The sequence below is a fragment of the Sphingobium sp. TomTYG75 genome (genome assembly GCF_054771635.1).
Genome location: NZ_BSRE01000001.1, coordinates 790990 through 905918 on the forward strand (window position 1 = coordinate 790990; position 114929 = coordinate 905918).

Sequence of the window (114929 nt, forward strand, 5' to 3'; positions counted from 1 at the left end):
GGTCTGTTCGCGGGATGAACGAAAAGGTGACTAGCGAAACTGGAACTGCCGACGGGACTGTATGCTTCTCAGTATCTGTATGAGACCTGTGCGCGGGTGGGCGTAGACAGGCGCGGAAAGAGCTGATTCTATGGGCTTTCCGAGAAGGAGAGCGACTGGTGGCGCAGCGTTCAATTGGTCAGGAGCAGTTTAGCTTTGCGCGACGGGAGCGGCCAACTTCGTCGCTCGACGCACTTGTATCGCTGATAGATTGGAGTCAGGTCGCGGTGCTGCTCGATCCGCTTTATTCGGCTGCCAAGGGCGAGCCAGCCTGGCCGTCGCTGGCGATGTTCAAAGCGCTGCTTCTGTCGATCTGGTACGACGTGTCCGATGTGAAGCTGGCTGAGGCGCTCGACGATCGATCCTCCTTTCGCCGCTTCTGCGGATTTTCCGCGAATGAAGCGACGCCCGAGCGTACCGCCTTCGTCAGATTTCGCAGGCTGCTCTTTGCGCACATGCTGGACCGGGCACTGTTTGAAACCGTGACCATGCAACTCAAATCCAAGGCGGTGACAGTCAAGACCGGGACCTTGGTTGATGCCACCATCATTGCCTCGGCCAGTGAGGACGATGACGATGCGCGCTGGGTGAAACACAAGGGAAAGCGGGCTGTTCATTGCTTCAAGGCCCATGTCGGTGCCGATGCCGATACAGCGTTGGTCGAGGAAGTGTCGTAAGCGTGGTCTGACGGCCGCCTTGCACGCTGGGCATCCGCCGGGATGATTGCCGCTCTTTGAGCGGGGTGGCCGATGTCGGACGAGATTGAGGATTCAGCGAGCGGTGCAGCAAGCGCTCATACGAGTGGTCGTATGAGTAGTCGGATTGAGGTCGTCAGCCGCGTGTCGGGCCGACGGCGCTGGACGGTGGAGCAGAAGCTGGCGGTGTTGAGGGATGCGTTCGGCCCGGATGGCTGCGTGCGCACGGCCTGCGAACGTCATGATGTTGGCAGCGGATCGATCTACACTTGGCGGCGGCAGGCGATGTCGGGCGAACTGACCGGGGTGCGCAAGTTCGCCGATCCGGCATTTGCGGAGGTGCAAATCAGCGAGCCGCCAGCGTTGCCCGCTCCATCGGTTGCCCCGCCCAGGAGCAGTTCGATCGGCATCGATCTGCCATCGGGCATCCGGGTGACTGTAGATGCCACTGTCGACGCCGATGCCTTGTCCCGGGTGATCGGTATCCTGACGCGATGATCCCGTTGCCGCCTTCAACGCGGATATTCCTGGCCTGCGGGGCGACGGACATGCGCAAGGGTTTTGACGGCCTTGCTGTGATGACGCAGCAAGTTCTGGAGCAAAGCCCGCATTCCGGCGCGCTGTTCGCCTTTCGAGGGAAGCGCGGCGATCTGGTGAAGCTGCTCTGGTATGACGGTCAGGGCATGTGCCTTTTCTCCAAGCGGATGGACCGGGGCCGGTTCGTGTGGCCATCGACCAGGACCGGGTCGGTGGTGATGACGGCGGCCCAGCTTTCCATGCTTTTGGAAGGTATCGACTGGCGGCGGCCGGAACGCACTTTTACCCCATCACTCGCGGGCTAAAACGCCCATTTTCTGGCACTTTTACTGGCATCGGGGAGGCTGTTGCGCTATAGGATCGCGGTGTCGGACGCAGGCCTTTCCACCGCTGATAAAGACGCTCGGATCGCCGAGCTCGAAGCTGCTTTGGCGGCCGCCCACGCCGATATTTCTGCCCGCGATATCCTGATCGACACACTGCGCGTGCAGATTGCGCGCCTAAAGCGGATGCAGTTCGGCAAGTCGTCCGAGAAGCTCGATACCCAGATCGCACAGCTTGAATTGGCGCTTGAGGAACTGGAAGGTGAGGCCATTGTCGCCGCCGCGCGTCGAGGCGATCCAGCAGCCGTTGATCGGTCAGCGCCTGTTCGCGCGCTGCCTGCCCATCTACCGCGGGAGGAACGGCGGATCGAGCCCGAGCAAGGTACCTGCGCCTGCCCCGACTGCGGCGGCGCGCTTCGCCCGCTGGGGCAGGATAGCGATGAGATGCTCGATGCCGTGCCGGTGCAATGGCGTGTCGTTCGGACCATCCGGCCCAAGTATAGCTGCCGGTCCTGCGAGAAGATCGTTCAGGCGCCCGCGCCGGTAAAAGCCATTGCCCGGGGCAAGGCGACCTTTGGCACGCTGGCCCATGTCGTCGTCTCCAAGTTCGACCATCACCTGCCGCTTTACCGCCAGGCCGAGATAATGGCTGCGCAGGGGATCGAGATCGACCGCTCGACGCTGGCAGGCTGGGTGGGACAGGCATCCGTGCTGCTCGATCCGATCATCAGTCGTATCCGCGAGGTCGGCCTGACCGCCGCGAAGATCCATACCGACGATACGCCGGTTCCCATGCTCGATCCGGGCCGGGGCAAGACCGCGACCGGCAGGCTCTGGGCCTACGCCGTCGATGATCGCAGTTCCGGCGCCACGACCCAACGTCGCTCGTCTGGTATGAGTTCACCACCGACCGCACCGGCGCGCATCCCCAGCGGCAGCTGGCCAGCTTCAGCGGCTATCTGCAGGCCGATGGTTATGCCGGCTATGACAAGCTCTACGACACGAACCGCGTCACCGAGGTTGCTTGCTGGGCGCATTTCCGGCGCAAGATATTCGACATCCACGCCACCAAGCCGACGTCGCTCACCACTGATTTGCTGGAACGCATCGGCCAGCTTTACGAGATCGAGGCAGAAGTTCGGGCCAGCAACCCGAGATCCGACGACGAAGCCGGCAGGACCGCACCCAGCCATTGATCGATGATCTGCGGCAGGCACTTGATGATGCCCTGCGCCGCCTCTCGCCCAAGTCCGAGATGGCCAAGGCGATCGCCTATGGCCGCAAACGCTGGGTCGCGCTGACGCGCTTCCTCGACGATGGGCGCCTGGAGATTGACAACAACATTGCGGAGCGCGCCATGCGCTGTGTGGCCTTGGGCCGTAAAAACTGGCTGTTCGCCGGTTCAAAGGCGGGCGGCGATCGCGCCGCCGCCATCTATTCCGTCATCGAGACCGCAAAGCTCAATGGCCTCGAGCCACAGGCCTATATCGCCGATGTCATCGCCAAGATCGCGGGCGACTGGCCTGCTGCTCGCTGGGATGAACTCATGCCGGGGAACTGGCGGCCAGATCAGCAACCGATCGCACAAGCCGCCTGATCTGCGACCTCCAGCCCACGCTTACCTATGGAGCATGCTGCCTCGAATTTGGCAGGAGTAGAAACTGACGCTTGAATGAACTATTCTGGTAGCGGAGATTGTCTCAAATTGAGGTGCAATTTTGGAGAAAATTTGTCTTATGGCGGCATTGGACAAATTTTGGGCAAGCGCTCCTTCAGACCGTAGCAACGCATTGATTTACGATGCAAAAGTTGTCCACGTCCGCCGCCTTGACATCGCAGGTGTTGCCAAATCGGTCTGGCACGCCCAACACTGACGTTCGATTCAGCGATGACTGGTGGGCTTCGCATGTCTCTGCCATCTTTTTGCGAAATTAGCTGCTCACCTGGTTCAACGTATCGGCCAGTAAATCAACTGTTAGCGCCAGCCGCTCGTCTAGCAATGCGAGGAGTTGTGTCCAACCGAGCATATCGTTCAGTTCTCCTGGGCCGTCGGATATGCCGCGCAGTCCCATCAGGGGAACAGTGAAGCGCTGGCAGGCTCGGGTGATGGCGAAGGTTTCCATATCGACCATATCGGCGTCTATCAGTGCATATTCCTCGCCGCCTACGATGTTTGCGCCGGTTGAAAGGCGCGCCGCGGGAATGTCGAGAGGTGCGTGCAGCGGTAGATCGACGGGGTGATCTATGAACGGAGTCACTCCCTTTGCGAAACCAAGGCGGGAGGCGTCCATGTCGCGCCAAGATACGCTCGCGACCTGATAGACCTCCCCCAACTGACAGGCGCGGGAGCCAGCTGAGCCCAGTGACACAACAAGGTCAGGCAGAGCATCATGCTGGTGAAGGTGCTGAAGCGCCAAGGTGGTTGTGATCGCGGCTTCGACGGGACCGACGCCCGTCATCAGCGGCGTGAAGCGGGAACGCAGATGTGGGCCATATTCATCCTCTATCGCCATTAGGAAGAGGATGCGCTTTCCGGCGATTAGCTCGCAATTTGGTTGGCGGGGGAAATTCATGAAGGAAACCGTTAATTGCCGGGGAATTTGAGGAGGGCGGCGGTGGCGATGCCGTCGGCTTCGAGGGCGGAGCGGCCGCCGAGGTCCGGAAGGTCGATGGCGAAGAGGGCCAGGAGCAGAGTGGCGCCTTGTTCGCGGAGGAGCTCTGCGGCGGCGAGAGCGGTGCCGCCCGTGGCGATGAGGTCGTCGACCAGTAGGACGCGGGCGCCCTGCCCTATCTGTCCTTCATGCAATTCGAGGCGGTCGGTGCCATATTCGAGCACATAGTCGATGCCGACGGTCTTGCCGGGTAGCTTGCCCGACTTGCGGATCGGAACGAAGCCGAGACCGAGCGCGTGAGCGAGTGCCGATCCAAGCACGAAACCGCGCGCCTCGATCCCAACGATGATGTCCGCGTCGAGCGGCCGGGCGATCGCGGCAAGCCCGCTGACGAGCGCTGAGAAGCCGTTAGCATCGGCCAGCAGCGTCGTGATGTCGCGGAACAGGATGCCGGGCTTGGGGAAGTCGGGAATGGTCCGGACCAGCGCGGCGAGTTCATCTAGATCCATGCAAACTCCCAATGAAAAAGGGGCGCGGTGTCATCATGACGCCGCGCCCCTTCCCTATTCATTCCCTTGGCCGAAAGGCGGTCAGGCGGCCTTTTTCTTGTCGGCCCAGATATTCTGGTAGGACATGTAGGCCAGCGCCGTTGCGATCAGCAGGAAGACGATGGTCGCCAGACCCGCGCGGCGGCGGTTCTCAAGCTTGGGTTCGGCGGTCCAGGTCAGGAAGGCCGAAACGTCCTTCGCCATCTGGTCAACCGTCGCCTTGGTGCCGTCGCCATAGGTCACCTGACCGTCAGCCGTCAGCGGCGGGGCCATGGCGAGGTTCAGGTTGGCGAAATAGGGGTTGTAGTGCAGCCCCTGCGGCGTCTTGGCATCCGGGAAGTGCTTCAGCAGCTCGGCAGGCTGGTTCTGGAAACCAGTCAGCAGCGAGTAGACATAGGCCGATCCCTCATGGCGCGCCTTGGTCATCAGCGACAGATCTGGCGGGATCGCATTGTTGTTCGCCGCCATCGCCGCGACATTGTTGGCGAAAGGCTTGGGGAAGTAATCCGCCGGGACCGGAGCACGCGTCGACATTTCACCCGTCTTGGGATCGACGTCAGGCGTCTTGATCGCCCACTGCTTGGCGATCGCCTTGATCTCCGCCTCGTTGTAGCCAATGCCCTTGAGGTCGCGGAAAGCGACGAACTTCAGGCTGTGGCAGGCCGAGCAAACTTCCTTGAACACCTGGAAGCCGCGCTGCAGCTGGGGCTGATCGAACTTGCCGAACGGGCCGTTGAAGGAGAAGTCCACTTCCTTGGGATGCTTGTGGAATTCATGCTCCACCGTCGCAGCGGGCGGTTCGGAGACATAGGCCACAGCGCCCACAAGGAAGGAGATCAGCAGCCAGCCAGCAAAGAAGAGGCCGACGAGAAATGCGCCGATGCGAACCATGTTGATCTTGTCCCCTATTAGCCGGCGTTCGACGGCTGCGGATCCGCGCCCATTCCGGGAAGCGCATCCTGTTCGCCCTTGATGTTATAGCGGTTAAGCACCGATTCCGTGATCGAGCCCGGCAGCGGCAGCGGCCGTTCAAAGCGCGAGATCAGCGGGAGGATGATCAGGAAGTGGGCGAAATAATAGGCGCCCGCAATCTGGGAGATCATCACATAGGGTTCGGCAGCAGGCGCGCCGCCGCAATAGCCCAGGATCAGCACGTCAACGATCAGGATCCAGAAGAACTTCTTGAAGGTCGGACGATAATTGCCCGAACGCACCGGCGAGGTATCCAGCCAGGGCAGGAAGAAGAGCATCAGGATCGAGCTGAACATCGCCAGCACGCCCAGCAGCTTCGCGGGGACAAAGAAAAAGTCCACGGTGAAGGCGCGCAAGATCGCGTAGAAGGGCCAGAAATACCATTCCGGGACGATGTGCGCAGGCGTCGAAAGCGGGTTCGCTTCGATATAGTTGTCCGGATGGCCGAGATAGTTCGGCGCGAAGAACAACAGGATCGCGAAGAGGATCAGGAACACGCCCGCTCCGAAGCCATCCTTCGCCGTATAGTAGGGATGGAAAGGCACGGTGTCCTGCGGACCCTTCACTTCCACGCCGGTCGGGTTCGACGAACCCGGAATGTGCAGCGCCCAGATGTGCAGGATGATGACCGCAGCGATCACGAAGGGCAGCAGGAAGTGCAGCGAGAAGAAGCGGTTGAGCGACGCATTGCCAGGAGCAAAGCCGCCGAGCAGCCAGGTCTGGATCGGCTCACCCACGACCGGGATCGCGCCGAACAGGCCGGTGATCACCTTCGCGCCCCAATAGGACATCTGCCCCCAGGGAAGCACATAGCCCATGAAGGCGGTCGCCATCATCAGAAGGAAGATGACGATACCGAGCAGCCAGACCATTTCGCGCGGCGCCTTGTAGGAACCGTAGAAAAGGCCGCGGAAGATGTGGAGATAGACGACGATGAAGAAGAAGCTGGCGCCGTTGGCATGCGCATAGCGCATCAGCCAGCCCGCGTTCACGTCACGCATCGTCTGTTCAACGGTGCTGAACGCGACCAGCGTGTTGGCGCCATAATGCATCGCCATGATCACGCCGGTGACGATCTGGATCACCAGCGCGAGGCCAGCGAGAACACCGAAGTTCCAGAAATAGTTGAGGTTGCGCGGGACCGGGTAACCGGCGCCGATCGCGTTGTAGACGAGGCGCGGAAGCGGCAGCTTCTCGTCGATCCACTGCATCGCGGGATGCTTGGGAGTATAATGCTCAGCCCAGGGAAAGCTCATGGTTTCTTACCTCAGCCTACGAGAATGGCGGTGTCGGAAGTGAAGCTGAACTTCGGCACTTCCAGGTTCTTGGGCGCGGGGCCTTTGCGGATGCGGGCCGCCGTGTCGTAGGACGAACCGTGGCAGGGGCAGAAATAGCCGCCAAATTCACCGCGATTCTCGCCCTCGCCCGCACCCAGCGGCACGCAGCCCAAATGGGTGCAAACACCCATGGTGATCAGCCACTGCTTCTTGCCAGCGACGGTGCGCTGTTCCAGCGTCTGCGGATCGCGCAGCGAGGAAACGTCAACCTTGTCGGCTTCGGCGATTTCCTTGTCCGTCAGATGACGCACGAAAAGCGGCTGCGAGCGGAAGGTCGTCTTGATCGCCTGACCCGGCTGGATCGAAGAGATATCAACCTCGGTCGATGCCAGCGCCAGCACGTCCGCGCTGGGGTTCATCTGATCCACGAGCGGAATGACGACGGCGACAGCCCCGACCCCCGCGAAGCTTACTGCGGCGATATTGATGAAGTCGCGACGACGCACTCCACCTTCGCCGGATAGACCTTGGCTGTCCGTATGTTCAACGCTCGCCATGCACCTCAACCCTTGCAAAGACGTCCCTGTTACCCGCCGCATTGCCGTCACCGGCCCTGATTATCGAGAGAGTAGCGCCGCCCACGGAATATGGGCCTCGCCTTTCCCCCTGGCGTGGTTCGGGGGCCTGATAGACCCACTGTAGCTTCTTTGCCAACAGCAATTTGGCCATGGCTATGACAATTTGCCCCGCTGCTTTATGCGCGGGGCATGCGTATTGCTCTTTATCAACCCGAGATTGCCGGGAATGTCGGCGCCATATTGCGGCTGGCCGCCTGTTTTTCCGTGCCCGTGGACATCATCATGCCGATGGGATTCGCCTTTTCCGACGCCAAGTTGAAACGCGCCGCGATGGATTATGGCGCGGCGGCGGAGGTGACTCGCCACGCCAATTTCGAGGCATTTGACGAGGCCCGGCGTGCGGAGGGCCGTCGTTTGGTGCTGATGAGCAGCCATGCTTCACAGCCCCTGCCGGAGGTGCGTTTTGACAGGAATGACGTGCTGCTGATGGGATCGGAAGGTGCGGGCGTGCCCGACGCGGTGCGCGACATGGCCGACCTGCGCGTCCGAATCCCCATGGCTGCGGGCTTCCGGTCCTTGAACATTGCCGTTTCCACGGGCATCGCGGTTGCCGAAGCCCTTCGCCAGACTGGACAATTTCCAACATGATCGAGATTTCCCAATGACCTTGGTCCTCAATCCCCAACAGCAGGCCGCCCGCAACTGGTTCGAATCGCTGCGCGACCGCATCTGCGCGGAATTCGAGGCGATCGAGCGCGAGGCGGGCAGCGATGCCTCCTTCGTCTACACGCCGTGGGACCGCGAAGCGCCGGGATTGACGCCGGGCGAAGGCGGCGGCGGCGTGCGCGGGGTCATGAAGGGCAAGATATTCGAGAAGGTCGGGGTCAATGTATCCACCGTCTCAGGCGAGTTTGCGCCGGATTTTGCCAAGACCATCCATGGCGCGGGGGAGAATCCGGCCTTTTTCGCGACCGGGATCAGCCTGGTCGCGCATATGGCCAATCCGCATGTGCCCGCCGTGCATATGAACACGCGCTATCTGATTACGTCCAAAAGCTGGTTTGGCGGGGGCGCGGACCTTAACCCTCCCCTGCCCCGGGATGAGGACACGACGAGCTTCCACGGCGAGTTCAAGGCGGCATGCGATGCGCATGATGCAGACTATTATCCCCGCTTCAAGGCGTGGGCCGACGAGTATTTCTTCATTCCGCACCGGGGCGTCCATCGCGGCGTCGGCGGCATCTTCTACGACCATCTGGAGTGCGAGGATGATGCGGGATTTGATGCGAATTTCGCGTTTACCCGGTCGGTGGGCGAGGCGTTTCTGGCGGCCTTTCCCCCGATTGTCCGGCGGCGAATGGGCGAAAGCTGGAGCGAAGAAGATTACGCCAGGATGCTGGAGTGGCGCGGCCGTTATGCCGAATTCAACCTGGTGCATGACCGGGGCACGCTGTTCGGGTTGAAGACCGGCGGCAATGTCGATGCGATTTTGATGAGCCTGCCGCCGATGGCGAGCTGGAGCTGAATCCATGCCGCTGACGCCGGTCGCCAATGATCAGATTGCGACGATCGTGACTTATCTGGAGATGGTGGAGCGTCCTCGGCCCGCGCCGATTCCGCCTGCTCCGTTGCGGCTGGTGCCGTGGAAGGCACCTGCGCCCGATGCCTATCGCGCGCTGTTCCGGCGGGTGGGGGAGCCGTGGCTCTGGTTCTCACGCCTTGTCTTGAGTGATGCGGAATTGATCGCGATTATCCATGATCCGACGGTGCAGATTTTTGCGATCACCGATCCTCGGGGCGTGGAAGTGGGATTGCTGGAGCTGGATTTCCGGGCGTTGCCGGACTGCGAGTTGAGCTTCCTTGGCCTTATACCCGAGCTGACCGGCAAGGGGTTTGGCGCATGGCTGATGGCGCAGGCGAAGTCGCTGGCATGGCGCAAGGAGGTACGCCGGTTCTGGGTGCATAGCTGCACATTGGACAGTCCGGGGGCGCTCAACTTCTATCAGCGGGCGGGATTTGTGCCCTATAAGCGGGAGGTTGAGGTTTTCGCTGATCCTCGGCTGGCAGGTTTATTGAGCGCCGATGCGGCGCCGCATGTGCCAATGCTGGGTCAGCCCGCCTCCGCCTGACGATAGAGCCGGGCGAGCATGACGAGCATATAGACCTGCACCCCGGTCGAGACGACGGCTGCTGCGACGCCGCCGACGAGCCGCGCGCCTTCCGCTCCGGCGATCAGGCGACCGAACAGGCCGAAGATGACTTGCGCGGCTGAGCCGACGATGGCGGAGAGCAGCGTCAGTACCAGGATGAAGCCGAGCAGCCGCCAGAAATGGCCGCGTGTCAGCGCCCAGCTATGCCGGAGCGAGGCCATCACGCCTTCATGGCCGTCGATCACGACGGGATTGAGCAGCAGAAGCCGCACGCTGGCGAAGAGCATGACGGCGCCGCCAGCGGTCACCAGCAACGCGGCGAGGGCTGCGGCAACAGGCTTTGCCACCATGGAGAAGGCGACGACCACGATCATGCCGACGATGGCTATGCCAAGCAGGGTGCCGATCACGACAAGCGCCGTGCCGAGCAGCACGGGCAGGCGGGAGAGGCTGAGCCGCAATGCTTCGCCGACGCTGATGCCGGGCCTTAACGCCAGTGCGAACAGGGCGAGTGACCCGAACCAGATGATGATGACGCCGATCAGCGTGGACAGGATGAAACTGGGCGGGATGTCGGGCATGGCGCCCTTGTCCATCGTCCAGGTGGCGAGTTCGGGCGGCGTCATCTCCTGAAGGATGAGGCCGGGCAGCGCGACAAAGAGCAAGGCGACGGGGAACAGCAGGCTGCGTTCGCGCGCGACGAAGGCGACCGCTTCTTCCCATGCCTTGCCGATCGACATCGCCGCCATATCTTCGCCTTTTCCCGTACTTAAAATCGGGGAGGAGACTTGATCGCTCCCCTCGCCCAAGTCAAGGAAGTGCCATGTCATCCTCTTCCCCTTCGCCTGCTGTCGCCGACCAGATCGAATGGCGGGTCGATTCGGCGCTTGTGGATTACCCGCACGCGCTCGCCGACATGGAGGCGCGGGCGGCGGCGATCTTTGACGGTGAGGCGGGCGAGCGGGTGTGGCTGCTCGAACATCCGCCGCTGTATACGGCGGGGACGAGCGCCGATCCGGCCGAGTTGATCGACCCGCGCTTTCCGGTGCATGATGCGGGGCGCGGCGGGCGCTATACCTATCATGGGCCGGGGCAGCGGATCGGCTATCTCAACATCGATCTGCGCGAGCGGGGGAAGGATGTGCGCAACTTCGTCCATCATCTGGAAGGGTGGATGATCGACGCCCTGGGCGACCTTGGCATCGCGGCGCGGCGGGCGGAGGGACGGATCGGCATCTGGACCGATGACCTCAACGGGCGCGAGGCGAAGATCGGCGCGCTTGGCATCCGGGTGCGGCGGTGGGTGACGCTGCATGGCTTTTCGATCAATGTGGACCCCGACCTGTCCCATTTTGGCGGCATCGTGCCGTGCGGGCTTGCGGAATATCCCGTCACCAGCATCGCGGCGCTGGGCAAGAATGCCTCAATGGCCGATCTCGACGCGGCTTTGAAGGCGCATTTCCCTGCCTTTCTGGGCCGGTTGCGGCGCTGTGGCGCGGGGGTTGAGCAATGCGGATCGGGCGGCTAGGGTCTGCGCCTTCGCCGGGTGGGGGCCGCCGGGCATCACATGTTTGGGAGACCCGGATGCGCTGCAAAGCGAGGATGATCTTTACCGCCTTGCTGCTGACCGGCTGCACCGCGCTGGCGGCGTGCGGCAAGGACGACAAGGGGAGCAACACGGTCCAGATGAAGGATCTGGAGGCCGTCGACGGCACGACGACCGACGCCATGACGGACCTGGACGGGGTGCAGAGCGAAGCGCCGTCGGCCGCCCTGCCCTCGGCTGGAGGGAATAACAGCGCCGCTACCGCGCCTCAGCCGGAACCTGCCGCAGCCAATGCGACGCAAGGCGAGGCAGAGATACTGTCGGATCAATAGACGGAGAGAGGCGTTCAGGCGCAATACAGGCGCCGGACGCAAGGCATAGCATAAGAGAAGCCTGCCCAATCGTCGTTCACAAAGGCCGCCATTCTTAAAGGGGAAGTCATGACATCCTGTTCCACGCTGCGCCGGGTCTGTGCCGGATTGATGATTGCCGCCGCGCCGCTGTTGGCTCAGCCGGCCGCCGCCCAGTTTTTCTGGTCGCCGCCCGACTTTTCCAGCCCGCCGCTGACGGACGCGGACGCTGCGACCGCGCTTGGCCTGCCCGGCGCCACGGCGGAAGAAATTCGCGCGGGCCTGGTATGGAACCTGCGCGCGGCGCTCAACGTCGCGGCGCTTCAGTGCCAGTTCGAACCGACGCTGCTGTCGATCAGCAACTATAATGCGATGATCGCGCATCATGACGCGGAACTGGATGCGGCGCAGTCGGTCCTGCTCGGCTATTTCCAGCGCACCGTGGGCAAGGGCAAACCCGGCCAGGCCGCAGCCGACAAATATGGCACGCGCATCTATTCGGGCTATTCGACCGTCCAGGCGCAGCGCGGCTTCTGCCAGGCGGCGGGTCAGGTCGGGCGGCAGGCAATCTTCGCCAATCGCGGTTCGCTGCATGAGGTGGCGCGCACGGGGCTGGGGTCGATCAAGAAGTCGCTGGTGCTGGCGGGTGAGCAATTTTACGGCGACCCAGGGCGGAGCTATGCGCTGACCCTGCCTTCTTTCGATAAGAAATGCTGGAAGAAGGACAAGCTGCGGCCGGAATGCCAAGTGGCTTATGAGCAGAAGGTGGCGGCTAAGTGATGGTGTGATGGACGGGGCCGTAGGGCTTCGCTCTTTTGTTCTATCTAGTGAGCATTGCACTTTAACCCGTTCGGGCTGAGCCTGTCGAAGCCCTTCTCTTCTTTTTAAGAAGTAGAGCCCTTCGACAAGCTCAGGGCGAACGGGGAGATGTTTAGCTTCAGCGCGATCCTTACCTAAGCCCCAGATATTTATGCGATTGAAGGCTTAGCCGCCATTTCGGCCGCGCCATGACCAGATCGATCGCCGCCCGCATGTTCGCCGCCGCCTCCGCGCTGTCGAGGGGTTGGATCAGCAGGTTGTCGAAAGCCCAGCTCTCCATCGCCTCCACATCGGCGAGGCTGTGACCCCTGCCCGGCTGCGGCCAGACCAGCTTCAGTTCATTGCCGCTGCGTTGCACGACGTCGCTGCCTGCCTTGGGGCTGATGCAGACCCAATCTATGCCGGGATGCGCCGCGAGCGTGCCGTTGCTTTCGATGGCGATGGTGAAGCCACGGGCGTGGAGCGCGTCGATCAGCGCATCATCGACCTGCAACATGGGCTCCCCGCCCGTTATCACGATGTAGCGGCCCTCTTCACCTGTCCCCCAAAAGGCGAGCGCCGCGTCAGCGAGCGCCTGTGCATCGGCGAATTTGCCGCCGCCGTCGCCGTCCGTGCCGACGAAATCGGTGTCGCAAAACTGGCAAACGGCCTTGCGCCGATCCTCCTCGCGCCCGGTCCAGAGGTTGCACCCGGCAAAGCGCAGGAAGACGGCGCGGCGGCCGCTATGGACGCCTTCGCCCTGAAGCGTCAGGAACATCTCCTTGACGGCATAGCTCATCCGCTTGTCCTTTACGGCTTGGCTGCGTAGCGGGTTGGATCGGGCAGGCCCGCTTCCTCAAAACCCCTGGAGCGAAGGCGGCAGCTGTCGCAAAGCCCGCAATGCTGGTCGCCCGGCGCGGGATCGTAACAGGACCAACTCATCCCGGCATCCAGCCCCAGTCGGTTCGCCTCTCGCGCGATGTCAGCTTTGCTCATATGCTGGAGCGGGGCGTTAATCCGCACGGGATGCCCTTCGACCCCCGCCTTGGTCGCGAGTGCCGCCATATTCTGGAAGGCGTCGATGAACTCGGGACGGCAGTCGGGATAGCCGGAATAATCAAGCGCATTGACGCCGATGAAGATGTCATTCGCGCCCGACACTTCGGCAAGGCCAAGCGTAAGCGACAGGAAAATGGTGTTGCGCGCGGGCACATAGGTGTTGGGAATGCCCGGCCCCACCCCGTCCTTCGGCACCGCGATGTCCGCCGTCAGCGCCGATCCGCCAAAGGCAGTGAGATCGAGCGGAAGGACGATATGCCGCCGGACCCCGAGAACAGCGGCGATGCGCGCGGCCGCGTTCAATTCGACGCGATGCCGCTGATTATAATCAATCGTCAGCGCGACCAGTTCATAGCCCGCCTCGCGCGCGAGGCCGCCTACGACCATCGAATCCAACCCGCCCGACAGCAGGACGACAGCGATTTTCCCATCATTGGCAGTCATGGGCGCTCCGCTACCGCCACAGGCGCGCTGGCGCAAGCGGTGCGGTCAATGGCAGGCGCCGATGCGCCGTCCTTCCATGCTGAAGGAAAAGGGCGCGCCGCCCTCAATCCCCTGCGAGTGGATCTGCACCAGCCGGGACGTTTCGATGCGCAGGTCGGTGCGCCCGCCCCCTGCCCCGGCGCAATCGTAGCTGACCGTCAGCCGTTTGGCGCTTTCGTCGATCGTCAGCCTTTTGCAGTTGTTGCGGCCATGGCGAAGCTGGATCAACTGACGAATATCGGCAAGGCAGATGCGGCGTATATCGACCTTCCCGCCTTCCTCCGGCCGTTCGCGCAATTCCCATTCGCCCGGTTCCAGACCCCTGAGCGGCGGTTCGGAAAGCGCCTGCGACCCGACTGGCGATACAGCGATCAGCACCGCAATGGCCGCGCTCAAGACGTGCAGACCTGACGTCATTCGATAGCCCCCGTATTTCATCCCGAACTCCGGAGCGGCTCGCCGCGTGCATGGCGGCACGGCCTTCATGCACCCAAATCCGGCGGGTTGATAGCGCCAGCCCCCGCTAACGCCCCAACCTGTTCCGAAGTCGCAATAAATTCGTGTCAGCCTTGCGCGAAACTGTCCAGCGAAACTGGAAACAGACGCGAACAAAAGGCGCAATCTACCCCAATGACCCCCTGTTCATCAGCCATTTGGGCGCGTTCTTCAGCGGGGAAACGGCCGATCACGCTACGGATATGGGCCAGATCGCAGCGGCAACCCTTGGTCAGGTTGACCGGATCGGTGACGCGCACCACCTCTTCCTCATGGAACAGACGCCAGACGATATCGGTCAGCGGCAGCGCTTCGTCGGTTAGTTCATTATCACTGAGCGTGACGGCCAGCGCCTGGACATGTTCCCATTCGGGATGGTCATGCCGCGTGTGGAGACGTTCGCGGCCCACTTCACCTTCGGGCAGATGCTGGAGCAGCATGCCTGCGGCAAAGCAGCCCTGCCCCGCTTCGTGCCGGACGGCGATCTGGACGACGCTGGGGATTTGTTCGGACTGGAAGAAATAATGTTCGGCAGCCTGCGCGAGAGAGTCGCCATCGAGCGGGACGATGCCCTGATAGCGTTCGCCGGTCACCGCCTGGTCAAAGGTGATGGCGAGAAAGCCCTTGCCGAACAGGCCGAACAGCGTCGGGTCAGGCCCCAGCTCCGCCAGCCGATCGGCGTCGAACTTGGCGTAACCGCGCACTTCGCCGCCCTTGTAATCGGCGACGAGCAGGCTGACGACGCCATGTTCGTTATGCGCCTGAAGCGTCAGCTGTCCCCCCGCATCCTTGAGCGTCGAACCGAGCAGCGCCGCGAGGACCAGCGCGGAGGCGAGCAGCCTTTCAACTGGCGGCGGATAGGCGTGGGCGGCAAGCACCTGATCCAGCACCGGCCCAAGGCGAAGGATGCGCCCGCGCGCATGACGCGACGGAATGGTGAAGCCCAGGGCCTGATCGATATCGGATGCGTTCAAGACAAGCTCCGTTAGTCCCGGTGCAGGGCGGGAATATAGCGGCGGCCGGGCGTTATCGCCCGGCCGGTTCGCTGCTAGATAGGAATATGTCCGGCAAACTCAACCAAGGCGACCCGCCGCCCAGAGCAGCACGGACTTTTGTGCATGGATGCGGTTTTCCGCTTCGTCCCAGATCAGCGATTGTGGGCCGTCGATCACTTCGGGGACGACTTCCTCGCCGCGATGGGCGGGCAGGCAGTGCAGGAATTTCGCGCTGGGCTTTGCCTTTGCCATCAGGTCTTGCGTGACCTGATAGGGCATCATGGCCTTCAGCTTTTCGTCCGCATGCGCCTGACCCATGGAAATCCAGGTGTCGGTGACGACCGCGTCAGCCCCCGCAACCGCCTCGACGGGATCACGGGTGAGCGTGATGCCAGCGCCCAGAGCCTGCGCCTCCTTGATGAAGGCGTGATCGGGCTCATAGCCTTCGGGCACGGCGATGCGCAGGTCGAACTTGAAGAGGCCCGCCGCTTCGATGATCGAGTGGAGGACATTATTGCCATCGCCCAGCCATGCCCACTGGCTGCCCGGCAAGGCGACGCCATGTTCGACCAGGGTCAGCAGGTCGGCGGTGATCTGGCAGGGGTGCGACAGGTCGGTGAGGCCGTTGATCACCGGAACGGTGGCATAGCGGGCCATTTCCTCGATCTTTGCATGATCGTCGGTGCGGATCATGATCATGTCGCACATGCGGCTGAGCACGCGCGCCGTGTCCGCCACGGTTTCGCCCCGGCCAAGCTGGCTGGTCGCGCCGTCGAGGATCAGCGAGGTGCCGCCGAGCTGGCGGATCGCCATGTCGAAGCTGACGCGGGTGCGAGTGCTGTTCTTTTCGAAGATCATCGCTAGCGTGTGCCCGGCGAGCGGGGCGTCGGCGTCGGCCTGCCCTTTTGGCAGGGCCTTGCGGGCGGTTTTCCGGTCGATGGCGTCGGAAAGCATGGCGGCGAGCGCGTCGGCGCCAGCGTCGGAGAGATTCAGGAAATGTCTGGTCATAGGGAGCAAACCTCCAACCCGTTCGGGCTGAGCCTGTCGAAGCCTTCTCTTTTTAAGAAAGGAAAGCCCTTCGACAGGCTCAGGGCGAACGGTGGTTAGTGTCTAAGCCGCTGAAGCCTCCGCGAAGCTGCGGGCACCAGCGGACAGCTTTTCGATGCATTCGGCGACATGCTTCTCGTCAATGATGAGCGGCGGCAGAATGCGGACGACATTTTGCCCCGCCGACACCACCAGCAGCCCGTGATTGTCGCGCAGATGCGCCACGAAATCGCGCGCGTCGCTGCTGTCCTTGAGTTTGACGCCGAGCATCAGGCCCATGCCGCGCACATCCTCGAACATGTCGTGGTTGGGGATGAGCTGCTCCAGCGCGGAACGCAGGCGCGCGCCGATGCTGTTCACATGGTCGAGGAAGCCTTCGCCCAGCACTTCGTCCAGGACAGTCAGGCCGACCGCCATGGCGAGCGGATTGCCGCCATAGGTGGAGCCATGGGTACCGAACACCATGCCCTTGGCCGCTTCCTCCGTCGCGAGGCAGGCGCCGAGCGGGAAGCCCGCGCCGATCCCCTTGGCGACGGCCATGATGTCGGGGTTCACGCCATATTGCTCATGCGCGAAGAAGGTGCCGGTGCGGGCATAGCCGCACTGCACTTCGTCGAGGATGAGGAGCATGCCCTTTTCGTCGCACAGCTTGCGCAGGCCGGTGAGGAACTCTTGGGTCGCGGGCGTGACGCCGCCTTCGCCCTGCACGGTTTCGACGAGGAAACCGGCCGTGTTGTCATCGACCGTAGCGGCGGCAGCTTCCAGATCGTTGAATGGCACGACGGTGAAGCCGGGCAGCAGCGGTTCGAAGCCGTCGCGCATCTTGGGCTGGCTGGTGGCCGAGATGGTCCCCAAAGTCCGGCCGTGGAAGGCGTTGTCGAAGCTGATGATATTGTGACGGTGCGCCTCGCCATTGGCATAATGGTAGCGGCGCGCGGTCTTGATCGCGCATTCGACCGCCTCCGCGCCCGAATTGGTGAAAAAGACCGTGTCGGCGAAGGTCGAATCGACCAGCCGCTGCGCGAACTTTTCCCCCAGCGGCATGCCGTAGAGGTTCGACGTGTGCATCAGCGTCGCGGCCTGATCCGCGATCGCCTTCACCAGTTTCGGGTGGCCATGGCCGAGCAAATTGACCGCGATGCCGCTGGCGAAGTCGAGATAACGCTCGCCACGCTCGCCGATCAGATAGCAGCCCTCGCCTCGCACCGGGCGGACGTCGCACCGGGGGTAAACGGGCATGAGCGGCGTAATCGACATGGTGGCCCTCCCTTCGCTGGGGCTGATGCAAAAAGTCTCAAAACGCAAAAAGGCGGCCCCCGCCGGGCCGCCCTTTGCGAGCGCTGCCTATACTAGGGCCGTCTGGGTGGCGCAAGCCATGTTACATGCTCGTCATCCCAGCGAAGGCTGGGATCTCGTGAGGCCGGGTTGTGCCCTCTCGCCGGAGATCCCAGCTTTCGCTGGGATGACGGCTGTTGGAGGATCGTCAGGCGATCTGGTTCCAGGCGTCGGCGATTTCGGCGATGATGTCGCGGGCCTGCTCGGCATGTTCGGGCGAGCGTTCCTTGGCGCTGAGCAGCAGCAAGCGGCGCGCTTCGCGGTAGATTTGGGCGAGACCCATGGCGATGTCGCCGCCCTTGTCGAAGTCGAGGCTGGATTCGAGCGCGATCAGGATCGACATGGCGCGGGCCTGCTTGTCGGAAACTTTCAACCGGTCGTTGTTGCGTTCGGCCAGCGCGGTGGCTTCGAGAGCGATCAACAGTTCGTCGAACAGCACCTTTACCAGCGCATGGGGCGTGGCGCCTTCGATCCGGCTGCCCGAATGCACCGCCGCATAACGGCGCGCCGCGTTGGCGCCTGCATAGCCCTGTTGAGAATAGAACATCTTACCTGACCCCTGTTATCAATTATCGCTCTTGGTCCACATGGCGACCTGCTGTTCCAGATAGTTCTGCGTCGCCTTGAAGGCTGCCAGACGCTTGTCCATCGCCGAATAGACCTTCGAAAGCTGCGCCTGATAGTCGGTCATCTGGTCGTTCAGCTTTTCCAGCTGCTCGGTCAGCGCCTCACCCAGCTTTTCATATTTGCTTTTTGCCGCAGCCAGCGGACCATCCGTCTGCTGAATCTTGTCGCGCACGCTGTCCATCAGACCGGCGAGGCCGGGCTTCGTGTCCGACTTGACCGCCGGGTTCAGCATCTGGGTGATCCCGGCGGGGTCGGCGAGAAGCGCCTTGTCGAGCGCGGCGGTGTCCAGCTTCAGCGTGCCGTCGCGATTGGTGCTGACACCGATGGACGACAGCGTGGTGTAGTTCCCCGTCGGCGCAAGCACGGCCGACGTCATCTGCGATAGCTGCCGCTTCATGTCGCGGATCGATGCCTCACCGTTCAACGCGCCCGCGCTGGACGAATTGCCCCCGGCCGCGGTGGCGGTGTTCAGCGCCTTCATCAGCGTATTATAGGCATCGACGAACTCAACCATCAGGTCGCGCATCGACGTGGTCGGCTCGGTCGATGCCAGCGTCACATTGGTGCCCGGCGCGGCCTTGTTCAGGTCGATGCGCAGGTTGGCGATGGCGGTGTCGATCGTGTTGCTGCTGTAATGCTGCTCGACGCCGTCCAGAAGGATGATGGAATCCTTGGCCTGCACCTGACGCGTCATCCCGCCGGTCGCGCCGTCCCACGTGAAGGCATCGAGGGCCGCGTTTGCAGGCGAAGATGTGTTGGTGAAGGTAAAGCTGTTCGCATCGCCCGTCGCGCCCTTCATCACCAGGCGCGTGCCCTGATTGTCGGTGATGACACTGGCGCTGACGCTTGTCCCGGCTGCGTTGATCGCCGCTGCAAGGTCGGCATAGGTGGCACCGGCACCAAGCGTGATGGGGACGGCGGCGCCGCTACCCACTGTCAGCGAGAAGCTGCCCGCGCCAAGCACGGTGGCGGCGGTTGCGCCTGAAACGGGTGCAGAGGCAATGGTCTGCGCAGAGGCAAGCTGCTGCACCTGAAGCTGCGCTGGCAGCTTTGGCACACCGCCCGGCAGCAGGCTGACAGCCGCAATGCTGGGATCATTGGAGGCGGGCGAACCCGCGAAACCCGTTCCGGCGAGCAGGCTGTTCAGGGCGTTGGCAAAAGTATCGAGCGAGCTGGAGGCCGATGCGAGCGCCGAAATCCGTGCATTATTGGTGCTCTGACGATCGGTAATCTGCTTCTGCTTCGGGTCGCGGGCAGCGCTCACCAGGCTGGTGACCAGCGCTCCGGTGTCGATGCCGGACCCAATGCCGAGCGCTGTTGAAATGCTGCTGCTTACCGAGGTCATCGTCCGTCCTTTCGAGGATGAGAACGGCTCTAGGATGAAGACCTTTAGGAATGATTTTCATGGGGTAGAGGAAGATCGCGTGCGGCGATCTTTCCTCAACCGTCGATTGAAAGCAGCTGATCCACCGTGCCACGGCGCAGATGCGCCTGCGCGGCATGGGCATAGCTTGCCTGCTCCGCGATGCGTTTGCCCAAGGTGACGGCGCTTTCGACCACTTCCTTCGATGCAGGCGGCAACGGCACCAGGATCATCGGCGCGGGCAGCAGCGACTGAATTTCGGCCTCCGCCCCTTCAACCGTGGGTCCGGCCGAGGCCGATCGCAGTTGTGCCAGTATGTCAGCCACGCGAGCATGCACCTTGGCATATTCCGCCGCGCTGGCGAGATCATCTTCGGACAGAGTGGAGTTCGTGTCGCCGTTCTGGGGCTTGTCCGCATGCGGATCGACGCCCTGCTGGGCTGCAATCGGTTGGACTGCGGGCACGGCCGAAGGCGTTCGAGATGATACCCGATCAACCTGCGTTACATCGCTCCGCGAAACATATTCGTTCATGACGCACCATCCTAATGCGTCCCCATGAATATATTACGGCCAGCAATGCCTAAGATTTAGTTCACCGTGTCGATTTTTCTAAAGCTTCTGGCCATCGGCGTCGAAGCGCAGATCGTCGGGCACGCTGATGAAGGGCCGATCGATCTCGCTCGCCATCCGGTTTTCCACGCGGAACACGAAGGCAAGGACGGTCGCGACCGCCATGTAGAGGCCTTCATTGACGATCTGCCCAGCGCGCGAGGTGAAGTAGATGGCGCGGGCAAGGTCGGGATATTGCAGCACCGTGACGCCATTCTGATCGGCAAGCTCACGAATGGCGGCGGCGATCGCGTCGCAACCCTTGGCCACGACGATGGGCGCGGCGTCCTGTCCAGGCTTGTAGCGCAGGGCGACCGCGAAATGCGTGGGGTTGGTGATGATCACGCTGGCCTCAGCCACGGCCTTGCGCGTCGATCCGCTCAACACTTCGAACTGGCGGCGGCGGATATGGCCCTTGAGTTCGGGCGACCCTTCGCTTTCCTTATGCTCGTCCTTGATGTCCTGCTTGCTCATGCCAAGCCGCTTGGACCGCTGCATGATCTGCGCGGGGACGTCGATGCCGGCGATCAGGAACAGGCCACCCGCCATGACGAGGCAGGTCATAATGAACATGTTGCCAAGGTCCGACATAGCGGGCGCGAGGCCTGACGAGCCGAGGCCGATAATCGCGGTCAGACGATCCCAGATCAGCCAGACGCCGATCGCTCCGAGCAGCGTTACCTTAGCGATCGACTTCATCAGTTCGATGAGGCCCTGCATGCCGAACATGCGCTTGAGGCCCGCCGCCGGATTGAGCTTCGACGCCTTGGGCGCGAAGGCGCCGGGGCGGAAGCCGAGGGAGCCGAGGATGGCTGGTCCCGCAATGGCGGCAAGCGTCGTCGCCAGCAATATGCCGCCGACCGGCAAGGCGATGCCGGTGAGCAGGCTCATGCCGCGGGCGGCGGGCGCGAAGTCGGTGATGTCCTCGCGGCGGAAACGCAGCGCTTCGATCAGCATCTGGGAGAGGGATTCAACGACGGACGGCCCCGTTACCGCGATCCAGCCGATCCCGGCCATCACCACCAGCGCGGTCGCCAGTTCCTTGGACTGGAGGATGTCGCCCTTCTTGGCGGCGTCCTGTAATTTCTTTTGTGTTGGCTTTTCGGTCTTTTCGCCGCCGCCATTGCCGCCTGACATATCAGCGGCCCTCCGATATCGACTGGGCCTGATCCAGCCCGGCCTTCAGCGCGGCGGTCAGCCCCTCACCCATCACCGGCGCGGCGATCGCGAGCAGGATGAGGCCCGCCATGACGGCGACCGGCATGCCCACCGCGAAAAGGTTGAGCGACGGCGCGCTGCGGGCGAGCATGCCCATGATGATCTGCACCAATATCAGCGCGAAGCCGACCGGCAGCGCGACAGTCACGCCCGCGCCGAGCAGGGAGCCGCCGAACTGGACCAGATGCCAGACCGCGTCATTGCTGAGCATCGCGTCGCCCGGCGGCAGCGCCTTGTAACTTTGCACCACGAAGCTGGCGAGCATCAGATGACCGTCCATGCCGAGTAGCAGGAAGGTGGCGAGGATCGAGAGGAACGTACCGATCGCCTGCGTATGCTGGCCCGAGGAGGGATCGACCATGGCCGCGAAGTTGAGGCCCATGGCATTGCCGATCGTCTCCCCCGCGACGAAGGCTGCGGCATAGCCGATCTGCACCGCAAAACCCATGGCGAGCCCGGCCAGCACTTCCCCCATGACCAGCATCACGCCTGCGAAACTGGCGACGCCGTCCTGCGGCAGCTGAATCGTGACGCTGTTGAGCGCGGCCATGCCAAGCGCCAGCGAGAGGATGAAGCGCAGCGGCAGCGGCACGGCAGGCGCGCCGAACACGGGCGCCGCGATGAAGGCCGCGCCCGGACGGATCATGGCGATAAGCCAGATCCACAGCTGCGTCTCCACATTCGCGAAGCCCGGTGCGATCATTGCAGCAGGTCCGGGATGCGTTCGAATATCTCGCGGGTGAAATCGGCGATCAGGACGAGGATCGACCCGCCGAACAAGACGAGCATCCCGCCGACGACGATGATCTTGGGGATGAAGCTGAGCGTCTGTTCGTTGATGGAGGTGGCGGCCTGTACCATGCCGATGAGGACGCCTGCGATCAGCGCGGGGATCAGGATGGGTGCGGCGGCGAGCGCCGTGATCCAGAGCGCCTGTTGGGCAAGGCCCATGAAGAAGTCGGCATTGTCCATGCCTACCCCCTGCTCCGTAAGTGCAAAAGCCGCCTCACGTCGCGAAAGACCCCGCCAGCGACCCCATGGTCAGCGCCCATCCATCCACCAGCACGAACAGCAGCAGCTTGAACGGCATGGAGATGATGGTCGGAGACAACATCATCATGCCCAGCGCCATCAGCGTGGAGGCGACCACAAGGTCGATGATAAGAAACGGCAGGAAGATCATGAAGCCGATCTGAAACGCGGTCTTGAGTTCGCTCGTCACGAAGGCAGGCAGCAGGATCGAGAAGGGAATATCGGCGGGCGAACGGAAAGCGGGTGCTTCGGCGAGGTTGGCGAAGAGCTTGAGGTCGGTCTCGCGCGTCTGCTTGGTCATGAAGCCGTGCAGCACCTTGCCCGAGCGACCTACGGCTTCCTCGATGCTGATCTGACCCTTGCCATAGGGGGCGAAGGCCTGCGCGTTGATCTGATCGATCGCCGGGCGCATCACGAACAGCGATAGGAACAGCGACAGCCCCACCAGCACCTGATTGGGCGGTGTCTGCTGAAGGCCGAGCGCCTGGCGCAGCAGCGACAGGACGATGATGATACGGGTGAAGCTGGTCATCATGAGCACAAGTGACGGCAGCACCGACAGCAGGCTCATCAGGACGAGGATTTGCAGCGACAGGGACAGCGAGCGGCCGTCGCCCGAAATCGCGCCCATCGCCTTGGTCAGCGCGCCGCCATTATCGACGGGCGCGGCCGGAGCGGCGGCTTGGGCCAGCGCGGGGGTCGTTAAGAACAACCAAGACAGCAGCCCTGCGACCAGAAGGGCGATCACCAGACGCCCTGACACCCGTTCGGGCTGAGCTTGTCGAAGCCCTTTACTTCTTGAAGAGAAGGGATGCCCTTCGACAGGCTCAGGGCGAACGGAGGGGAGAAGCTCAGTGCCCCACACGATATGGGTCGCCTTCCGCGATCTTTTCGATCCGGCCGCGTGTGACGGACAGCAGGATCTTCTTGCCCTCGAACTCGACTACGGCAAGCTTGCCGAAGGTGCCGAGCGGCAACGCCTCCAGCATCTTGAGCGACCGGCCATCCTGCCCCACCATCAGGCCAGGCTGATATTTGCGCCAGAGCCACAGCGCGCCAAAGGCCATGCCGCCGACCAGCGGCAGGAGTATCAGCAGTTTGACGAAGTACCAGAACATGGGGCGCGATCCGCTTTCATGGTTAATCGCCTTTCCGAATCAGAAAGATCGGCGCGCAGCAAGAGAAAAAGGCATTGAGCGCGATCAGCCGCGCCGTTCGACCCCGGCAAGGCGGCTTTCGGCGGCGGCGATATCGACGATGCGGATGCCATAGCGGCCATTCACCGTGACGACCTCGCCCTTCGCGATCAGAGCGCCGTTCACCATGATGTCGAGCAGATCATCGGCCTGACGGTCGAGTTCCACGATGCTGCCTTCGGCCAGGTCCATGACCTCCGCCAGACGCAGCGAAGTGGAGCCGACCTCCACCGACATGCGGACCGGAATGTCGGCCAGCAGGCGGAACTGGCGGTTGCTCGCCATCCGGCTCAGCCCTTCTTCGGCAAAGCCGTCAATCCGCGGCGCTTCGCTCATGTCACTCATTGTTCTGGTCCCTGTGCTATCTTTTCGATCTGGAATGCGGCGCGGCCGTCCTGCTCGCCGATCGATCCATGAGCGACGATGCGGTCGCCCACGATCAGTGGCAGGCTGCGGCTGATGTTTACTGGAATGATGTCGCCGGTCTTCAACTGCATGAGGTCGGCGAGCGAGAGATTAGGGCGTGCCAGCACGGTACGCGCGGGCAGGCGGATGTCGCGCATGCGGTTGGCGATGCGCGCCTGCCATACGGGATCGATCCGTTCTTCATCGACCGTGGCCTTGGCGCCCATGAGCGGCTCCACCGCGCGCAGCGACGACAGCGGGAACAGCAGGTCGATCGGCCATTCCTGATCCCGCGCGATGCTGAGCATGAAGCGTTGCAGCACCATCTGTTCGCCCGGCTGCGCGGCCGACGCGAAGCCAATGCCCGCTTCACGGACGATGAGGCCAATTTCCAACGGCAGAATATCGGTCCAGCTTTCGACGAGGCGTCCAATCACACCTTCGGAAATACGGCTGATCAGGCGGTCTTCGGTCGGTGTGAACTCGCCGCGTGCGGGCAGCGGGCGATTGCCGGGGCCGCCATAGAAGCAATCCACCAAGGTAGAGATCATGGCCGCGTCCATGCGCAGCAGCATCTGTCCTTTGAGCGGCGTGATGCGATAAACGCCGATGCTGGAAAAGGCGGGCACTTCCGCCGACCATTCGCCGAAATCGAGCACCCGCGCGTCAAGCATCGCGATGTGCGGGCGCACGCCGGAGATAGGCTCAATCAAGGCACGCAAACGCCGGCCGAGCTTTTCGCCCAGCCGGTCTAGTCCGGACAGCAGCTGTGGTGTCTGCGATTCCCCGCGCCCGAGGGCGTAGGTCTGAACGTCGGTCATGATAGTCCCCTGCCCTAGTGGACGGGGGACTTCCCGACCTTTCAGGCACCCCTATTGAATAACGAAATTGGTAAAATAAACGTTATCTATGCCGCCATAACCCGTCTTTTGCTTCAAAATATCGTTTATGACGCCCTTTATGCGTCCCTGGAGCTGGCGTTTGCCTTCGGGCGTCGCCAGCATCGTTTCGGGCTGCTGCGCGAGCATCATCAAAACCTGACTGCGAATCGCCATCTCATGGGTCTTGATCGCCTCGATCACGCGCAGGTCGTAATAGGTCGATACCGCGACGGAGATCTGGGCGAAGGCGTCCGTGTCCGACATGTTGGAGGTGAAAGGCGCCTGCAACTGGAAATAGGTGGCCTGATAGGCGGCCGGATTGGCAGGCGTGGGCAGGTCGATGCCCTTGCCCGGATGCGCGGGCGCATGCGTGCCACCGCCGCCGCCACCTTCACCGTGCCCCTCGCCGCCAGCCATGCCATGGGCCTTGGCGACTTCCTCGGCACTCTCGCCCGCCAGGACGAGGACAGGCTTGTTGGGGTCTTCCTTCGGCCCTTCTTCCTTGGCGCTGAAGAAACCGGCGGCATATAGCCCGCCAGCCGTCCCCGCACCACCCAGAACGAGCGCGGCGGCGACGAGGAGGATCATCTTCTTGCCCCCGCCCTTTTTCTTCTTCGCCTTCGCCTCGTCGCTCATCTGCCGGTCCCCCGAATAACCTTAAATCCTATGCGTACCGCGCGCGCGCCCTGTCATGGGCGGCAGGCTGCGCATCCGCATGGTTAAGAACGGCAGGATCGCCGGAGCCTTTAGGGCCAAAGCCGTTATTTTCGCGCCCCTGCCAGCGATTTTGCTGACCCTGGGGCTGGCCCATATTCTGGCCGCTATTCTGCGCCCAGGCGGACGTTTGAGAGCCCTGCTGCGACTGTTGCTGCTGCTGAGACGGCGACTGATTGGCCGTTTCGGCACGATGCGCTTCGGCGATAGCGGGCGCGCGTTCGACCTTCACCTCGGCGATGCGCACGGCGGCCAGCCCTGCGTCGAGCTTCAGCCGGTCGCTATCCTGACGCAAGGCCATTTCCGCCGCCTCGCTGGCGACGGTCAGGCTGACGGCGGCGCCATCCATGTTATGGCGGATGTCCACCTGCACAGCGCCAAGATGGTGCGTATCGATCTGGAAACGGCCCTGCGCGCCATTGGCGGACAGCCCGGCGATGTCGCGGGCCAGCCCGTCGATCCACTGCCCCGATACGCCCATGTCGACCACCTGAGCGCCAAGGCTGGCGGACAGATCAGGCGATGGCGAGGCGATGGGCAAGGACGGCGTGGCGCCCTGCGGCGCGGAGGCGGCAGGAACGGCCGGAACCGTGTCAGAGGGCGGCGGAAGGATGGAGGGGTCGAACGTCGTGTCAACAGGACGAGCGGACGCATCGGCTTTCGCATGAGCGGCGGCCGAGACCTGTTCGCCAACCCGCACCGACGCGCCTGTCTGGCGCGCGGCCACCTGTTCACGCACGATTTGCAGCAGGGCGATTGCTTCTGCCTTCATTGGCTTGCCATTGAGAACCGGCGCTGCTGCCACGGTAAGTTCGGGCGCTGGGCTTTCGTTTTCGGCAGGCGCAACGGGTGCATCAGGAACCGCTGACGGAACCTTGTCCTCACTGCGCGCGGCCCGCTTGTCAGGAGCGATCCCTTCAGGTTCGCGCGGCAGCGGCGAGCGGCCTTCCGGCGCTGGTGGCATTGCCCCCGCCATCGCGGTCATGCTTGACATAGCGGCGGTGGCTTGCGGGTTGTCTGCTGACATTTGTTCTGGTGCCGCTGGCACGAAAGCAACCGGCGGAACATCCGCAGCAGCCGCGACGGGTTGCGGCGCTGGCGCCACAGTCACGGCATCCTGCTGCGGCAGTTCAGTCTTCGCCTTTTCCTTGCGGGAAGATTTTGTGGGGGCCGGAGGAGCATCCTGTACCACCGGACTGATCACTTCCGGCGCAGCGTCGTCCTTACGGATGTCCGGGCGCGCCTTGGGCAAGTGAAGGGGTTCGGCCACTTGTTTCGGTTGTTCCGGTTGTTCTGGCAATGCGGTTTCAGGCTGAATAGGCGCTTCGTTCGGCAAGCTTGCCTCAGCCTGCGCGGGGAGTCCGGCAGGCTCAACCGGTGCCTGCTCATCCACTGGCGCATCAGTAGCCTGCTTGATGAGACCCAGCGCTCGGCCGGGCGGCAATGATGACGGCAAATCCTTGCCAGCGGCAACCGCTATGGCAAGCCCGTGCGGTACATGACCATGCGCAGGCGTGGCCTCTGGCTGACCGATATTCATAGGAAGAACCGGGGTGGTGGTGACAGCATTCTGCCCCTCGACGCCGGGAATCTCTGGCACGGCGGCAGCGGCACCCTGCCCGTCAATCTCCGGCAGGGCTGGAGACACAACAGCCTCTTGCGCCATGGTGCCATTGAGCAGCGCGGCGAAGTCCGCCGTCTCGCCCGGCACGGCAGGCTGCGACGCAGCCACACCCTGCGAAGCCGAGGAAAAGAGCAGTGCCTTCAGGCTGGAAAGCATGTTCATCTCATACATCTCCTGTCCGCTGCATCCGGCGGTAGCGCGGCAAGGCCGCCAGCTTGTTCTCCCGCCATTCCTCCAGGTTCGCGTGGGCGCGATCCTTGAGCTTTTCGGCGATTTCGCGATCGCGATTGGTCACTTGGCTGAGACCTTCCTTCACTTCTACCTTACGGCGCGCATCGTAGAGCGCACCATCCAGCTGACGGCCGGCCTGCTCCAGCCGACCAGCAAGTTCCTGCATCGCAGCAAAATTCGCGCCAATTGCCATGCCGGGGTCGGAAAAAAGATCGCTCCGCACCTTGCGCAGCCTGTCGGCGTTGCGTTCGATGCCGTCCGCCTCGTCCTGAGCGCGGGCGGTTTCAGCAACGGCCATGGCATGTTGCACATGGCGGACGCGCAGCACGCGCTGGCGGGTCTTGAGCGCACCCTTCACGCGCCAAACTCAGCGATTAGCGCACCGGCGCTGGTGTCGAGGTCGATGCGGCTCTTCTGATCCTGCCGGATGAAGTCGAGGATTTCCTGACGGCGCTGAACCGCTTCATCGATCACCGGGTCATTGCCGGGGCGATAGGCGCCCATCAGGATGAGGTCGCGATTTTCCTCATAGGCTGCCCAAAGGCGACGATAGGAAGCGGCGGCCATGCGATGCTCGTCCGGCACCACATCGGCCATGACGCGCGAGAGCGACTTGCCGATGTCGATGGCGGGAAAGATCGCCTGTTCCGACAGATGGCGCGAGAGGACGAAATGGCCGTCCACGATCGCGCGGGCGGCGTCCACGATCGGATCATCCGTATCGTCGCCGTCTGCCAGCACGGTGTAAAGCGCGGTGATGGAGCCGCCGGTGCGGGCATCGACGCCAGCGCGTTCAACCAACCGGGGGATCAGCGCAAGGGCCGAGGGCGGATAGCCCTTCATCGCGGGCGGTTCGCCCAGCGCCAGGCCAATCTCGCGCTGGGCATGGGCGCAGCGGGTCAGGCTGTCGATCAGCAGCAGGACTTTCTTGCCGCGTGCGCGGAAATATTCGGCGATGGCGGTGGCGCGGGCGGCGGCGCGCAGGCGCAGCACCGGGGGATGATCGGCGGGCACCGCGACGACGATCGACTTGTGCATCGAATTTTTAAGCTTGGTTTCAAGGAAGTCGCTGACTTCGCGGCCACGTTCGCCGATCAGGCCCACGACGACGATGTCGGCTTCGGCCCCGGCGATCATCTGGCCCATGAGGACCGACTTGCCAACGCCGGAACCTGCGATGATGGCGATGCGCTGCCCGCGCCCCGCGGTGAGCAGCGCGTTGACCGCGCGCACGCCAAGGTCGAACGGTTCGGTGACCCGGCCACGGTCAAGGACGTTGCCCTTGACGCCGTTGAGCGGCCAGCTGCCGCCCGCGATGATCGGCCCCTTGCGGTCGAGCGGTTGGCCCATGGCGTCGATGACGCGGCCGATCAGCCCCTCGCCCACCTGCACCATATTCGCCTGGCTGTCCGGTTCGACGCGCGCGCCATTTTCCAGCGGCACATCATTATCGAGCGGCACCAGCAAGGTCTTGTCGCCACGAAAGCCAATGACTTCGGCGCGGCAGACCGTGCCGTCCGATGCGATCACCCGCGCGCCTGCGCCGATCGGCTTGCGGAAGCCTGTGACCTCCAGCATGCCTGCGTCGTGACTGACCAGTCGGCCAACATGGCGGGGTGCACGGTTTTGAACCTGAAGGTGGTCGAACAGGCTTTCGGCCTGGGCAAGCGAGGCCTTGATCATGCCCAAATCCCTTTCATGAACGGCCTTCCATGTCGTCCATCAGCGCGCGCAGGCGCGACAGGCGCACATCCGGGCCATCCTCGACCCAGCCGTCAGCGGTTTCGAGACGTACGCAACCGCGATGCATGGCGGGGTCGCCGACCAGCTTGAGGCCGATCGCTTCGCCTTCCAGCATCGCCACATCCTCAGGATGCAGGTGCAGCGCGCTCTTATCCTCATTATCCTCGATGAAGGCGGCGACCGTGTCACAACGCTGGACCAGCCGTTCGATGTCGATCTCCACCTCGCCCACGATCTGCTCGACCAAGCGAACGACGGCAGCGGACAACATGGTGGACAGCATGCCACTGGGAGCGGGGGTCAGCAGTTCCAACGCTTCAGCGAGGCGAGCGCGCGCTTCGGCATCGGCGGCGGAGGCGTCCCCGACCACCCGGCATCCTTCATCGAAACCGAGGGTGAAGGCTTCCATCCGCGCCTGCTCCAGCAGGTCTTCGTCGGTCATCGCGGGCATGGCGCTGTGCATCGTCATGCCGGGCGAAGCCGCCCCGTCGGCATAAAGGCTGCGAAAGCTTCCGCTCTTCACCTGCCCCATGCCGCCCAGCGGAATGCTGGAGAAATCCTGACAGCTGCCTGCGTCCCAGACCTTAAACAAAGTCGTTCCCCTTGCCGCCCAGCATGATGGTGCCTGCGTCCGCCATGCGGCGCGCGGTGGCGATGATCAGCTTTTGCGCCTCCATCACCTCGGCAAGGCGAATGGGTCCGCGTTCCTCGATCTCGTCGGCGATGGCCTGAGCCGCGCGCGCCGACATGGCGCCGAAGATCTTGCCCTTCAGCATCTCGTTCGCGCCCTTCAGCGCCACGACCAGCACGCTGCTGTCGATGGTGCGCATCAGCGTACCCATATTCTTGTCATCCATGTCGATCAGGTTATCGAACACAAACATCTCTTCTTCGATGGTCTGGGCGATCATCTTGTCGCGCTTGGCGACCGCCTTCATGATCCGCTGTTCATTGTCCTTGCGGACATTGTTCATGATCGCGGCGGCTTCGATCGTACCGCCGCGCTGCGACGCCGCACCCTGCTTCTTGGACGTGGAACCGCGCAGCAACAGCTGCTCCAGGTCGTCCAGCGCCTCGTTCGACACGGGGCCGAGCGTGGCAATGCGATAGACGATCTCTTCCTGATATTCTGCCGGAAGCAGTTGCAGGACGTCGGCGGCTACCGGCGCTTCCAGATGAGCGAGCACGATCGCCATGATCTGCGGATGCTCCGCTTCGATCAGGGAAGCCACTTCCTTGGCGTCCATCCACTTCAGCATTTCGAGCTGGGTGGAGCGGGTCGGCGGCGTGATGCGGGCCAGGATCGTTTCGGCGCGCTCCTCACCCAGCGCCTTGGTCATCGCGCCGCGGATGTGGCGGGTCGCGCCATAGCCGATGGTGGTGCGCTTCTTCGCCTTGGTGACGAAATGGTCGAGCGCTTCATTGACTTCCTCGACCGCGACGTCGGCGACGTCGTACATCGCATAGCCAAGCTGGCGGACTTCGTCGGGTTCCAGGCGCGACAGGATCTGCGCGGCTTCATCCTCATCGAACAGCATCAGCAGGACGGCGGCGGCGGCGCTGCCTTTGATCGCGGCAGGAGCGGTTGCGGCCTCAGCCATTGTCCTTCTTCCCTTCCTTCAGGAGGTCGCGGACGACAAGGGCGGCACGATCCGGGTCCTGCTTCACGAAGTTGCGAATAAGGTCGGCGCGCTGCGCATAGTCATAGGTGGACGAGATCATGTCGAGCGTGATCGGCTTTCCTGCCTGCGGCGTCGCAGCGGCATGGCGGCCGATTTCGCTTGAGATTTCGCGGCCGATCTTCTGGCCCTGGGCGGCCATGTCGGCAGCGGCAGTTTCCTGAGCGGCGGCGCGGCGCTTCAGAAGGGGGCGGCCGATGCCGAAGATGACCAGCAGCGCGACGGCAAGGGCCGACAGGTTACGCACCAGAGGCGAAATCCAGTCGGCTTCATACCAGGGGGCTTTCACTTCTTCGGCCTTCACGAAGCTGCGTGAGGACAAGGCAACCACGTCGCCGCGCGCCTGGTCGAAACCGACCGCGCCCTTCACCAGTGCTTCGAGCGCGGCGATTTCCTGCGCCGAGCGGGGCTTGCCGTCCGCGCCATTGTCGAGCGCGACGGCGACCGACAGGCGCTTGACGGTGCCGACGGCATCCTTGGTGACCGACACTTCACGGCCCAGCTCGAAGCTGCGGTTGAAGGTTTCCTCGGTCTTCATCGGCGCGCTGGCCGGGGTGGCTGGCTGGTTTGCCTGCGTGCCCTGGCTGACGGCCTGACCATTGGGATTGGTCTGCGTGACGGTCGGGTTGACGGGCGCCTGATTGCTGAGCGCGCCGGGAACGCCGCTGGCCTCACCGCCAGCACCCTGGCCACGCGGATCGGATGCCCATGTCCCCTGCTCGGTGCGAAGGCGCGCTTCGTCCTGCGGGAAGCTTTCGCGGGTCGCCTGACGTTCGGCGAAATTCAGTTCAGCCCGGACTTCCGTCGAGAATTTGCCTTCGCCCAGGATCGGGGTCAGCAGCGCGATCACAGACTGGCGATAGCGGTCCTCGATCTTCCCCTGGACAGCGAGTTGGCGATCGTCGGCGGCATTGCCGTCATTATTGCTGAGCAGGCGGCCATTCTGGTCCACCAGCGAAATCTGGTCGGGGCTGAGTTCCGGCACCGATGATGCGACGAGGTGAACGATCGCGCTCACCTGCGCGTCGGCCAATGTCCGGCCCGAAGCGAGGCGGAGCATGATCGATGCCGAAGGCTTGGCCCGATCCCGTAAGAAAACGCTGGGCGGTTCAACGGCGAGGTGGACCTTGGCGCTCTCAACACTGTCGATAGCCTCGATCGTACGGGCAAGGTCCATTTCGCGGGCGGAGCGGAGCTTTTCGCCCTCGACCGCGCGGCTGGCGCCCATCGGCAGGCTGTCGATCATGCTGTTGCCGTCAGGCGCGCTCTTGGGCAGGCCCTGCGCGGCGAGCATCATCTTCGCCTTGAAATAATCGTCTTCGGCCACGGTCATCGCGCCCGACTTGTCGAAGTCATAGGCGAGGCCGCTCTGGTCCAGAACCTGCGCAACCGCTGATTTGTCAGCATCGGGCAGGCCACGGAACAGGTCGCGCTGCGGCGGTTCGCGAAGCGCGAGCCATGCAGCACCAGCGGTAGCAACGACGCCCAGCAGGCCGAGCAGCGGCAGGCTTTTCGCTACCGCTGGCTGCTTGATGAGGCCGGTGAAGCGCGCTTTGAGCGCATCGGCGCCCTTCGCACCGCCGAAACCGGCGCCGCTGGTGGCGGGGAGAGCGGCAGCGCCGCCATCGAGGGTGAGTGCGTTCTCGCTCATCGTTTATACCGGCATGCTCATAATGTCCTTATAGGCGGACAGGAGTTTGTTGCGGACCTGAAGTGTCGCCTCGAAGCTGACCGACGCCTGCTGCTTGGCCAGCATGACGGCAGCGATATCGGTAGTCTCGCCACGCTCGAACGCGGAAGCCGCCGCGCCCGCCTGGCTCTGCAAGCCGTTGACCTGTTGCAAGGCAGAGTTGAGCGCCTCGGTGAAGCCGCCGGGCTTGGTGCCCTCGGCCCCGCCCACACCCGCGCCGCCACCGACCGTCCCGGTCTGGGCGACGTCGCGCAGGGCGGCGTTCTTCTGAAGGATGGCGTTGCGTATCGCCATCACGCTGTCAGTCGGGGAAATGCCGGTCATGCCCTACCTCCCTCAAGCCGCTGCAAGTTCGCGCATCTCGGCAAGCCGATAGCGCAGGGTGCGTTCTGAAATGCCGAGTTTGCGGGCGGCGGCGGCGCGGTGGCCGTCCGTTTCACGAAGCGCGGCGCGGACCGCCTCCAGTTTCGACTGGTGAGCAACGTCGCGCAAGCGGACCGGCTCGGCCGGGGCAGGCGCGCCCACGACACGCAGCTGCGGCGCACTGGCGATGTGCAGGTCTTCGTCCTCGATCCGGTCACCTTCACGCAGCACGATAGCGCGCTGAAGCACATTGCCGAGTTCGCGGGCGTTGCCCGGCCAGACATGGGCGGCGAGCTTTTCCAGCGCGGCGGCGGTCGGCCAGACGAAATCCTGATGGCGCAGCAGCATGGCGGCGGCGATGGCGGTCACGTCGCCAGCACGCTCGGCCAGCGGGCGCAGTTCCAGCGGCATGACATTGAGCCGCCAGTAAAGGTCTTCACGGAAGCGTCCGGCGGCGACTTCGGCGGCGAGGTCGCGGTTGCAGGCGGCGATGATGCGCACATTGACCGGCACCGGATGGGTCGCGCCGACGGGAAGGACTTCGCCTTCCTGCAATGCGCGGAGGAGCTTTGCCTGAAGCGGCAGCGGCAGTTCGGCGATTTCGTCAAGGAACAGCGTGCCGCCGTCCGCCGCCAGGAACAGGCCGTCCGAAGCGTTTGCCGCGCCGGTGAAACTGCCCTTCTTATGACCGAACAGCATCGCTTCCATCATGGTTTCAGGAAGCGCGGCGCAGTTGACTGCGATGAAGTCGTGGGAAATGCGGCCCGACTGCGCATGAAGGAAGCGCGCCATGCCTTCCTTGCCGGTGCCGGTGTCGCCCTGGATCAGGACGGTGGCGTCGCTGCGGGCAACCCGGCCAGCCAACGTCATCAGGCGGGTGCTGGCGGCGTCGCCTACTGCCGGGACGCTCGCGGGGCGGGCCAGCTCAGCGATCAGCGCAAAGGCGAAGGCCATGTCTTCAAGGCCGAAAGCCACGCGGGCGGGCAGGCCGTTGGCGGCAGGCACCAGCGAAGGCGCGCCGTCGATCATGTTGATCAGGATGTCGCGATGGGTGGCATGGCCGATCTCGGTCGCCAGAAGGACGCGGCGGTCCTCCCGCTCACGCGGGCTCTGCGCATCGACGATGCGTACCATGTAAAAGGCATTTTCCAGCCAATGTTGCAGGCCCGGAACGAGGGCGCAGACACCTCGGCTGACGTCTAACGATGCCATGAAAGTCCCCAATCATTTTGGCCGGATTGTGCCCCCGCACATTCCAACCCCCCTTCGATGCTCTGACAAATGCCCTTCGCATGGTTATCATCTGGTTAATGCGGCAATAACCTTGCCGGTCGGCGGCAATTTTCTTCCGCTTTCCCGCCGCACGAAGTCGGCTTCTATTGGACGCGCGCGCGTGAAAGCCTTGATTTCCGGGCTTTTTGAACTTTTCTCAAAAAAATCGCGCTCAGGCCTAAAAGCTTTTTCCGCGCCGCCGTTATCCCCTTTCGAGGCCGCAAGCAGCCTGATGGCAGCGACCTGATAGGACATAGAAAGGGAATATCATGACTGTTATCGGAACCAACTCTTCTGCTCTGCGCGCCGCCAACGCTTCGGCTCTCGCTGGCAAGTCGCTGAGCACCGCCATGGAGCGCCTGTCGAGCGGCAAGCGCATCAACAGCGCCAAGGACGACGCAGCGGGCCTCGCGATCGCTTCGCAGATGACCTCGCAGATCAAGGGCATGACCCAGGGCATCCGCAACGCCAATGACGGCATTTCGCTCGCTCAGACGGCGGAAGGCGCTCTCGGCGAAGTCGCCAACATGCTGCAGCGTATCCGCGAACTGGCCGTCCAGTCGAAGTCGGAAACCTACTCGGCAACCGACCGCACCAACCTGAACGCTGAAGCGACCGCGCTGAAGACGCAGATCACCAGCGTCCTCGCCACGACGGAATTCAACGGCGTCCGCATCTTCAACAGCGCGGCCGGCGCAACCTACACCGCCAAGGCCGGCGACGTGGACATCCAGGCCGGCGCCAATTCCGGCGACGTCGTGAACATCGCCTTCTCGGCGCTGACCAACCTTGCTTCTTCGGACGTCAGCACGACGACCGGCGCTGCAACCGCCCTGACCGACGTTGACACCATGCTGAAGGATGTAGCCACGACCCGCGCTTCGCTCGGCGCTGCTCAGAACCAGCTGGAATCGACGGTCAACGGTCTGACCAACAACATCACAAACCTGTCTGACGCCAAGAGCCGCATCGAAGACGCCGACTTCTCGGCCGAAACGACCGCGCTCGCCAAGGCGCAGATCCTGAACCAGGCTTCGACCGCGATGCTCGCCCAGGCGAACCAGAGCCAGCAGAACGTCCTGAAGCTGATCCAGTAATCTGGAATAGCTGAACTGAATTGACCGGCTGGGGTATTGGTCACCTTACAGTCAGTCACGGGAACCCGGCACATCAACAGTCCCCACCGCGCCGGGCAACCAACCTTCGATCGAACGGCCAGCATATCGAAGCCTCCGTCCCCCCGGGCGGAGGCTTCACCGCATTTTGGCCTGCCAAGGCTTGCAATGTGCGGCCATGCGCCCATCATTACGGCCATGATGAAGATTGACCGGCGCGCAATGATCGCCGCCTCAGGCGCCACCCTTCTCCTGCCCGGATCGGCCCTGGCCCAGCAGGGTCGCGGGCGCTTTTCATGGGAAATGGTGATCGCCCGCGCCCAGCGGCTCTCGCGGCAGCCTTATAGGGAAACGCCTCATCATCCCGGCGCCCGCAAGGTCGACTATGATGCCCTCTACAAGGCGCGCTTCCGCGAAGACCGGACCATCTGGGGCAACCTACCCGGCGACACCGGAGTGCAACTTTTCCCGTTGAGCGCCTCGGCTGAACAGCCAGTGGAAATCGAGCTGGTGGAAAATGGCCGCGCCGTCCCGCTACGTTATGATCCGACGATGTTCGACGCCCCCGCCGACAATGCGGTGCAACAGCTGGGGCCGGACGCTGGTTATGCCGGGTTCCGCGTCATGAATGCGGCGCGCAATGGCGACTGGCTGTCCTTCCTCGGGGCCAGCTATTTCCGCTCCCCCGGCGCCACGAAGCAGTTCGGCCTGTCCGCCCGCGCGATCGCGATCAACACCAGCATTCAGGGCAAGGAGGAATTTCCCCGCTTCACCCATTTCTGGCTGGAGCGCACGGGCCGCAGCAGCATCACCATCTATGCCCTGCTCGATGGCGCTTCCATCACGGGGGCCTATCGCTTCGTAAGCGAGCTGACCGCGCAGGGCGTGCGGCAGGATGTGGACACCGCCCTTTTCCCCCGCCGCGCGATTGCCGAACTGGGGCTGATGCCGATGACGAGCATGTTCTGGTATGATCAGGCAAGCCGCGCGTCCCGCACCGATTGGCGGCCGGAAATCCATGATTCCGACCTGCTCGCGATCGGCAGCGCTGATGGGACGACCCATGCGCGTCCGCTCATCAATCCGTCCGCTCCGCGCGTCGATGCCTTTGCCGAGCGCAATCCTCGGGGCTTCGGCCTGATGCAGCGGGACCGGAACTTCGACCATTATCAGGATGACGGCGTTTTCTACGAGCGTCGCCCCTCGCTATGGGCAGCTTCGCGCAAGCCATTGGGTGCCGGGCAGGTGCGGCTCTACGAATTTCCCACCACCAGCGAATATGTCGATAATGTCTGCGCCTATTGGACCCCTGCGGCGGCCGTGCGCGGGGGCGGCAGGATCGACGCCAGTTACCGGCTGGACTGGTCGTCCGCGGGTGGGCCGGCAAAGAGCGGCGCGGTGCTCGCCACTATCTGGACCGGACAGGCTAATGAAGCGGGCGTCGACCGCCTGATCCTCGACTTTTCCGGCGTTGCGCAAGATGCGCGTCCGGATATCTGGGTCGATACGGCAGGCGCTGCATTGGTCAGGAAAGGCGGCTACCCCGTCCTGCATCAGCCCGGCCTTTTCCGCGTCGCCCTCGATCTGCGGCGGGATGGCGGCAAAGCGGCCGATATCCGGGTTCAGCTTCGCTCCGGCAATACCGCGCTCAGCGAATATGTGCATTATCCGCTAGGCGCTTGAAGAAACCGGCGGAGACCGGGCGCGTTGCGTCCGTTACGATGACAGAACGGAAACACAAGATGGCGATCAGTGGCGGACAGACGAGCGGCGAAGCGGCGCAAGCCGTTGCGCGCGGGTTCGAGCATGTGCCCGCCGAGATGCCCCTCGCCATGCCGGAACAGGATTTCCGGGAGCATCCGCGCGACTTCCCCCATCGGCCGCTGAATATCGACCAATGGGCGCGGCGCATGCTGGTCGTGCTGCTGGCTTTGCTTCCCGCCTCCATTGCGGCTCATGAGATGCGGCGGTCGATTGGTCTGGACGGCATTTCGCTATGGGAAGGCGTCTATCTCGCGCTCTTCATTCCCCTGTTCGCGTGGATCGCCTTCGGCTTTGCGACCAGCCTCATCGGCTTCCTCACGCTTACCTTGGGCAAAGGTCCGGGCGCCCACCCCCATCGCGCGCTGTTCGCTAGTCCGATCCGGGGCCGCACGGCCGTGCTTCTACCCGTCTGCAATGAGGATTTCCTGGGCGTCATGGGCCGCCTGTCGTTCATGGAGCGCTCGCTGGCGCAGGTCATGGGCCATGAACGCTTCGAATTCTTCATCCTGAGCGATTCCAACCCCGCCAATGGGGAGATTGAGCGCCAAGCCTATATGGAAATGCGCAAGGGCTTCTCGCGCCCCGTCCATTATCGCCGACGCGCGCTCAATATCGGGCGCAAGCCGGGCAACATCGCCGAATGGGTGCAGCGTTTTGGCGGCGGCTATGATTATATGATCGTTCTGGATGCCGACAGCGTCATGAGCGGCCAGACCATGGCGCGTCTGGCGCTCGACATGGAACGGCACCCGCATGTCGGCCTCATCCAGACCGTGCCGACGCTCGTAGGTGCGACCACCTTTTTCGCACGCTGGCAACAGTTCGCCAGCCGCCTGTTTGGCCCCATTTCCGCTGCGGGCATGATCTGGTGGGCAGGGTCTGAAGGCATGTTCTGGGGGCATAACGCCATCCTGCGGACCAAGGCTTTCGCGCAAAGCTGCGGCCTTCCCGAACTACCGGGACGCGCGCCCTTCGGGGGCCATATCATGAGCCATGACATGATCGAGGCCGCACTGCTGCGTCGGCGAGGCTGGGATGTCCACATGGTGATGGCCGACGACAGTTTCGAGGAGTTTCCCCCTTCCCTCCCCGACCTAGCCACCCGCGACCGGCGCTGGTGCCAGGGCAATATCCAGCATGTGCCGCTCATCCCCAAGATCAGGGGACTGCATCTGGTCAGCCGCTTCCAGTTGCTGGTCGGCGCTTCTGCCTATTGCACGTCGCCGCTCTGGCTCGCGCTCATGCTGGTGGTGCTGGGCGGCGCGCTGGCTGGCGTGTGGCCGCCGAGCGCCATCCTGCCATCGGGCGGCCTTCTGGCGCTGACGGCGGTGCTGCTGTTCGGGCCGAAGCTGCTCGCGATGGGGTGGGCGATGGCTGATCCCGCCCGGCGCATCGGCTTTGGCGGAGCGGCCCGCATGAGCCGTGGGGTGATCGCCGACATCGCGCTTTCGATCCTGATGGCGCCCGTCAGCATGCTCACCCAGACGATCAACCTGTTCGGCATATTGATGGGCCGGAAAAGCAGCTGGAGCGGGCAAATCCGCGATCGCGACGGCATGTCCATGACCAGCGCCATCTGGCTTTTCAAATATCATATCATGCTGGGCGGCTTGTTGACCGTGCTGGCGATCCGGGGCGGCACATCGGTTGGATGGATCATGCCGGTCGTCGCGGGCCTCGTACTCGCCCCCGTCCTTGCTGCCGTCACTGCGCGCAAGGATTTGGGGCAGAAGGCCGAACGCAGCGGACTATTCCAGGTGGCCGAGCCATGGTGGCGGGCACAAAGCTATCGTCCACCGCACTATCCCGAACAGGTCCGAGGGGCGGCTCCGCTTCAGCAGGCAGTCGCGAACGATCGTTAGCAAACACCGTCATGCCAGCGAAAGCTGGCATCTCAGGCGAGAGCAAGCGACATAGCCTCACGAGATCCCAGCTTTCGCTGGGATGACGCATATGTCAGTCCCACTCCCGCAGCTTCTCGCGCAGCTTGTCGAGCGCGGCCTTCTTGATCTGACACACCCGCGCCGCGCCAATGTCCAGCGCCTGGCCGATTTCCTCCAGGTTCAATTCCTCGACAAAATACAGCTGCAACACCAGCGCCTCACGCTGCGGCAGTTCGCCGATGCACCCGGCGAGCGCAGCCTTGAGCGACTCCCGCTCCATGACGTCATCGGCGCGATCTTCCACGTCGGCAAACCACATGGACTGGTCGGAATAGACCTCATCCATGCTGGTATGCTGCACCATCTCGCAACTGTCGGCGAGTTCGCGATAGGCGGAAGCCTCCATGCCCATCTCGCTCGCCATTTCGGCTTCGAGGGGCGCGCGACGCAACTGCTGCTCCAGCCTGTTGCGCACCGCGGCAAGCTGCTTACGGTTCGCCATCGCCGACCGGGCAATCGTTGCACCACGGCGCAAATGATCGATCATCGCCCCGCGCACGCGCATCTGCGCATAGGAGGCGAAGCCAAAGCCGCGATCCTCAAAACCATTGGCCGCCTCGACCAGCGCGACCATGCCGATCTGCAACAAATCCTCGACCTCGACCGCGCTCGACACCCGGCCATGCACATGCCAGGCGATCTTGCGCACCAGCGGCATATAGCGCCGGGCGAGCTGTTCAGGGCTGTTGTTCGACCGGCCATAGGTATTGGCATCGGAACCGGCGACGACCTTTTTCATGAACATGGGTCAGGCTCCTTATGCGACGCGTTCGCGAACAGGCGCTGGATCGTGGCGCGGCGCGGGCCGCTGTTCGCCGCCGACCACCGCGACGACCTCCACGCCCTTGCCATCGGGAATTTCCAGGAAGGACAGCACCGGCGTTTCGGGCAGATGCGGCTTGAACAGGCGGGCGAGCGCGCGGCGCGCCACCGGCGACGTGACGATCGCAAAGTTGCGTGCCTGCCCCATGATCGGCCGCGCCGCCTGCACCACCGCTTCGATGATGCGGTTGGCCAGCGCGGGTTCGATCGGATGCTTGGCATCGCCTGCGACACGCATCGCCTGGGCGAGTAGCGCTTCGAGATCGCCGTCCAGCGTGATGACCGGCAGCGGCATCTTCACCGGCACGAGGCCCTGAATGATGAGGGCTCCAATCCGCTGGCGGACGGCTTCGACGAGCTGCTCATGGCTCATGTCGGGCCGTGCAGCATCGACCATCGCTTCGCAAATGCGGCGGAAATCCTTGAGCGCGATGCCTTCGGAGAGCAGAGCGCGGCACAGCGCCGAAATCTGCGTAAGGCTGAGCGTGCCGGGGGTCAGGCCATCGACCAGCTGCGGCGCGGCGTCCTTCAGATTGTCGAGCAGCTTGCGCGCTTCGTCCAGACCGAACATCTCGCTGGCGTTCATGGCGATCAGTTGATTGAGGTGGGTCGCGACGACCGTCGGCGGATCAACGACCGTATAGCCGCAGACCACCGCTTCGCTGCGCTTGGCGGCAGAAATCCACACGGCGTCCAGCCCGAAGGTCGGGTCCTTTGCCTCACGCCCGGACACCACGCCTTCCAGCGCGCCACTGTCGAGGGCCAGCAGATCGTCGGGGAAAATCTCATCCTCGCCGACGACGACGCCAGCGATGGTGATGCGGTATTGGTTCGGCTCCAGCGCCAGATTGTCCTTCACGCGAACCATCGGCACGACGAAGCCCAGCTCCTTGGAGAGCTGACGGCGGATGCCGGTGATGCGGGCCATCAGCGGCGCGCCCTTGCGCTCATCGACCAGCGAAATGAGGCCATAGCCGATCTCTAGGCCCAGGATCGCGCCGTCCGACACGTCGTTCCATTCGATGAGCGCAGGGTTAGCCGGTTCCGGCATCGGCGCAGGCTCGGCGGCCTTGGCCTTGGCAGTCTTGCGCAGGTGCCAGGCGATATAGCCCGCAAGTGCTGCGGCGGGCAGGATAATCATGTGCGGCATGCCGGGCAGGATGCCGAGGAAGGTCAGGATCGCGGCGACCGGCGCCCAGGCCTTGCTCGATCCGAACTGGCCGGTGATCTGATCCGACAGCTCCTGCTCGCTACCGACGCGCGTCACGATGGCGGCGGCGGCGATGGAGAGCAGCAGCGCGGGAACCTGCGCCACCAGCGCGTCGCCGATGGCAAGGACGATATAGGTCTGCGCTGCCTCACCCATCGACAGGCCGTGGCTGACCACGCCCAGGATGATGCCGCCGACGATGTTGATGGCAAGGATCAGGATGCCCGCAACCGCGTCACCCTTTACGAACTTCGACGCACCGTCCATCGAACCGTAGAAATCGGCTTCGGTAGCCACTTCGCGGCGGCGGACCTTGGCTTCCTCAGGTGTCAGCAGGCCAGCGTTCAAATCCGCGTCGATCGCCATCTGCTTGCCGGGTAAGGCGTCCAGAGTGAAGCGCGCACTGACTTCCGACACGCGGCCCGCGCCCTTGGTGATAACGACCAGATTGATGATCATCAGGATCGCGAAGACGAAAATGCCGACGACATAGTCGCCGCCGATCAGGAAGTGGCCAAAGGCTTCGATGACATGGCCCGCCGCGTCCGATCCCTCATGCCCCTGTACCAGCACGACACGCGTCGATGCGACGTTCAGCGCCAGCCGCAGCAAGGTCGCGAACAGCAGCACTGTCGGGAAACTGGAGAAATCGAGCGGCTTGGCGGCATTCAACGCCACCATCAGCACAGCCAGCGAAATCATGATGTTGGTTATGAAACCAACGTCCAGCATGAACGCGGGCACCGGCACCATCATGAACAGCACGACCATCAGCGTCGCGATAGGCAGCACCGCCCCCTTGGCGGCGCTCATCCAGATCTTCGCTTTGACTTGGGCGGGAGTCATAGTTGGCCGTTACCTTCCGAGGGTGGCGAGCATGAGATAGGCGAGGCGCGCGGTTTGAGGCTGCGGCTTGATGCTGACATCGGCCGCAGTGGCGAGGCGCTGGGTTTCGATCCGCACATAGTCGGCGGGCTGCACCGTCTTCGCGCCTTCGGGCAGCGAAGCGTCGGCATATTGGATGGGGCCGGTGTTGATCGAATCGACACCGCGCTGAAGCTTGGAAGCGAAACGGTCGCGGATTTCGGCAAAGCTGCGGGGACTGCCCGACCGATCGTAGAAGATGGAACGGTTCGCCCGCGCAGCAGCCGGGAACATCGACGCGGCGGTCGCACCCGGCGCGCGGTCGTGAACGGACAGGAACTTGCTCGCCCCACCGACGCCCAAAAAATGAGCGAGGTAAAGATCGACCGGCTCAGCCTCGCGGCCAAGCCGCTGTTCCAGATAGGCCTTGTTGTCGGCGGCATGCTGCGCGGCCATGACGGAGGCGGTTTCGGGATGATTGCGCAGGTCCAGTATCTGCTGACGCATCTCCGGATCGGCGACATAATAGCGGCCATTCTGACCCCGGCTGATCATGTCGGCCGCCCAGCCCAGCCCATATTCGCTGCCATGCTTATCGACAACGGCAAGCCAGCTCTGGTCAACAAACTGATAAAGACCCCGCGCCGAAGAAGTGCTCGCGCGCGCCGTGGGATTGAGGCTGCTTTCGATCTTGGCCTGGCCCAGCAGATAGGCGAAGTCCACGCCCGTCCTGCGGCTCGCCATAGCGATCGCGTTCGTCACGCGATTGCCGGTCGAAGCGCCTGTCGCTGATATGTCTGCAAAAGCCGACAAATGAAAAATCCCCGTTGGTACCGGGGACCATTAGAGCAAGGGTTATGCCAAGATTTGGTTAACGCGCGCTCCATAAATATTGATGGCGCGTTCAGCATGCATGAAAAAAGGCGCCTCTGGGGCGCCTCATTTCCAACATCAAAATATAAGAGCCGTTCGCCCTGAGCCTGTCGAAGGGCTCTTCTTTCTCAAAAAAGAGAAGGGTTTGGGGCCTTACCGCCCGTAAACCAACGGAGCCTGCGTCGATCCATGCGCCGCCAGCAAAGACAGACGCTGCCCTGCATGATCGGTCAGCACATTGATTCGCACCCGCGCCGCTTCGATCAGGGGAAGCAGTGCCGTCACCCTCTCACGAATCGCGTCATCCGCGCGCCATGCGCCGATCGCGCGCACTGCGGCAGCGCTCCTGCTCACATGAGATGCGGCGGCATCGATCGCCGCCACGTCGGTGCCATCAAGCGCCGCGCGCAGCTCCTCGAAGGCCGAGAAGAGATCATCCAGCGCTGCAAGCCCGAGCGGCATCGACTATCTTACCCGTTAACCGGCAGGTCGAGCGCGAGCATCCTGTCGGCAATCGCAGCCGGATCGACCGGATAGTTGCCCGACGCGATAGCCGCCTTGATCGCCGCGACGCGGTCCATATCGACCGGCGCGCCTTCTGAAGCCATGCGGGCAGCCGGGCTAGCCGATGCTGAAAATGACGACACGCCTACCGATCCCTTGTCTGAAAAGGTCCGCGCCTTGCCCCCTTCCCGCAAGCGGGAAGCCTCTATGGCGGCGCTCATATTCTGGCCGACAGATTTGATCATGGCTAACTATCCTTCACTCGTCCCGCTCATCCTATAACGGCAGCGTTCAAAAATCATTAAATCCTGGAATGCGCACCGTGCCCATTTCCACGACTTGCGCCAGAACGGGCGCTGCTTTCTTGTCCTCGCGCACGCGGATGGTGTCGCCCACGGCGCCATCTTCATCCGCGATCATCACGCGCGAGACGCTGAAACTCGCATTGCCAGCGATCAGCTGGACGGGGTCGCCGCGCTTGACCACCATGTCGCGCTGCGCCGGGCGAGCAGGTGCACCATAGCGGGCGACCGGCGTCACAGCACCAGCCCCACCACCGCTCAGCGGCACACGTATGCGCCAGCCAAGGGCGTCGCACTTGACGATCGCCGCGCCGAAAGTCGGCCCTTCGACGCTGGGCGTCACCGGACAAGCCGCCAGCCGCAGCCGCCGATCGACCGGCGCGACAGGGCCGCCTGGCTCACCGATATTGGCGCCGACGGTCATCGCGACCAGCCCGTCCAGGCGATCGAGATTCTCGAATTTCTGCTGGGCCAGCGCAGGCGGAGCAGCCGCTGCGGCCAGCACCATGGCGGCAATGAAGGGCAGCTTGTTCACAGCATATCTCCGGATGCAGGCAGATTCATGCCACGCATTAAGCATCCGACATGGCTAACAAGTCGTTAACGCCGCACGGCAGCTTCACCGATGCGGATCACCTGCCCCTTGCCCGTGCCGCCATCCATCTGATCAAGGCCCCGGATGCGCAGCCGGTCATCGCCCAGCCCTTGCGCCTTCAACTCGCGCGCCACCGCGCCCAGTCGTGCCGCAGCCAGATCCCACGGATCGAATCGCCGCCGCGCTGGATCGGTGCCGATGCTGCTGATGTCGATCCTGCCCGTTCCTCGCCGCAAGCCAGCGCCAACCCTGGCGAGCGCCGCCCTGCCCCGATCGGACAACAAAGCCTCGTCCGGCAGGAACAGCTCCGCCGCGCGCAATTCCATATCCTTGGCAATCGCGCGCCCGCCAAATTGCTGACGCACCTGCGCCAGCATGGCGTCGCGCTTCTGCCCGCTCGCCTGAAGCAAGATGAAGAAGCCGAGCAGCAACAACAACAGATCGGCGAAACTCACCGCCCAGCGATTGCGCCGGGCTTGCGATGCGGCAGCGGTCATCACGCAACCTCGCGGATGGACGCCCGCAGCGTCGTCACATTTTCGCGCCGGGCGATGGCGACCATGCGGGTGACCGCTTCTTTCTGCCATGCCAACTCGCGCTCCGACAGGTCGGCCAGGCGGCTTGCGATCGGAGCGGCGATGACATTGGCGATCACCACGCCATAGAGCGTCGTCAGCAGCGCCAGCGCCATGGACGGCCCCAGCGCGGCCGGGTCATCCATCGCCGCGAACATGCCGATCAACCCCAATATCGTACCCGCCATGCCAAGGGCTGGCGCGGCATCAGCGATCGACAGCCAGACATTGCGCGCACCGCCATGACGGCGCGCCCGATCGGCCAGCGCCTGCGCTGCCCAAATCTCGAACTGCTCGGTCTTTTCGCTATTGGCCAGGCGGCGCGCCGCTTCGGCTAGGAAGGGATTGGCCGTCTTCACCCGGTCGGTGCAGGCAAGGCCGCGCAGCTGCGCAACCTGATCGATCTTCAGCAGGGCCGCGCGCGCCGTCGCCTGATCCTTGTCCGGATCGGCGCGCAGCAGCGGCACCAACGCCGCGAACCCCCGCCCGATCGCCGGGCCGCCATTCTGAAACAGCGCCACCGCGCCCACGCCCGCAATCATGATGATCAGCGTCAGGGGATCGAAGAGTTGCGTCAAAATCCCGAACATCAACCAATCCCCCATTCACCCGGATCACCAGCGGCAAAGCCTTGCCAGAGACCGGCAAAATCTTGCCGCCCCTGCCGTCGCCGCAATCCGAACCCAAGGATTTCCGCCATTTCAGCGCATGCCGATGCGTCACCCACGCAAATTGGCACGGCTCTTGCGAATACCCGTTCGGATCACCCGCGGTTCACGCCTTCAGGCTTCAGAACGGCGAATGACCCGCAACTTTTAGGCCCCTCGGGGCAAAAAGACGGAAAGACGGAAATGTCGCTGGAAGACGGACTGTTCGGGATACATGGAAAGGCGCTGGCGCTTCGCTCGCAACGCCTGTCCCTGCTCGCGTCCAACATCGCGAACGCCTCGACCCCCGGTTACAAGGCGCGCGACATCGATTTCGAGTCAGCGCTGAAGGAAGCGACGACGCGCCAGCAGGGCAGCGGAATCGCGGATGTCGGCAAAGCGGTCGATGACAGCATGGGCTATCGCGTCCCGCTTCAGCCCAGCCTCGACGGCAACACCGTCGAACTCAGCACCGAACAGACGCTGTTCGCCGAAAACGCCGTCAAATATCGCACGACCCTCTCCTTCCTTGAGGGCCGCATCAACACCGTCACTCGCGCCCTGAAGGGAGAATGAGCATGAGCGGCTCTGGCCCCATGAACGTCTTCGACATCGCCGGCCGCGCCATGAGCGCGCAGCTGGTGCGCCTGAACGCCACCGCCTCCAACATGGCGAACGCGGGCAACGTCACCGGCAGCGAGGCATCCGCCTATCGCGCCATCAAGCCCGTTTTTGAATCGGTCACCGACAAGCCCGGCGTGTCCACGGTAAAGGTCGCCAGCGTCCTTACCACCGACGCCAAGCCCACCAAGCGCCACGATCCCAACCACCCGCTCGCCGACAAGAATGGCGACGTCTGGGAATCGGCCGTGGATAGCAGCGCGGAGCTGGTCGACATGATCGAGACCGCCCGCATGTATCAGAACAACGTGCAGGTGCTGAACACCGCCAAATCCCTCATGCTCGAAACCATAAGGATCGGCAAATGAGCACGACCTCGACCGTCACCGACAGCGCAGGGCTGTCGGCCTATAACCCCTACAAGAATGTCGGCACCGGCAAGGCGGAGATGGGCCAGGCGGATTTCCTGCGCCTGCTCACCGCGCAGATGCAAACGCAGGACCCGTTCGCGCCGATGGATAACGCGCAAATGGTGGCCCAGATGGCGACCATCACCAACTCCAGCGGCATCGCGGAAATGAACCAGACGCTAAAGGGCCTCGCCTCCCAGCTGACCGGTTCGCGCCTGGGCGATGCCGCCAGCTGGATCGGCAAGTCAATGCTGGTCCAAAGCAACATCGTCGCGCCTGATGCCGCTGGCCAGTATATCGGCCAGGTCACGTTCGCCGACGCAACCAGCGGCGCGAGCGTCGATCTGATGGACGGCAACGGCAATGTCGTGAAGACCATCGACCTTGGCAACCGATCCGCAGGCGACGCCAATTTCTACTGGGACGGCAAGGACGAAGCCGGAAACAGGGTTGCCACCGACGCGCTGAAAATCCGCGTCAGCGGCGCAACCCCTTCCCGCGTAGCCAGCTGGGCCACCATCGCTGCCGTCCAGTCACCCGCTGACGGCAGCGCATCCAAACTCATCACCGCATTGGGCAGCTACAGCCCGTCAGACGCCATTTCACTCTCCTAACCTTATCACCCACCAAATCCTTTTCACCCAAGGAGCAACGCCATGTCCTTCTACATCTCGCTTTCCGGCCTGAAGGCCGCACAGACCGATCTGGCCACCATCGCCAACAACGTGTCGAACGTGAACTCCACCGCCTTCAAGAAGAGCAAAGCCGTGTTCGGCGACATCTTCGCCGCCGCGCCGATGCAGACCACGACGCAGGTCGCTGGCCAGGGTGCGCGCGTGCAGGGCATCACCCAGCAGTTCACGCAAGGCACGATCGAAGGCACCGACAAGACGCTGGACCTCGCCATCACCGGCGAAGGCTTCTTCACCGTCAAGCGCACCGGCGACAGCCAGGTCAGCTTCACGCGTAACGGCGCATTGTCGCTGACCGAGGACCGCTTCGTGGTCGATACCACCGGCGCCCGCGTTCAGGTCATCCCGGTCGATCCCACCACCGGCTTGCCTTCCGCAGCGACCGCTGCGGGCCTCGCCGCTGGCACCCTGACTTCCGGCGACCTCGCCGACCTTCAGGTCCCCACGAACTGGCCCGCTGGCGGCACCGGCAACCAGCTGAACAGCGTCGGCGTGGGCAAGGATGGGCAGATCACCGGCGTCTATGCCGATGGTTCGACCGTTTATCTCGGCACCACCGCCATGGCGGCGTTCAACAGCCAGGACGGCCTGCGTCAGCAGGGCGACGCGCACTGGACCTCCACCTCGGCCAGCGGCGCGCCGCGTTTCGGCACCGGCAACAGCGGCCTCTACGGCTCGGTTCGCTCGGGCGCCCTCGAACGCGCCAACGTGGACATCACGGAAGAACTGGTCGCCCTGATCTCGGCCCAGCGCAACTTCCAGGCGAACTCGAAGGCGATCGAAGCGGCCAACACGCTGTCGACCACCATCGTGAACATGCGCACCTAAAACCTAAACCGTCATTCCCGCGGAGGCGGGAAACCTTCTCCAGGCGTAGCACCAAGCGCCGCGTTCAGGAGATGGATCCCCGCCTCCGCGGGGATGACGGCATCAAAGCTGATCTCGCTAGAAACAGGATTCACCCATGGACCGGCTCGTCAACACGGCACTCACCGCAATGCGCGGCGCGATGGCGCGGCAGGCGTCGATCTCCAACAACCTCGCGAACGTCAACACGGTTGGCTTCCGGGCGGAGATCGCCAATGCAGAGACGCGCTGGATCAAGGGCGATGGTTTCGAAACGCGGGCGCAGGCGTCCGAACAGGTGATCGCGTCCGACATGGCGCAGGGCGCGGTCGTCGAAACCGGCAATCCGCTGGACGTGGCCATGAACGGCGATGCACTGCTCGCCGTTCAGGCCGCGGACGGCAGCGAAGCCTATACGCGCCGGGGCGACCTTAAGGTCTCCGACAGCGGCCTCCTCACGACCGGCGACGGCCTTCCCGTCCTGGGCGAAGGCGGCCCCATCACCCTGCCCCAGATGGACAGCGTTTCCATCTCGCAGGACGGCAGCATCTGGGGCGTGCCGCAGGGCGGCGACCCGGCAAACCCGCAGCGCGTCGATGGACTGAAGCTCGTCCGCGCGGTCGGCTCCAGCATCGCCAAGGGCACCGACGGCCTGTTCCGCGAAACCAATGGTGGCGCGCTGCCGACCGATCCGCTCGCGACCGTTACCGGCGGTTCGATCGAAGGCTCCAACGTCAACGCCACATCGGCCCTAGTCGATATGATCGAAGCCAGCCGTGCTTGGGAAACGCAGGTGAAGCTGATCGATACCGCCAAGCAGCTGGATGACGGCGGCGCCTCGCTCATGCGGCTTGATGGTTAATTTGGCACGAACCTTGCTTTTCGTTGAGCATAGCCATTGGGCAAGCCTGACGGCATCACGGAGTTAGACCATGACCAACGCAGCCCTTCACGTCGCCCGCACTGGCCTCGACGCGCAGAACACGAAGATGCGCGTGATCGCCAACAACCTGGCGAACGTCAACACGACCGCCTTCAAGCGCGATCGCGCTGATTTCGAAACGCTCGCCTACCAGCAGATGGTCGCGGCGGGCGCCAATTCGGACAGCGAGAATAAATTCGCCACCGGCCTCAATCTCGGCTCCGGTGTCGCGATGCAGGGCACCAGCAAGATCAACACGCAGGGCACGTTGCAGCAGACCGGCAACGCGCTCGACATGGCGATCGAAGGCTCCGGCTTCTTTCAGGTCCAGCGCCCGGACGGCACCATCGCCTATACCCGCGCGGGCAATTTCAGCACCACGGCGGAAGGCGCGATCGTCACCAGCGACGGCCTGCCCCTCATCCCGCAGATCACCGTGCCGCAGGGCGCGACCGGCATCACCATCGGCAATGACGGCACCGTCACCGCGACGCTTCAGGGCCAGACCGAACCGACCCAGCTTGGTCAGGTCGAACTCGCCAGCTTCATGAACCCGGCGGGCCTTCAGCCCATCGGCGGCAACCTGCTCACCGAAAGCGCCGCCAGCGGCACGCCGCAGGTCGGCGTCGCTGGCCTCGATGGTCGCGGCATGATCCGCTCGGGCAATCTCGAAACCTCGAACGTCAATGTCGTCGAGGAACTGGTCGACATGATCGAAACGCAGCGCGCCTATGAGGTGAACAGCAAGATGATCAAGGCGACGGACGAAATGCTCCAGTACGTCAATCAGCAGCTGTGAGCGGACTGATGACTTCCCCCCACACACCGTTCGCCCTGAGCTTGTCGAAGGGCTTCACTTCTTCAAAAAGAAAGGGAAGGGCTTCGACATTCGAACGAGACAAGCGGCTCGTTCGAACAGCCCGAACGGCTGTTTTATTCCTCACGGCAACCGCCCTTGCCGCCACCCCGGCAATGGCCGGCAAAAAGCGCGATGCCGAGCGGCAATTTTTTGCCCCTACCATCGTTGCCGCCCCTGCCGCTCCTCCGGCGAACGGCTCCATCTTTCAGGCATCGATGGGCTACACCCCGCTTACCAGCGGCGCGCGCGCGCAGAGCGTTGGCGACATCATCACCATCGTGCTGGTTGAACGCACACAGGCGACCAAGACCAATTCGGCCGACACGAGCCGCAGCGGCAGCATCGGCCTGACGCCGCCCAGCACCGGCCCCCTCTCCAAGCTCTTCTCGGCGAGCGACATCGCGGCAAGCGGCGATCAGGGCTTCACCGGCAAGGGTAACGCCAGCCAGTCCAACGCGCTCAGCGGCGAAATCACCGTGACGATCGCGGCGGTCTATCCCAACGGCACGATGCTGGTGAAGGGTGAAAAGGCGCTGACGCTCAATCGCGGCGACGAATATATCCAGATCAGCGGCCTCGTCCGTCAGGCGGACATCACCCCGGACAACCGCATCGCGTCCACGCGCGTGGCCGACGCCAAGATCATCTACACCGGCAAGGGCGAAATCGCCCGCGCGAGCCGTCAGGGCTGGCTGCAACGCTTCTTCTCGATGATCAGCCCCTTCTGATGGAGACCGGCAGAGCCATGACCCGCCTGTTCCAATATCTTCTGATCGCGACCGGCTTGGCCCTCGCCAGTCTGGTGACCGTTCCGGCTCATGCCGAACGCATCAAGGATCTCGGCACGTTCCAGGGCGTCCGCCCCAACCAGCTGACCGGCTACGGCATCGTCGTGGGCCTCGCTGGCACTGGCGACGACAGCCTCGATTATGCGACGCAGGGCGTGAAGGGCATGGTCTCGCGCTTCGGCCTGACGCTGCCGCAGGGCATCAACCCCTCGCTCAAAAACGCAGCCGCCGTGCTGGTGACCGCAGACCTTCCCGCCTTCGCCAAGCCCGGCCAGCGTCTCGACGTCACCGTCTCCGCGCTGGGCAAGGCCAAGTCGCTACGCGGCGGCACGCTCATCATGACGCCCCTGCGCGGCGCGGATAACGAAATCTACGCCATGTCGCAGGGCAACCTCGCGGTCGGCGGTCTTGGCGTATCCGGCGCGGACGGCAGCCAGGTCTCCGTCAACATCCCCTCGGCTGGCCGCATTCCGGGCGGCGCGACGGTGGAGCGCGCGGTCGCCACCGGCTTCGATACTGCGCCCACCCTCACCTTCAACCTCGCCGAAGCCGACCTTACCACCGCGCTGCGCGTGGCGGACGGCATCAACCGCACCTTCGGCGACAATCGCGCTCGCGCAACCGATGCCGTGTCGGTGAATATCGACGCAGCCCCCGGCGCGACCGACCGCATCATGATGATGGGCATGATCGAAAATATCGAGGTCAAGCCCGCCGACGCACCCGCCAAGGTCATCGTCAACGCCCGCACTGGCACCGTCGTCATCAACGGCGCGGTCAGAATCCATCCGGCCGCCGTGGCGCATGGCAAACTGACCGTCAGCGTCAACGAGAGCCCGCGCATCGTCCAGCCCGCGCCCTTCTCGCAAGGACGCACCGCGATGGAGCCTTCCAGCTCGATTTCGATCGATCAGGAAAAGAAACCAATGATTAATTTTAAAGGTGGAGCATCGCTGGCCGATATAGTGAAAGCGGTGAATGCCATTGGAGCCTCTCCCGCCGACATGGTCGCGATCCTCGAAGCCTTGAAACAGGCAGGCGCGATGAAGGCTGAACTGGTGGTGTTGTGATGCAGATAAACGCGATTTCCAAAGGGGTTCAGCCCACCGCGTCGCCCGAAAAGGCGCAGCTGGAGAAGACCGCCAAGCAGTTCGAGGCAATCTTCCTGCGCCAGATGATCGGCACCATGCGCCAGTCAGGCGGCGGCGAAGGCATCTTCGATTCGAGCGCCACCGAACAGTTTCGCGACATGTCCGACGCGCGCACCGCCGACACGATGGCGGAAAAGGGCGCACTCGGCATCGCGGAAATGCTGCTGCGCCAATATGAAAGCCGCATGCCGAAAGCCCCCGCCGCTCCGGTAACACCGGATAAGGGTGCATGAGCGACCTCTTCATCATCGGTGCCTCGGGCACGAAAGCCTACCGTCAGGCGATGGCCGCGATTTCGGAAAATATCGCGAACGCCAGCACGGAAGGCTATTCGCGCCGGTCGCTGACGACCGTCGAGTCCGGTTCGTCCACGGCGACGATGGCGACCTATATCGCCCGCGCCAATTTCGGCGGCACCGAAGTATCGGGCGTCGCCCGCGCCGCCGATCCCTATCTGGATGCCGCCGTCCGCTCCAGCGGGATGGCGCTTAGCAGTTCTACGGCGCGGCTGCGCTGGATGACCGATCTGGAAGGCGCGCTCAACGACACGGATACCGGCATCGGCAAGCTGATGACGGGCATGTACCAGAATATCGACAAGCTCGCCGCCAGCCCCAGCGACCGGTCGCTCCGCGTCACCACGCTCGACAGCATCAATCGCGTTGCCGAGGCGTTTCAGCGCACCTCCGCCGACCTGTCGCAGGTATCCAGCGGCATCGCCACCGAAGCGACAGCGTCTGTCGAAACCATCAACCGCTCGCTGTCGCAACTGGCTGGCATCAACAACAGTCTGCTTCGCGCGCAGCCCGGCACATCGGCCTATGCGCAGCTGCTGGACGGCCGCGACGCGGCGCTGAACACATTGTCGGCCAATCTCAATGTCGACATCAGCTTCGGCGCGCATGACGTGGCGACGATCAACTATAATGGCACGACGATCGTGCAGGGCGACAATGCGACCGCGCTGGCGCTGACCGTCAATGCCAATGGCACGCTGGCGCTCGCCACCGCCGGCGGCACGGCTTTGCCCGCACCCTCCAACGGGACGCTCGGCGGCCTCTTTTCCTCGGCCGACATAACGGCGCAGCGCCGCACCAGCCTGGACACGCTGGCGCAGCAGTTCGTGACGGACGTGAACAACTGGCACGCGCAGGGCCGTACTGACGCGAACGTGGCGGGCGCAGCGCTCCTCTCCGGCACGACAGCGGCGAGCGTCACCGCGCTCATCACCGATCCCGCCGCGCTGGCGACCAAATCCACGGACGGAAGGCTCAACGGCAACTTGCTGGACGCGGGCACCGTCCTGCGCGGCAATGGCAGCGTCGAACAGGGGTGGACGTCGATCATCGCGACGCAGGCGAATTTGCTCTCCTCCATCAAGGCCGAACAGACAACCGCTCAGGGCCGCAGTGATCAGGCGATCGCCGCGCGCGAAGCGGTCAGCGGCGTCGATCTCGACATGGAAGCGGCCGAACTGCTCCGGTTGCAGCAGGCCTATTCCGGCTCGGCGAAAATCCTTCAGATCGCGAAGGAAACTGTCGACGCCATTCTGCAGATCATTTGAAAGGGCTGACCCATGGTAGGCATCACCAACAAGACGCTGATCGCCGAAATCCGTCGTCAGCAGACATTGTCTCAGGGCATCATCGAAGGGCAGACCGCCATTTCGACCGGCATCACACTGAACAAGCCATCGGACAATTCCCTGGCTTGGGTGCAGGTGTCCGAAATCGGCAAGGAGCAGGCACAGCAATCGGCCTGGCAGGCCAATGTCAGCTATGGCACCGGCCGCGCGGCCAACGCCGAATCCAATTTGGACGAAATCAACACCCTGCTCATCAGCGCGCAGGAACTGGTGACCTCCGCCCGCAACGGATCGCTCAACGACGCGCAGCGCACCGCGATCTTCGAAGATGTGAAGGGCATTCGCGAGGCCATCGGCTCGCTGCTTAATCAGACCGACTATCAGGGCGTGCCGGTATTCGACGACACGCAGAGCGTGCTGGTTCCCGTGAGCCGCGGGCTCAATCTGGCGGTGGTCGGCACCCGGCAGGAGGTTTCGGAAGGGATCGACGTCGGCGGAACGCCCATGACGCTGGACGGCATATTGAGCCAGGCACTCACCGCCTTGCAGGGCGGCACAGACGCTGACCTCCAATCGGCGCTGTCCGCGATCAAGGCGGGGCAGAGCCACGTCACCATCGAACAGGCGAAGCAAGGCGTCCGTAGCGACCGGCTGGACGTGACCGGCAACCGGCTGACCAGCGTCGATCTGGACCTGAAGGAACGCCGTCAGGGCCTCGAATCGACCGACCTTTCCGAAGTCATCTCCTCCGTGAAGAGCAAGCTGCTGCAGCTCGAAGCCGCTCAGTCCGCCTTCGCACGCATCAACCAGCAGACACTGTTCGACCTGATCCGCTAAGTTTTCGCACTGCCGCGCCTGCTCTTACGCGCCGCCCCTTCTTACTCCGCCGTTCCCCCTCACTCCGTCATCCCAGCGAAAGCTGGGATCTCAGGAGAGGACGCACCACGCCGACGAGATCCCAGCCTCCGCTGGGATGACGGGAAAGAACGAGAACGGCCGAAAAAATCCGCCATCCTAAACCTCCCGCTAACCATTGGGCGTTAACCATCTGACGAAAGCGCATCGTGCGCTGTCAGGTGAAAGCCCAGCGGGCAGAATTTTTCAGGGGTACTCATGTTCGCACTCATTGGCCTGGTCGTGCTGCTCGTCATGGTATTTGGCGGCTTCATCTTCACGGGTGGCGACATCGGTCCCGTTCTCCACGCCCTGCCCCATGAAATGCTCATCATCGGCGGCGCCGCTGTCGGCGCGCTGATCATCGGCAATTCGGGCGCGGACCTGAAGGCGCTGGGCGGCGGCGTTGGCAAGGTGTTCAAAGGCCCCAAATATAAGAAGCAGGATTTTCTCGACTGCATCTTCCTCGTCTCCCGCCTGATGAAGACGCTGCGCGTCGAAGGCCCTGTGGCGCTGGAGCCGCATATCGAGGACCCTGCCAGCTCGACGATCTTTTCCGAATATCCCCGCCTGATGGCTGACAAGACGCTGATCCACCTGATGAGCGACACGCTGCGTCTGGTGGTCGTGTCCTCGGGTACGCTCGATCCGCATGCGGTCGAAGAGGTCATGGATAACGCGCTCAAAACGCACCACCACGAAGCGTTGAAGCCCGCCGACAATCTTCAGGGTCTGGCTGACGCCCTCCCCGCCCTCGGCATCGTCGCGGCGGTTCTGGGCGTTGTGAAGACCATGGGCTCGATCGACCAGCCCCCGGCAATCCTGGGCGGCATGATCGGTTCGGCGCTCGTCGGCACCTTCCTCGGCGTGTTGCTCGCCTATGGCATGGTCGGTCCCTTCGCCAATCGCTGCCGCGCGGTGATCGAGGCGGATGGCTCCATGTACCATGTCGTCAAGCAGATCATCATCGCCTCGCTCCATGGCCACCCCCAGCCGCTCGTCATCGAAGCGGCGCGCTCCAGCCTGACCCATGCGAACCAGCCGGCCTTCGCCGAAGTGTTCGACGGCATGCGGGGCAAATAAGCCATGGCCGAAAAGAAGCGCGGCGGGAACGAGCCCGAACCCCGGCCGATCATCGTCAAGAAGATCATCGTCGATGGTCATGGCGGCCATCATGGCGGCGCGTGGAAGGTCGCCTATGCCGACTTCGTGACGGCAATGATGGCCTTCTTCCTGCTGATGTGGCTGCTCGGCGCAACCACCGAAAAGCAGCGCAAGGGCCTCGCCGACTATTTCACGCCGACGCTGGTCGAACTAAAAATGTCCTCGGCCGGGTCGAGCGGCCTGTTCGGCGGCGATAGCATGGTCAGCAAGGAAAATTATCCCACGACCGGCGGTCAGGGCAACCTCGCCATCACCATCCCGCGCGACGCGACCGGCACCAAGGATCAGGGCGGCAAGGCCACCCGCGCCGCCGATCGCGCCAAGTTCGAGGCGGTGAAGAAGGAACTGGAAGCGCGCATGGCCCGCAAGAAGGGCATGGACAAGCTGCGCCGCAACGTCCGCTTCACCGAAACGCGCGAAGGGCTGCGCATCGACCTGATCGATGAATCCAATTTCGCGATGTTCGCCATGGGCACCGACAATCTGCTGCCTCAAGCGCGCGATCTGGTCAGCGAAGTCGCCGGGGTCGTGCGCGGCATGCCCAATCCGCTGATCGTGCGCGGCCATACCGACGGCCTGCCCTATAGCTCGGGCCAGAGCATGAATAACTGGATGCTATCCTCCGCCCGCGCCGAAGCCACGCGCAAGACGCTGGCGGCCAGCGGCATCGGCAACGACCGCTTCGCCCGCATCGAAGGCGTCGCCGACCGCGAACCCTTCGCCAAGGGCAATGTCTACGACCCGCGCAACCGCCGCATGTCGATCATTCTCGGCTGGACCCGTGGCAGCGACAGCAGCGACGACGAGGCGCCGGACGAGGCGACCAAGGCCGCTATCAAGGAACGCGACAACCCGGCCCGGATAGCGCGTGAAGAGGTGACCAGGATCGACATGGGCGGCACGGGATTGCCTAGCGGGGTCCAGTTGCTCAACCCAACCGCGCCCGGGACGTCTAGCAAGCCGGGCAAGCACTGAGCGATCGGATTGCGAATCTGCTCCCCTCCCGCAGGCGGGAGGGGTTGGGGGTGGGCCAGCGCAACGCCGGACTTGTTTTTAACGGCTAGCCCGAAAGCTCGCTGCGCTCGCGCCCACCCCTAGCCCCTCCCGCCTGCGGGAGGGGAATTCGTATCTGCCACCATCCCCGCTCAAACCGGCAACACCAAACTCGCCTCCAACCCGCCACCAGCCCGGTTCACCAGCCTCAGCGCGCCGCCATGCTCCGCCATGATCGCCCGCACCAGCGCCAGCCCGAGCCCAGCCCCCCCAGTCTCCCGGTTCCGCGATCCCTCCAGCCGCGTAAACGGCTCCATCATCTCCTCCATCCGATCCTCGCTGATACCCGGCCCATCATCCGCCACGACGATCCGGATCGCGCCATCCTCGCGCACCACGGACACATGCGCCCGCTCGCCATAAACGATCGCATTCTCGATCAAATTGCGCAGCGCCCGTCTGATCTGCTGCGGCCGGACCGAAGCCACCGCCCGCGCGCTATCCGCCATCTCCGCAGGCGATCCCAGCTCAATGAAATCCTCCACCACCGCATCGGCCAGCGCGGAAAGATCAACCTTCTGCGCCGCCTCCGTGCTCCGCCCCGCCCGCGCCAGCGACAGGATATCCTCCAGCATCCGGTTCATCTCATCGATCGTCTGCGACATGCGCGCCCGCTCGCCCTCATCCTCCACCGACTCCGCCCGTACCCGCAACGACGCCAGCGGCGTGCGCAGATCATGGCCGATCGCGCCCAGCATCCGGTCCTTTTCATCAAGCATCGCAAAGATCCGGCCGCGCATCGCATTGAACGCCGTGGTCAGCTCCCGCACATCCCCCGGCCCGCGCTCTTCCACCGCATCGGCCGATCCCGTGCGCGCGAACTGCTGCGCCGACCGCGTCAACTGCCCCAAAGGCCGCGCCAGCCTGCGGCCAACCCACAGCAGCGGCAACAGCACGATCACATACAGGATGAGCGTCTGCCCCACGAGCCACCCGCCAAAGCGCGGCGCCCGGTTGCCCGCCCGCGTCTGGGTCACGACCCATTGTCCCGGCGCATATTCGGCCGCCATCGTCAGCCGACCGCCGCGCGGCTCACCCCGCACGTCGCCCATGGCGCGCATCCTGATATTGTCCATCCGGCGCATCGGCGGCGGCCGGTCCTGCTCGATCACCCGCACCGCCCGCATGGGCAGCCCCACATCCGCGAACATCGCCAGCGCCCGCCGCTCGACCTCGGGCCGCCGCTCGCCCGTCAACGTCGGCGCAGCATCGAAGAAGCGCGCCCTCGGCGGCCGGTTGCGCGCAGGCGCCTCACCCCGGCTGTCCAGCGCATCGACGATACGATAGACGCCCGGCGCCGTCTGCGCGGTCAGCGTCAACCGATTACGCTCCCGCAGCAGCAGCCCGAAATTGATCGCCTGCGCCACGAACAGCGCGATCGCCACCAGGACGATGATCTGCCCAACCAGGCTCTGCGGCCAAAGGCGAAAGCGCCTCACAGCTTCCTCACATCGGCGGACAGCGTATAGCCGCCGCCCCACACCGTCTTGATCAGCGTCGGGTTCCTGGGGTCCGGCTCGATCTTCTTGCGCAACCGACTGATCTGATTGTCGATCGCCCGGTCAAACGCATTGGCCTCCCGCCCCTGCGTGATGTCGAGCAATTGGTCCCGGCTCAGCACCTGATTGGGCCGCGTCGCAAAGGCCATCATCAGATTATATTCGGCGGTCGACAGCGGCAGCGCCACGCCTTCCTGATCCACCAGCACCCGCTCCTGCGTCTTGAGCAACCAGCCCGCAAAGGCATAGGTCGCCCCATCAGGCGCCGTCACCCGCTGGCCGCCCGTGGCCACGCGGCGAAAGATCACCTTGATCCGCGCCACCAGTTCGCGCGGGGAAAAGGGCTTCAGCACATAATCGTCCGCTCCCATCTCCAGCCCGACGATCCGGTCGGTCTCTTCCGACTTGGCGGTCAGCAGGATGACGGGAATCTCGCTCGTCTCGCGAATATGGCGGCACAGCGACAGCCCATCCTCGCCCGGCATCATGATGTCCAGGATCACAAGGTCGATCGCATTGGCATTGAGCCGCACCCGCGCCTCCGCCGCGCTTTCGACGGCAGTCACACGGAATCCGTTGCGCGACAAATATTGCGCCAACGGCTCGCGGATCGAACGCTCGTCATCAACGAGCAGCAGATGGGGTTTTTCACTCATAAGGAATATCTGTCACGACTATCAGCAGCTTGGAAGGGTGAAGGACGCCGCCTCCACCCTTCCCCTATGATCAGTTCTTCGGCGCGGCGTCCGCCCCGCGACGGGCCTGCCATGCTTCACGCATCGCCTGACGCGCGGCCTTCATTTCATCCGCCGTCACAAAGCCGTCCTTGTTGCTGTCCGCCTTGTCGAACATCGCGAGCGGCCGGGCCATGAACTCCGCGCGGGTGAGGACGCCGTCCTTCATCGCCTCGCCACCTCGGCCGCCCCGCCCATGAAACATCATGCCGCCGTCAAAGCCATTATGGCCGCGCCCGCCAAAGCGGCGGCCTTCGCGCCCGTCACGGCCCTCGCGATCGCTATCCCCGCGACCCCAGCGGCCCTGATGTCCGGCGACGAACTCGGCCTTGCTGATCTGGCCGTTGCGGTCGGTGTCCAGCGCGGCAAAGCGCTGGTCAAGCCGCGCCTGACGGCCGATCTCCCGATCTTGCTTCGTCAGCTTGCCGTCGCGATTGGCGTCCATCTTCGCGAACCGCGCATCAAGCGCTGCGGTCAGTTCAGCCTTGCTGATCTTCCCGTCCTTGTTCGCGTCGGCCATAGCCATCATGCCGCCATGACGGCCGCCGGGGCCACCATCGCCCGGCTGCGCCAGCGCCAGATGCGAAGCGGCCAGCCCACCGACGAACAGCGCGCCGACAGCAGCGGTGCCCAAAAATTTGCGAATCATCTCGTCTCTTCCTTCCAAGGGGTCACGAACGGCCATCGCCGCTCCTGAAACCCCTTATGAGGAAGACTTGTCCCGCAAACTTGTCATGTCACGGGCTAAATTGTCGCAATATGTAACGAGGGCGAGCCTCCCCCCACCCCCGTCATCCCAGCGCAAGCTGGGATCTCAGGAGGCGAGGCGCCAGGCCGCATAAGATCCCAGCTTGCGCTGGGATGACGAGTTCGTCAGCCGTCCCGCCGCCCCAGCAACCGCAGACGCAGCGCATTCAGCTTGATAAAGCCCGCCGCATCGCGCTGATCATAGGCGCCCGCATCATCCTCGAACGTGACAACCTTCTCGCTGTAGAGCGAATAAGGCGATTTCCGCCCAACGACCTGAACGCCGCCCTTGTACAGCTTCAGCCGAACAGTGCCCGTCACCTTCTCCTGGCTATGGTCGATCGCCGCCTGCAACATCTCACGCTCGGGCGAGAACCAGAAACCGTTATAGATCAGCTCGGCATATTTGGGCGCCAGCTCATCCTTCAGATGCGCCGCGCCGCGATCCAGCGTCAGCTGCTCGATACCGCGATGGGCAAGGTGATAGATGGTGCCGCCCGGCGTTTCATACATGCCGCGCGACTTCATGCCGACGAAGCGGTTCTCCACCAGATCGAGCCGGCCGATGCCATGCTTGCGGCCATATTCGTTCAGCGTTTCGAGCAGCGTCGCCGGGCTCATGCCCACGCCATTGATCGCCACGCCGTCGCCACGTTCGAAATCGACCGTGATATATTCCGGCGCGTCCGGCGCGTCCTCCGGGTTCACCGTACGCGAGAAGACATAGTCCGGCACTTCTTCCCACGGATCTTCCAGCACTTTGCCTTCGGAAGAGGTGTGCAGCATGTTCGCGTCAGTCGAAAACGGGCTTTCGCCACGCTTGTCGCGCGGGATCGGAATCTGATGCTGCTCGGCGAACTCAATGAGCTTGGTGCGGCTGGCCAGATCCCATTCCCGCCAGGGTGCGATGACCTTGATGTCGGGCGACAGCGCATAATAGCCCAGCTCGAACCGCACCTGATCATTGCCCTTGCCGGTCGCGCCATGGCTGACGGCATCCGCGCCGACCATCTTCGCAATCTCGATCTGCCGCTTGGCGATCAGCGGGCGGGCGATCGACGTGCCCAGCAGATACAGCCCCTCATACATCGCGTTCCCGCGCATCATGGGGAAGACATAGTCCTTCACAAACTCTTCGCGCAGGTCGTCGATGAAGATATGTTCATCCTTGACGCCCATCAGCTTGGCCTTCTGCCGCGCAGGCTCCAGCTCCTCGCCCTGCCCCAGATCGGCGGTAAAGGTCACGACCTCACACTGGTAGGTCTGCTGCAACCATTTCAGGATCACGCTGGTGTCGAGCCCTCCCGAGAAGGCAAGGACAATGCGGTTGATCTTATCGGACATGGGTGGAGCGACCTTCCTTCAAACTTGGCCTGCAAAACTGGCGCGAAATTACCGGCGCGCCGGTATCAGGGGTCGGCCCCAAGTGCAACCGAATCGACGTGCGCAGGTCATGCAAACGGGGCGGCACCGTGCGATGCCGCCCCAGTCTGGCTGATTGTCCGGTGACTTAGCGCGTTTGCGGCTTGAATGTCATCCGGCGATTCCGATCCGAGCCCATCCGATAGACGGTCTGCACCTGAGGTTCGGCATGGATGGTCTGCGGCGGCACATGGACGGGCGCATCGGCAAAGGATACTCGCTCGCCCTTCTCCTGTTGCGCCAGCAGGAACCGCGCACGGGCCAGCCGCTTACGATGCGTGCGAAACGGATTGTCCGCGCTCGGCGCGGCGGCGACCATCGCCTCTAGACTGGAGCCATAAGCAGCTTCGGCCGCGAGGGGGGCGCGCATGGGCGCACGCATGATGGCAGGCTCAGCCACCGGTTCCCGCTCCACAAAGGTGGGCGTGACCGCGACAGGCTTTTCGACCAGCGGCTCCGCCGAGGCAGCCAAAACCTCCTCTTCCTCGACTTCTGCAACGTTACGGCGACGACGAACGGCGGCAGCCCCGCCGAGCCCCGCAAGCAGCAGCACGCCACCGCCCAAGGCCCACAGGAGCGATTCCTTTGTGCCAGCATCGGCAGCGCCGACATCGCGCGCCTCAGCGGCAGGCGGTGTGGCGGGCACAGCTTCGTTCACCGCAGGCGCCGGACCAACGGCGGCCTCACGCTCGGGCGCTGTCGCCATAGGCCGGGCCTCCGCCCGTTCAACCGCCGGCGCAGCAGCAGGCCGCTCAACTTGCGCCCGCGGCGCAGTTCGAACCGGCGTGGAAGCCGTCCGCGCGTTTGGCCGACTAGCAGCAGGTTTCACCGCCGCCTCGGCTTCCGAAGCAGCCACCGCAGCATCCAGCCGTTCCTCAACCGAAGCGGTCGGCTGGACCATCGGCTGCGGGACCGACGCAGCAGGAGCTGCAACCGGCGGCGGCACGACAACAGGCGGCGAAACCGCATCAGGAACAGTTTCCTGCGCGAAAGAACAGGTTGAACCAAGGGCTAGAACAGCGGCAATCGCGGCACCAGCCGGGCGAGCAGATTGAATATATCCTCTCATAGCCCAAGCTGAACCAACGAACTTTTCAATTGACCGCAGACATGGTCACGGATTCACGATGAGTTGATTTTCCAAAGAGACGAATTGTTGCAGGGGGGCGCGAGATGAACATCCATTCATCTCGTTAGAGCTAAAAAACCTTGAAAGACTGCTTGCCGTCCCAACCGCTATTCAACCGGGTCGACGTCACCATCCCGTCGGCTACCGTCCAACAGCCGATCCTGCCGCGCCTCCTCGATCCGCCGCACCTCACGCTCAGCCTTAGTCTGGCCGAACTTCGCCCGATTTGCAGCCGCCACCTGCTCCTTATCCTTCCGCACCTTGGCCTTGCGCGCCTGCCGCAGATTGATGATGTCACCCATAGCTGCTCAAAACCCTATATGTTCGTGCCTTTTGATCTAAACCCCAAGACTAGGCCAGCAACTGCCGACTTGCCAAGACAACGCCCCGACGGCTCCTTCGGAACCCGGCCATGGCATCTTGTAAACATGCAGAAACCATCTAAGGGCTCAAATGCGAGGCAGGCCGCTCGGATCGGCAATAAGGGAACTGCTATCTCGCATCTGCTTGGGAGCAGTGGTTTGCGCGTAGGTTTCCTGTTCAATCACGATCAGATACACCAGATTGCCCACAGCCTTCCTGTCGCCATAGCGATGGCCAAAGGCGGTTTCCCTGGCGAGATCATCGTAGCTACGACCAACCCCCGTTTGTCAGCGGAAGTTCGGCGGATCGCCGGGGAATGGCTGGGGACGCGCATCCAGCATGTCGAATTGAAGCTGGCGCCGCGCTCCATGCGCCTGTCCCGAATGTTCGGCCGGTTGGTTCCCGCCTCCAAACTCCTCGTCTATCGCGACAATCTCCCCTTCTTCCGCAGCCTCGACATGCTGATCGTGGCGGAAAAGACATCCCTTCTGCTGAAGTCGCGGTACGGGCTCAAAGACCTTTTCATGGTGCACACCCGACATGGCGCCGGGGACCGCGCCATCGGGTTTGACAAGGCCAGCGCCGGTTTCGATCACGTCCTTTGCTCAGGCGAGAAAATTCGCCGCCGCCTGATAACCGAGGCGCAAGTCGACCCCGCCAGGATCAGCATCGTAGGCTATCCCAAGTTCGACATGGTGCCTCGACAGGGCATAAGCCACCCCCTCAACCGAGGCAGGCCGGTGGTCCTCTATAATCCCCACCCCTCCCCGCATCTGTCATCCTGGTATCGGCATGGCCGGGACATACTCGACTATTTTCGCGAGAGGGACGACCGCGCACTCCTGTTCGCCCCGCACGTCATGCTCTTTGAACGGCCATTCGTAGTGACGATCGACCGCCTGAGCGTGAACCGGGCCGGGACGATCGGGAACCGCTATCTCCATGGGGACAACATCCATGTGGATCTGGGCAGCAAAGCCTCGACCGACATGAGCTATACGATGGCGGCGGACATTTACCTGGGCGATGCCAGCAGTCAGGTCTATGAATTCCTGCTGCGCCCCCGGCCCTGCATCTTCCTGAACAGCCACGGCATCGACTGGGAGGGCGATCCCAATTTCGCGCATTGGCGGGCCGGTGAGGTCATAACCCATCCATCCCAACTGCATGATGCCCTATCCCGCGCGGACCAGTTGCACACCAGCCAATATCGTGAGGTTCAGGAGCAGATGTTCAAGGACAGCTTCGATCTCGACGACCGCCCGTCATCGCAGCGCGCGGCGGAGGTCATCGCGATGCTGGCAGATCGGCGCGGCGCGACCACGGGCAATTTAAAGGCGAGCCAGACGGCGTGACTATGATGCTCACCATTATTCTGCCCTTTTTCAACGAAAAAGGGTGGATTGGCCCGACTGTGGCAAGCCTCGCGGCTCAAAGCGATGACCGTTTCCGCGTCCTGCTGGTCGACAATGGTTCGACCGATGGCGGCGCGGACGAAGGGGCTTCACACGCCGCTGCTCTGGAAGGTCGCTTCGAAATCCTATCCTGTCCGACACCGGGCAAAATCAATGCGATGCAGGCCGGACTTGCGCTTGTGGAAACGCCGCTGGTTACAATCTGCGATGCCGACACCCTCTATCCGCCTGATTACGTCAACCGGATTATCACGTTGTTCGAGAGTGACGATCAGGCAGCGGCCGTTATGGCCATTGATCTTTACAAGCCCCAAGCCGATCCGTGCTCACAGCAGCGCATAGCCTTCATCATGCGAAAGAGCCGCCGCTTTCCGCGCAAATGCCATGCTGGTGGCTATGCTCAGGCATTCCGAACTGCCGCGCTCAGGACCGCTGGCGGCTTCGACACCAAAATCTGGCCGTATGTGCTGGAAGACCATGAAATCATCCATCGTGTAATCCATCACGGCCATATCCTCCATCACCCCCTACATATCTGCTTCCCGTCCGAACGACGCATTTCCCGCAAAAATGTGAGCTGGAATGGCTTGGAGCGGCTCATATATCGATACATGCCCCAATGGGGTATGAACTGGTATTTCTACAGCTTCCTTGGACGCAGGCTTGCCGCTCGCAACAGCTTAGGCATTGCCTTGCGGGAAAAACAATGGTGTTCAGCGGCCAAATGATGGCACCTGCGGGCATTACCAAACGCATCTTCAAAGGCATGGGCCTGGTCCTGGGCGGCAAGGCCGGTGCCGGGATCATCAGCCTTGTTTACCTGATCATCGCGGCCCGGGCACTGGGGCCGCGCGACTATGGGCTGCTCGTCCTGGTCCACGGCTATGTCACGGCGGTCTGCGGCATCATAGAATTTCCAGCCTGGCAAGCCATCGTCCGCTACGGCGCGGAAGCGGGTGAGGAAAGCGCAATGCCCCGTCTAGCGCGACTGCTGCGCTTCGGGACCGCGACAGAGTTGATAGGCGGCGTCGCCGCGATCGTTGCGGCAATGGTGCTCGCGCCCTTTGTCGGGCCGCGCCTGGGCTGGCCGCCAGAAACCGTCGCCTTTGCCATTCCCTACAGCTTTGCCGTGTTGGGCTCCGTTCGCTCCGCCCCGGCGGGTTATCTCCAGCTGATAAACCGATTTGACCTGATCGCCTTTCACAATCTGGTGCAGCCTGCGGTTCGCCTTATGGGCGCCAGCCTCGTCTTGTTGTTCGGCTGGGGCCTAAAAGGTTTCCTCGCCGCATGGCTCATCGCCGCGCTGGCGGAATTCGCGGTCCTTTGGGCGATGGGCATCTGGCAGGCCTATCGGCAGCTTGGCCGGGCCTTGTTTCAACCGGGACCGGGGAGCGCCCGCCTGGAAAATCCCGGCATATGGCGGTTCATGATCGCCAGCAATGCAGACATCACCCTGAACGAATTGACCGGCCGGATCGCGCCTCTCATCATCGGCTGGGTCCTCGGCCCCGCCATGGCGGGCCTGTTCGCAATCGCTCAACGCGCAACCGTCATTATCGCGCAACCCGCGCAAATCCTGGGCAACACGGCCTATGCCGAACTCGCCAGGATGATAGCGGCTGGCGAAGGCGGCCATTCGCTCCGCAGGACACTCACCCGCGTAATCTTCATCGCTCTCGCGGCAGCGGCCCCGGTCGTGTTCATCGTGGCCCTGTTCCCCACCTCGATCATCACGCTGCTCGCCGGTCCCGCCTTTGCCGCGGCGGGCAGCGTCATGATCGTGCTCGTCGCCGCGCGCGCCATAGCGATCGTCGGCCCGCCATGCAGCTCCGCCCTCTCCGCAATGGGCTATCCCGCGCTCTCCATGAGCGCCAATCTCCTTGCCGGGCTGCTTTTTCTGCCCGTCCTTCCCTGGTTACTCCATCAATGGGGACTGATGGGCGCGGGCATTCAGGCCCTCGGGCAAGCATTGTTGGCCAGCGGCCTTCTCGCTGGCCTGACATGGCGCAGGAGCCTCGCGCATTGAGCGCGATGCGGATCGCCTATGTGATCAACTCGGTCGAGGGCGGCGGCGCCTCTCGGCCGGTTCCGGCCATCACGCGCGTCCTGCGTGATCAGGGAGCCACTGTGCGGGTGTTTGCACTCACGCCCCGCGACCGGCGCGGGGCGCCCGCGATGGTCGAAGCGGGCCTCGACCCGCTCATCCGGGAGGGCGGAACGGGCGACCATCTTGCCGCGGCCTTGTGGTTGAAGCGGCAGTTGCAGGATTGGGGCGCGACCCACATCTGGACCTCCCTTTCTCGCGCCACGATCCTCGGCCTCCTGCTTGGGCCGATGCTCGGCCTGCCCGTGATCAGCTGGCAGCACGCCGCTTTCCTGAAGCCATGGAACAGGCGGCTCATGCGGCGGCTGCAAAGCCGGGCGCTCCTTTGGATCGGAGATTCGCGATCCGTCACCGCCCTGACCGCAGAGCGCCTGAACGTGCCTGAAAATCGCCTTATGTGCTGGCCGATTTTCGCGGCCGATCCCGCCCTGCCCCATGCAACGGCCTGGTCCCCCGGCAAGACGCTCCGCATTGGCTCGCTGGGACGGCTCCATCCCGTAAAGGGCTATGATGTCCTGATTGCCGCCCTGGCCAAGCTGAAGTCCGAAGGTTTTTCAGCGCCCTGCCCCTTCGAAATTTCCATCGTAGGCGATGGCGCGGAGCGGGACAGGCTGGAAAGCCTTGCGCGACAGGCCGGAATATCGAACCTGTCCTTTTCCGGCTACACGGCCAGTCCGCAAACCTTCCTCTCGCACCTTCATCTGTATGTTCAGCCGTCCCGTTCCGAAGGTTTCTGCATCGCCGCGCATGAAGCGATGACCGCCGGGCTGCCCGTGATCGCTTCGGCGGTAGGCGAATTGCCGTGGTCAATCGAACAGGGGCAGACCGGCTTTACCGTGCCGCCAGCAAACCCGGACGCGCTGGCCGCCTCCTTGCGCGACATGCTCGGCGACCCAGCGAAGCTAAGCGCGATGGGCGCGCGGGCGCGCGGCGTCATGCTGGATCGTTATTCCTGGGAGAAGTTCGCGGCCACGGGAGCCCTCATCCTCGACCATATCCGCCAAGCATCCGACGAAGATCAAGGGCAAGGCCGCGCAGCGAAGTATTGACGCGTTTGACGTCGAACAATGTGATGTCACCACAGGCGCTCAGCGTGTGCATGCCATCCTGATACGCGCCCGCTGATCCGGGAAGACCCAGCGCATCGCCTGCCTCCGCCTCAAACTCTTTCTCGTTCAGACGCGTGATCCAAAGGGGCCGGATGCCCCCACCATAGGTTGTGGTGCAATCCTGAACGGGCAGCATGATTCTGGCTCCGATCATCACAGGCGTGCCGCCAGGACGCGCCGACCCGCGATCGATCCGAACCGGATTGCCCGGATGGGGGGTCCAGGGTCCACATAGATTGTCCGCCCAGGCCACATGAAGGTGCGACTGCTTCGTCGCTCGGCTCGTTGCGGGCGAATAGAAAAGCCACCAACGCTGACCGTCGTGGAAAATGCTGGCGTCGACAGCCACGCAGTCGAGTTCGATGTCGCATTCCGCGCGCCAGTCGGCCAGCCCGCCTTTGTCCCGGTACAGGATCAGCCGCCCGGATCGGTGCGCTTCCGGAAGCATCCAGACAGCACCCTCCGCGCTGAATATCTGCGGGTAGGAAAGGTGCCAGGGCTCCTTCAGACACGGATGGCGGGAAACCAGTCGCATCTTGTCGTCGAAGACCCTCGCTTCGATCGTGCCATGTCGCGTTCGATAGTCGTAATGCTCCACAAAGACGTGAAGATGACCTACTTCGTCCCGCCATCCAAAAGGGTCTGCGATAAATTGAAAGTCGGGTTCCTCCGCCAACCAGGTGACAGGACCCTCGATACACCCTTTTGACAGGACAATATCGATTGGCTCCGTCACCAATCCACATCTCCAGATATCCTTGCGGCGGGGCATATCGTCGCTATTCCCCCTTCTCGCCGGAATGCCAAGCATGATCTTGCCGATTGAGGATTTTCGTCCAAACGGCGATGGGCCTCGCACCATCCCCAGTTTGACATCGCCTGACCACCGCCAAAGATCGCGCTTAACCCCGCGTCCCAATTGCACTATCACCGCCGCATGGCCACGCCTTCCCTGCGTCAACTCGACATTTTTGCGCAGATGATGGCGGCGGGCAGCATGTCGCGCTGCGCCCGCGATCTGGGCGTCCCGGTCGAAGACATCGCGCGCGCAATCGCCTCTCTGGAAATGCGTCTTGGCTACCGCCTGTTCGAAGGTCCGCCTGATCATCAACGGCTGACCGCCGCCGGGCGCAAGACCGCCGAGGCGATGACCCTGTTGTCGCAGGATCAGTCCGACAACTGGGCGCCGGATGAAACGCCCCCTCCTTCCCCTTCGTCGGTCGTGGCTGAAGCGGCGCCTGCGGAGCCTTCCCCCGCACCAGCGCGGCAGTCGATCACCCTTGCCGCTCCCGCGCCTGTTTTCGGTCATTTTCAGGAAGCGCTCGCCGCGTTTGAGGCCGCGAATGAGGATATCGCGATCACGCTCGACCTCTCCATCCACCTCGCCGATGAGGCGCGTGCGGCACTGGAGCAGGGCCGCATCGATATCGCCTATTTCTACGCATTGGGGGAACAGCCGGGCTTCGCCTCCCGCTATGGCTGGTCGGAACAGATCAACCTTTACGCCGGGGCGGATCATCCGCTCGCCCGGCGCGACATCGTCACGACCGACGATCTCCGGATCAGTCCCACGCTCGCCATGGAGCCGAATAATGGCCTGCGTCGCATCATCGATGAAGCGCTCGACCGAGAAGGCATCAGCATGGGCGCGCCGGTGCTCGAAACCGACAATATGTTCGATATCATGACCATATTGCGCGAAGGCGCGGGCTGCTTCGCCGCCTTCGGCCCCCTCGCACGTGACCTCGGCCGCATGACCGGCATCCGCCGCCTCCCCCTCGAACGCCCCCTCCCTTCCATCGAGGTCCGACAAGCCCTGCGCACCCGCGCCGACGCAGACTCGCCTGTGAGTGCGCTCGCGGAATTCCTGTTCCTCTGATCTTTGTTTCCGGGTCCACGATCGATCTTGGTAGTTGGTCGCTAGGCCTGTAGTCGATCGTCGATCCCCAGCAGCCGGGTCTGGCTCCTGTCCCTGCCTCCAGTCCCATATCCCCTGATCACTGATCCCTAGAGCCCGATGATGCCACACTAATCGTCACCCCGGACTTGATCCGGGGTCCCGCTTCGTTTCTTACGCTGTCGACGCAGTGAAGCCCCGGCCGAGCCCCGGAGTGACGGAAATTCAGCCTCAATTCCGATGCTTCCGTGTAACACGATTACGCTCCAATCGCCGGTAATTGCCCGCTGATCCAGGCCACTTATCTACGATCTCGCCCGCTTGGCCGCTAACCCTTTCCCCTCCCCCGATAATCCGCCCGACCCCATTGATACGTTATAACATTTAAGATAGAGGCACCCCTCACAAACCGTTTCAATCAAGGGTTTCCTTCATGAATTCCCCCCTGCCGCTCCTCCGCGCCAGCTGCGCCCTCACCGCAATCTGCCTCGCCTCCCCCACCCTCGCCCAATCGCCATCAATCCAGCCCGGCACCTATCATGATGATCAGCCCAACATCGTCGTCACCGCCATCATCCCCCGCCGCCAGGGTGACATATTGTCCGGCACCTCGGTCCTGTCCGGCGCCGAGCTGACACGTGACCTGCGGACCACCATCGGAGAAACCCTCGCCCATCAGCCCGGCGTCTCCGCCACCTCGTTCGGCCCCAACGCCTCTCGCCCGATCCTGCGCGGCCTTCAGGGCGAACGGGTACGCATCCTCACCGATGGCGTCGGCAGTTTCGACGTATCGAACACCTCGGTCGATCACGCCGTCGCGATCAATCCCCTGACCGCCGACCGCATCGAAGTGCTGCGCGGCCCGGCTGCCCTTCTGTACGGCTCCTCGGCGATCGGCGGCGTCGTCAATGTGATCGACAGCCGCATCCCCCGACGCGTCCCCGACGAGCCGATCCACATCGACGGCATCGCCAATTACGGCAGCGCCGCCAACGAACGCAGCGGCTCCGCCGAAATCGAGGCCCCGCTGACCGACAAGATCGTCGTCCACTTCGACGGCAGCTATTCGAAGAGCGATGATCTCGACACCGGCAATTACATCCTCACGCCCGCCCTGCGCGCCCAAGCCGCCGCGAGCGGAGACCCCGCCATCACGCCCCTAGCCGATCTGAGGGGCAAACTGCCCAACAGCGCCGCGCGCACCTGGGAAGTGGCTGGCGGCGCGGCGCTGGTGACCGATGGCGGCAACCTCGGCTTCTCGATCGCCCACACGGACAATCTCTACGGCGTCCCCGTCCGTTATTCGGTCGAACCGGGGTCGGAGGGCGAACAGGTCCACCTACACATGAAGCAGGACCGCGCGGACATGCGCGCCGAGTTGCCGGTCAATGGCGGCATCCTGGATTCCATCCGCCTCCGCGCAGGCTTTGCCGATTACCAGCATCAGGAGATCGAACCGTCCGGGGACGTCGGCACCACATTCTATAATCAGTCGATCGAATCGCGGCTGGAACTGGTACAGGCCAAGCGCGGCGGATGGGATGGCGCCGTCGGCGCCCAATTCTTCGCCCGCAATTTCCATGTCGAGGGTGAAGAGAAGTTCCTGCCCCGCAACCGGACGGAGCAACTCGGCTTCTTCACGCTTCAATCCTTCGACCTGGGCAGCAGCCGGATCGAACTGGGCGGCCGCTATGAACATAATAAGGTAGGGGCGGACGCGGACGCGACCTTGTTCAATCCCGCCTATCAGCGCAGCTTCGACGCGTTTTCCGGGTCGATCGGCGCCAGCCAGGAAATACGTCCCGGCTGGCGCGTCGGCCTGAACCTCGCCCGCACCGAACGCGCACCCTCGGCCGAAGAACTGTTCGCGCGCGGCAATCACGCCGGGACGCAAGCATTCGAGCTTGGCAATCCAAACTTCGACCTGGAAAAAAGCTGGGGCGTTGAAGCCACGCTGCGCGGTGAAGGCCCCGACTACACCATGTCCCTGTCGGCCTATCACAACTGGTTCAACGGCTACATCTATGATGCGCTGGTCGATGACAGCGCCTGCATGGCGGTGAATGGCGAAAAGCCGCTGGATTTCCCCTGCTTCCAATATAATCAGGCGGACGCGCGCTATCTCGGCTTTGAAGCAGAGGCATCGGTCAAGCTGGGGGAAGTCGGCGGATACAAGGTCAATCTGGATGGCCTTGCCGACTATGTCCGCGCAACCATCACCGGCTCAGGCCCTGCGCCACGCATCCCGCCGCTGCGTTTGCTCGGAGGGATCGAACTTCAGGGTGAGCGCCTGAGCTTCCGTGGCGAGGTCGAACATAGTTTTGCGCAGAACAGGATCGCCTCGACCGAAACCCGCACCGACGGCTTCACGCTCGTCAACGCATCCTTGTCCTTCAAGCCGCTGAAAGGGAATGACCGGACCACCATCAGCCTGTCGGCGAACAATATATTCGATGTCGAGGCGCGGCGGCATGCCAGCTTCCTCAAGGATTATGCGCCACTGGCCGGACGGGATATCCGCCTGACGGCCCGACTATCCATCTGACCAACCTAGTTCATTGCGCAATGTGACGGTTTGGTTACAAGGCGCATATGGATAAGGGGCATTTTATGGCTAAGGTTGCGGGGGCGGGCTGGTAATGCGCCAGATCGCCGCCCTTCCCTATGCCGCCGACCCCGATGGCTCGATGCGCATCCTGCTGATCACGTCGCGCGAAACCCGCCGATGGGTCATCCCCAAGGGAAATCGCATCAAGGGGATGGCCGGCCACCGCGCCGCCGAACTCGAAGCCTATGAGGAAGCGGGCATTCATGGCATCGCCTGCCCCGCTCCTTTGGGCCGCTACCGCTATGACAAGCGCCGCCGCAAGGGCGACACGCGCGAAGCCACGGTTGAAGTTTTCCCCCTTGCAGTGACCGGCCAGTTGTCGCAATGGCCCGAACAGGGGCAGAGGGAACTGCGCTGGTTTCCGGTCGCAGAGGCCGCGAAAGCAGTCGAGGAACCCGATCTTCAAACGATCATCGCGGCCTTTCGCGAACCGCCGCGCGATCCGGGCTGGTTCATCCGAATGCTGCTGCGGGTCAAGGAATGGCAAAGCGAAAGGACTGGAATGCTGCGGTGGTTTCACGCGCTGATGCCCAAACAGGGGCGCTTCTTCGAACAGTTTGAGGATCATGCGGTGACGCTCGTCGCCGGGGCAGATGCGCTCGCCAAACTGCTGAAGGGCGGCCCGGACATGGACGCGCATATCGAAGAGATTTCCGCGCGTGAGCATGAAGCCGACGACATCATCCGCGAAGTGCTGCAGGACGTCCGCCGCATTTTCGTGACGCCCTTCGACCGTAGCGCCATCACCGGCCTCATCGGCGTGATGGACGACGCGATCGACCAGATGAACCAGACCGCCAAGGCGATCGCCCTGTTCGAGGTCAAGGAATTCGCGCCTCAGATGCAGGATATGAGCGCCCTTATCGTGGAGTGCGCCCGCATCACGGCCGAAGCGATGCCCCTGCTGCGTTCGCTAAACCTCAATTCGGTGCGGCTGCATGAGCTGACCGAGCGGCTGGTGAAGCTGGAGGGGCATGCCGACATATTGCATGAGGCGGGCCTTAAAGCGCTGTATAATCAGGCCCGGCAAGGCAACCCCATGGACTTCGTCGTGGGGAACGAAATCTACGCCCATCTGGAGAAGGTGACGGACCGGTTCGAGGACGTCGCCAACGAAATCTCCGGGCTGGTCATCGACCACGCCTGATCCTTAGCTCCATTCGAGTCTCAATCTGATGGAAGCCCATCTCGCCTTTCCGCTGCTCGTCGCGCTGGTCGGCATCGCGCTCGCCTTCGACTTCCTGAACGGCCTGCACGATGCCGCCAACTCGATCGCAACGATCGTATCGACGCGCGTGTTGAAGCCGCAATATGCGGTGGCCTGGGCGGCTTTCTTCAACTTCATCGCCTTCCTCTTCTTCGGCCTGCATGTCGCCGAAACGGTAGGCAAAGGCATTGTCGATGCCAGCATCATCGACCCGCAGGTTATCTTCGGCGCGTTGATGGGCGCCATTGCCTGGAACCTGATTACGTGGGGCCTCGGCATCCCCTCGTCCAGCAGCCATGCGCTGATCGGCGGACTGCTGGGCGCGGGCACGGCCAAGGCAGGCCTCGGCGCTGTCGTATGGAGCGGCGTATTCAAGACCAGCGCCGCCATCGTCATGTCCCCTGCGATCGGCCTCATCCTGGCGCTACTGCTCGTCCTGATCATCAGCTGGATATTCCGTCGCTTCACGCCCCAGGGCGCGGATCGCGTGTTCCGCAAGCTTCAGCTCGTATCTGCGTCCCTCTACTCGCTTGGCCATGGCGGCAATGATGCGCAGAAGACGATGGGGATCATCGCGGTTCTGCTCTATTCGCAGGGCATGTTGACGGGCGGCTTCCACGTTCCTTTCTGGGTGGTCATTTCCTGTCAGGCGGCGATGGGCCTCGGCACACTGCTCGGCGGATGGAAGATCGTCCACACGATGGGGTCGAAGATTACGCGGCTTACTCCGGCTCAAGGCTTCTGCGCCGAAACCGGCGGAGCAATGACGCTATTCCTGGCGACGCATCTGGGCGTGCCGGTTTCCACCACGCACACCATCACCGGGGCGATCGTCGGCGTCGGCGCATCCCGCCGCTTGTCGGCCGTCCGGTGGAACGTCGCCTCCAGCATCGTGATCGCCTGGGTGGTGACGCTGCCCGCCGCCGCCCTGATCGGCGCAGGCTTCTATGGCCTGACACGACTGTTCTGAACCGCCGCAGCGATCGGATCACGATCATTATTGGGACAATCCGCCCTTCACAAAGGGTCGCACCGTCTCTATATGGCGTTTTGAAAATCCGGTTCCTGCAAGCCTTCCAGCAAGCATGAACCGTCCCCTGGATCGCCCGGGGACCGGTTTCGAATAGCGCGCGAAACCGGCGGGATTGGGCGACATTTGGTGGGTCACAAGGTGCTGACAGTGCGGATCGGACAGTCCCGGCCCGCACTTTTTTGCGTGGCGGCAGAAGGGCGAATCAGCCCTTTCACCCGTCTCGTCAGGCTGAATTTCGCTGCGATGCGAAAAAATGCGACGAATTACAGGCAGGAAACGCAATGGCGACCAAAGCTCTCCCCACGATCAGCAATACCGGCGCGAAGAAGCGCATCAGAAAGGTATTCGGCGACATCCACGAAGTGGTGCAGATGCCGAACCTGATCGAAGTCCAGCGGGAGAGCTATGAGCAGTTCCTGCGGTCGGACCCGTCGATCGGCTATGTGTCGGGCCTCGAAAAGACCCTGCGCTCGGTATTCCCGATCCGCGATTTCGCCGGCACCGCCGAAATGGACTTCGTCCATTACGAGCTGGAAGAGCCCAAATACGACGTCGAGGAATGCCGTCAGCGCGGCATCACCTACGCGGCGCCGATGCGCGTCACGCTGCGCCTGATCGTGTTCGAGGTCGACCAGGACACCGAAACCCGCTCCGTGCTCGATATCAAGGAGCAGGACGTCTACATGGGCGACATGCCGCTCATGACGGGCAACGGCACCTTCATCGTCAACGGCACCGAGCGCGTTATCGTGTCGCAGATGCACCGTTCGCCGGGCGTTCTGTTCGACCATGACCGTGGCAAGACCCACTCGTCGGGCAAATATCTCTTCGCCGCGCGCGTCATTCCCTATCGTGGTTCGTGGCTCGACTTCGAATTCGACGCCAAGGACATCGTCAACGTCCGCATCGACCGCAAGCGCAAGCTGCCGGTTACCGCGCTGCTCTATGCGCTCGGCCTGACCGCCGAAGACATGCTCGGCTTCTTCTACAACAAGGTCGTGTTCGTCCGTGGCGAAGGCGGCTGGCAGATCCCCTATCTCGCCGAAGCATGGCGTGGCCAGAAGCCCGCTTTCGACATCGTCGATGCCAAGTCGGGCGAAGTCGTGTTCGCCGCTGGCCACAAGATCAGCCCTCGCGCCGCGAACAAGGCCGAGAAAGACGGTCTTGAGACGCTTCTGATCCCGACCGAGGAAGTCTATGGCCGCTACAGCGCCTACGACCTCATCAACGAGAAGACCGGCGAAATCTACATCGAGGCCGGTGACGAAGTCAGCCCTGAAAACCTCGAAAAGCTGGACAAGGCGGGCATCGACCGTCTCGAACTGCTCGACATCGATCATGTCACCACCGGCCCCTGGATTCGCAACACGCTGAAGGCTGACAAGGCCGAAGAGCGCGACCAGGCCCTGTCCGACATCTATCGCGTCATGCGCCCTGGCGAACCGCCGACGAAGGAAACCGCTGAATCCCTGTTCGCCGGTCTCTTCTTCGACCCCGAGCGCTATGACCTCTCGGCCGTCGGCCGCGTGAAGCTAAACATGCGTCTCGACCTCGATGCCGAAGACACGGTCACCACCCTGCGCGTCGAGGACATCCTCGCCGTGGTCAAGGAACTAGTGAACCTGAAGGACGGCAAGGGCGAGATCGACGACATCGACAATCTCGGCAACCGCCGCGTCCGTTCGGTGGGCGAGCTGCTGGAAAACCAGTATCGCGTCGGCCTGCTGCGCATGGAGCGTGCCGTCAAGGAGCGCATGTCGTCGGTCGACGTGTCGACGGTCATGCCCAATGACCTCATCAACGCAAAGCCCGCCGTGGCCGCCGTGCGTGAATTCTTCGGCTCCTCGCAGCTGTCGCAGTTCATGGACCAGACCAACCCGCTGTCGGAAGTCACCCACAAGCGCCGCGTGTCGGCGCTTGGGCCGGGCGGTCTGACCCGCGAGCGCGCAGGCTTTGAAGTCCGCGACGTTCACCCAACCCATTATGGCCGTATCTGCCCGATCGAAACGCCGGAAGGCCCGAACATCGGTCTGATCAACTCGCTCGCCACGTTTAGCCGCGTGAACAAATATGGCTTCATTGAGACGCCGTATCGCAAGGTGATCGACACCAAGGTGACCAATGAGGTCGTCTATCTGTCGGCGATGGAAGAAGCCAAGCACACGATCGCGCAGGCGAACGCTGAGCTGAACGCCGACGGCACGCTGGCCGAAGACTTGATCTCGGCGCGTGAAGCGGGCGAATTCCTGATGGCGCCCAAGGACCACATCACCCTGATGGACGTCAGCCCCAAGCAGCTGGTGTCGGTCGCGGCCTCGCTCATTCCGTTCCTGGAAAACGATGACGCCAACCGCGCGCTCATGGGATCGAACATGCAGCGTCAGGCCGTGCCGCTCGTCAACGCCGAGGCGCCGTTCGTCGGCACCGGCATGGAAGGCACGGTTGCGCGCGATTCCGGCGCGGCCATCGCCGCCAAGCGTCCGGGCATCGTCGATCAGGTCGACGCGACCCGTATCGTCATCCGTGCGACAGGCGATATCGAGCCGGGTCAGTCGGGCGTCGACATCTACACGCTCCAGAAGTTCCAGCGTTCGAACCAGGACACCTGCATCAACCAGCGTCCGCTGGTGAAGGTGGGCGACCTGATCGAAGGCGGCGACGTGATCGCCGACGGCCCGTCGACCGAGTTCGGCGAGCTGGCGCTGGGCCGCAACACGCTCGTCGCGTTCATGCCCTGGAACGGCTACAACTACGAAGACTCCATCCTGATCTCCGAACGGATCGTGAAGGATGACGTCTTCACCTCGATTCATATCGAGGAGTTCGAGGTCATGGCCCGCGACACTAAGCTGGGGCCGGAAGACATCACCCGCGACATCCCGAACGTCGGCGAGGAAGCGCTGCGCAACCTCGACGAAGCGGGCATCGTGTACATCGGCGCCGAAGTGGAGCCGGGCGATATCCTGGTCGGCAAGATCACCCCCAAGGGTGAATCGCCGATGACCCCGGAAGAAAAGCTGCTCCGCGCGATCTTCGGTGAAAAGGCGAGCGACGTGCGCGACACCTCGCTGCGTCTGCCGCCGGGCGTTGCCGGTACGGTCGTGGAAGTCCGTGTCTTCAACCGTCATGGCATCGACAAGGACGAGCGCGCCATGGCGATCGAGCGGGAGGAAATCGACCGTCTCGCCAAGGACCGCGAAGACGAACGCGCCATCCTCAACCGCGCGACCTTCAACCGCCTCCAGGAAATGCTGCTCGGCCAGACATCGGCCGCTGCTCCGAAGGGCATCAAGAAGGGCGTCGAGATCGACGAGGCCCTGCTGGCCGAAGTCGAGCGTCATGAATGGTGGAAGTTCGCCGTCGCGGACGACACCCGTCAGGCTGGCATCGAAGCCGTCAAGGCGCAGTATGACGAAGCGGTGAAGCTGATCGTCGAGAAGTTCGAGGATCGCGTTGACAAGCTGCAACGCGGCGACGAGCTGCCCCCGGGCGTGCTGAAGATGGTCAAGGTCTTCGTCGCGGTGAAGCGCAAGCTGCAGCCGGGCGACAAGATGGCCGGCCGTCACGGTAACAAGGGTGTCATCTCGCGCATCCTGCCGATCGAGGACATGCCGTTCCTTGAGGACGGCACCCATGTCGACATCGTGCTGAACCCGCTGGGCGTGCCATCGCGTATGAACGTCGGGCAGATCTTCGAAACGCATCTGGGCTGGGCTGCCCGTGGCCTCGGCCAGCAGCTCAAGCATGCGCTGGAAGACTGGCGTGAGGCCAATCCGAACCCGCAGCCGGGCACAATGCCCGACGCGGTCAAGGAACGGCTGCTTGCATCCTACGGCCCGCAATATGCCGATCAGATCGAAGGCCGCACGGCGGAGCAGATCATCGATCTAGCCGAGCATCTGCAGCGCGGCATTCCGATGGCAACCCCGGTGTTCGACGGCGCCCGTGAAGCCGACGTGTCGGCGATGCTGGAGCTGGCGGGGCTGCACACCTCGGGGCAGTCGGACCTGTTCGACGGCCGCACGGGTGACCGCTTCGACCGTAAGGTGACTGTCGGCATCATCTACATGCTGAAGCTGCACCACTTGGTCGATGACAAGATCCACGCCCGTTCCATCGGCCCCTACAGCCTCGTTACCCAGCAGCCGCTGGGCGGTAAGGCGCAGTTCGGTGGTCAGCGCTTCGGTGAAATGGAGGTGTGGGCGCTCCAAGCCTATGGCGCCGCCTACACCTTGCAGGAAATGCTGACGGTGAAGTCGGACGACGTGGTCGGCCGTACCAAGGTCTACGAAGCAATCGTCAAGGGCGACGATACGTTCGAGGCTGGTATCCCCGAAAGCTTCAACGTGCTGGTCAAGGAAATGCGCTCGCTGGGCCTCAACGTCGAACTCGCCGCGATGGATGAGGTCGAGGACGACGACGGCTTCGCGCAGGCAGCGGAATAAAGGGTTTGCGGGGCGCGGCCTGACGGCAGCGCCCTCCCCTTCGCTCCAAAGATTTGCCCTCATGAGGGAATGAAAAAGATGAACGAACTGACCAATTTCGCCAACCCGGTCCAGAAGGCCGAAACCTTCGACCAGATCCAGATCGGCCTCGCCTCGCCTGAGCGTATCCGGTCGTGGTCCTTCGGCGAGATCAAGAAGCCGGAAACCATCAACTATCGCACGTTCAAGCCCGAGCGTGATGGCCTGTTCTGCGCCCGCATCTTCGGTCCGATCAAGGATTACGAATGCCTGTGCGGCAAGTATAAGCGCATGAAGTATAAGGGCATCGTCTGCGAAAAGTGCGGTGTCGAAGTCACGGTATCGAAGGTCCGCCGCGAGCGCATGGGCCATATCGAACTGGCCGCGCCGGTCGCGCACATCTGGTTCCTGAAGTCGCTGCCTTCGCGCATCGGCCTGCTGCTCGACATGCAGCTCAAGCAGCTTGAGCGCGTCCTTTACTTCGAATCCTACATCGTCACCGAGCCGGGCCTGACCCCGCTTGAGAAGTTCCAGCTTCTGAACGAAGACGAACTGCTCGACGCCCAGGACGAATATGGCGAGGACGCCTTCTCCGCCGGGATCGGCGCGGAAGCGGTCAAGCAGATGCTGATGGACCTCGACCTTGAGGGCGAGAAGCAGGCCCTGCTGGACGAGCTGGCCGTCACCAAGTCGGAACTGAAGCCCAAGAAGATCATCAAGCGTCTGAAGGTCGTCGAGAGCTTCCTGGAATCGGGCAACCGTCCGGAATGGATGATCCTGGACGTCGTCCCGGTCATTCCGCCAGAACTGCGCCCGCTGGTGCCGCTGGACGGCGGCCGCTTCGCGACTTCGGACTTGAACGACCTCTATCGTCGCGTCATCAACCGTAACAACCGCCTGAAGCGGCTCATGGAACTGCGCGCGCCGGACATCATCGTCCGCAACGAAAAGCGCATGTTGCAGGAAGCCGTCGACGCCCTGTTCGACAATGGCCGCCGTGGCCGCGTCATCACCGGCGCGAACAAGCGTCCGCTCAAGTCGCTGTCCGACATGCTCAAGGGCAAGCAGGGCCGCTTCCGTCAGAACCTGCTCGGCAAGCGCGTCGACTATTCGGGCCGTTCGGTCATCGTGACCGGCCCGGAACTCAAGCTGCATCAGTGCGGCCTGCCCAAGAAGATGGCGCTCGAACTGTTCAAGCCCTTCATCTACGCCCGCCTCGACGCCAAGGGTCTGTCCATGACCCTGAAGCAGGCGAAGAAGTGGGTCGAGAAGGAGCGCAAGGAAGTCTGGGACATCCTGGACGAAGTGATCCGCGAGCATCCGGTGATGCTGAACCGCGCGCCGACCCTCCACCGTCTCGGCATTCAGGCGTTCGAACCCGTGCTGATCGAAGGCAAGGCGATCCAGTTGCACCCGCTCGTCTGCTCGGCCTTCAACGCCGACTTCGACGGTGACCAGATGGCCGTCCACGTGCCGCTGAGCCTTGAGGCCCAGCTGGAAGCCCGCGTGCTGATGATGTCGACCAACAACATCCTCTCGCCCGCGAACGGCAAGCCGATCATCGTTCCGTCGCAGGACATGGTGCTGGGCATCTATTACCTGTCCATGGAACGCGAAGGCGAGCCGGGCGAAGGCATGCTGCTGGCCGACATGCAGGAGGTCCATCAGGCTCTCTTCGCAAAGGCCGTGACGCTGCACTCGAAGATCACCAGCCGCGTGCCGCAGACCGACGAAGCCGGCAATCAGTATATGAAGCGCTTCGAAACGACGCCGGGCCGCATGCTGCTGGGCGAATGTCTGCCCAAGTCGCACAAGGTGCCCTTCGACGTCGTCAACCGCCTTCTCACCAAGAAGGAAATCGGGGACGTCATCGATCAGGTCTATCGCCACACTGGCCAGAAGGACACGGTGCTGTTCGCCGACGCCATCATGGCGCTGGGCTTCCGCCACGCGTTCCAGGCCGGCATCTCGTTCGGCAAGGACGACATGGTGATCCCGGACTCGAAGGAAGGCACCGTTGCCGAAACCAAGGCGCTGGTGGCTGACTATGAGCAGCAATATCAGGACGGCCTGATCACGCAGCAGGAAAAGTACAACAAGGTTATCGACGCCTGGAGCCGTTGCGGCGACGTGGTAGCGAACGCCATGATGGACGAAATCCGCGCCCAGCCCAAGGACCCGCAGACCGGCCGCATGGCCCAGATCAACTCGATCTACATGATGGCGCACTCCGGTGCCCGTGGTTCGCAGGCCCAGATGAAGCAGCTGGCCGGTATGCGCGGCCTGATGGCCAAGCCTTCGGGCGAGATCATCGAAACGCCGATCATCTCGAACTTCAAGGAAGGTCTGACCGTCCTTGAATACTTCAACTCGACCCACGGCGCCCGTAAGGGTCTGGCCGACACCGCGCTCAAGACGGCGAACTCGGGTTACCTGACCCGCCGTCTGGTCGACGTGTCGCAGGATTGCACCATCGTCGAGGAAGATTGCGGCACCGAAAAGGCGCTGGAGATGAAGGCCATCGTCCAGGGCGGTTCCGTCATCGCTTCGCTCGGCGAGCGCATTCTGGGCCGCACCACGGCGCAGGACATCGTCGACAGCAAGGATGGCAGCATCGTCATTCCGATCGGCACCCTGCTCGATGAGCCCATGATCGCGCAGATCGAGGCTATCGGTACCCAGGCGGTGAAGATCCGCAGCCCGCTGATCTGCGAAAGCCGGATGGGCGTGTGCGGCAAATGCTACGGCCGTGACCTCGCCCGTGGTACGCCGGTCAATATCGGTGAAGCGGTCGGCGTCATCGCGGCGCAGTCCATCGGTGAGCCGGGTACGCAGCTTACCATGCGTACCTTCCACATCGGCGGCGCTGCGAACTTCAACGAAACGTCGAACCTGGAAGCCCTGTCGGACGGCACGATCGAGCTGCGCGACATGCCGACCATCACTGACAAGAATGGCCGTCGCCTGTCGCTCGCCCGCAATGGCGAGATCGCGATCATCGACTCCGAAGGCCGCGAACGCGAAACGCACCGCCTGCCCTACGGCGCCACCATCCTGTTCGCAGATGGCGACACCGTGAAGAAGGGTGAGCGCTTTGCCGAGTGGGATCCGTTCACCATGCCGGTGATCACGGAAAAGCCGGGCATCGTGAAATATGTCGATCTGATCGACAACAAGACGCTGACCGAGCAGACCGACGAAGCGACCGGCATCGCCCAGCGCGTGGTCATCGAACATCGCGGGTCCGCCCGTACCAAGGAAGATCTGCGTCCCCGCCTCACCCTGCTCGACGATCAGTCGGGCGAAGCTGCTCGCTACATGCTGGCGGTGGGTGCGACCCTGTCGGTCGATGACGGCGCGCAGGTGCAGGCCGGTGACGTGCTGGCGCGTGTCTCTCGCGAAGCCGCGAAGACCCGCGACATCACCGGTGGTCTGCCGCGCGTCGCCGAACTGTTCGAAGCCCGCAAGCCCAAGGACAATGCGATCATTGCCAAGGTCTCGGGCCGCGTTCAGTTCCTCAAGGATTACAAGGCGAAGCGCAAGATCGCCATCAATCCGGAGGATGGCGGCGAGCCGGTCGAATATCTGATCCCCAAGAGCAAGGTGATCGACGTTCAGGAAGGCGACTTCGTGAAGCGCGGCGATAACCTGATCGGCGGTTCGCCCGATCCGCACGACATTCTGGAAGTTCTCGGCATCGAGCCGCTGGCCGAATATCTGGTCGCGGAAATCCAGGAAGTCTATCGCTTGCAGGGCGTGAAGATCAACGACAAGCACATCGAAACGATCGTTCGTCAGATGCTGCAAAAGGTCGAGATCATCGAGTCCGGCGACACCACGCTGCTGGTCGGCGAGCAGATCGACCGCGAGGAAATGGACGAGATCAACGCCAAGCTCCAGCCGGGCTTCGCGCCTGCCGCTGGCAAGCCGGTGCTGCTCGGGATCACCAAGGCCTCGCTCCAGACGCGTTCGTTCATCTCGGCGGCCTCCTTCCAGGAAACCACCCGCGTCCTCACGGAAGCGGCGGTTCAGGGCAAGAAGGACACGCTGGTTGGTCTGAAGGAAAACGTCATCGTCGGCCGCCTCATCCCGGCGGGCACTGGCGCGGGCATGAACCGCATGCGCGTTGCCGCCTCGTCGCGTGATGCGGCGATGCGGGCCGCCCTGCGGGCATCGAGCCAAGTAGACCTGATCGCGCCCAAGACGGCTGCTGAAGAACATGCTGCCGAACTCGCACAGGGTCCGGAAGCGGCCATCGGCGACGATCCGCTCGGTGCGGTCCAGGGTGAGGATTTCACCACCCAGGATCTCGACTGAAGCTTTGAAATCATGGGAGCCGCTTCCTATCTTGGATAGCGGCTCCCAAGCCTGTCTACCCCGCAAGGGATGATGAATGAGCCCGCCGGACGAATATGCGACCGGCGGGCTTTTTCCTAACCGAAGTATGCGGCATTTTCCGGCGCAAGCCCCTTGACCAGCCGATCCAACCAGCTTATTTGCGCGCTTCCGATGCGGGCTACACCCGCCTTGGTGCCCGATCCTCTAATGGTAAGAGAGCGGACTCTGACTCCGTCAATCAAGGTTCGAATCCTTGTCGGGCATCCAAACATTCGGCAATCTAGAAAATTTAAGCCATGTATGAACTTGGCCATCGCCTTCTCTGGCCGGTCGCTGGTGCTTGGCGGAGGCATTGGGCTTGATGACTGATCGTGGCCGAAGCAAGGGGTCGAGGGGCGCCTAACGCGATCCTTCCATCTAGCGTAAAGGGTGCATCCTCAGTGGCATCACAATCAAGCGAGCAAAGCCGCTCTTCCTGCCCATGAAATATCAGAAGCTGACTTCTACGCGGACCTGAGACATTGGCGCACCAACATCCGGCCACGTCACTGGCCGGAAAACCTCCGCGTCATCTCACTGGATGGCCTGGCACTCATCGGACTCGATGATCAAGGCAATGCCTATCTGAATGGGCAACGCCTATATACAGCACGCCGCTTCGCTTGGCAGGAACGGTTGATCGCCGGATTGCTCGCGCTGTCGGCTATCGTCGGCGCTGTCGCCGCTTCCTGCTCAGCGTGGGCAGACTTACATCCGCTTTAATCGCCTGATTTGTGTGGGAGCGGCGGCGAGTATCTTGCTCCCGACCCCAATTACCGTCACGCAGCCGGGCGAAGCCCTCTCACCTCCTCGGGAGTGATGGTCTTAGCAAGATTGATCAGAGATTTGACAGCAAAAGCCTTGAGCTGCGGCATCTTGGCCTCCCACGGTTTGCCATATCCCGCCAATATCGTTGACCCTTCGATGGACGTGTTGATGAACAGGGTCACGATGTCGACTTCCTCCGTGGAAAGCGCCGGGTTGAGTTCGGCGACATAGGAAGCCATCAGATTGTGCATATACTGATTGACCATCTCGACCCGTTCCGCGACGAACTGATTGTGGTTCGCCATCGCCCACAATTCGGTAAACAGATGGGTCATCTTCTTCGTCTTCGTCTCGTCGAAGGTGCCCCCGATGACCAGCGCGAGCGCTTCTTCGGCAGGTAAGCCCTTGTTGGTGAGGCTGACTCTCGCTTCGCCCACGGTGGGGCTCAGCAGTTCGTCCAGCAGCACCTGAACCAGCATTTCCTTACGCGGGAAATGACGGCTCACATTTCCGACCTTCATCCCACATTCAGCAGCAATCCGGCGAAGGGTGAAGGCCGATGCGCCCTCATCGACGAGAACGTGCAACGCGGCCTTGAGGATTGCATCGACCGTGTCGGAACCCCGGGAATATACTCCCGGGCGAGGAGGAGCGACAAGCTTGGCCTTTTTCACCTTAAGATCAGTCATACTCCCCCGTAGCGCTGATTTGAATTGATGAAAAGTTCTGCTCGTATGTCATCTGACCATTTAGCTTACGAAAAGTCGATAGCGTTATTCACCGTTCGCAACATGGTTATCAAAGGGCTCCCCGCTCCAACTTTTCGCCGTCCTGCAACAAAGGTTGCAAGCGCGGAAGGCCCTTAAGCAACCATGATCAATAGTCACCGCAGAACGTAATGGTCCGAAGCGCGACCCTGCGATCACCGCCGCCATCAAGACGTTGACATACGACAACTTTTAGTCAAGCATTTCCGGTGATCTGCAGCGATAAGCCTGTGTAAAATCCATCTTGTTTGCAAAGGACCCTTAAAGACATGACGCTCAACCGGGTAACCGACACGGCACTCGACCCTTTGTTTCTAAATCGCTGGTCGCCACGCGCCTTTGATGGCTCCGTTATGCCCGCTGACGATCTGCGCACCATATTGGATGCCGGACGCTGGGCGCCCTCTTCCTTCAATTATCAGCCCTGGCGCTTTCTCTATGCGACGCGTGACGATGCCGCCAATTGGGGGCGCTTCCTCGATCTGCTGATTCCGTTCAACGCGATCTGGGCCAAGGAAGCCTCGGTGCTTTTGTTCATCCTGAGCGAAACGACGATGGGATCGCCGGAAAAGCCCAGCCATTCGCACAGCTTTGACGCTGGCGCCGCCTGGTCGGGCATAGCGCTGCAATCGACCCTGATTGGCTATCACGCCCATGGCATGGTCGGGATCGATATGGACAAAACCAGGGCGGAACTGGGCGTTCCGGACGGATTCCGGATAGAGGCCGCCGTAGCGATTGGCCGGATGGGCGACCCCGCGTCCCTTCCGGAAAAGCTGCAGGCGCGCGAAGAGCCCAGCAACCGCAAGCCTCTTGAAGAGATTGCCTATTCCGGCAACTTCCGCAGCTGACTTGAAACTGCGGCGCCGGTCATTGATCGACAAGCGCGTTATGAAAGTTGGGGGAGGCACCATGTACCTCCCCCTTCCACCTGATCCAGAAGCCTTCAGGCACTGGATGTCACGAGATGATCGCTCACATTTGCACGCGTGATGACCACGCGCCTCACATGAGTTGGACCACCTCGATCAAATTGCCTTCGACGTCTTTGACGAAGGCCACATGTACGCCATGTTCGGGCTCCGGATGAGCAGCCACGACCACAACACCACCTGCGGCGGCGGCACTTTCCACGAACCGGTGGATATCATCCGCGATGAACCCCAGGATAACCGACTCCGTGGCCGATTTTTCCACGTCGAGGAATTTCGTCAGCGTGAAGTTCCCCGTGCCCGGCGGATTTGACTTGAAGTACAGTTCCCGAATGGGACGCCCTGCGATCTCCGCATCGGCCTGCGCTTCCTCGACCAGGCCGCATACGGCGCCATAGAAGGCCGCAACCTTGTCAAGATCCTGCACGATCAGCTTGGTGAAGCCTAAAGGAACCACTTTATTCACATCTGACATATTCATCGCTCTTCATTTTTAAGCATATTCAACCCTTCGGAACTTCAAGTCATTTTCCGAATGAGTAGCGCAGACGGACCCCGTACATTCTGGGTTCGCCGTATAACGTCGCAGTAAAGAACTGACTGTTATAGGTGTTGCTGTTGCTGACACGATACAGCTTGTTCGTGAGGTTGGTCGCGTAAAAGCCTACGTCCACGCGGCTACCTGCAACATTCCGCCAGTCGAGCGACAGGTTCAGCGTCCCGAATGGTTCAAGCCGCTCGCCCGGCTGATCCCCAGGAAGGCTGGTCCCCGCCGTATGCTGCGCCGACGTGTGTGAATAGTTGACGAACATCGCAAGTGTGCCGAGATCCCCGCCAAGCGGCCGCTCTGCGGACACGTGGAAGCTGTAGATGTACGGCGACACATATTGGAACGGGATGCAGGTCAGATCTACAGTCGCCGGAGCACTTATGACATTGCCGGTACAGTCCTGAGTGGGGCTGCTCGGCGCGAACTCATATTTCTTATATTTGGCATCTGTATAGCTGAACGTACCACCGATCTCGACACCCGGAATCGGCCGCAGCGACGCTTCCGCCTCTATGCCCTGGATGCGCGCATCCGCCGACAGAACGCGTGCGCCAGCGGCCCCAGTGTCGGGATTGAAGTCACCAGTCGCGCGCTGAATACCCTTATAGGTCAGATAATAATAGGCGGCGTTGAGCCGAAGCGGCATGCCCCCCAGTCGCACATCCGACTTGAAGCCCGCTTCATAGGATGTGACGAACTCCGGCGGGAAAGTGCGGGTGGTGGTAAACACCGCATTGGCGTTTATGCCACCGGCCTTATAGCCACGGCTAATCTTGCCGTAGACAAGAAGCTCGGGCGAAAATCTGTAATCTACACCAATGTTCCAGGTCGGCTCATTGGTCTTCAGATTGGCCTCAAATGAGCAGCCGGCCGCGTCTGGTGCAATCCTATTGTCGGCGAAGCAGAAGAATGCTCCTGGCGCGAGCACCTGATACAGACCCGCCGAGCCGCTGACCCTATCCCAAGTGTACCGAATACCGCCAGTAACCTTGAGGTTCTGCAACGCAGGCGAAACCAGTCCCAAATCCAGCGCCGACTGCGCGTATAGCGCTTTCGACGTATTGGTGATCGCATATCTTATGTCATACACCCCGCAAACCAATGGGTTGCCGGTGAACAAAGCTGGGCAGAAACCAGTAGCACCCGCCCCCTGGGTCCCGGCCGGACGCTGATCATAGTAGAATGCGCCTGCGGTAAAGGTGAGCAGTTTGTCAAACAAATCGCCCTGAAGCTGCAATTCCTCGGTGAAAACCTTGATATCATCTCGCGGCAGACGCGTTGGTGAAGCATTATCGTAGATGACCGGAGTACCGTCACCGGGCAAAGTAACTACGCCGGGAGCCGGATAGCTTCTTGGATCGCCATCATCGAACTGGAAGATGGTGCCATCACTGTCGACGCTATATGTCGTCTTGAAGCGTTGATAGCTGACGATGTTACGCAGCGTCAGTTCTTCGTTCAGATTAAGCGTCGAAGTATTGGTGACGCCCCAGGTCTTCGTCCTTTGAAACGAATTGGTGCCATGCGCTGTTTGTCTGGGTCCACGAGCATCTGCTTCCGCGCTAGCCGCCCTGTAGACGTCGCACGATGCGCTAAAGCCAGGGATTGTCGGTCCTTCAACGCAGAAAGGAAGGCCGACAAAACTCGTGGCCGCCAGTCCCGCAACGTTAAGCTGCGTGTTGACCGTACCGGTCCCATGGGTCCGGGAATTCGCCCCATAGGCCATGGTATAATTTTCGAAAGTCTCGGTCGGCCGCAGCGTCAGTCCAACGCGCCCGGAATACCAGTGCAAATTATCGCGATCGGTGTTCCAGACGACATCCCGCGTGTAGCCATCACGATCCTGATAGGCTCCGGCCACCCGCAGCAGGACCTTGTCATCGACGATCGGGACGTTGATCGCGCCTTCAAGTTCCTTGTTGTCGTAATTACCGAACTTGCCCTGAACATAGCCTTCAAAGTCGTTCGTCGGCTTTTTGGGAACGAGCAGCACCGCGCCACCAGTCGTGTTACGTCCGAACAAGGTTCCTTGCGGGCCGTTCAGGACCTGGACATTCTCCAGATCTACGAAATTACCGGCACCACCTTGTTGAGGAATTGAGATCGGCGCGGGCAGCGGCACTTCGTTCAGATAAACGACCACGCCAGGCGACGCTTGAAAGGTCGCACCCTGCCCTCGGATCGTAAAGCTTTGCGCTTCACGTGACGGATTGCCATTGTTGCCGACCACCAGAGACGGAACCGTCGCCTGCAAATTTTGCGGCTGCGTAATCCCTTGCTGCTGTAGACGTTCTGGCGAAAATGCCGTGATCGCGATGGGAACATCCTGCGCGCGCTCGTCACGGCGCTGCGCGGTAACGACAATTTCATCCGGAGCCGAGTTCACGCTCGAACCAGCACCCGGTTGAGCCTGGGCTTGCGCGGCTCCCGCAATGCACAATGCCGTCATCCCGGCTCCGCATAGCAGCTTCAAGCTATTTTCTACTGATCGCATCATTGCTACTCCCCATATGTAGCAATGCCCCTCCACATGGGACATCGCGGCCCCCGGCAAAAGTTACCGGTTCCGATCGGCGATTGGGTTTTGATATTCGTTCCGTCAGCAACTTCGCTGACTGTGCCCCTCATACGTTCGCCATCTATGATAGTTGACGTATTTCAACCATTGTCAAGATGAATTTATTTGCACATGCCGTTGTTCTATAAGTTACCGCCTATTCGGAAAAACGGCGATATTATAATCTGCGCCTAGTCCTCTTTCGCATTCCCTAAAACGCAAAAGGCGGGCCGCAGAGGCCCGCCATTCACTTCATCTTACATTGTACCGAATTCAGCTATCAGGCGGCGAGCGGCGCCTCGTCCATGTCAGCCGGAATGTTCGCCGGGCCGTTCACGGCGAACACCTGGCTGAGCATGCCGATGAACGCGCGATCGGTCAGCGGATCAGTGGGCGTTTCGAACTGAGCGCCACGGTTGCGGGCTTCGTCCATCAGCATGTTCAAAGCCTGGTCGTGCGTGATGTCATCCGTGTGGTCAAACGTCCGCTTCAGGTCGGCCATATCCATGAACACTCGTGCGCCCCAGTGAACCAGCAGGCGCACTTCATCTGCCGGCAACTGCTGATTAACCACTCCATTGGTCTCAATCCGCCAACCGCCTTCGACCGTCGGATCGGGCGCCATCACGCTGCTGATATCCAGACCTTCAGAACGACGCATCGCAAGCGGACCGGTCGCCTGAGCGTGGTGGAACATCATCTCGTTCTCGGCAACGACCGCGCGACCCCACATAGGCGCAGTGATCTGCTTGGGTTCGCCACGCGGACCGTCCGGCCAATAGTTGAATCCTCCGCCGATATTGCCCTTATAATACCAGCCGGTGACCTGCATCTTCTTGCTGCGCCACTGTTCGAACATGCGAGACTTGGCCATCGTCAACAGAAGCCAGAGCGGCGCGTTTTCCATGGTCATTCCGCGGAAGACCGTACCATCAAGATGCGGCGGCCCACCGATGAGGGTCGGCCCCTGAATGTTGATCAGAAACGTCTCTGGCTCGGCATATTTGGCGCCCCAATAGTTGCGCGACATTTCAAGGAACTTGGAGTTATAATAGCAGTCGTTCAGTTCAGGATAGAAGCAGACACCCTGACGAGCGATATACCCCCGGAACGTCCCGCTGCCTTGCAGGATCATGTCCCAGGTCAGCGTGAACCCTTCAGGAATGGTGCCGCCGGTCGTGGCTATGACTTCTTCAGGAGACTTGAAGTTTTCGGCGAGAATGAGCGGCCACGGCCCGTTCTCCCGCACAACCTTGAATATCCGCTGACGCTGATCTTCCGTATAGGCGTTTTCGATCACGTAAGGCGGCGCTACCGGACGGAACTGGTCGGCAAAATCGGTAGTCATCAGGCACTCCATTGATAAACTGGACGTCGTCTCACTCCAATCGCCCGGAAATGCCGTTGGCCCGCCGCGATTCGAGGGGATGCGCTAACCGGATGTTGGACCATAAGTTGACGATCGTCAACTGTGTCAAAAATTAGAAACATGTAATGATCGCGCCATTGTTCCGCCTGAGCGGAAATTGGCCGATTCCCCGTCGAAATCCCCTGGATGGTACAAACGGACGCCGTCGCGGAGCCAGGCTGACCGATTGGCACCCGGGGAACGCCCTGCCCTAACGGCCCCTAGGCCCTGTTGATCGCGGGCTCAGCGCATCGCGCATCGCGACGCTTGAGTTGATGCGCGCTACGCCGGGCATCCGGGACAGGATTTCGCTATGGATGATCTCATAGGCGGCAACGCTTTCCGTTTCGACGCGCAGCCAATAGTCGGTCCCGCCCGTCATCAGGAAACATTCGCGGATCTCCGGACATTGTCTGACGGCATGTTCAAAACGCGCCAGATAATCTTCGGTCTGCCTGTCGAGCGTCACCTGCACCAATATGTTCACGCTATTCTCACCGACCCGCAGAGGGCTGGTCAGCACCGTATAGCCGCGAATGACCCCCGCATCTTCCAGCAGCTTGATCCGTCGGTGACAGCTTGACGGCGACAGCCCGACTTCCTCGGCAATCTCGGAATTGGGACGTCTCGCATTGAGCCTTAGCAAGCGCAGGATCGCGCGATCCGTCTGATCCAGTCCTACGGCCATTTCGCCCAATTCCTTCGCACATTCTCTCAATAATATCGACATTATAGAACATACTGCGTCACTTTGGGAGAAAAATGCACAATCCCCCCTCTACAAAATGCATGAGGGGGATCGCTAAATGGGATCGCTGGATTGCGCGGGCGCGGTGTTACGCATCGACTTGGACGCCCTTGTGGAAAACTACCGCATCATCGCGCGCCGCGTGGCACCTGCGGAGGTGGCTGGCGTGGTGAAGGCTGATGCCTATGGCACTGGCGCTTCGGCGGTAGCGTCCGCCTTGCTGGAAGCGGGTTGCCGCCATTTCTTCGTGGCGCAACTGAACGAGGCGCTGGCGCTCAAACCTGACCTCCCCGACCACGTTCAGCTGTTCGTCCTAAACGGCCTCCAGCCCGGAGCCGAACGGCAGTGCCTGGACGCGGGCGCGATGCCCGTCCTCAATTCCCTCGATCAGATCAGGCGCTGGTCCGGCCTAGCGCAGGCAACGGGCCGCCCCCTTCCCGCAGCGCTTCAGATCGACAGTGGCATGTCACGGCTCGGCCTTTCTTCGGACGAAGCGAAGGCGATCCTTGCCGACCGATCGCTCCTGAACGGCATCGACCTCGTGCTCGTCATGAGCCACCTTGCCTGCGCCGACGATCCCTCTTCCGCCTTCAATGACAAGCAGGTCGTGGCCTTCAACGATTTTGCCCGCCACTTCCCCGACGTGCCGCGTTCGCTCGACAATAGCGGCGGCAGCTTTCTCGATCACCCTCATTATGAGGTCGTGCGCGCCGGGATCGCGCTTTACGGCGGGGCGCCGCAGGACGGGTTCAATCCCATGCGCCCGGTCGTTTCGCTGGAGGCGCGGATCGCGCAGCTACGCACTGTCACTCCCGGAACAGGTGTTGGATATGGCCTCTCCCACAGGGCAGAGCGCGTATCGCACATCGCAACCATTCCTGTCGGCTACGCGGACGGATGGCCACGCCATCTCAGCAACCGTGGCGCGGCCTTCATCGGCAATATCAGGGTGCCGATCGTCGGCAGGGTGTCGATGGACAGCATCACGCTCGACGTGACGGGCGTTCCCGACATGCTGCTCTATCCCGGCGCGCCAGTCGAACTGCTCGGCCCCCATCAGTCGATCGACGATGTCGCGGCCGACGCGGGCACCATTTCGTACGAAATCCTCACCCAACTCGGCCACCGATACGCCCGTGAATATCACGCCGCGCAGGCCATCGAGCAAAAGCGGAGTATGACAGCATGAAGGTCGCCATTCTGGGAAGCGGGGTCATCGGCGTGACTTCGGCCTGGTATCTCGCCAAAGCGGGCCATGAAGTCGTCGTGATCGATCGGCAGTCCGGCCCGGCGCTGGAAACCAGCTTCGGCAACGCCGGAGAGATTTCGCCGGGCTATGCGTCACCCTGGGCTGCGCCGGGCATACCGATGAAGGCGCTGCGCTGGCTGTTCATGCAGCACGCGCCGCTCATCCTTCGCCCGACCTTCGATGCCGCCATGTGGCGCTGGATGGTGGCCATGCTCGGCAACTGCACGGAAAAGGCCTACGCGGTGAACAAGAGCCGCATGGTGCGCCTGGCCGAGTTCAGCCGCGACCAACTCATCGCGCTACGCCACGAAACCGGCATAGCCTATGATGAGCGGACCCAGGGCACGCTCCAGCTGTTTCGCGAACAGAAGCAAATGGACGGTATCGGCAAGGACGTAGCCGTGCTGAAGGCCGACGGCGTTCCCTTCGAAGTGCTCGACCGGGCAGGCTGCATCGCGGCCGAACCGGGCCTTGCTAACAGCCAGTCGCCGATCGTGGGCGGCCTGCGCCTGCCCAATGACGAAACCGGCGACTGCTTCAAGTTCACCAACGCGCTCGCCATCATGGCGAAAGCGGCGGGCGTCACCTTCCTGCACGATCACAAGATCGAGCGTCTCGTTGCGGATAAGGGCGCGATCGATCATGTCGAAACCGACAAGGGACCGATCAAGGCAGACGCATTCATTGTCGCGCTGGGCAGTTACTCGCCGCTGCTGGTGGCGCCGTTGGGGATCAAGCTGCCAGTCTATCCGGTGAAGGGCTATTCGATAACCGTTCCCATCACCGATGCAGAACGCGCCCCTGTTTCCACGCTGCTGGATGAAAGCTTCAAGGTTGCCATCACGCGGCTGGGCGACCGCATCCGGGTTGGGGGAATGGCCGAGCTTTCCGGCTTCTCGACAAACCTCCCGGACAAGCGTCGCGACACGCTGGAATATTCGGTTGAGTCCTTATTTCCGGCGTCCGGCAATCTTGGCCATGCCAGCTTCTGGTCGGGCCTGCGTCCCATGACGCCGGACGGCACACCCGTGATCGGCCCTACGCATATTCCGAACCTCTACCTCAACACCGGCCACGGCACGCTTGGTTGGACTATGGCCTGTGGGTCCGGCCATGTGATCGCGGACATTATTTCCAACCGGAAACCGGCAATCGAAACCGCCGATCTTTCCATAGCGCGATATCGCTGACGCCCGCGCGGTCCATAGGACATGGCGCCATTGTCTCGCATATCTACGCGACGACGGCGCCAATTGCCCTAAAGATCGCTGGCCCAGCCCAAGCTTTACGCAGCCGCAGCGGCGCTGTGCTGCCCTGCAATCCAGGCGAATACCATGGCCGGGCCAAGCGTCGCGCCTGCACCGGGATAGGTCCTACCCATAACCGGGGCCGCGCAATTGCCTGCGGCGTAAAGCCCTTCGATGACACTGCCGTCCGCGCGCAGCACCCGCGCATGCTCGTCGGCCATCAGTCCTCCCTTGGTGCTAAGGTCACCGGGGTAAAAGCGCGTCGCGTAAAATGGCGCCTTGTCGATAGGACCGAACGACGGATTCGGCTGATTGCCGGGATCGCCATAATATTGGTCGTACACATTGTCGCCACGACCGAAATCCTCATCGACGCCGGTCGCGGCCATGGCATTCACGCGCTCGACCGTCCGGTTGAGGCCCGCCGCATCGATCCCGATTTTCGCGGCAAGCTGATCAAGCGTCGGCGCCTTGACGAAAAAGCCGTTTTTCACCAGTTCCCCGTTCATCCCCGGCGGTGTGCCCCCGAAGAAATAACGGCTGCGATAGCGCGCATCGAAGATCAGCCAGCTCGGCACGGCCGACACGGTCTTGTCACGGTCCAGCATGGCCCGCCCGGCGTTGACATAGGACGCCGCCTCATTCGTGTAGCGCTGCCCCGAAGCATCGACGATGATCGATCCGGGCAAGGTGCGTTCCCAGATGCCGACATTGATGGTGCCGTTCGGCAGGATCGACACCGGATACCATGTGGCAGCGTCCATCAGGGCGAGTTCTGCACCCACCTCCGCGCCGATCTGGTGCGCATCGCCGGTATCGCCGGGGCTAGCCGGGCTCCACTCGCCGCTGACATCCTGAAACTGCCTGCGATACTCGCTGTTCTTCGCGAATCCGCCGGTGGTCAGCAGCACGCCGCGCGGCGCCATGATCCGCCGTTCGGCGTCCCCCTCGCCGATCACGACGCCCACCACTTTATCGCCGTCCTGGATCAACGACTTGAGCGGGCTGTCGAGAAGGACGGGTATGCCCAGGCGCTGAACGATGACCATCAGCTGCCCCATCAATGTCCCGCCCAGGCACAACGGTTCGCGCCCGCGTACACGCCAGGCGGCCGTGCGCGCGATAATGCCCATGAACCTGGAGAACGCCTTTAACGACCGCAACATCACCGGTATCACGGGCGCGTCATCGGTGCCCATTACCATCGATGGCATGTCCGATTTGCGCATCGTCTTGAGCCAGTCGCCGAGCTTTTTGCCGTCGAAATTCACGCCTTCCAGCGTCCGGCCCACGCGCGCGCCCGGCTGATCCTGATGATAGTCGGGATATCGGGGCGCCCGGACCCAACCAAGGCCCTGCTGTTCCAGGGCCATCACCATCTGCGGACCAACATTCAGATAGGCGACCTTGCGCTCTTTGCTGCTCGCCGGGCCGACATCTCCGATGGTCGCTTCCATATAGGCAAGCGCTGCCTCGAAACTGTCTTCCACCCCGTCCCGCTCCATCAGCGGATTGTTGGGTATCCAGACCCCGCCGCCAGAAAGCGCGCTCGTCCCGCCCCAACGGTCGGTTTTCTCGATTACCAGCGGATTGAGGCCGTTCAACTTGGCGGCAATCGCACCGACCAGGCCACCCGCCCCACTTCCCACGACAATGAAATCAGCCTGATAATCGCGCAACGCTTTGCCCCTGTTTGTGTATTCGCCCAGGATTCCGCTGCATAGCGCGCTTCCCGACATGCAGCGTCTATAGCTATCCGACGACGCAAGTGAAGCGTATGGGATAAATGGCGCTGCTGTACTTCCACAGGAGCGTCAATATAATCGCTGATGCCTGTTCGTCAGGTCTGCCCCGCCCAACATTTCCAATAAGTTCCAGGAGAGTGAGAATGTCCGATAATCGGCTGAACGGAAGGGTCGCAGTGATAACGGGCGGGGGCGATGGCATTGGCCTCGGCGTCGCTCGACGTTTTGCGCGCGCGGGCGCGGCGGTGATCATTGCCGAATTCGATGCAGGCAAGGGAACGGCTGCGGCAGATGCGATTGTCGCAGAGGGCGGCCGGGCGCGCTTCGTGCGCACCGACGTTACGGATCGCGCGCAGATGGAGGCGGCCGTGGATGCGGCTGTCGATCAGTTCGGCAGCATCGATATATTGGTCAACAACGCCTATCGCGGCCGGGGCTTTGCCCGCGCCGAAGCGATGGGCGATGAATATTTCCATGAATCCTTTGACATCAACCTGTTCGGTCCCAAATGGGCGATGATGCGCGCCTTTCCTCATATGAAGGCGAATGGCTGGGGGCGGATCATCAGCCTCTGTTCCCTGAACGGCGTTAACGCGCATATGGGGACTGCCGATTATAATGTGGGCAAGGAAGCGCTTCGCACGCTTACCCGCACCGTGGCGCGGGAATGGGCCGGTTTTGGCATCTGCGCCAACATCATTTGCCCGGGCGCCGCATCCGCCTCGTTCAACCATTTCAAAGCACTTCAGCCCGAACTCGCCGCCGATGCCGAGCGCGCCAATCCGATGGGACGCATGGGCGACCCGGAAAAGGACATTGGCGGCGCAGCCTTGTTCCTGGCCAGCGAGGACGCGCGCTATGTCACCGGCAACACGCTGTTCGTGGACGGCGGAGGTCACATCAACGGCGTCAACTGGGTGCCCGATCTGCCCTGAGACGCCAGGATGGATCGACCGTGCCTGCCCGCCGACTGACGCCCAGTCGCGAAAGTAGAGTAGAATAATCCGAATTCTGTGAGATCATGGTCGGCATGGGGATGAACCGCAAGGCGGAGGGTAGGATGAAGGCGGTGCTCGCGATCGATCAGGGGACCACATCCACCCGGTCGCTGCTGATCGATGAAACAGCCACCGTGCGGAGCGCCGCGCAGATCGACTTGAAACAATATTATCCCGCGGACGGATGGGTCGAACATGATCCCGAAGCGATATGGCGCGACGTCGTGGCGACCGCGCGTGCGGCGTTGGACGAGGCGCATCGCACGGGGCTGGACGTTACCGCCATCGGGATCGCCAATCAGCGCGAAACCTGCCTGCTGTGGGACCGTGAAAGCGGACAGCCCATCCATCCGGCCATCGTCTGGCAGGACAGGCGCGGCGCGGACCTTTGCAGCCGGTTCATCGCGGATGGCCTCGAACCTGAAGTCACCAGCCGCACCGGCCTTCTGCTCGATTCCTACTTCACCGCCAGCAAGCTTGCCTGGCTGCTCGAAACAATCCCCGGTGCGCGCGACCGCGCGGAAAAGGGGCAACTGGCCTTTGGGACCATCGACTGTTTCCTGCTGTGGCGCCTGACAGCGGGAAAGGTGCATGCGACCGACGCAACCAACGCCAGCCGCACCTTGCTGTTCGACATTGCCAAGATGGCATGGTGCCCGAAGCTGTGCCGAATGTTCGGCATCCCGATGCAGATATTGCCTGAAGTGCGTGAGAATGATTGCCTCTTCGGGACATCGGACAAGAATATCCTGGGCGTATCGCTCCCCATTGCGGGAATGGTTGGGGATCAACAGGCCGCGTTGATCGGCCAGGGGTGCCTGGACCGGGGCGGCGCAAAGCTCACGCTGGGAACTGGCGGGTTCGCGATGCTGAACACAGGCGGGCAGATTTGCCGATCGGGGCACCGGATGCTGTCCACCGTCGCCTGCTATTCCAATGGAAGCATCAGCTACGCGATCGAAGGCGCTTTCTTCGTCGCGGGCGCCGCCGTCAGATGGACGCGGGACAGACTAGGCCTGGTCGCCACGGCCGCCGAGACCGAATCCATGGCGCGGTCCTTGCCCGATAATGGCGGCGTCTATCTGGTGCCCGCCTTTGTCGGCTTGGGCGCTCCGCACTGGAACCCGCATGTAAGGGCCATGCTGACGGGAATGACCTTCGCCACGGGTCCTGAACATATCGTGCGCGCGGCGCTGGAATGCGTCGCTTACCAGAGCGCGGACTTGCTGGACGCCATGGCGTTCGACAGCGCCGTGCAGCCTGACGAGCTCAAGGTGGATGGTGGAATGGTGGCCAACGACTGGTTGTGCCAATTCCTCGCCGACATACTGGATCTCACCATCATCAGGCCCGCCAACATCGAAACCACGGCACTGGGCGCCGCCTTTCTCGCTGGCGCTGCGACGGGGGTCTGGCCGACACTCCCCGAAGCCGTGTCGTGCGTAACGCCCGACCGGCGGTTTAGCCCAACACTACCCGCTGTTCAGAGAGATAGCCTTATCGCCGGTTGGCGCGGCGCGGTTGGCCAGGCCATCTTCCGCTGAGGAAGGCAGATGTCGGCCACCCACCATCTCAGCGACGCGCCAGCAAAGCGCCCTACCCCTGAACGCGAAGACCCGCCGCACTGATCCCCGCCAGCGCGCAGGCTTCGTCATTGTCCGACGTGTCGCCGGTCACCCCCACCGCGCCGATCGGCACACCCGTGCCATCGACGACGATGACGCCGCCCGCCGCTGGAACCAGCCATGGGGCGCGATCGGCCCGAGCGACGCGATGAAGGTCGGCCGTTCGGCTGCCATGTCGCCGATCTTGCGCGACGAAACACCAAGGCCGAGCGCACCCGCAGCCTTGGCGCAGGCAATCTGCGGCCGCAGCTTGGATGCCCTATCCTGCCGCTGGAAGGCGAGAAGATGCCAACCGGCATCCAGGACAGCGATGCTGAGCGGCTTCAGCCCGATTTCGCGGCCATCAACGGTTCCAGAGGGAAAGAAATAGTGCGCCTACGTCACTCGAACACGTGACTCCAGCCGCTGGGGCCGGTGCGGATCATTATGAAGCTGCTTCATATGTTGGTGATCCGACCGGCCCTGCCTTGATCTTAGAACTTGAAGTTGCCCGTCAATCCAAACTCGCGTGGGTTGGTCACGTTGACCGTGCGGTAGCCCGAGTCATAGTCCACGCCGCTGGACGTGCCGACTACGGCGTTACCCTGGCTGATGTTGGCGATCCGCTTCTGGTTCAGCACATTCTTCGCAAACAAGGTGAATTCCCATTTGCTATCCTCGGCACGAAGGCCAACGAACAGGTTGAGCATCTCACGGCTACGATAATCATAATCGATCCGGTCGGAATAGAACCCAGGCCGGTACGTGAGCAACCCACGCAGGAACGGCGTAACGCTGTCCATCGGGAAACGGATTTCCGTGTTGGCGGTCAGGCTGAAATCAGGCGTCTCGCCGATGCGGCCATTGCTGGCGCAGAAGCTGACATTGCCCGGCCCCGTAACGGTCGCCGCTCCATCCCGGTTCGGGCGGCCAGTTCCTGCGAAGTCGTTGCACGGCAGCAGGGCGTTGCGATAACGGGCGCGAGTATAGGCAGCGCTGACGCCGAAGTCCCAGTCTCTCGTGATCCGGCCGTCCAGCGATCCTTCGATCCCCTTGATCCGTGCGTCGCCATTATAGTTGAAATCGAAAAAGCCGGTGGGCGGCGCGGCTACGGTGGACTGATAATAGATGCCGCTGAAACGGTTCAGGAAGTTGTCGAGCTTCTGATAATAGACCGACACCGCATAATGCAGGCGGCGTCCGGCGAAGCTGCCTTTAACGCCTGCTTCGATCGAATCCGTCTTTTCCGGCTGGGTCAGGATCAGGTCGTCGCTCAGTCCATCGGGCAGGCCGGGGCTGACGCTGCCGGCGCGGAAGGAGTGGCCGTAGGAAGCGAAGATATTCATCGACGGCATTAACTGGTAGCTGATCGTCAGGCCGCCCGTGATCGGCTTGTCAGACGTATTGCGCAGGTTGGCCGGAATGATGTCCGTTGCCGGGTAGGACGCCGGTAAGCAGCCAAACGACACGGCATCAACAATTGGATCGCCGGTGCACAGCAAGCTGTTGCCCGGCGTGCTCAAACCCAGTCGGCTGACATTCACCGACTTGATGATCGAGTAACGCAGGCCGCCTTCGATTGCCAGGCCGCCTCTACGAAAGTTAAGATTGGCGTTGAACGACCAAATGCTCCGATCTACCGGAACGATAATTTCGGTGGCGATGGGCAGATAAGGCAGTGCGCCCAGGGTGTTCAGGCTATCATTCTGTTCAAACGGGAAAATGAAGCTGTCGCCGGGCTGAAAGATGCGCGTCGTTCCCCCAATCTTACTGTAGAAGACGCCAATGCCTCCGCCCAGGCCATCCTTGTTATTCGTAGCCAAGCGCATTTCGACCGTATCGTATACGAAGGGAGTTGGACCAAAGGAGTTGGAGATGTAGTTGGGCACGGCATTGCCGACATCCAGATCACGCTGGCCTTTCAGACGTGAATCCTGATGCGCACCTACAAACGACAATGTTGCCGGACCCAAATCCCAGTCAATCGCCAGGTTAACGATGTGGCTTTCATTGATATTGCGGCTCGTGCCCTCTGCGACGGCGGCATAGTCATCGACACCCAGGGCTGGGCCGGAACGCGTTGATGAATTCGGAACCAGAGCGCCGCCCAGGAAGGCGCCAGCGTCGAAAGTCGATGTGTTGCCTGATCCGATGACCTGCTGCATCTGCCTATTGTCCGCATACAGATACTGATAGGTAATATAGGCAGTGAGATTGTCCGTTGGACGAAGGCCCAGGGTCAAACGGGCGCTTTCAGTGCGGCTGCGCGACCGTTCGCCGGTGTTGACATTGCGGACGTTGTTCAGTCGATTGCCGTCGACCAGTGCGGCAACGCGCAGTGCGATCTTGTCAGAGAAAGGCAGGGAAACCCCGCCCTGCACATTATAGCCCCCACGCGTGGTAGCGGTAGTCTGCGCATAGCCTTCGATCTCATCGAAACCGGGGCGCGCCGTGGAGATGGTGATCGCACCTGCGGGGGCGGAGATACCGCGCAGCAAGCCTTGGGGACCGCGCAGCACTTCGATCTGCTTGATATCGTAAAGGGCCGTGTAGACCGTCTGCGCATCGGTCGGAATTTCGTTGAAATAGACCTGGACCGCAGGGTCGGTGCCCTGGTCGGGATCGAACGAAATACCGCGCAGCGTCGTCGAATTGTTACGGCCCGTGGTGTTGGTCATCTCCAGGCCCGGAGCGAGCTGCTGGACGTCCTTAGCGTCGAAGATGTTCAGCTTCTGCAACTGCTCGCCGGTCGCCACATTGACGCTCATAGGCACTGATTGAAGCGATCGGGCTTCGCGCGTCGCCGTGACGATGATCTCGCCTCCACCATCGGCCGCCTCCTGCGCCCAGGCAGCGGTCGGCACGATCATCGCTGCACCGCACAACAATGCAGAAAGACTCTTTCCCTGTTTCATGACAGCGTTCCTTTTCTTGGCAGAAGCCAGCCCCATAATGTTGACAACTGCTAACGATCGCGCAGGAACCCTGCAACCCTCGCCGTCATATTTTTGTAGATTTCGGCCCACCTACCAACTTTTTAGCAATTGATTTCTTTTATTTATCCGACATCCGCGCGTCATATAGAGGATTCTCATGCGCAATACGTTGGTCACATATTTCATCTCAGAGGACGTCGTCACAGCGGCCGGATGGCAAAATGACCGACACCCGCCAGACAATTTCTCCTCGTCGGAGGGATAGGAAAATGGGCCGAAAAGGCCAACACACGTCGTCGCCAAAACATATTTGCCGCACCTGCGAACACGCGCCCACCAGCGAAGGACGTCAGAGCCGAAAAATTTCGGAGATCATGTGGGGTGAGGCTCGCATCGGCCAGATGGACGCGCGGTGGCCACGCTGACGCATCCTGGACCGGTAGATTGGACAGATTCCGACGACGACCATGCCACCCTGGTCAGGGCAGTACTGCATCGCGCTCGCCGCCTATTACCTTCCTTCGTACAGCTGGTAGCAAAGAGGTCGGCCGCGAGTTAGGCCAGAGCGCATGGTGCGGTCAGAGTTAGACGGCGCAACGACAAAGTCGCCTGCTGCTCGCAAAACTTTACCGGCACAGACCGCATCCTCTGACGTGCAACCGGTTCCACCGCGTTTCAGATAAGGCGTCAGGTAAGCCGCTGACATCAACCGCACCTCATGACACTGCTGGTCAATTCGCGCGCGCGCGACTGGCGGAACATTGGGGGCGATGGTAGATTTACTTCCGCTAGCTGATTATCGCGTCCGACATGAAAGGAGCCGGTCCTTACAGACCGGCTCTTATCCTATGTCATTCCTTTCGACCCGCGCTCAGTGTAGCTCGAAATTATCCTTGGCGGGACGACGTGTCTGGTTCCAAAGGTCCACCAGTCGCCACGGCCATGACAGGAATACTCGGCCTGTCGAGTTGTTATAGTAGCTGTTCGCCCTCGGGTGGGTCCAGATCATATTCTTCATCTGTTCCTCGACCTCCCGGTTCCACTGTTCGAACGCCTGTTGGGTCGGTTCGACAGCACGAGCGCCGCTTTCGTTGATCCAGTCCAGGCATTCGATGATGTAGTTCACCTGCGCTTCGGAAATCAGGTTCTGGCCCGCCGCATGGTTGGGCGCGCTGTTGGGGCCAACCGTCATGAAGTAATTGGGATAGCCGGGCACCGTGACGCCCAGATAGGAGCGCGGATCGTCCTTGCCCCATTCGTCGCGCAGTGACCGGCCGCCCTTGCCGTGGATTTCCAGCTTGCCCATCATGTTGGCGACGTCAAAGCCCGTGGCGCAGACGATGATGTCGAATTCATACTCCTTGCCGTCCTTGGTGCGGATGCCCTTGGGCGTGAAGCATTCGATCCCGCCATCTTCCAGCGTGACGTTGGGCTGCTTGAGCGCGTCGAACCAGCCAGCGTCCAGGATGATGCGCTTGGAAAAGATCGGGAAGTCCGGCGTCAGCTTTTCTTTGAGGTCGGGACGGTCGTGGAACTTCGCTTCCAGATGGGCCAGCGCCCATTGCCGCGCGCCCTCATTGGCCGCCGAGACGGATGGGCTGTCGACCGGCCATTCCGGGTCCTTGACCACATTGCCGTAGAGGCCGTCGGCCGCGAACCAGTAGACGCGGAAGCGGAACCATTCGCGGAAATGCGGGATGTAACGCAGGGCGAACTTCATGCCCGGCGATACTTCGTGATTGATCTCCGGATTGTAGATCGACCAGTAGCGCGTGCGCATGAAGACGGTGAGGTCGCTGACCTGATCCGCGATCGCGCCGATCAACTGCGCGGCGCTGGCGCCCGTGCCGATGATGCCGACCCGCTTGCCTTCGATCCGCGTGGACGGATCCCAGGTCGCGGTGTGCATCATCTTGCCCTGGAACTCTTCGCGGCCCGGGATATCAGGCCATTTCCAGCGGTTCACTGGGCCGTGAGCGTTGATGACGGCATTGGCGCGGATGATTTCTTCCGTGCCGTCCTTGCCGCGCACCGTGACGTTCCACACCGCCTCTGCATCGTCATAGCGCAGGGCGACCACTTCGGTATTGAAGCGGATATTGCGGCGCAGGTCGTACTTGTCGGCGACGTGCAGCAGATATTTCTGCATATCCACGCCCTTGGGATGGTAATGCGACCATTCGGGCGTGATTTCGAAGGAATAGGAATAGAAGTGGCTGGGCGTATCGACGCCCACGCCGGGATAGCGGTTTTCGTACCAGGTGCCGCCGACTTCGGGGTTCTTTTCGATCACGATATGCTCGTAACCGCCTTCTTCCAGCTTGAGCGAGGCGGCAAGGCCGGTCATGCCGGCGCCGATCACCAGCACCTTGAAATCTGTCGGCGGCGGCGTGCGCCCTTCGATTTCCTTGCGCGGCTTGGGCAGTTTGAAACCGATCTGGTCGAACAGCAGCGGCAGGAATTCGTCCGCTACTTCCTCGCCCACGCCGACGCTCATCATCCGCTTCATCAACGCGTCGGACGGATCGTCCTCGCGCGCGGCGCCGGGGGTCGTCAACACATGGAGCAGCTTGGTACGCAGTTCCTGGCTATATTCGGCGGGGATTTCGGTGTTGGGAACGGAGAAAGGCGGTTTGATATAGTTGCCGAAAATGTCCAGCATCGCCGCGTCATGGGTCAGATGCACATAGACCATCAGCAGCGTCTGGATGTTCGCTTCCTCCAGCGCAACGCGCAGTTCTTCGCTATCGGCCAGCGGCAGGCTGCGATCGTGCCAGTCCCGTGCCATCACCGCGCCATCGACATGTTCAGCCATCTTTAAAACCTTTCCGACTCAATATGTAAGGACAGCGACAGGAGTATCTTCGCCGCTGCCGTCTGGTTGCCTTTGGCGACACCGGCAGGCGCGCCCCTCCAACCGTCACTGCGCCGATCCCCCTGCTTGCACCTGCGACGACGGCGGCTTTTTCGTCCAAACGCTAACAGTAGGCGCTGTCCAACCTACAGATCCTTCTCTGCCGACTATGGCGCGGCTATGAACATTCAAAGCGCCTGGATAACCTCGATAATGTGTCCGTCGAGATCGGTCGCATAAGCCAGCTTCAATCGATGCTCTGGCATTTCGACGACGGGTACGGTGATACGCCCGCCAGCGTTGCTGAACGCAACAACAGTCGCCTCAACGTTGCCTACCATGAAGCCAATCACCGTCTCACCAGGCGCTGGCATGGGCTTGTTGGGATAGCGGATCAAGTTGAGCTGTGGGCTGCCTGGGCCTCCATTCGGAACCACGAGGACTACTTCCTGCAGTTGTCCCGGCCCCTCGCCCCACTCAATATAGGTCAGTCGCGAAAGCCCCAGCGTCTGGATGTAAAATTGCTCGGCCGCGTCGAGATTGGAAACGACAAGCTTAGTGAAGGCAAAGCTTTGAGCTGTCATAAAGAGACCTTGTTTTTTGGGGGGGGCCGCCGGGACTTTGCGGCACTTGACGCGCCAATCGAAGGCCGGTTCTCTTGTATACGATGCAGCCCCTTAGGCGACCAGTCTTGGTGCGACTGGATCTTCGGGCACGTTTTTCGGTTTGCCGATGTCATAGACCCGTGTGAGCAAATTAATAAAGTTCGTGTCATGCACCGGATCCGTCGGCATTTCGAAAACCTCTCCCCGGGAGCGGAGATCGCTCACGAAGATGTCGAATGCCATATTTACTGTGATGTCGTCGCTGTGGTCGCGTGCCAGCTTCAATTCCGCAAGATCGCTGTAGACCGTCGCTCCCCAGTGCAAAAGCAGGCGGAATTCATTTGCCGGAATCTTTGCCAAGACCTTTTCACCGGTCATGATCCGCCAGCCATCGGACGTCTCGGGATCGGCCGAAATTTTCGAGTTGATTGCGAGCCCTGCTGGCCGACGCTGATCCACAGGACCGCAGCCCTGCGCCGTGTGAAACATCATCTCGTTTTCGACGACGACGCCCCGGCCCTGCATGGGAGCCTCTAGGCAGACCGGGTCTTCGCGTGGGCCATTGGGCCAATAATGGAAACCGCCGCCGATCTCGCCCTGATAATACCAGGCAATGACCTGCGCCTTCTTGGCCTGCCAACGGCGGAAAAGCCCCGATTTCGCCATCGTGTTCAGCAGCCAAGTGGGCGCGTTATGCGCATAAAGGCCACGGAACTGTGTTCCATCCACATGCGGGGACCCGCCAGCACCCGCCGGTCCCTGCATGTTGCACATCAGCTGGTCGCACTCGACATAGGGTGTTTTCCAATATTCTCGGACAAGGTTGAGAAACTTCGGATTGAAGAAGCAGTCATCCAGCTCAGGATAATAGTTTACACCATCCCGGGCAAAATACCCGCGAAATACCGGATTCATGAACATGTCCCAGGTTGGTTTCAACCCTTCGACATTTGCTCCAGTGGTGGTCGCTATAACTTCTTCTGGCGAAGAGAAATATTGCGCCAATATTAGTTCCCACGGCCCCTCGCGACGCGCGACATCAAGCATACGCCGGTGCTGATCTTCCGTGTAGAGATTATCGATGATGATCGGCGGCGCGACCGGCAGGAATGTTGAAGCGATATCCCTTGGCATAGCTAATCCTCTCTAACATTTTGACGCACCGGCCCAAGGCTTCAGACGCGCAGCTTATTTAACCTATCCCAGGCTCATCGGCAATATTTCCGAATATAAGTTCGGATATATGCTCAGAGCTGTCCCCGTCTCGCACTGCCTACCGATGGCGACGCAGGAATGGCAAAACCCGGCGGAGACAATCACTCTGCCGGATTCGCAATTTTACTTCTCTCCAAAGCGATAGCGGAGCTTCACCCCATACATGCGCGGCTCGCCATAGAGGCTGGAGAAAATGCCCAGGCCGTTATAGCTGTTGGAGTTGCCGACCCTATACAGCTTGTTCGTGGCGTTGTTTACGAACACCCCGACATCAAATCCGCTTTCCGCCACGTTCCGCCAGTCGAGCGAGGCGTTGAGCAAACCATAAGCCTCCAGAACGGAGCCGGGTTCGAACGACGGATCACCGGCAGGTGCGGTCGCCTGCGGCGCGAAATGCGAATAGCTTACCAGGAAATTCAGGTCGCCCATATGTGGCGCAATCGGAATTTCGGCATTCGCGCGGATATTGTAGATCCAGGGCGTCACGAACTGGAAGGGCATGCAACGTGCATCGACCGCCCCGCCGGGGCCAACTCGGGCAAAACCACCGCCAGGTACGCAGGAGAAGTCGCCGAACAAGGAGGTGTAGCTAAACTCCTTATAATCTGCGTCGGTGTGGCTGACAGTGCCGCCGATCTCCAGGCCAGGGAATGGCCGGAACGAAGCTTCAGCTTCAAAGCCCTGAATGGTGGCCTTCGCCGCCAGGATCTTGGCGCCCCCGGCAAAGGTGACCGGGTTGAAGTCTGTACCTGGTCGCTGGATGTTGGAGTAATCCGAATAATAATAGGTGACGTTCAACCGTCCCGGCACGGAACCCAATCGCCAGTCTGACTTGAACCCTACCTCATAGCTGGTCAGCTTTTCCGGCTGGAAAGTCTGGAACTGCTCGTTGACGGCAGTGGTGTTGAAGCCGCCTGCTTTATACCCGCGCGTAACCTTGCCGTAGAGCATAAGGTTGCGAACAGGCCGGTAGTCCAAGCCAGCGGTCCAAGTCGGCGCGCTTGTCTTGAGCTTTGCGTCATATTCGCAATCCTCCAACGTCGGCTGGGTTCCACCTATCCCGCACCGGAAAGTGCCATTAGCCAACGGAGTGCCGGACCCGCTGAACCCCTGTACCGTATCCCAGGTGTAGCGATAGCCTGCGGTCAAGCGGAGGCTTTCAAGCGCCTCTGAAAAAGCGCCGAAATCGAGGGTGGCTTGCGAATATACCGCCTTGGATCGGTTGGTCACGCCGATGCGGACGCGGCTACCTGGGCAAGCGACAGGATCCCCGGTGTTCTGCGGGGCGCAGAACTGTACCGCCGCGGCACGCCACAGGCCGGCTGGCTTTGTGTTGATGTAGAAGCCGCCGACAGTGAAGTTGAGGTGCCCGTCCAGCATCTTGCCCTGAAGTTGCAGCTCTTCGGTGAGCTGCTCCAGGTAGTCGCGGGGGCCGCCAGCGTTCACCGCATTGGTGTAACCGTTGGGCGCAATACCGAATTCATCCGACAGACCCGGAACCGGGAAGTCCGGAAAATTCGCGCTCTGACTGTTCTGATAACCCTGCAGGGGCGTCCCGTCCTGATCTGCCGCATAATCCGACTTCAACTTCTGATAACTGGCGATATTGCGCAGCGTCAGTTCGTCATTCAGTTCCAGATCGGTCGTATTGATCACGCCCCAGGTATCGATCTTGGCATAGCCATCCACATCCTGCCGGTTGGCGCGCGGACCAATCTGATTGGCGATTTCGGTCTGACGGCGATAGACGTCGCATGATGCGGGATTGGGCGCGCGAACCGCATCGTTGCAGGGCGCTACGACAGAGGGCAGGCGGAAGCCGCGATTGATATAACCGGCGCCGTTGTTATTCGAACGTGATCCATAGACCATCAGATAGTTGCTGATGGACTCCGTCGGCTTCATCAGGATGCCCAGTCGGCCGGTATACCAGTGCTGATCGTCGCGCCATTTATCCCAGACCAAGTCATGCGTGAAGCCACGGCGGTCATAATAAGCGCCAGCGACGCGGATCGCGAGCTTGTCCTCGATGATCGGCACGTTGAGCGCGCCCTCGATGCTGCGCAGATTATAGTTGCCGACGCTGCCCTGCACATAGCCTTCTAAATGCTCTGTCGGGCGCTGCGGCGTGAAGAGCACCGCGCCACCCGTAGTGTTCCGGCCGAAAAGCGTGCCTTGAGGACCGGACAGGACCTGCACGTTGGCGAGGTCGACGAACAGGCCTGGGCCGCCCTGAAGACTGAGGCTGATTGAGGCGATGAGTGGAACTTCGCTCAAGTAGCTTGCGACGGACGGCAGAGCCAGGAACCCGGTCGACTGCCCGCGAATAGAGTAGCTCTGCACGTCGCGGCTTCCCTGTCCCTGGGTGCCGACAACGAGCGAGGGAACATTGCCGTAGAGATCCTGCGGCTCGTTGATATTCAGTTTCTGAATTGTTTCGGCCGAAAAGGCACTGATCACGATAGGCACGTCCTGCGCTCGTTCAGAGCGGCGTTGCGCCGTGACCACGATGTCCCCGAGCACGTTATTCGGAAGCGATGCCTGCTCAGTGGCGGCTGCCGCCGCATCCTGCGCTATGGCTGGCGTAATAAACGCCGATGACGCGATGCCAACAAGCAAAGCGATACGATATCGTTTAGTCATGAAAACCCTCTCCCTATGATGATTGTCCCTTCTGACGGGGCATGTTTTTTGACCAATTGGCCTCTTTTAACTTCATGCGGCCGTGGCCCGCGCAAACGGCCGGCCCCTATCCAGCGCCGTGCTCTTAGCGCCACATTGGTCCACAGGAAGATGTGCTAATCGCTGCCATGAGAGAAGGTACAATTTATGAATACCAACATAACAAAAACTGCAACCCTGCGTTCACCGCTTGCACAGACATGAGGAGCCGGTAAAAGGCCGGCAAGGTCAACTTCCCGTTTGCCTGCCTTGTTACAATGGAAAGACAAGCGGTTATAAGCTGCAGGTCGAACATAAGCTCGTTTCGATGAATTATTCGATCTCTCACGATCGATTTATCATCAGTAATGTTTTGCTCAACAGAGTAATATTCATCCGGATCATTTCGTCGCGGCTGCGTACGAGGCGGGGCACGCCGTATAATAATCTATGAAGGAGATGGACTAATAATGCGTATGTTAGCCATTGGCTTTGCCGCGCTCACGGCCATGAGCGCAGGAGTGCATGCCGCTGAAACAAAATCCCATCATGTGCAAAAGATAGCTGAAGACATTTATCTATTTGAGCCGGCTGAGGCGCACATCAACAGCAATACGTTGGTGATTGTTAATCGAGATGATGTGTTGATCGTCGACAGTCACAACGACCCTCGGAGCGCCAGGCAACTTGTCGCGGATATCAAGACGGTCACCTCCAAGCCGATCCGCTATGTCATCAACACGCATTTCCACTTTGACCATGTCGGCGGCAACGAAGTGTTCAGCAATGCGGAGATTATTGGAAGCGTATTTACCCATCATCAGCTAAGCAACAATTCGTTTAAGGGCCGGACTGCTCAGATATTCTATGGTCCAAACGGCATGATGCAAAAGTGGGCTGACGATCTGAAAAAATCGACAGAGACGGAATCCGACCCCATTAAAAAAGCAAAATTACAGCAATCGCTAGCAGAAATCACCGCGTCCAACCTAAGCGTGACGAACGAGGTCGAGACACCTCCGACGATAGCGGTCAAGGACAAGCTGACCCTTTATCGCGGAGGACGGGAAATCCAGATAATCTTTCCAGGACGGGGCCATACAGCTGGCGACCTGCTCATTTTCTTGCCTAAAGAAGGTGTCGTCGTCACAGGAGATTTTTTCGAGAATCTGAAAACCTGCTGCGGGTTTTGGGGTGATGCCTACCCAGTGGATTATGTCCAATCACTTCAGCTGCTCAAGAATCTTGACTTCAAGACGGTGGTTGCAGGTCATGGCCCTACCATATCTGGTGATGAAGCCAAGGCCAAGATAACTGCTTACCAAATGTATTTGCTCGATCTTTATGAACAGGTGACCTCTTTCAAGAGGCAAGGTTTGTCTGCGCTGGATGCATCAAGAAAACTCGACATGTCGAAACACAAAGTCGATTTTCCTGATACTTTGAGTCCTGCAGATTTTCGTGGTGAGAAACCGGACGAGGCAGTTTTGAGGATTTACGAACTCCTCGACGGGAAGGATTATCACGCTGCGGCGCCATATTAGACAGCGTCAGCCGATGGTTTCAGCGAACAGCGCCATCATCGCGGCCCACGATTCCCGGTCTGCAGTTGCATCGTAGCGTGCGAAATCTGGCATGCTCATATCTGCGGCCGCCGGGTTGGTGAAGCTGTGCACGACACCGCCGTAAAGGTGCATCGACCAATCGACGCCGCCGCTGCGCATCTCCGTCTCGAATGCGGCTCTCTGCTCCGGCGGGATCGCCGGATCGTCGGCGCCGATGCACACGAGCACCTTCGCCTTGATGTTCGCAGCGTCCCGGGGCGCGGCGGTGGAAAGGCCGCTGTGGAAGCCGATGATCGCGCGGAGCGGCGCGCCGGAACGACCGAGTTCGAGCGCCATCGTGCCGCCGAAGCAATAGCCTGTCGCGGCGATGCGCGCCGCATCCACCCGCTCATGCGCCGATAGCGCATCCAGCGCACCGCGCGCGCGATCGCGCGTCCGCTCCGGCTGCTCGCTGAGCGCCTTTATCAAAGCCATGATTTCGGACATGTCCTCACACAGGCGCGCTCCGCCATGGAGGTCGCAGACTAAAGCTGCATATCCAGCCTCCGCCAACCTGCGCGCGCGATTGTGGACGTTGGGTCCAGGACCAAGCGCCTCTGGAAATAGCAATATGCCCGCCCGCTGGCCGTCGGTGGCATCATCGATATAGAGTGTCGCCTCCATGTCTATGCCATCGCCACGGTAATGAAGTGTTTCGGTCTTGATCGTCATGGCGCCTGCTCCTGTCGCTCCCGGCGGCAATTCTCCCGGGCAAATTCATCACGCCATCAGTGCGCGTGTCGCCTTGACCATGGTCCGCGCCCGCTCCAGCGGCATGCCGGTGGGGGCACGAAACGGCGCTTCGACTGCCAGAAGCGCAGTTAAAGGCACAAGCGGAATGAAGCTGGCGATGTCGAACTCGCCCTGACCCGGAGGCAGCCTCGCAACCGTCGCCTCTGTGCGCAGATCAGAGGGCGCTTTGCGAGGGCCATCGTTGATCTGGACGTGAAAAATGCGGTCTTGCGGCAAAATAGCGAGGTCCGCCCAGCTTCCGCCAGTTCGGATAATGTGCAGCGTGTCGATCGTCAGGCCGATCTCCTGTCCCACCGTATCAGCCATGGCCAGCGCATCCGCGGGTGTGCGCACGGTCGACAGGGTAAAACCTTCGATCGCCATCCTGGCACCTGCGGCCCGCGCGATCTCCGCCAGGCGGCCAAAGGATGCCTGTAGCCGCACCGGTTCCTCATCGAAGCACAGAGCATTTACCGTGCCGTTCAGTTCCGCCGCCAGCGCAGCCGATCGTTTCAACAAGTCCCAGTCGGTATTCGGCTCCAGCAGGAAAGGTTCGACAATGCCGACCGAAAGGCCGGTGTCGCGTAGCGCAGCCAGCACTTCGGCTTTTGCCGCCCTGTCGGTCGTCAGATCCCGGTATGGGCCAAGAGGCGTAGGCGTCACGAACAGGCTGACCGCATCGCAGCCCAGCTCTGCGGCCACTTTAATCAGTTCGAGCGCGGTGACGTCGTAAAGCGACAAATGATCAAGACACAGCGGCCGCATTGTTACTCTCCTGAAGAATCGGTTATCTTGAATTTGGGATAGTGACCATGTTCAACGCATGGTCAGTCCCCCATCCACGGAAATCATCTGCCCATTGATCCATTCGCCGTCGGCTGACGACAACATGGCGACCATCGCCGCGATATCCTCGCTTTTGCCCAGCCGCGGTGCGGGCGTCTTGCGCCGCATGTCCTCGGCCATGGCTTCGGGCAGGGTTTTCAGCACCGCAGGCGTCATGATGTAGCCGGGAAGGATTGCGTTGGCACGTATTCCCTCTGGTCCCCAGCGATTAGCGACATGGCGGACCAGGGCGCCGATCCCCGCCTTCGCCATGGCATAACAGGGCCGCTCCACATCGCCCATGGTCGCAGCGGCAGACGAATTGTAGATCATAGCTCCACCCCCACGCGCAAGCAGCCGTGGCAAGGCATGCCGGGTTGCGCGTGCCATGCCTTTCAAATTGACGTCGATCGTCCTGTCCAACACTGCCTCGCTTGCCTCGATGGCGTTCGTGTCATCGAAGATGATGCTTTGGTCGGCAAAGTTGGCGTGGAAAATGTCGATGCCGCCAAATGCCTGTTCCGCCTGCGCCACAAGCGCGGCAAAGGACGCATCGTCGGCAGCGTCGAAGGTTGCGCTAATCGCGGTGCCGCCCGCCGCCAGAGCCTGTTCGACCACCGCCGCGATGCCTTCCGCTTCGCCGGGAGGAGCAGCAACAACCACGGACGCTCCTTCGGACGCCAGTCGCAACGCGGTGACTGCGCCGATCCCTCGGCTGGCGCCCGCCACGATGGCCACTTTGTCCTTTAAACGTCGGCAGATGGCGTTTTCTGACATACTCACTCCCACAATGAATGGTGGCTGTGCTGCTTCTTACAGCAAGCCCAATCTCAGGCGTCGAGAAGACTTGGGAAGCGGCGGCGAGGTACATCCCGCCGGCCTTCATGATGTCGTGCATTATCTGCCGGTGGGCCGACATAAAGTCCGACGCCAGCACAGCCCAATTTTGCGGCGACTCGCACGAACTCGACCGCCGCCAGATCCACCCGGGAAAGATGATCGAGATAAATCCGCATCGTCCAGTTCCCACCACGCACGACATTATCGCTCCCGTCGAGCCGCGGCTTCTGGGAGCGTTTGGCGGGACCGTATCAAGGGGTTAGATGCGCCTCAAGCCAATTATCGAAGTTATTACGAAAATCATTGGCCTTGACCTGCATGGCGGATATGATCGCCGGGAAAGCTTTACGGAGAATGCCATGCCTGACCAGACGCCGACCGTGATCCGCCCGGTTGCAGAACCTCGCATTGTCGATGCAGCTTATAACGACGACCAGCACGATCGCATCGTGCGTCTCGTCCGCGAGAAGGGCCCGTGGGAAATGATCCTGGCGCAGCATTTTTCCTCTGCCGAGGAAGTGGTGGCGACATTGGCGGGCGCCCTCCCCGAAGGCGTCACGCCCACCTTTGACATGTTCCTGACTCCCAACTTCCGCGGCACTCTCGCCAAATATGGCGCATGCCTGTATCCGGAGATCGAGGACTGTTTCCTCAATCAAAAGTTCCTGGACATGGTGCGTGGTTACTGGAAGGCGGACTATGCCATCCCCGACAACATGCTCTTCAACATCAACGGCGCTTGCCAGAGCCATGATCCCGCGCACGTCGATGGCACGACCTTTAGGGGCATCAATCTGCGCAACACGCCCCTCTACATGCTCAATACGATGGGCAAGTCAGGCCTTTTCAAGAAGTGGCAGTCCAAGCGGGCACAAATCGTCACCTGGTTCTACAAGGGCACGATCGGCGGCGGCTTCACCTATTGGCCCAACGGGCAGTTCGCCGAACCGGCGCGCGTCGCGGCCCCGATGTGGAATCGCGGCGTCGTCGTCGAAAATGAGATGATGTTCCATCGCGCCGAAGCCAATGGTCCGATCGACCAGCGCATGCCAAAGGGATTGGCGCTCGAATCGCTGTTCGGCGCCGATCCCGACGTCGCGGATGGGTGGCAGATCACCACCGGCGGCAAGGTGATCCAAAAAGTGCCCGCGCAGGAGATGCGCCTGATGCTGCATTGGGCGGCGGAAATCTTCACGGACTATGCTGAACTGAAGATGGTGATGGAACATACCGACGACCTGACGCACGATCAGGTGTTCGATACGTTCATCAAGGATTTGCGAGCACGCGGCCACAGCTTCGAGGTTCCGTCAGATCCCATCCACGATCAGGGCTTCATCCAGCTGCTCACGAAGGTTTATGATAGCGGTTCGCCGCATATCTATCCGGCCGAGGCGCCCGGTCCGCATCAACAGCAGCTCGCTGCCTGAAACAAGGCGAAGGTCAGCGCGAGTCGGCCTTCGGATAGCAGTAACGCCACAGTCAGCTGGGCAGATGCTGTGCCAGCGCGTGCATTACCGCCTGCCGGTCGAATTTCTCGCCCCTGTCCAGCGCCATGGACTCTAGCAGCTGGGCGAAGGTGTGCGCCCATACTGGCCGCCTATCGCTAAAGCTTGCCTGTTCCGACCGCAGCAAGGGGAGGGCCGCTTCCTCTCGTGCAGCAAAGGCGCGCGACGCGGCCTTCTCGAAGCTCATACCGGCGGCCTCGAGCGAACGGATGTGCCATATACTTACCGCCCCCCCAATCACGATCTCACCCATCTGACGTTGAAGAAGGAGCGCCTCCCGAGGGTGAAAGCCCCGCCTGGTCAGCCCCTCTAGCCATGCTTCGGCACGATCAAGCTCCACCTCCGGTCCCATTCCGCCTGTCAAATACTGTGAAACCAAGTGCCCAGGGCCGGTGAGCAATTCGAACAGCGCCACCGCATGGCTGGCGGCATAGAGCGTCCAATGCTGTCCGCTATCGACTGGAAAATCATGCTCCTGCGACGCGCGGGCAGCGGCAAGGCGGACCAGTTCGTCCTTATTTGCGACATAGCCATAGAGGACGGTAATGGTCACACCCAGCCGTTCTGCAACAGCGCCCATCGTCAACCCATCCAGGCCCAGCGCAAGCCCTGCGTCGAGCACCTGATCGATGCTCAGTCGGCGCGGGCGCCCAACCCCCCGCGTCTTCGCGCCATTTGTGGGAGCCTTGGAAGTTTGTTTCATAAGCGATGAATGACAGGAGCAATGCGCTCCATCAAGCCGGTCTCGAATCGCTGGTGGCGTTTTGCCCTTCCTGAGCCGCCGCGGGTCTGTCGGCGGCTCCAACTTCTGGGTAAGTGGAGCCGATATGAGCGGGACGACGCACAAGTTTGCACCTAAGGTGCCAGCGGGTGGTACGTATGGTGCTGGATCACAAGGCGGATCATCCATCTCGCTGGGCAGCGATGGTTTCTATTGCCAAGAAGACCGGATGCTCGGCGCATACCCTGAACGAGTGGGTAAAGAAGGCCGAGGTGGACAGCGGCAAGCGTGCTGGCGGCCTACCAAGATGGCTGACCGCCTCAAGGCTCTGGAGCGCGAGAACCGCGAGTTATTGCGCAAGACGTCAACATATTTTGCGCAGGCGGAACTCGACCGCCCGTTCAAACGATGACAGCTTTCATAGAGGAGCATCGCACCGAATATGGGGTCGAGCCGATCTGCAAGGTGCTGCCGATTGCCCCATCCACCTACCACGAGCGCGTCTGTCGCACGATGTACAGTCGAAAGGCTGATACGCCATCTGGGCTTGCAGGGGGGGGTCTGTATCGCAAATGACAAGAAGTGGGACAATGCAGCCTTTCGAAGGTGCATTAGCGAGGGGCAGGTTTTGCACAAACCGGACTTGGAGCTGCTGGAAACCTAGCCCCACGAACATAACGCTGGCCGCTTAGCAGGCCGACAGCGATCGTAAAGAAACAGCATCACAGCTGCCTTTAACTCGGGCGTCGCCGATTGACGAGTAAGCCATTTGGTTTAAAAGTCAGGAGCAGCCAAGCCTATGCAATATCCAGATCAATTTTTAGGGCGCAGCGTCAAGCATTGGCAGACTGTGCCAAATGCCCCGCTTTCATCATGAAGAATGCTATGTGTAAGTCCGAGGCCTTGCGGACTCGCGGAGACTGAGGTGTCGAGGCCGATCCATTCTCCCGTTGGCGGTCGCAGAAGATGTGCGGTAAGATCGAGATTGGGAAAAGCCGCGTCCTGGGGCGATATCAGCGGCGCAAGGCCGTTGGCGATATCGACCAGTCCCATGGCCCGCG

General features: G+C 61.9%; 107 protein-coding genes, 1 tRNA gene, 2 pseudogenes and 1 other annotated feature (1 of these 111 running past the window's edge). Of the genes and pseudogenes, 45 read left to right on the plus strand and 65 right to left on the minus strand.

The genetic code is table 11. The annotated features are described in order from the left end of the window. Positions 1-158: 158 nt before the first annotated feature. The 4 genes and pseudogenes from ACYU81_RS03945 to tnpC all read left to right on the plus strand — a co-directional run bounded on the left by ACYU81_RS03945 (position 159) and on the right by tnpC (position 3191). On the plus strand, positions 159-716 hold the full coding sequence (locus ACYU81_RS03945; RefSeq protein ID WP_460986449.1) for a transposase: 558 nt from the start codon (positions 159-161) through the stop codon (positions 714-716). Between the two features lie 132 nt (positions 717-848). Beyond that, positions 849-1232: an IS66-like element accessory protein TnpA gene (tnpA, locus tag ACYU81_RS03950; protein WP_460986432.1), complete on the plus strand. Its 384-nt coding sequence runs from the start codon at positions 849-851 to the stop codon at positions 1230-1232. Next, positions 1229-1576 carry an IS66 family insertion sequence element accessory protein TnpB gene (gene tnpB / locus ACYU81_RS03955; RefSeq protein ID WP_460986431.1) on the plus strand — a complete coding sequence of 116 codons (348 nt, stop codon included), beginning with the start codon at positions 1229-1231 and terminating at the stop codon, positions 1574-1576. The genes tnpA and tnpB overlap by 4 nt, the downstream gene beginning before the upstream one ends. Before the next feature lie 60 nt (positions 1577-1636). Beyond that, positions 1637-3191: pseudogene (gene tnpC / locus ACYU81_RS03960) on the plus strand (IS66 family transposase). Between the two features lie 334 nt (positions 3192-3525). On the opposite strand, the gene ACYU81_RS03965 reads toward tnpC, so the two are convergent. The 5 genes from ACYU81_RS03965 to petA form a co-directional block, all read right to left on the minus strand. After that, positions 3526-4167, minus strand: a complete 642-nt coding sequence (locus ACYU81_RS03965) for a 5'-methylthioadenosine/S-adenosylhomocysteine nucleosidase (protein WP_460986450.1) — start codon at positions 4165-4167, stop codon at positions 3526-3528. An 11-nt stretch (positions 4168-4178) separates the two neighbouring features. Then, entirely contained in the window at positions 4179-4715 is a 537-nt protein-coding gene (locus ACYU81_RS03970; RefSeq protein WP_460986451.1) for an adenine phosphoribosyltransferase, read from the minus strand. A gap of 81 nt (positions 4716-4796) precedes the next feature. Further along, a complete protein-coding gene (locus ACYU81_RS03975) occupies positions 4797-5645 on the minus strand; it encodes a cytochrome c1 (RefSeq protein WP_449473784.1) in 849 nt (282 codons plus the stop codon). A 17-nt stretch (positions 5646-5662) separates the two neighbouring features. Then, positions 5663-6982 carry a cytochrome b gene (locus ACYU81_RS03980; RefSeq protein WP_449473786.1) on the minus strand — a complete coding sequence of 440 codons (1320 nt, stop codon included), beginning with the start codon at positions 6980-6982 and terminating at the stop codon, positions 5663-5665. Positions 6983-6993: 11 nt separating this feature from the next. Beyond that, positions 6994-7560, minus strand: coding sequence for a ubiquinol-cytochrome c reductase iron-sulfur subunit (gene petA, locus ACYU81_RS03985; RefSeq protein ID WP_449473787.1), 567 nt, complete (start codon positions 7558-7560; stop codon positions 6994-6996). Positions 7561-7770: 210 nt separating this feature from the next. Here petA and ACYU81_RS03990 point away from each other — a divergent pair, with 210 nt between their 5' ends. From ACYU81_RS03990 to ACYU81_RS04000, 3 genes are read left to right on the plus strand one after another with little or no spacing between them, the layout of a single operon-like run. Beyond that, on the plus strand, positions 7771-8229 hold the full coding sequence (locus ACYU81_RS03990) for a tRNA (cytidine(34)-2'-O)-methyltransferase (protein ID WP_449473789.1): 459 nt from the start codon (positions 7771-7773) through the stop codon (positions 8227-8229). A gap of 13 nt (positions 8230-8242) precedes the next feature. Beyond that, positions 8243-9106: an oxygen-dependent coproporphyrinogen oxidase gene (hemF, locus tag ACYU81_RS03995; protein WP_460986452.1), complete on the plus strand. Its 864-nt coding sequence runs from the start codon at positions 8243-8245 to the stop codon at positions 9104-9106. Between the two features lie 4 nt (positions 9107-9110). Next, positions 9111-9710: a GNAT family N-acetyltransferase gene (locus tag ACYU81_RS04000; RefSeq protein WP_460986454.1), complete on the plus strand. Its 600-nt coding sequence runs from the start codon at positions 9111-9113 to the stop codon at positions 9708-9710. On the opposite strand, the gene ACYU81_RS04005 is transcribed toward ACYU81_RS04000, so the two are convergent. Next, positions 9692-10480, minus strand: coding sequence for a glycerophosphoryl diester phosphodiesterase membrane domain-containing protein (locus tag ACYU81_RS04005; protein WP_460986455.1), 789 nt, complete (start codon positions 10478-10480; stop codon positions 9692-9694). The genes ACYU81_RS04000 and ACYU81_RS04005 overlap by 19 nt on opposite strands. Positions 10481-10554: 74 nt before the next feature. Here ACYU81_RS04005 and lipB point away from each other — a divergent pair, with 74 nt between their 5' ends. The 3 genes from lipB (at position 10555) to ACYU81_RS04020 (ending at position 12407) form a co-directional block, all read left to right on the plus strand. Then, entirely contained in the window at positions 10555-11259 is a 705-nt protein-coding gene (lipB, locus tag ACYU81_RS04010; protein ID WP_460986456.1) for a lipoyl(octanoyl) transferase LipB, read from the plus strand. A gap of 56 nt (positions 11260-11315) precedes the next feature. Further along, positions 11316-11609, plus strand: a complete 294-nt coding sequence (locus tag ACYU81_RS04015; RefSeq protein WP_460986457.1) for a hypothetical protein — start codon at positions 11316-11318, stop codon at positions 11607-11609. 108 nt (positions 11610-11717) lie between these two features. Next, positions 11718-12407 carry a hypothetical protein gene (locus ACYU81_RS04020; RefSeq protein ID WP_449473799.1) on the plus strand — a complete coding sequence of 230 codons (690 nt, stop codon included), beginning with the start codon at positions 11718-11720 and terminating at the stop codon, positions 12405-12407. A 169-nt stretch (positions 12408-12576) separates the two neighbouring features. Here ACYU81_RS04020 and queE read toward each other — a convergent pair whose 3' ends face one another. From queE to ACYU81_RS04150, 26 genes are all read right to left on the minus strand, one after another. Further along, complete coding sequence (queE, locus tag ACYU81_RS04025) at positions 12577-13224, minus strand: 7-carboxy-7-deazaguanine synthase (protein WP_460986458.1); 648 nt, start codon at positions 13222-13224, stop codon at positions 12577-12579. Between the two features lie 11 nt (positions 13225-13235). Beyond that, the gene (queC, locus tag ACYU81_RS04030; protein WP_460986459.1) at positions 13236-13928 is read right to left on the minus strand and encodes a 7-cyano-7-deazaguanine synthase QueC; all 693 of its coding nucleotides are present in this window, start codon (positions 13926-13928) and stop codon (positions 13236-13238) included. A 45-nt stretch (positions 13929-13973) separates the two neighbouring features. Beyond that, the gene (locus ACYU81_RS04035) at positions 13974-14384 is read right to left on the minus strand and encodes a DUF3617 domain-containing protein (protein ID WP_460986460.1); all 411 of its coding nucleotides are present in this window, start codon (positions 14382-14384) and stop codon (positions 13974-13976) included. Positions 14385-14530: 146 nt separating this feature from the next. Continuing rightward, positions 14531-15436 (minus strand): Hsp33 family molecular chaperone HslO, encoded by a 906-nt coding sequence (gene hslO / locus ACYU81_RS04040; RefSeq protein ID WP_460986461.1) that lies wholly within the window; start codon positions 15434-15436, stop codon positions 14531-14533. 99 nt (positions 15437-15535) lie between these two features. Then, a complete protein-coding gene (argF, locus tag ACYU81_RS04045) occupies positions 15536-16465 on the minus strand; it encodes an ornithine carbamoyltransferase (protein ID WP_460986462.1) in 930 nt (309 codons plus the stop codon). Between the two features lie 102 nt (positions 16466-16567). Further along, positions 16568-17761 (minus strand): acetylornithine transaminase, encoded by a 1194-nt coding sequence (locus ACYU81_RS04050; RefSeq protein ID WP_460986463.1) that lies wholly within the window; start codon positions 17759-17761, stop codon positions 16568-16570. A 226-nt stretch (positions 17762-17987) separates the two neighbouring features. Further along, complete coding sequence (locus tag ACYU81_RS04055) at positions 17988-18386, minus strand: flagellar export chaperone FliS (RefSeq protein WP_460986464.1); 399 nt, start codon at positions 18384-18386, stop codon at positions 17988-17990. Between the two features lie 18 nt (positions 18387-18404). Next, a complete protein-coding gene (gene fliD, locus ACYU81_RS04060; protein ID WP_460986465.1) occupies positions 18405-19811 on the minus strand; it encodes a flagellar filament capping protein FliD in 1407 nt (468 codons plus the stop codon). A 95-nt stretch (positions 19812-19906) separates the two neighbouring features. Continuing rightward, a complete protein-coding gene (locus tag ACYU81_RS04065) occupies positions 19907-20362 on the minus strand; it encodes a hypothetical protein (protein ID WP_460986466.1) in 456 nt (151 codons plus the stop codon). Positions 20363-20440: 78 nt separating this feature from the next. Then, positions 20441-21577: a flagellar type III secretion system protein FlhB gene (flhB, locus tag ACYU81_RS04070; RefSeq protein ID WP_460986467.1), complete on the minus strand. Its 1137-nt coding sequence runs from the start codon at positions 21575-21577 to the stop codon at positions 20441-20443. A gap of 1 nt (position 21578) precedes the next feature. Next, positions 21579-22361 carry a flagellar biosynthetic protein FliR gene (gene fliR / locus ACYU81_RS04075; RefSeq protein WP_460986468.1) on the minus strand — a complete coding sequence of 261 codons (783 nt, stop codon included), beginning with the start codon at positions 22359-22361 and terminating at the stop codon, positions 21579-21581. Next, positions 22358-22630 carry a flagellar biosynthesis protein FliQ gene (gene fliQ, locus ACYU81_RS04080; protein WP_460986469.1) on the minus strand — a complete coding sequence of 91 codons (273 nt, stop codon included), beginning with the start codon at positions 22628-22630 and terminating at the stop codon, positions 22358-22360. The genes fliR and fliQ overlap by 4 nt, the downstream gene beginning before the upstream one ends. A gap of 34 nt (positions 22631-22664) precedes the next feature. Further along, a complete protein-coding gene (gene fliP, locus ACYU81_RS04085; RefSeq protein WP_460986470.1) occupies positions 22665-23438 on the minus strand; it encodes a flagellar type III secretion system pore protein FliP in 774 nt (257 codons plus the stop codon). A gap of 103 nt (positions 23439-23541) precedes the next feature. Further along, positions 23542-23808, minus strand: coding sequence for a FliO/MopB family protein (locus ACYU81_RS04090; protein ID WP_460986471.1), 267 nt, complete (start codon positions 23806-23808; stop codon positions 23542-23544). An 84-nt stretch (positions 23809-23892) separates the two neighbouring features. After that, complete coding sequence (gene fliN / locus ACYU81_RS04095; RefSeq protein ID WP_460986472.1) at positions 23893-24231, minus strand: flagellar motor switch protein FliN; 339 nt, start codon at positions 24229-24231, stop codon at positions 23893-23895. Further along, positions 24228-25112: a flagellar motor switch protein FliM gene (locus ACYU81_RS04100; RefSeq protein ID WP_460986473.1), complete on the minus strand. Its 885-nt coding sequence runs from the start codon at positions 25110-25112 to the stop codon at positions 24228-24230. The genes fliN and ACYU81_RS04100 overlap by 4 nt, the downstream gene beginning before the upstream one ends. A 51-nt stretch (positions 25113-25163) precedes the next feature. Continuing rightward, positions 25164-25808 (minus strand): flagellar basal body-associated FliL family protein, encoded by a 645-nt coding sequence (locus ACYU81_RS04105; RefSeq protein WP_460986474.1) that lies wholly within the window; start codon positions 25806-25808, stop codon positions 25164-25166. A gap of 28 nt (positions 25809-25836) precedes the next feature. After that, positions 25837-27672: a flagellar hook-length control protein FliK gene (locus ACYU81_RS04110; RefSeq protein ID WP_460986475.1), complete on the minus strand. Its 1836-nt coding sequence runs from the start codon at positions 27670-27672 to the stop codon at positions 25837-25839. 1 nt (position 27673) lies between these two features. Continuing rightward, complete coding sequence (locus ACYU81_RS04115) at positions 27674-28039, minus strand: hypothetical protein (RefSeq protein ID WP_449474666.1); 366 nt, start codon at positions 28037-28039, stop codon at positions 27674-27676. Between the two features lie 56 nt (positions 28040-28095). Beyond that, positions 28096-29424: a FliI/YscN family ATPase gene (locus ACYU81_RS04120; RefSeq protein ID WP_460986476.1), complete on the minus strand. Its 1329-nt coding sequence runs from the start codon at positions 29422-29424 to the stop codon at positions 28096-28098. Between the two features lie 13 nt (positions 29425-29437). Next, on the minus strand, positions 29438-30076 hold the full coding sequence (locus ACYU81_RS04125) for a FliH/SctL family protein (protein ID WP_460986477.1): 639 nt from the start codon (positions 30074-30076) through the stop codon (positions 29438-29440). Continuing rightward, positions 30069-31085, minus strand: a complete 1017-nt coding sequence (gene fliG, locus ACYU81_RS04130; protein ID WP_449473834.1) for a flagellar motor switch protein FliG — start codon at positions 31083-31085, stop codon at positions 30069-30071. Before fliG ends, ACYU81_RS04125 begins: the two co-directional genes overlap by 8 nt. Next, a complete protein-coding gene (fliF, locus tag ACYU81_RS04135) occupies positions 31078-32814 on the minus strand; it encodes a flagellar basal-body MS-ring/collar protein FliF (RefSeq protein WP_460986478.1) in 1737 nt (578 codons plus the stop codon). Before fliF ends, fliG begins: the two co-directional genes overlap by 8 nt. A gap of 3 nt (positions 32815-32817) precedes the next feature. Continuing rightward, on the minus strand, positions 32818-33177 hold the full coding sequence (gene fliE, locus ACYU81_RS04140) for a flagellar hook-basal body complex protein FliE (protein WP_449473838.1): 360 nt from the start codon (positions 33175-33177) through the stop codon (positions 32818-32820). A 12-nt stretch (positions 33178-33189) separates the two neighbouring features. After that, complete coding sequence (locus ACYU81_RS04145; RefSeq protein WP_460986479.1) at positions 33190-34428, minus strand: sigma-54 interaction domain-containing protein; 1239 nt, start codon at positions 34426-34428, stop codon at positions 33190-33192. An 87-nt stretch (positions 34429-34515) separates the two neighbouring features. Further along, positions 34516-34743 carry a hypothetical protein gene (locus ACYU81_RS04150; RefSeq protein ID WP_460986480.1) on the minus strand — a complete coding sequence of 76 codons (228 nt, stop codon included), beginning with the start codon at positions 34741-34743 and terminating at the stop codon, positions 34516-34518. Between the two features lie 14 nt (positions 34744-34757). Here ACYU81_RS04150 and ACYU81_RS04155 point away from each other — a divergent pair, with 14 nt between their 5' ends. The 3 genes from ACYU81_RS04155 to mdoH all read left to right on the plus strand — a co-directional run bounded on the left by ACYU81_RS04155 (position 34758) and on the right by mdoH (position 39229). Continuing rightward, positions 34758-35585 (plus strand): flagellin N-terminal helical domain-containing protein, encoded by an 828-nt coding sequence (locus tag ACYU81_RS04155; RefSeq protein WP_460986482.1) that lies wholly within the window; start codon positions 34758-34760, stop codon positions 35583-35585. Positions 35586-35801: 216 nt separating this feature from the next. Further along, positions 35802-37286, plus strand: a complete 1485-nt coding sequence (locus ACYU81_RS04160; RefSeq protein ID WP_460986483.1) for an OpgD/OpgG family glucan biosynthesis protein — start codon at positions 35802-35804, stop codon at positions 37284-37286. Positions 37287-37345: 59 nt separating this feature from the next. After that, a complete protein-coding gene (gene mdoH, locus ACYU81_RS04165; protein WP_460986484.1) occupies positions 37346-39229 on the plus strand; it encodes a glucans biosynthesis glucosyltransferase MdoH in 1884 nt (627 codons plus the stop codon). A gap of 94 nt (positions 39230-39323) precedes the next feature. On the opposite strand, the gene ACYU81_RS04170 is transcribed toward mdoH, so the two are convergent. The 8 genes from ACYU81_RS04170 to ACYU81_RS04205 all read right to left on the minus strand — a co-directional run bounded on the left by ACYU81_RS04170 (position 39324) and on the right by ACYU81_RS04205 (position 45645). Beyond that, entirely contained in the window at positions 39324-40055 is a 732-nt protein-coding gene (locus ACYU81_RS04170) for a sigma-70 family RNA polymerase sigma factor (protein ID WP_460986485.1), read from the minus strand. Positions 40056-40067: 12 nt separating this feature from the next. Then, positions 40068-42188, minus strand: coding sequence for a flagellar biosynthesis protein FlhA (flhA, locus tag ACYU81_RS04175; protein WP_460986486.1), 2121 nt, complete (start codon positions 42186-42188; stop codon positions 40068-40070). A 9-nt stretch (positions 42189-42197) separates the two neighbouring features. Further along, positions 42198-43019, minus strand: a complete 822-nt coding sequence (locus ACYU81_RS04180) for a lytic transglycosylase domain-containing protein (RefSeq protein ID WP_460986487.1) — start codon at positions 43017-43019, stop codon at positions 42198-42200. 213 nt (positions 43020-43232) lie between these two features. Beyond that, entirely contained in the window at positions 43233-43541 is a 309-nt protein-coding gene (locus tag ACYU81_RS04185) for a hypothetical protein (RefSeq protein ID WP_460986488.1), read from the minus strand. Between the two features lie 8 nt (positions 43542-43549). After that, a complete protein-coding gene (flgM, locus tag ACYU81_RS04190; protein ID WP_460986489.1) occupies positions 43550-43828 on the minus strand; it encodes a flagellar biosynthesis anti-sigma factor FlgM in 279 nt (92 codons plus the stop codon). Positions 43829-43874: 46 nt separating this feature from the next. After that, positions 43875-44393, minus strand: coding sequence for a flagella basal body P-ring formation protein FlgA (locus tag ACYU81_RS04195; protein ID WP_449474667.1), 519 nt, complete (start codon positions 44391-44393; stop codon positions 43875-43877). 92 nt (positions 44394-44485) lie between these two features. Then, positions 44486-44977, minus strand: a complete 492-nt coding sequence (locus ACYU81_RS04200) for a flagellar motor protein MotB (protein WP_460986490.1) — start codon at positions 44975-44977, stop codon at positions 44486-44488. Continuing rightward, a complete protein-coding gene (locus ACYU81_RS04205) occupies positions 44977-45645 on the minus strand; it encodes a MotA/TolQ/ExbB proton channel family protein (protein ID WP_460986491.1) in 669 nt (222 codons plus the stop codon). The genes ACYU81_RS04200 and ACYU81_RS04205 overlap by 1 nt, the downstream gene beginning before the upstream one ends. A 261-nt stretch (positions 45646-45906) precedes the next feature. Between ACYU81_RS04205 and flgB the strand changes: the two genes are divergently transcribed. The 13 genes from flgB to ACYU81_RS04270 all read left to right on the plus strand — a co-directional run bounded on the left by flgB (position 45907) and on the right by ACYU81_RS04270 (position 56609). Then, positions 45907-46278, plus strand: a complete 372-nt coding sequence (gene flgB / locus ACYU81_RS04210) for a flagellar basal body rod protein FlgB (RefSeq protein WP_460986492.1) — start codon at positions 45907-45909, stop codon at positions 46276-46278. A 2-nt stretch (positions 46279-46280) separates the two neighbouring features. Continuing rightward, positions 46281-46691 (plus strand): flagellar basal body rod protein FlgC, encoded by a 411-nt coding sequence (flgC, locus tag ACYU81_RS04215; protein WP_449473860.1) that lies wholly within the window; start codon positions 46281-46283, stop codon positions 46689-46691. Further along, entirely contained in the window at positions 46688-47347 is a 660-nt protein-coding gene (locus tag ACYU81_RS04220) for a flagellar hook assembly protein FlgD (protein WP_460986493.1), read from the plus strand. The genes flgC and ACYU81_RS04220 overlap by 4 nt, the downstream gene beginning before the upstream one ends. A gap of 42 nt (positions 47348-47389) precedes the next feature. Beyond that, on the plus strand, positions 47390-48253 hold the full coding sequence (locus tag ACYU81_RS04225; RefSeq protein ID WP_460986494.1) for a flagellar hook-basal body complex protein: 864 nt from the start codon (positions 47390-47392) through the stop codon (positions 48251-48253). Between the two features lie 136 nt (positions 48254-48389). Further along, positions 48390-49133 (plus strand): flagellar basal body rod protein FlgF, encoded by a 744-nt coding sequence (locus ACYU81_RS04230; protein WP_460986495.1) that lies wholly within the window; start codon positions 48390-48392, stop codon positions 49131-49133. Positions 49134-49203: 70 nt separating this feature from the next. Then, positions 49204-49992 carry a flagellar basal-body rod protein FlgG gene (flgG, locus tag ACYU81_RS04235; protein WP_460986496.1) on the plus strand — a complete coding sequence of 263 codons (789 nt, stop codon included), beginning with the start codon at positions 49204-49206 and terminating at the stop codon, positions 49990-49992. 173 nt (positions 49993-50165) lie between these two features. Next, positions 50166-50780 carry a flagellar basal body L-ring protein FlgH gene (locus ACYU81_RS04240; protein ID WP_460986497.1) on the plus strand — a complete coding sequence of 205 codons (615 nt, stop codon included), beginning with the start codon at positions 50166-50168 and terminating at the stop codon, positions 50778-50780. Next, positions 50780-51910 carry a flagellar basal body P-ring protein FlgI gene (locus tag ACYU81_RS04245; protein ID WP_449473871.1) on the plus strand — a complete coding sequence of 377 codons (1131 nt, stop codon included), beginning with the start codon at positions 50780-50782 and terminating at the stop codon, positions 51908-51910. The genes ACYU81_RS04240 and ACYU81_RS04245 overlap by 1 nt, the downstream gene beginning before the upstream one ends. Beyond that, complete coding sequence (locus tag ACYU81_RS04250) at positions 51910-52224, plus strand: rod-binding protein (protein ID WP_460986498.1); 315 nt, start codon at positions 51910-51912, stop codon at positions 52222-52224. The genes ACYU81_RS04245 and ACYU81_RS04250 overlap by 1 nt, the downstream gene beginning before the upstream one ends. After that, positions 52221-53555 (plus strand): flagellar hook-associated protein FlgK, encoded by a 1335-nt coding sequence (flgK, locus tag ACYU81_RS04255; RefSeq protein WP_460986499.1) that lies wholly within the window; start codon positions 52221-52223, stop codon positions 53553-53555. The genes ACYU81_RS04250 and flgK overlap by 4 nt, the downstream gene beginning before the upstream one ends. 12 nt (positions 53556-53567) lie before the next feature. Then, positions 53568-54413 (plus strand): flagellin, encoded by an 846-nt coding sequence (locus ACYU81_RS04260; RefSeq protein ID WP_449473877.1) that lies wholly within the window; start codon positions 53568-53570, stop codon positions 54411-54413. A gap of 276 nt (positions 54414-54689) precedes the next feature. After that, complete coding sequence (gene motA, locus ACYU81_RS04265; protein ID WP_460986500.1) at positions 54690-55553, plus strand: flagellar motor stator protein MotA; 864 nt, start codon at positions 54690-54692, stop codon at positions 55551-55553. Between the two features lie 3 nt (positions 55554-55556). Continuing rightward, complete coding sequence (locus tag ACYU81_RS04270; RefSeq protein WP_460986501.1) at positions 55557-56609, plus strand: flagellar motor protein MotB; 1053 nt, start codon at positions 55557-55559, stop codon at positions 56607-56609. A gap of 170 nt (positions 56610-56779) precedes the next feature. Here ACYU81_RS04270 and ACYU81_RS04275 read toward each other — a convergent pair whose 3' ends face one another. From ACYU81_RS04275 to ACYU81_RS04300, 6 genes are all read right to left on the minus strand, one after another. Further along, entirely contained in the window at positions 56780-58126 is a 1347-nt protein-coding gene (locus ACYU81_RS04275; RefSeq protein WP_460986502.1) for a sensor histidine kinase, read from the minus strand. Continuing rightward, positions 58123-58842, minus strand: coding sequence for a response regulator (locus tag ACYU81_RS04280; protein ID WP_460986503.1), 720 nt, complete (start codon positions 58840-58842; stop codon positions 58123-58125). The genes ACYU81_RS04275 and ACYU81_RS04280 overlap by 4 nt, the downstream gene beginning before the upstream one ends. Positions 58843-58912: 70 nt before the next feature. Further along, entirely contained in the window at positions 58913-59569 is a 657-nt protein-coding gene (locus ACYU81_RS04285) for an EF-hand domain-containing protein (protein ID WP_460986504.1), read from the minus strand. 224 nt (positions 59570-59793) lie between these two features. Then, positions 59794-61011 carry an argininosuccinate synthase gene (locus ACYU81_RS04290; RefSeq protein ID WP_449473889.1) on the minus strand — a complete coding sequence of 406 codons (1218 nt, stop codon included), beginning with the start codon at positions 61009-61011 and terminating at the stop codon, positions 59794-59796. Positions 61012-61177: 166 nt separating this feature from the next. Further along, the gene (locus ACYU81_RS04295) at positions 61178-61990 is read right to left on the minus strand and encodes a hypothetical protein (protein WP_460986505.1); all 813 of its coding nucleotides are present in this window, start codon (positions 61988-61990) and stop codon (positions 61178-61180) included. Positions 61991-62325: 335 nt separating this feature from the next. Then, on the minus strand, positions 62326-62520 hold the full coding sequence (locus ACYU81_RS04300) for a DUF4169 family protein (RefSeq protein ID WP_449473893.1): 195 nt from the start codon (positions 62518-62520) through the stop codon (positions 62326-62328). 219 nt (positions 62521-62739) lie between these two features. Between ACYU81_RS04300 and ACYU81_RS04305 the strand changes: the two genes are divergently transcribed. Genes ACYU81_RS04305 through ACYU81_RS04320 form a run of 4 tightly spaced genes read left to right on the plus strand, consistent with a single transcriptional unit; the run spans position 62740 to position 67149 of the window. Beyond that, a complete protein-coding gene (locus tag ACYU81_RS04305; protein ID WP_460986506.1) occupies positions 62740-63936 on the plus strand; it encodes a hypothetical protein in 1197 nt (398 codons plus the stop codon). Positions 63937-63938: 2 nt separating this feature from the next. Further along, a complete protein-coding gene (locus tag ACYU81_RS04310) occupies positions 63939-64724 on the plus strand; it encodes a glycosyltransferase family 2 protein (RefSeq protein ID WP_460986507.1) in 786 nt (261 codons plus the stop codon). Continuing rightward, complete coding sequence (locus ACYU81_RS04315) at positions 64721-66022, plus strand: lipopolysaccharide biosynthesis protein (protein ID WP_449473896.1); 1302 nt, start codon at positions 64721-64723, stop codon at positions 66020-66022. Before ACYU81_RS04310 ends, ACYU81_RS04315 begins: the two co-directional genes overlap by 4 nt. After that, the gene (locus tag ACYU81_RS04320; protein WP_460986508.1) at positions 65998-67149 is read left to right on the plus strand and encodes a glycosyltransferase family 4 protein; all 1152 of its coding nucleotides are present in this window, start codon (positions 65998-66000) and stop codon (positions 67147-67149) included. Before ACYU81_RS04315 ends, ACYU81_RS04320 begins: the two co-directional genes overlap by 25 nt. Here the strand turns inward: ACYU81_RS04320 and ACYU81_RS04325 are convergent. Further along, entirely contained in the window at positions 67082-67981 is a 900-nt protein-coding gene (locus ACYU81_RS04325) for a glucosamine inositolphosphorylceramide transferase family protein (RefSeq protein ID WP_460986509.1), read from the minus strand. The two genes, ACYU81_RS04320 and ACYU81_RS04325, sit on opposite strands and share 68 nt — an antisense overlap. A gap of 165 nt (positions 67982-68146) precedes the next feature. Here ACYU81_RS04325 and ACYU81_RS04330 point away from each other — a divergent pair, with 165 nt between their 5' ends. From ACYU81_RS04330 to ACYU81_RS04360, 7 genes are all read left to right on the plus strand, one after another. Beyond that, a complete protein-coding gene (locus tag ACYU81_RS04330; protein WP_460986510.1) occupies positions 68147-69088 on the plus strand; it encodes a LysR family transcriptional regulator in 942 nt (313 codons plus the stop codon). 451 nt (positions 69089-69539) lie between these two features. Beyond that, entirely contained in the window at positions 69540-71651 is a 2112-nt protein-coding gene (locus ACYU81_RS04335) for a TonB-dependent receptor (RefSeq protein WP_460986511.1), read from the plus strand. A gap of 94 nt (positions 71652-71745) precedes the next feature. After that, a complete protein-coding gene (locus ACYU81_RS04340) occupies positions 71746-72861 on the plus strand; it encodes a DUF47 family protein (protein WP_460986512.1) in 1116 nt (371 codons plus the stop codon). A gap of 28 nt (positions 72862-72889) precedes the next feature. Further along, entirely contained in the window at positions 72890-73891 is a 1002-nt protein-coding gene (locus ACYU81_RS04345; protein WP_449473903.1) for an inorganic phosphate transporter, read from the plus strand. Positions 73892-74235: 344 nt separating this feature from the next. Continuing rightward, complete coding sequence (gene rpoB / locus ACYU81_RS04350) at positions 74236-78399, plus strand: DNA-directed RNA polymerase subunit beta (protein WP_460986514.1); 4164 nt, start codon at positions 74236-74238, stop codon at positions 78397-78399. A 78-nt stretch (positions 78400-78477) separates the two neighbouring features. Beyond that, on the plus strand, positions 78478-82734 hold the full coding sequence (rpoC, locus tag ACYU81_RS04355; protein WP_460986515.1) for a DNA-directed RNA polymerase subunit beta': 4257 nt from the start codon (positions 78478-78480) through the stop codon (positions 82732-82734). 214 nt (positions 82735-82948) lie between these two features. Next, positions 82949-83022: transfer RNA gene (locus ACYU81_RS04360), tRNA-Gln, on the plus strand. A gap of 551 nt (positions 83023-83573) precedes the next feature. Here ACYU81_RS04360 and ACYU81_RS04365 read toward each other — a convergent pair. Next, complete coding sequence (locus ACYU81_RS04365) at positions 83574-84251, minus strand: TetR/AcrR family transcriptional regulator (protein ID WP_449473910.1); 678 nt, start codon at positions 84249-84251, stop codon at positions 83574-83576. Positions 84252-84598: 347 nt separating this feature from the next. Between ACYU81_RS04365 and ACYU81_RS04370 the strand changes: the two genes are divergently transcribed. Next, positions 84599-85180 carry a nitroreductase family protein gene (locus ACYU81_RS04370; protein ID WP_460986516.1) on the plus strand — a complete coding sequence of 194 codons (582 nt, stop codon included), beginning with the start codon at positions 84599-84601 and terminating at the stop codon, positions 85178-85180. A 154-nt stretch (positions 85181-85334) separates the two neighbouring features. Here the strand turns inward: ACYU81_RS04370 and ACYU81_RS04375 are convergent, their stop codons facing one another. The 4 genes from ACYU81_RS04375 to ACYU81_RS04390 form a co-directional block, all read right to left on the minus strand. Further along, positions 85335-85742 (minus strand): VOC family protein, encoded by a 408-nt coding sequence (locus ACYU81_RS04375; RefSeq protein ID WP_460986517.1) that lies wholly within the window; start codon positions 85740-85742, stop codon positions 85335-85337. Between the two features lie 43 nt (positions 85743-85785). Continuing rightward, a complete protein-coding gene (locus tag ACYU81_RS04380; RefSeq protein ID WP_460986518.1) occupies positions 85786-88350 on the minus strand; it encodes a TonB-dependent receptor in 2565 nt (854 codons plus the stop codon). A 298-nt stretch (positions 88351-88648) separates the two neighbouring features. Next, a complete protein-coding gene (locus tag ACYU81_RS04385) occupies positions 88649-89668 on the minus strand; it encodes a hypothetical protein (protein WP_460986519.1) in 1020 nt (339 codons plus the stop codon). A gap of 319 nt (positions 89669-89987) precedes the next feature. Further along, complete coding sequence (locus tag ACYU81_RS04390) at positions 89988-90464, minus strand: Lrp/AsnC family transcriptional regulator (RefSeq protein ID WP_449473921.1); 477 nt, start codon at positions 90462-90464, stop codon at positions 89988-89990. 118 nt (positions 90465-90582) lie between these two features. Here ACYU81_RS04390 and alr point away from each other — a divergent pair, with 118 nt between their 5' ends. Beyond that, positions 90583-91713 (plus strand): alanine racemase, encoded by a 1131-nt coding sequence (alr, locus tag ACYU81_RS04395; protein WP_460986520.1) that lies wholly within the window; start codon positions 90583-90585, stop codon positions 91711-91713. Further along, the gene (locus ACYU81_RS04400) at positions 91710-92963 is read left to right on the plus strand and encodes a D-amino acid dehydrogenase (RefSeq protein ID WP_460986522.1); all 1254 of its coding nucleotides are present in this window, start codon (positions 91710-91712) and stop codon (positions 92961-92963) included. Before alr ends, ACYU81_RS04400 begins: the two co-directional genes overlap by 4 nt. Positions 92964-93058: 95 nt before the next feature. Here the strand turns inward: ACYU81_RS04400 and ACYU81_RS04405 are convergent, their stop codons facing one another. Continuing rightward, positions 93059-94699, minus strand: coding sequence for an FAD-binding protein (locus ACYU81_RS04405; protein WP_460986523.1), 1641 nt, complete (start codon positions 94697-94699; stop codon positions 93059-93061). 209 nt (positions 94700-94908) lie between these two features. Here ACYU81_RS04405 and ACYU81_RS04410 point away from each other — a divergent pair, with 209 nt between their 5' ends. Both ACYU81_RS04410 and glpK read left to right on the plus strand, forming a co-directional pair. Continuing rightward, on the plus strand, positions 94909-95700 hold the full coding sequence (locus ACYU81_RS04410; protein ID WP_460986524.1) for an SDR family NAD(P)-dependent oxidoreductase: 792 nt from the start codon (positions 94909-94911) through the stop codon (positions 95698-95700). Between the two features lie 125 nt (positions 95701-95825). After that, positions 95826-97307, plus strand: a complete 1482-nt coding sequence (gene glpK / locus ACYU81_RS04415) for a glycerol kinase GlpK (protein ID WP_460986525.1) — start codon at positions 95826-95828, stop codon at positions 97305-97307. A 52-nt stretch (positions 97308-97359) separates the two neighbouring features. On the opposite strand, the gene ACYU81_RS04420 is transcribed toward glpK, so the two are convergent. The 7 genes from ACYU81_RS04420 to ACYU81_RS04450 form a co-directional block, all read right to left on the minus strand. Continuing rightward, entirely contained in the window at positions 97360-97461 is a 102-nt protein-coding gene (locus ACYU81_RS04420) for a heme-binding protein (protein WP_460986526.1), read from the minus strand. Beyond that, entirely contained in the window at positions 97437-97721 is a 285-nt protein-coding gene (locus ACYU81_RS04425) for a heme-binding protein (protein ID WP_460988105.1), read from the minus strand. The genes ACYU81_RS04420 and ACYU81_RS04425 overlap by 25 nt, the downstream gene beginning before the upstream one ends. 140 nt (positions 97722-97861) lie before the next feature. Continuing rightward, positions 97862-100282 (minus strand): TonB-dependent receptor, encoded by a 2421-nt coding sequence (locus ACYU81_RS04430; RefSeq protein ID WP_460986527.1) that lies wholly within the window; start codon positions 100280-100282, stop codon positions 97862-97864. An 892-nt stretch (positions 100283-101174) separates the two neighbouring features. After that, the gene (locus tag ACYU81_RS04435) at positions 101175-103118 is read right to left on the minus strand and encodes a flavin-containing monooxygenase (RefSeq protein WP_460986528.1); all 1944 of its coding nucleotides are present in this window, start codon (positions 103116-103118) and stop codon (positions 101175-101177) included. 227 nt (positions 103119-103345) lie between these two features. Next, positions 103346-103741, minus strand: coding sequence for a VOC family protein (locus ACYU81_RS04440; protein ID WP_460986529.1), 396 nt, complete (start codon positions 103739-103741; stop codon positions 103346-103348). Between the two features lie 93 nt (positions 103742-103834). Then, a complete protein-coding gene (locus ACYU81_RS04445; protein ID WP_460986530.1) occupies positions 103835-104896 on the minus strand; it encodes a hypothetical protein in 1062 nt (353 codons plus the stop codon). A gap of 204 nt (positions 104897-105100) precedes the next feature. Next, on the minus strand, positions 105101-107620 hold the full coding sequence (locus ACYU81_RS04450) for a TonB-dependent receptor (RefSeq protein ID WP_460986531.1): 2520 nt from the start codon (positions 107618-107620) through the stop codon (positions 105101-105103). 488 nt (positions 107621-108108) lie between these two features. On the opposite strand from ACYU81_RS04450, the gene ACYU81_RS04455 reads away from it, so the two are divergent. After that, positions 108109-109182, plus strand: a complete 1074-nt coding sequence (locus tag ACYU81_RS04455; protein WP_460986532.1) for an MBL fold metallo-hydrolase — start codon at positions 108109-108111, stop codon at positions 109180-109182. 6 nt (positions 109183-109188) lie between these two features. On the opposite strand, the gene ACYU81_RS04460 is transcribed toward ACYU81_RS04455, so the two are convergent. The 3 genes from ACYU81_RS04460 to ACYU81_RS04470 are packed head-to-tail and all read right to left on the minus strand — an operon-like array spanning position 109189 to position 111528. Further along, positions 109189-109914 carry a dienelactone hydrolase family protein gene (locus ACYU81_RS04460; protein WP_460986533.1) on the minus strand — a complete coding sequence of 242 codons (726 nt, stop codon included), beginning with the start codon at positions 109912-109914 and terminating at the stop codon, positions 109189-109191. A 48-nt stretch (positions 109915-109962) separates the two neighbouring features. Next, positions 109963-110739 (minus strand): sugar phosphate isomerase/epimerase family protein, encoded by a 777-nt coding sequence (locus ACYU81_RS04465; RefSeq protein WP_460986534.1) that lies wholly within the window; start codon positions 110737-110739, stop codon positions 109963-109965. A gap of 51 nt (positions 110740-110790) precedes the next feature. Then, on the minus strand, positions 110791-111528 hold the full coding sequence (locus ACYU81_RS04470) for an SDR family NAD(P)-dependent oxidoreductase (RefSeq protein WP_460986535.1): 738 nt from the start codon (positions 111526-111528) through the stop codon (positions 110791-110793). Positions 111529-111902: 374 nt separating this feature from the next. On the opposite strand from ACYU81_RS04470, the gene ACYU81_RS04475 reads away from it, so the two are divergent. Then, positions 111903-113069, plus strand: a complete 1167-nt coding sequence (locus ACYU81_RS04475; protein ID WP_460986536.1) for a hypothetical protein — start codon at positions 111903-111905, stop codon at positions 113067-113069. A gap of 52 nt (positions 113070-113121) precedes the next feature. Here the strand turns inward: ACYU81_RS04475 and ACYU81_RS04480 are convergent, their stop codons facing one another. Next, positions 113122-113850, minus strand: a complete 729-nt coding sequence (locus tag ACYU81_RS04480; RefSeq protein WP_460986537.1) for a TetR/AcrR family transcriptional regulator — start codon at positions 113848-113850, stop codon at positions 113122-113124. A gap of 124 nt (positions 113851-113974) precedes the next feature. On the opposite strand from ACYU81_RS04480, the pseudogene ACYU81_RS04485 reads away from it, so the two are divergent. Then, positions 113975-114378 (plus strand): annotated as a pseudogene (locus ACYU81_RS04485) (transposase); the annotation flags it as partial. Further along, positions 114235-114351 (plus strand) — a sequence feature (AL1L pseudoknot). It overlaps the preceding pseudogene by 117 nt. A gap of 303 nt (positions 114379-114681) precedes the next feature. Here ACYU81_RS04485 and ACYU81_RS04490 read toward each other — a convergent pair. Continuing rightward, on the minus strand, positions 114682-114929 hold the end of the coding sequence (locus ACYU81_RS04490) for a thioesterase family protein (RefSeq protein ID WP_460986538.1). Its footprint extends 490 nt past the window's final position; 248 of the gene's 738 nt are visible here — the last part of the coding sequence; the start codon falls outside the window, past its right edge; the stop codon is at positions 114682-114684.

What these genes read in the sequence shown, in the direction of transcription:
- ACYU81_RS04380 (WP_460986518.1), bottom strand. Translation starts at nt 88,350, where the DNA reads ATGTCCCATGTGGAGGGGCATTGCTACATATGGGGAGTAGCAATGATG.
- ACYU81_RS04455 (WP_460986532.1), top strand. Translation starts at nt 108,109, where the DNA reads ATGCGTATGTTAGCCATTGGCTTTGCCGCGCTCACGGCCATGAGCGCA.
- ACYU81_RS04365 (WP_449473910.1), bottom strand. Translation starts at nt 84,251, where the DNA reads ATGACTGATCTTAAGGTGAAAAAGGCCAAGCTTGTCGCTCCTCCTCGC.
- fliF (WP_460986478.1), bottom strand. Translation starts at nt 32,814, where the DNA reads ATGAGCGAGAACGCACTCACCCTCGATGGCGGCGCTGCCGCTCTCCCC.
- ACYU81_RS04155 (WP_460986482.1), top strand. Translation starts at nt 34,758, where the DNA reads ATGACTGTTATCGGAACCAACTCTTCTGCTCTGCGCGCCGCCAACGCT.
- mdoH (WP_460986484.1), top strand. Translation starts at nt 37,346, where the DNA reads ATGGCGATCAGTGGCGGACAGACGAGCGGCGAAGCGGCGCAAGCCGTT.
- flgG (WP_460986496.1), top strand. Translation starts at nt 49,204, where the DNA reads ATGACCAACGCAGCCCTTCACGTCGCCCGCACTGGCCTCGACGCGCAG.
- ACYU81_RS04150 (WP_460986480.1), bottom strand. Translation starts at nt 34,743, where the DNA reads ATGTCCTATCAGGTCGCTGCCATCAGGCTGCTTGCGGCCTCGAAAGGG.
- ACYU81_RS04260 (WP_449473877.1), top strand. Translation starts at nt 53,568, where the DNA reads ATGGTAGGCATCACCAACAAGACGCTGATCGCCGAAATCCGTCGTCAG.
- ACYU81_RS04115 (WP_449474666.1), bottom strand. Translation starts at nt 28,039, where the DNA reads ATGGCCGTTGCTGAAACCGCCCGCGCTCAGGACGAGGCGGACGGCATC.
- ACYU81_RS04035 (WP_460986460.1), bottom strand. Translation starts at nt 14,384, where the DNA reads ATGACGTCAGGTCTGCACGTCTTGAGCGCGGCCATTGCGGTGCTGATC.
- ACYU81_RS04320 (WP_460986508.1), top strand. Translation starts at nt 65,998, where the DNA reads ATGGCGCAGGAGCCTCGCGCATTGAGCGCGATGCGGATCGCCTATGTG.
- ACYU81_RS04230 (WP_460986495.1), top strand. Translation starts at nt 48,390, where the DNA reads ATGGACCGGCTCGTCAACACGGCACTCACCGCAATGCGCGGCGCGATG.
- ACYU81_RS04300 (WP_449473893.1), bottom strand. Translation starts at nt 62,520, where the DNA reads ATGGGTGACATCATCAATCTGCGGCAGGCGCGCAAGGCCAAGGTGCGG.
- glpK (WP_460986525.1), top strand. Translation starts at nt 95,826, where the DNA reads ATGAAGGCGGTGCTCGCGATCGATCAGGGGACCACATCCACCCGGTCG.
- ACYU81_RS04245 (WP_449473871.1), top strand. Translation starts at nt 50,780, where the DNA reads ATGGAGACCGGCAGAGCCATGACCCGCCTGTTCCAATATCTTCTGATC.
- ACYU81_RS04105 (WP_460986474.1), bottom strand. Translation starts at nt 25,808, where the DNA reads ATGAGCGACGAGGCGAAGGCGAAGAAGAAAAAGGGCGGGGGCAAGAAG.
- ACYU81_RS04200 (WP_460986490.1), bottom strand. Translation starts at nt 44,977, where the DNA reads ATGACCGCTGCCGCATCGCAAGCCCGGCGCAATCGCTGGGCGGTGAGT.
- ACYU81_RS04290 (WP_449473889.1), bottom strand. Translation starts at nt 61,011, where the DNA reads ATGTCCGATAAGATCAACCGCATTGTCCTTGCCTTCTCGGGAGGGCTC.
- tnpB (WP_460986431.1), top strand. Translation starts at nt 1,229, where the DNA reads ATGATCCCGTTGCCGCCTTCAACGCGGATATTCCTGGCCTGCGGGGCG.
- tnpA (WP_460986432.1), top strand. Translation starts at nt 849, where the DNA reads ATGAGTAGTCGGATTGAGGTCGTCAGCCGCGTGTCGGGCCGACGGCGC.
- ACYU81_RS04205 (WP_460986491.1), bottom strand. Translation starts at nt 45,645, where the DNA reads ATGTTCGGGATTTTGACGCAACTCTTCGATCCCCTGACGCTGATCATC.
- queC (WP_460986459.1), bottom strand. Translation starts at nt 13,928, where the DNA reads ATGACTGCCAATGATGGGAAAATCGCTGTCGTCCTGCTGTCGGGCGGG.
- flgB (WP_460986492.1), top strand. Translation starts at nt 45,907, where the DNA reads ATGTCGCTGGAAGACGGACTGTTCGGGATACATGGAAAGGCGCTGGCG.
- ACYU81_RS04390 (WP_449473921.1), bottom strand. Translation starts at nt 90,464, where the DNA reads ATGGCCGTAGGACTGGATCAGACGGATCGCGCGATCCTGCGCTTGCTA.
- ACYU81_RS04170 (WP_460986485.1), bottom strand. Translation starts at nt 40,055, where the DNA reads ATGTTCATGAAAAAGGTCGTCGCCGGTTCCGATGCCAATACCTATGGC.
- argF (WP_460986462.1), bottom strand. Translation starts at nt 16,465, where the DNA reads ATGACCAGACATTTCCTGAATCTCTCCGACGCTGGCGCCGACGCGCTC.
- ACYU81_RS04340 (WP_460986512.1), top strand. Translation starts at nt 71,746, where the DNA reads ATGCGCCAGATCGCCGCCCTTCCCTATGCCGCCGACCCCGATGGCTCG.
- flgK (WP_460986499.1), top strand. Translation starts at nt 52,221, where the DNA reads ATGAGCGACCTCTTCATCATCGGTGCCTCGGGCACGAAAGCCTACCGT.
- ACYU81_RS04100 (WP_460986473.1), bottom strand. Translation starts at nt 25,112, where the DNA reads ATGACCGACGTTCAGACCTACGCCCTCGGGCGCGGGGAATCGCAGACA.
- ACYU81_RS04295 (WP_460986505.1), bottom strand. Translation starts at nt 61,990, where the DNA reads ATGGTCCAGCCGACCGCTTCGGTTGAGGAACGGCTGGATGCTGCGGTG.
- ACYU81_RS04445 (WP_460986530.1), bottom strand. Translation starts at nt 104,896, where the DNA reads ATGCCAAGGGATATCGCTTCAACATTCCTGCCGGTCGCGCCGCCGATC.
- ACYU81_RS04220 (WP_460986493.1), top strand. Translation starts at nt 46,688, where the DNA reads ATGAGCACGACCTCGACCGTCACCGACAGCGCAGGGCTGTCGGCCTAT.
- flhA (WP_460986486.1), bottom strand. Translation starts at nt 42,188, where the DNA reads ATGACTCCCGCCCAAGTCAAAGCGAAGATCTGGATGAGCGCCGCCAAG.
- ACYU81_RS04430 (WP_460986527.1), bottom strand. Translation starts at nt 100,282, where the DNA reads ATGAAACAGGGAAAGAGTCTTTCTGCATTGTTGTGCGGTGCAGCGATG.
- ACYU81_RS04160 (WP_460986483.1), top strand. Translation starts at nt 35,802, where the DNA reads ATGATGAAGATTGACCGGCGCGCAATGATCGCCGCCTCAGGCGCCACC.
- fliE (WP_449473838.1), bottom strand. Translation starts at nt 33,177, where the DNA reads ATGACCGGCATTTCCCCGACTGACAGCGTGATGGCGATACGCAACGCC.
- ACYU81_RS04315 (WP_449473896.1), top strand. Translation starts at nt 64,721, where the DNA reads ATGATGGCACCTGCGGGCATTACCAAACGCATCTTCAAAGGCATGGGC.
- ACYU81_RS04310 (WP_460986507.1), top strand. Translation starts at nt 63,939, where the DNA reads ATGATGCTCACCATTATTCTGCCCTTTTTCAACGAAAAAGGGTGGATT.
- rpoB (WP_460986514.1), top strand. Translation starts at nt 74,236, where the DNA reads ATGGCGACCAAAGCTCTCCCCACGATCAGCAATACCGGCGCGAAGAAG.
- ACYU81_RS04225 (WP_460986494.1), top strand. Translation starts at nt 47,390, where the DNA reads ATGTCCTTCTACATCTCGCTTTCCGGCCTGAAGGCCGCACAGACCGAT.
- ACYU81_RS04185 (WP_460986488.1), bottom strand. Translation starts at nt 43,541, where the DNA reads ATGCCGCTCGGGCTTGCAGCGCTGGATGATCTCTTCTCGGCCTTCGAG.
- ACYU81_RS04110 (WP_460986475.1), bottom strand. Translation starts at nt 27,672, where the DNA reads ATGAACATGCTTTCCAGCCTGAAGGCACTGCTCTTTTCCTCGGCTTCG.
- fliR (WP_460986468.1), bottom strand. Translation starts at nt 22,361, where the DNA reads ATGATCGCACCGGGCTTCGCGAATGTGGAGACGCAGCTGTGGATCTGG.
- flhB (WP_460986467.1), bottom strand. Translation starts at nt 21,577, where the DNA reads ATGTCAGGCGGCAATGGCGGCGGCGAAAAGACCGAAAAGCCAACACAA.
- motA (WP_460986500.1), top strand. Translation starts at nt 54,690, where the DNA reads ATGTTCGCACTCATTGGCCTGGTCGTGCTGCTCGTCATGGTATTTGGC.
- ACYU81_RS04145 (WP_460986479.1), bottom strand. Translation starts at nt 34,428, where the DNA reads ATGGCATCGTTAGACGTCAGCCGAGGTGTCTGCGCCCTCGTTCCGGGC.
- ACYU81_RS04050 (WP_460986463.1), bottom strand. Translation starts at nt 17,761, where the DNA reads ATGTCGATTACGCCGCTCATGCCCGTTTACCCCCGGTGCGACGTCCGC.
- flgC (WP_449473860.1), top strand. Translation starts at nt 46,281, where the DNA reads ATGAGCGGCTCTGGCCCCATGAACGTCTTCGACATCGCCGGCCGCGCC.
- alr (WP_460986520.1), top strand. Translation starts at nt 90,583, where the DNA reads ATGGGATCGCTGGATTGCGCGGGCGCGGTGTTACGCATCGACTTGGAC.
- ACYU81_RS04015 (WP_460986457.1), top strand. Translation starts at nt 11,316, where the DNA reads ATGCGCTGCAAAGCGAGGATGATCTTTACCGCCTTGCTGCTGACCGGC.
- ACYU81_RS04335 (WP_460986511.1), top strand. Translation starts at nt 69,540, where the DNA reads ATGAATTCCCCCCTGCCGCTCCTCCGCGCCAGCTGCGCCCTCACCGCA.
- ACYU81_RS04270 (WP_460986501.1), top strand. Translation starts at nt 55,557, where the DNA reads ATGGCCGAAAAGAAGCGCGGCGGGAACGAGCCCGAACCCCGGCCGATC.
- fliN (WP_460986472.1), bottom strand. Translation starts at nt 24,231, where the DNA reads ATGAGTGACATGAGCGAAGCGCCGCGGATTGACGGCTTTGCCGAAGAA.
- queE (WP_460986458.1), bottom strand. Translation starts at nt 13,224, where the DNA reads ATGAGCTATGCCGTCAAGGAGATGTTCCTGACGCTTCAGGGCGAAGGC.
- fliQ (WP_460986469.1), bottom strand. Translation starts at nt 22,630, where the DNA reads ATGGACAATGCCGACTTCTTCATGGGCCTTGCCCAACAGGCGCTCTGG.
- ACYU81_RS04280 (WP_460986503.1), bottom strand. Translation starts at nt 58,842, where the DNA reads ATGAGTGAAAAACCCCATCTGCTGCTCGTTGATGACGAGCGTTCGATC.
- ACYU81_RS04020 (WP_449473799.1), top strand. Translation starts at nt 11,718, where the DNA reads ATGACATCCTGTTCCACGCTGCGCCGGGTCTGTGCCGGATTGATGATT.
- ACYU81_RS03970 (WP_460986451.1), bottom strand. Translation starts at nt 4,715, where the DNA reads ATGGATCTAGATGAACTCGCCGCGCTGGTCCGGACCATTCCCGACTTC.
- ACYU81_RS04435 (WP_460986528.1), bottom strand. Translation starts at nt 103,118, where the DNA reads ATGGCTGAACATGTCGATGGCGCGGTGATGGCACGGGACTGGCACGAT.
- ACYU81_RS04460 (WP_460986533.1), bottom strand. Translation starts at nt 109,914, where the DNA reads ATGACGATCAAGACCGAAACACTTCATTACCGTGGCGATGGCATAGAC.
- ACYU81_RS03975 (WP_449473784.1), bottom strand. Translation starts at nt 5,645, where the DNA reads ATGGTTCGCATCGGCGCATTTCTCGTCGGCCTCTTCTTTGCTGGCTGG.
- ACYU81_RS03980 (WP_449473786.1), bottom strand. Translation starts at nt 6,982, where the DNA reads ATGAGCTTTCCCTGGGCTGAGCATTATACTCCCAAGCATCCCGCGATG.
- ACYU81_RS04250 (WP_460986498.1), top strand. Translation starts at nt 51,910, where the DNA reads ATGCAGATAAACGCGATTTCCAAAGGGGTTCAGCCCACCGCGTCGCCC.
- fliD (WP_460986465.1), bottom strand. Translation starts at nt 19,811, where the DNA reads ATGACCTCGGTAAGCAGCAGCATTTCAACAGCGCTCGGCATTGGGTCC.
- ACYU81_RS04330 (WP_460986510.1), top strand. Translation starts at nt 68,147, where the DNA reads ATGGCCACGCCTTCCCTGCGTCAACTCGACATTTTTGCGCAGATGATG.
- ACYU81_RS04065 (WP_460986466.1), bottom strand. Translation starts at nt 20,362, where the DNA reads ATGAACGAATATGTTTCGCGGAGCGATGTAACGCAGGTTGATCGGGTA.
- lipB (WP_460986456.1), top strand. Translation starts at nt 10,555, where the DNA reads ATGTCATCCTCTTCCCCTTCGCCTGCTGTCGCCGACCAGATCGAATGG.
- ACYU81_RS04410 (WP_460986524.1), top strand. Translation starts at nt 94,909, where the DNA reads ATGTCCGATAATCGGCTGAACGGAAGGGTCGCAGTGATAACGGGCGGG.
- ACYU81_RS04195 (WP_449474667.1), bottom strand. Translation starts at nt 44,393, where the DNA reads ATGGTGCTGGCCGCAGCGGCTGCTCCGCCTGCGCTGGCCCAGCAGAAA.
- ACYU81_RS04450 (WP_460986531.1), bottom strand. Translation starts at nt 107,620, where the DNA reads ATGACTAAACGATATCGTATCGCTTTGCTTGTTGGCATCGCGTCATCG.
- ACYU81_RS04345 (WP_449473903.1), top strand. Translation starts at nt 72,890, where the DNA reads ATGGAAGCCCATCTCGCCTTTCCGCTGCTCGTCGCGCTGGTCGGCATC.
- ACYU81_RS04285 (WP_460986504.1), bottom strand. Translation starts at nt 59,569, where the DNA reads ATGATTCGCAAATTTTTGGGCACCGCTGCTGTCGGCGCGCTGTTCGTC.
- ACYU81_RS03965 (WP_460986450.1), bottom strand. Translation starts at nt 4,167, where the DNA reads ATGAATTTCCCCCGCCAACCAAATTGCGAGCTAATCGCCGGAAAGCGC.
- rpoC (WP_460986515.1), top strand. Translation starts at nt 78,478, where the DNA reads ATGAACGAACTGACCAATTTCGCCAACCCGGTCCAGAAGGCCGAAACC.
- ACYU81_RS04400 (WP_460986522.1), top strand. Translation starts at nt 91,710, where the DNA reads ATGAAGGTCGCCATTCTGGGAAGCGGGGTCATCGGCGTGACTTCGGCC.
- hemF (WP_460986452.1), top strand. Translation starts at nt 8,243, where the DNA reads ATGACCTTGGTCCTCAATCCCCAACAGCAGGCCGCCCGCAACTGGTTC.
- ACYU81_RS04475 (WP_460986536.1), top strand. Translation starts at nt 111,903, where the DNA reads ATGCGCCTCAAGCCAATTATCGAAGTTATTACGAAAATCATTGGCCTT.
- ACYU81_RS04370 (WP_460986516.1), top strand. Translation starts at nt 84,599, where the DNA reads ATGACGCTCAACCGGGTAACCGACACGGCACTCGACCCTTTGTTTCTA.
- ACYU81_RS04120 (WP_460986476.1), bottom strand. Translation starts at nt 29,424, where the DNA reads ATGATCAAGGCCTCGCTTGCCCAGGCCGAAAGCCTGTTCGACCACCTT.
- flgM (WP_460986489.1), bottom strand. Translation starts at nt 43,828, where the DNA reads ATGATCAAATCTGTCGGCCAGAATATGAGCGCCGCCATAGAGGCTTCC.
- ACYU81_RS04055 (WP_460986464.1), bottom strand. Translation starts at nt 18,386, where the DNA reads ATGTTCTATTCTCAACAGGGCTATGCAGGCGCCAACGCGGCGCGCCGT.
- fliG (WP_449473834.1), bottom strand. Translation starts at nt 31,085, where the DNA reads ATGGCTGAGGCCGCAACCGCTCCTGCCGCGATCAAAGGCAGCGCCGCC.
- petA (WP_449473787.1), bottom strand. Translation starts at nt 7,560, where the DNA reads ATGGCGAGCGTTGAACATACGGACAGCCAAGGTCTATCCGGCGAAGGT.
- ACYU81_RS04440 (WP_460986529.1), bottom strand. Translation starts at nt 103,741, where the DNA reads ATGACAGCTCAAAGCTTTGCCTTCACTAAGCTTGTCGTTTCCAATCTC.
- ACYU81_RS04005 (WP_460986455.1), bottom strand. Translation starts at nt 10,480, where the DNA reads ATGGCGGCGATGTCGATCGGCAAGGCATGGGAAGAAGCGGTCGCCTTC.
- ACYU81_RS04240 (WP_460986497.1), top strand. Translation starts at nt 50,166, where the DNA reads ATGGCCGGCAAAAAGCGCGATGCCGAGCGGCAATTTTTTGCCCCTACC.
- ACYU81_RS04325 (WP_460986509.1), bottom strand. Translation starts at nt 67,981, where the DNA reads ATGCCCCGCCGCAAGGATATCTGGAGATGTGGATTGGTGACGGAGCCA.
- ACYU81_RS04000 (WP_460986454.1), top strand. Translation starts at nt 9,111, where the DNA reads ATGCCGCTGACGCCGGTCGCCAATGATCAGATTGCGACGATCGTGACT.
- ACYU81_RS04465 (WP_460986534.1), bottom strand. Translation starts at nt 110,739, where the DNA reads ATGCGGCCGCTGTGTCTTGATCATTTGTCGCTTTACGACGTCACCGCG.
- ACYU81_RS04375 (WP_460986517.1), bottom strand. Translation starts at nt 85,742, where the DNA reads ATGAATATGTCAGATGTGAATAAAGTGGTTCCTTTAGGCTTCACCAAG.
- ACYU81_RS03990 (WP_449473789.1), top strand. Translation starts at nt 7,771, where the DNA reads ATGCGTATTGCTCTTTATCAACCCGAGATTGCCGGGAATGTCGGCGCC.
- ACYU81_RS04480 (WP_460986537.1), bottom strand. Translation starts at nt 113,850, where the DNA reads ATGAAACAAACTTCCAAGGCTCCCACAAATGGCGCGAAGACGCGGGGG.
- ACYU81_RS04090 (WP_460986471.1), bottom strand. Translation starts at nt 23,808, where the DNA reads ATGTTCTGGTACTTCGTCAAACTGCTGATACTCCTGCCGCTGGTCGGC.